A 115343-nucleotide genomic window follows, 5' to 3' on the forward strand; every position below is an offset into this window, starting at 1 on the left:
GTCTCGGAGATTACCGAATCCAATGGATCGAGTTCCATGGCGTCGGTTTGCGGAACCAGCCTGGCTCTGATGGATGCGGGCGTACCAACCAAGGCACCGGTAGCCGGAATCGCGATGGGGTTAATCAAGGAGGGTGATCGTTTCGCAGTGCTTTCGGACATTATGGGTGACGAGGACCACCTGGGCGATATGGACTTCAAAGTTGCCGGTTCCAGAGATGGCATAACCGCGCTGCAAATGGATATCAAAATCGACGGGATCACCCCGGAGATCATGCGGCAGGCACTCGCGCAGGCTAAAGAGGGACGTCTCCATATTCTCGAGAAGATGGCTGAAGTATTGCCGACACCGCGCAAGGAGATGTCGGATTACGCTCCGCGCATCATGAGCTTTACCATCGACCCGAGTAAGATTCGCGATGTCATCGGCAAAGGTGGGGCAACGATTCGCGCCATCACCGAGGAAACGGGCGCGAGTATCGACATCAGCGACGACGGTGTCGTCAGGGTGGCGTCGGTTGACAAGGAAGCCGGAATGGAAGCACGCCGTCGCATCGAGGCGATCACGGCGGAAGTCGAAGTCGGAAAAGTGTACGAAGGGCGCGTCGCACGGCTGATGGATTTTGGTGCATTCGTGACGATTCTCCCGGGTAAGGACGGCTTAGTCCACATCTCCCAGATTTCGGACGAGCGCGTAGAGAAGGTCAGCGATAAGCTGGCCGAAGGCGATGTCGTCAAGGTCAAGGTCCTCGAAATCGACCGTCAAGGACGAGTTCGTCTCAGCATGAAGGCCGTCGATTGAGCCACATCCGATCGATCCGGCGGGGTTCCGGCTCCGCTGGTGGCTGTTCCAGAAGGTTCACACATCTGATTCTATCCGACCGGCGTTTTGTACGGTCGGCCCGCCTCCTCCCGAACGAGTTTGGGAAGCAAATAACCGGGCAACGTTTCTCTCATCGCTTGGTAAATCGCCAACGCTTTGTCGGTGGTTAGATCGAAGTGCTGGGTTCCCCGCGCCTTGTCTAGTAGGTGTAGGTAATAGGGTATTACGCCATTTTCGAAGAGCGTTTCGCTCAAACGAATAAGGATTTCGGCATCATCGTTCACGCCTTTCAATAATACGGTCTGATTGAGTAGGCAAATGCGCGCTTTTTGAAAGGCGGCCAGCGCCTCGCTGACGTCGCGGTCGAACTCGTTCGCGTGATTGGCATGAATGACGACAACGCTTTTCAGGCGTGTTTCCGTCAGCGCGGCTATGAGCTCTGCCGTAACGCGGCTTGGTAGAACAATGGGAAGGCGGGTATGAATCCGAAGTCGTCGGATATGCGGTATCGCTCCGATTTGTTCGATCAGCCGGGCTAAACGCTCATCGCTCAGGACCAAGGGGTCACCTCCGCTAAGAATTACCTCACGGATGCTTCGGTCGGCGCGAATGGCATCGAGTGCGTCCTGTTCCTGTCGTTTGCTGATCATATTGGCGTCATAGGGAAAGTTTCGCCTAAAGCAATAACGGCAGTGAATGGCGCAGGCACCGGTAGTGATTAGCAGAACCCGTCCCCGATATTTCTGCAGGACGCCCGGTGCGGTCACGGCATCTAAGTCTCCTACTGGATCGCTCGCGTAGTTCGGATGGTCGATCAGTTCCCGGGCGTCGGGCAGCACCTGGAGCAGGAGCGGATCGCGAGGATTCCGTTTGCTCATACGTCGGGCGTAGCTTGGCGTCACGCGAAACGAGAAGCGTTCGGTTACCGCCTGGAATTCCGGTCGATGGATTTCATCCAATTCCAAGAAATCCAGGAGATCGCTGAGCCTGGTAAAGGATTCGGCCAGCTCGGCCTGCCAGGTGGTGTTCATAGAGAGTTGGGTTTCTTAGGGCAAAGCCGTACATTATAATGCGGCGTATTTTTTGAGTTAACCGAAGCGAACGAGGAGAGAATGGCGACATTCAGCACCAATGAATTCAGGGGCGGATTGAAAGTGATGGTCGACGGTGATCCGTGTTCGATCATCGAAAATGAATTCGTGAAGCCTGGCAAGGGACAGGCCTTTAATCGCGTCAAACTTCGCAACCTCAAGACAGGCCGGGTCATCGAGCGTACCTTCAAATCTGGCGAGACACTGGAAGGAGCGGACGTCATCGATACGGAAATGCAATATCTTTACAACGACGGCCAACAATGGCACTTCATGGTTCCGGACACTTTCGAACAGTATGCTGCCGATGCCGATGCGGTGGGTGACGCCAAGAAATGGCTTAAAGAACAGGATATCTGCACCGTTACCTTGTACAACGGTGTTCCTATTTCCGTCACGCCGCCGAATTTCGTGGAGTTGACCATCGTCGAAACCGATCCAGGTGTGCGCGGGGACACATCCGGCGGCGGCGGGAAACCCGCCACTCTGGACACTGGAGCGGTCGTTAGAGTACCTCTGTTTGTACAGACCGGAGAGGTGATCAAAGTCGACACTCGAACCGGCGAGTACGTATCGCGAGTCAAATAGGTATCTTTCTAGTAGTCTCCACGGCGGACCCGAACCGTCCGCCGTATCCGCCGATTCCAAACCAAGCTAACACCTGACGATGGCGGAATGGCGTCCGAGTTGCTCCCTGGCCGCGCTCCGAAAGCGGGCGGAGTTGCTCGACCGAATTCGACGCTTTTTTGCGGCGAGGAATGTTCTGGAGGTCGAGACGCCACTGCTTTGCCGAGCGGGCGTTACCGACCCGAATCTCCGTTCTTTTACGACTCTTTTGCATCGACCCGGCTCTACCGAGGGTCAGCAGCTTTATCTGCAAACCTCCCCGGAATTCGCAATGAAGCGTCTGTTGGCGGCGGGCAGCGGTTCGATCTACCAGATTTGCAAAGCGTTTCGGAATGAGGAGTCGGGACGCTACCACAACCCGGAATTCACCCTTTTAGAGTGGTACAGGGTAGGCTTCAATCTCGCGCAATTGATCGACGAAATCGATACATTGCTGCGCGAGATTTGCGCCGAAGAGCTGAGGCTGGAATCGTCCGAGCGCCATAGCTACCGGGAGCTTTTTTACGAGCATGTCGGTGCCGATCCCCTGTTGGCTTCGTTCAAGCAGCTAGCCGAGTGCTCGAAGCTCCGGGGGCTACCTGAAGCTGAAGCGTTGTGCGGTAACGATCGCGCACTTTGGCTCGACTTACTTTTTAGCCATCTGGTGCAGCCCCACCTCGGGCGAGGACGGATCACATTCGTCTACGATTTCCCAGCATGTCTTCCTTCTCTTGCTCGAAAAAAGCCAAACGATCCTCTCGTGGTCGAACGGGTCGAGGTATTTCTCGAAGGACTGGAACTGGGCAACGGGTTTCACGAGCTGACCGATGCGGTCGAACAGGAAGAACGCTTCGACCGCGACCTCGCAGTTCGCAGAGCGGGCGGTTTGCCTGTGCCGCCGAAGGACCAACGTCTTCTTGGGGCACTTATGAACGGGCTACCCGATTGTTCTGGGATGGCTCTGGGGCTCGATCGCCTGCTGATGATCGTGATGCAGGCAGACTCGATCAATGATGTTCTAGCGTTTCCGATGGAGCGAGCCTGAACCGAAAAGGGAGGTTAATCTTGATGTTACAGGGATGGTGAATAGGTTAACGCTTGTTCCTTTTCGTAAGCACTTTGACAGGCGATACAGCGCTCGGTTGTCGGGTTGGCTTCGAGCCGCGCCAAGGCGATGGGTTGCTCGCAATCGACACAGATGCCGAATTCTCGGCTGCCGATGCGGATGAGCGCGGATTCTATTTCGCGGATTTCCTGAATATGGCGGTCTATGGACTGCAACTCCATATCGATGACCAAGTTGGCGACCGAGGCTTCTTCGGAATCGTGAACTTCTCCGGCAATATCGGTGAAATGATGGTGGCCGGAGCGAATGACTTCTTCGCGCACCTCTCGGGTAAGTTCGGCGAGACGTGTCTGAAGTCTATTGCGGAATGACTCGAGCTGCTCGTCGGTTAAGTGCTGAGGCATAACGGTATCCTTTCTTCAGCGGTTTCACGCGGCCTTCGCGACGGCATCAGGGATTGTCCGGGTCGCACGAGCCGACTCTGATCCAAACGCCGTAATCGCAGCGCAGAAGTACGTCTCCGCTGCAGACATAGGCCCCATGGGCATACTTCTTGTCGTTGAAGTAACAGACGGGTTCGCCCGGCACTTGTTGCTTCAGTACGAGATAGTCGTCGTCAAATTCCTCCATAATCGGCGACGTCCTCAGTTCCGGATCGGGAGCACCCACTTGAGGTTTGGAGATACGTTCGGCCACAGTGGTTCCTGATAGTCACGTCTACGATTCGGATGGCAGCCAATTATCGGCCGAACCGTTTGATCAAAAAATACGTGCTATTCCCACCGTTCGACCATCTTGACTCGTGGAGTGACACCACAGAGGAGTTCATAGGGGATGGTCGATGCATGTTGAGCGATTTCTTCGACCGGCAAGCCTTTGCCCCACAGCGTGACTTCGTCGCCGACCTGAGCATCGGGGCAATCCGTGAGATCGAGGCTGATCATGTCCATGGAAACGCGCCCGACCAAGCTTACCCGGCGTCCCCGAACCAACACCGGCGTGCCCGTTCGCGCACTGCGGGGGTAACCGTCACCATAGCCGACCGAAACGATTCCGAGGCGGGTGGGGCGTGGGCAAACCCACTCTCCGCCATAACCCACGGCATCGCCAGCTTTGAGGTCCTTCAAAGCGATAAGCCGGCTTCGAAAGGACATGACCGGCTTTAGACCCTCGTCCGGGCCGGTACGACCGGGAAACGGCGACACGCCGTAGAGTGCGATACCGGGGCGGACCCAGCCGGAACGGGTGCCATCCCAGGCCAAGACTCCCGCAGAGTTGGCGATGCTGCATTCGGTTTGAAGGTTATGGAGAGCGCTGTTGAAGCGATCCAACTGTTGTCCAGTAAATGTATCCTGTACGACATCGGCATTGGCTAAGTGGGTCATCACCGGGATAGGCCGGCGTACCGCGGGGCAGTTCTGCAGTCTCGAATAGTTTGGTGCGAACTGGTCCGCGAGCAGGCCGAGTCTGTGCATGCCGGTATCAAGTTTCAACCAAACAGTGACCACTTCGGCCGACGGAATTTGTTCAAGGAGTTCCGCCTGGAATGGGGAGTGGATGACCGGCTCGAGTCCATAGCGTATATGGAACTCGAGTTCTTCACGATCGAGAAAGCCCTGCAGCACGACGATGCGCTGTGTTATGCCCGCTTCGCGCAGAGCGATGCCCTCGCCGAGTCGCGCTACCGCGAAAGCGTCCGCGTCGGCCAACACCTTGGCGATGCGAAGCAAGCCATGGCCGTAGGCATTGGCCTTGAGCACCGCCATGATTTTCGCTTTCGGTGCGTACGCGCGGATACGGGTCAGATTATATGTAACCGCTGCCAGATCGAGTTCCGCGTAGGCTGAAAGGACCATGTTCAGAAGTCCTCGCCCGCGTACGGATCGGCGATGAAGTTTTCGAAACGCGTGTATTGGCCGAGAAAGGTGAGCCGTACGGTCCCGATGGGGCCGTTGCGTTGCTTGGCAACGATGATTTCGGCCGTGCCTTTGTCGGGGGAATCGGGATGGTAAACCTCGTCGCGGTAGATGAACACGATAAGGTCCGCGTCCTGCTCGATCGAGCCGGATTCGCGCAGGTCCGACGGTACCGGACGTTTATTGGGGCGCTGTTCGAGGTTACGGTTGAGCTGCGAGAGGGCGATCACCGGAACGTTCAGTTCCTTGGCGAGTGCTTTGAGTGAGCGGGAAATTTCCGAGATTTCCGCCACCCGGTTTTCGCCGCCGGAGCATTGCATGAGCTGAAGGTAGTCCAGTACCACGAGTCCGAGTTGGCCATGCTCCCGCGCTAGACGCCGGCAGCGGGCGCGCACTTCGGTGGGTGTCAGGGCAGGGGTGTCGTCGATGAACAGCTTGGTGTCCGCCAAGATGTTGATGGCGGAAGTCATGCGCGGCCATTCGTCATCCTCCAGCTTGCCGGTGCGCACCCGGTGCTGATCGATGCGGCCCAAGGAAGACATCATACGCATAGCGAGTTGCTCGCCCGGCATTTCCATGCTGAATACGGCCACCGGAAGCCGTTCCTTGATGGCTACGTTTTCAGCGATGTTCATGGCGAAGGTGGTTTTCCCCATGGACGGGCGGCCCGCGATGATGATGAGGTCGGAAGGTTGCAGGCCCGAGGTCAGTTCGTCGAAATCGCTGAAACCGGTGCTGACTCCGGTAATGTGGCCTTCCTTGTGGAACAGCATTTCGATCCGGTCGATGGCGGCCGTCAGCAGAGATTTGATCGATTTGAAGCCCGCTCCGCCGCGCCGCCGCTGATCGGCGATCTGAAACACTTTTTGTTCAGCCATTTCGAGCAACAGGGTCAAATCTCGATTTTCTGGCTGAAAGGCGGAATCAGCGATCTCGGTACCGGCGTGGATCAGCTGCCGCAAGACCGACTTCTCACGAACGATATCGGCGTAGGACGCGATATTGGCCGCGCTGGGCGTTTCCTTGGCCATCATGGCAAGGTAGGCGAGCCCTCCCGCTTCTTCCAGCGAACCGGTTTTTTCCAAAACTTCGGAGAGGGTAACGACATCGAATGGGATCTGTTTTTCGGCGAGTTCTTTGATAGCCCGAAATATGAGCCTATGATCCCGGCGATAGAAATCTTCTTCTCCGACGCGGTCGGCGACGACATCCCAGGTCTGATTGTCGAGCATGAGTCCGCCCAGAACGGATTGCTCGGCATGGATGGAGTATGGCGGAACGCGCAGGGCGTCCACCGTCTTGTCCGTTAAACGGGCGCGGTCAGACATGTTCAGCTATTGCGTATCGCTTGAATGATTCGGGTGGTCGAATAATCGCCTAGAAAATCGAGAATCCTGACTTCGCCGCCGTTGGCCAAGACATAGTCGTGGCCCGCAATTTCGTGGATATCTTTGTAGTCGCCTCCCTTGACGAGAATATCCGGCAGCAGACGTCCGATGACATCGCGTGGCGTATCCTCCTCAAACGGAACGACCCAATCGACGCATTCAAGCGCTGCAAGCATCGTCATGCGAAAGTCCAGCGGATTGACCGGGCGGCCACTCCCTTTGAGCCGTCTTACCGAGGCGTCGCTGTTGACCAGCACGATAAGCCGGTCGCCCAAGGCTCGGGCTTGTTGCAGGTATTGGATATGGCCAGGATGTAGAATGTCGAAGCAGCCATTGGTGACGACGATCTTTTCCCCGTTTCGTCGCGCCGCCTCGAGCAAAGGCAAGAGTTCGTCGAGTTCTATCACCCCGCGACGATGGGCTCGCTGCCCGTGTAGGGCAAAATCCAATTCTTCGAGTGTCACCGTTGCTGTCCCTAGCTTGCCCACGACGATTCCGGCGGCGAGATTCGCGAGGGCCGTGGCATCCCCCAGCGGTGAGCCCGCCGCGAGAGAGGCAGCGAGCGTCGATATGACGGTATCGCCGGCTCCAGTGACATCGTAAACCTCTTTGGCACGGGCTGGCAAATGCCGGGGCGGTTCGCCGCGCTGCAGCAAAGTCATTCCGTATTCGCCACGGGTAATGAGGAGAGCTTCCAGTTCGAGCTTTTCCAACAGGACAAAGCCTTTGTCCGCTAGCTCGGCGTCGTTCCTGCAAGGTCCGGCTACAGCCTCGAATTCGGCACGGTTGGGGGTGATGATCGTCGCGCCGCGATACCGCTCGAAATCGGTGCCCTTTGGATCTACCAATACCGTCTTGCCGGCGTTCCGCGCAATCCGAATCAGTTCCCGAACCGGTTCGAGCGTACCCTTGCCGTAGTCGGAGAGTACTACGGTGCCGGCGTCCTTTAATTTTCTGGCAAAAGTTTCGAGAAGGCGAGTCGACGGGACATCGTGAAAACGGTCTTCGAAATCCAGCCGGATGAGCTGTTGATGCCGACTCAGCACCCGAAGCTTGGTGATTGTTGGCAGCTCCGGAATCTGTTCCACGGCACAATCGATGCCAGCGGCTTCAAGAAAACCGATGAGGCTTTGTCCGGCTTGATCGTTTCCGCAGTAGCCGATAACGCTGGCCCGTGCTCCAATTTTGGCGATATTGAGGGCCACGTTGCCGGCGCCTCCCACACGTTCTTCCACGCTATTCACCAATACGACCGGGACGGGAGCCTCTGGCGAAATACGCGAGGTGTCGCCGTGCCAGTAACGGTCGAGCATCAGGTCGCCGACGACCAAGACGCGGGCCAGGTCGAAATTTGGAAGTTGCATGGATTCGAGGAAGCGGAGAAATGGGCGATAGGATACCACAAGCACCCAGGTTCTCCGGGATGGCGTTAGAACCGGTTAAAGGGCTGCATAGTTTGAGTGGAAGGGCCGTCGGCCGTGGCCGAGTTCGAGGGGTGTTACGAGCGTTTTGAATTGCGATGTCGGAGCGGGCGAGGATACCCGCTCCGGTCGATTTGATTGAGAGAGTGCGTTATTCGTCGCCGCCGAAAACGCCCAGCAAATGCAGAAGGCTGGTAAACAGATTGAAGATCGAAACGTACAAAGTCACCGTGGCGAGAATGTAATTGCGCTCGCCGCCGTGCACGATTTCGCTGGTTTGATAAAGGATGAGGCCAGCCATCAGAACGACGAACATCGCCGACACCGCAATATGGAGTCCCGGCAGGTCCGGAAGGAATAACGCGACGAGCCCTGCCAGGAAAGCGACCAGTATCCCGGCAGTAAGCATACCGCCCATAAAGCTGAAGTTTTTCCTCGTGATCAGGGCATATGCCGACAGCCCAAAGAAAATCGCGCCGGTGCCTCCCAGGGCAGTCATCACCAGTTGTGCGCCATTACCGACATTAGTCAGATAAATGTTGAGAATCGGCCCGAGAGTAAATCCCATAAAGCCGGTAAGGGCGAATACAAAGACCAGCCCGAGAGCGCTGTTCTGAAACTTGGAAACCAGGAACAGCAAGCCGAAATATCCGACCAAGGTTAGAACAACCCCGGGGTGAGGCAGCTCCAGGGCCATTGACAAACCCGCCGTGAGCGCGCTGAACGTCAGCGTCATGGCTAGCAAAGCGTACGTGTTCCGAAGGACTTTGTTGGTTTCCAATACCCCGGCAGAAGCACGGGCGTAAGCCGGATTGACTTGGTTCATACAAGATCTCCTTTGCTAGGACATAAACAGTAATTGGACCGAGAAATGGTACAGTAGTTTTTCGTACACGTGTAAGTGTGTAGAAGAGGGGTTTTTCCATGCCAGAGCCGTTTCGAGACAAGCTTTTTCGTCTCATCTCCGACCTCGTGCTTTGTCATTCGCCGAGCGGCATGGAACAAGAAATAGATGCGTTTATCCTCTCATGGTTGGAGTCCGTCGGCGTCAAGGCCCATTCGGACAACGCCGGCAATATCATCGCGCGGATTCGGGGAGTGAATTCCGGTCCTGTGCTTGCCGTTACCGCGCACAAAGATGAAATTGGAGGCATCGTGAAGCGTGTACGCGAAGACGGCAAGGTGGAAGTGCGTAGACTCGGGGGATCGTTTCCCTGGATTTACGGCGAAGGGGTTGTGGATTTGCTGGGAGACCGGCTGACGATTCCGGCGATTTTGAGTTTCGGTTCCCGGCATGTCTGCCATGAATCGCCGCAAAAGGTATACGAGGAAGACAAACCGCCGAAATGGGATACCGTTTGGGTGGATACAAAAATGAGCAAATCGGAACTGGAAGACGCCGGGGTACGTCCGGGGACTCGAATGGTGGTCGGCAGACATCGAAAGGCACCGTTTCGGATGGGTGATTACATCGCAAGCTACGCGCTGGACAACAAGGCGTCGGTCGCGATTCTTTTGTTGCTGGCGGAGGCCATCAAGGCGCCTGCAGCAGACCTGGATCTGGTGTTCACTGCGAAGGAGGAGGTGGGAGCGATTGGAGCGCTCTATTACACCCATCAGAAACGAATCGACGAGCTGATTGCTTTGGAGATCGCTCCTAAATCGGCGGAGTATCCCATCGAAAGCGACGAAGATCCGGTGCTCTTGTCGCAGGACAGTTACGGTATGTACGATGAAACGCTCAATGGCCGTCTGGCGACGGCCGCCCGCAAGGCTGGCCTACATGTGCAATATGCCGTTCTGAGCCAGTTCGGTAGCGATGCCTCGATCGCGATGAAAGCCGGGCACGTATCGAAGGCCGCTTGCCTCGGATTTCCCGCCGAGAATTCCCACGGATACGAAATCGCCCATTTGGGCGCATTGGAAGCGTGTTATCGGATATTGCAAACCTACTTGTCCTGATGCGGTCTAAGGCTCAGGTTCGGCTCAACGGTTGATTTTTGAATATACGTTGCCCTATAACAGGCATATTCGATTCTTGAGGCATATGTTTTTACCGATGAAGAACCGATTTGGATTGATTTTCAGCATCTTGATAGGGCTTTCCTTGGCGTTTTCCGGGATGGGCGACGCTTACGCCAAGCGTTTGGGCGGCGGCAAATCATTTGGCAGCCGGCCTTCGTACAGCGTGCCCTACAAGCGCTCCACCGACATGACCCGGCCCGTTTCTCCAGCTCAGCAACAAGCGCATCAGTCCGCGGCTCATCAAAAAAATCAAGCCGCGCGCGAAGCGATGGCGCGGAGAGGCGGACTCATGGGGATGCTGGGTGGCTTAGCTTTGGGAGGCTTATTGGGCGCTCTTTTGTTCGGTGGAGCTTTCGAGCATCTCAATCTCCTGGATCTTCTGGTCTTCGCACTGATTGCCTACATGCTCTTTAAACTTCTGGCTAGAAGGCGAGCCGAATCGAGCGAAGCAGCCGCTGGGAGCGGATATTATTCGGGGTATGATGCGGCGCCGAATTCGGAATTCGGTGATGCTTATCAGCGTCAGGGCGATTCCGGACCTGTGGGTAAGCCGAGTTTCGATACGGATCTTCTGTTTGGGAAAAAACGCGGTGCTTCGCCTTCTGCACAAACAGCCGACCTGTCAAATCGGCCGAAATCCGTTCCGGCGGACTTTGACGCGGCGGCTTTCCTTTCCGGCGCGAAAGCAGCCTACCAGATCATGCAGAAAGCGTGGGACGAGGGAGACCTCGCTGAGTTGAGGTCCCTGACCACCGACAAGGTATTCGGCGAACTTCAGGACCAGTTGAGAGCACGCGGAACCGCGACCAACACGACGGAACTGCTCAAGGTCGACGCTGAGTTGCTCGAGGTGCGTGACCTCGGGACGGAGCGCGAGGCAACCGTACTCTTCGATGTCATCATGCGCGAATCTCCCGAGGAGCGGCCTGCCCAGGTGCGCGAAGTCTGGCACTTCGTACGGTCGAAATACAGCCGCCAGCCTACCTGGTTCCTGGATGGAATCCAGCAGCTGGAAGATTAACGCGTGCCGGAAAATCCGGGATGAGTTGTTTCCAACTCATCCCTCATACTTGATACATGAATAGAGTTTCGATTTGGCTTCTAGCCTTCGCCGCCTTGATATTGGCGGGTCTAGGTTTATACCGGTGGGGTGGCGAACGGAGCGTCCCCGACGCCGAGTTTGTTACGATCAAGGGTGAACACATCCGATTGCGAGAACTTCGCGGCCATCCGGTGCTGGTGACATTCTGGGCCAGCGACTGCCGGGCATGTATCGAGGAATTGCCCGATTTGGCTGAGTTGTACCGCGAGTTTTCAGGTCGGGGCTTGAAATTGATTTCGGTCGCCATGGCTTATGATCTGCCGAGCCGAGTCGTAAGCATGGCCGAAGCGAACAAATTGCCTTATCCCGTTGCACTGGACCCGCTTGGGCGGTTGGCGGAAACATTCGGTCAAGTCCGGCTGGTTCCCAATAGCTTCCTTATCGGCCCGGACGGCCATATCGTCATGCACCAGCTGGGACGGATCGATGTGCGGAACTTTCGGGAAAAGGTCGAGCGTTTGCTCGAAGAGGCATAAGCGATGTGGCTGAAAGCCTTTCACCTTATCTTCATGGTGACCTGGTTCGCTGGCCTGTTCTACCTCCCTCGCTTGTTCGTTTACCACACGATGAGTTCCGACGCCGTCAGCGTCGAGCGATTCAAGATCATGGAGCGCAAGCTTTATTTCGGGATCATGACGCCCGGAATGATTTTGACGCTCGTGTTCGGAGTATGGATGCTGCACGATTATGCGTGGGATGCTTATGGTGACAGCGGGTGGCTGCGGGTGAAACTATTTTTGCTGGGATTGCTGATCGGCTATCACGTCCTCTGCGGAAAATGGCTGAACGATCTGAAGCATGACCGCAATACCCATAGCCATATTTTCTTCCGCTGGATGAACGAAGTTCCGGTTCTGTTCTTGTTTTCGATCGTCCTTTTGGCCACCCTAAAGCCGTTCTAACGTCCCCTGTTTGCTTGTTTAAACCAATCACTTTTCTATTCTGTCGAGGATAACCGCATGCCAACTTATGACTACCAGTGCGAAGCTTGCCAACATGAATTTACCGCCATGCATAAGATCAGCGAAGCGGCACCGAAATGTCCCGACTGTGGCGGTGACGTGCGGAAAAAACTCTCGGCTCCGGCCGTACATGGTGGTAACGGGAGAAAAGAGGCTGCCGCAAATTCTGGGCACGGCTGCGGGGGAGGGACGTGCGGGTGTAGACACTAAAGGATGGGCAACGAAACCCAATCAACCGGCTTTCCAGGGAAGGACAGCACCTCGCTAGTCAATTGCTTCCGTACGGAAGCCTTCCTGATTCCAGCAGAGCACCGTTTCACCGTGTCCCCATTCCGGTAAGACGAATCGCTGGCAACGTTTTTTCTCGATCTCGAGCTCGTGGACGGCAGGTCTGTGGGTGTGCCCGTGGATCAAGCGTTCCACACCGTAACGGAGCATGGTTGCTCGTACGGTCTCCGGATTGACGTCCATGATCTCCTCGCTTTTCCCACGCTTATCAAGGCCGCTTTTGAAACGGTACCAGCGTCCATATAAGCGGCGTAGCCAAAGAGGCTTGGACAGTGCATACCGTTTCCAGCTGTCCGTGCGGACGCGTTCGCGAGCTTTTTGATACTGGACATCGTCGGTACAAAGGAGGTCGCCATGGGTAAGCAGGGTGGGCACGCCATACAGATCGATGACTTCATAGTCGCCCAGCAAGCCGATGCCGGTCTCTCGAGCAAACCGCTCGCCAACCAGGAAGTCCCGATTGCCGTGCTGGAAGTATACCTTGGTGCCCGATTCCGTAAGCCGTCTGAACGCGGTCTTGATCTCCCGGTTAGGGGACTGGTTGTCGTCGTCGCCGAGATAGGCATCGAAAAGATCCCCCAATATGTACAGCCGCTCGGCATTCCCGGTACGACGTTCCAGAAACCGCAAGAAACGCTGTGTGATTTCCGGCCGTGCGCTACAAAGGTGCAGATCGGAGATGAACAGCGTTTCGTTTTTCAAAGTCGGCGGTGTTCCGATTATTGGTAGATGACAGTCGCTTTCTCGAGAATGATCGGCGTCGTCGGGACGTCAGACGCCATTGGGCCGCCGGGGCCCGTCGGAATTGTTGCCATTTTGTCCACAACGTCCATACCCTCGGTAACCTCACCGAATACGGCATAGCCCCAGCCCTGGGGCGTCGAACTCTTGTAGTCCAGGAATGCGTTGTCGACAAAGTTGATGAAGAACTGCGAGGTAGCGGAATGGGGATCCGATGTACGTGCCATTGCGATGGTCCCTCGCTTGTTCTTGAGTCCGTTGTCGGCCTCGTTCTTGATGGCTTTATGAGTGGGTTTACGCTTGAAATCTTCGGTATACCCTCCTCCTTGTGCCATAAAATTTGGTATTACCCGGTGGAAAATGGTGCCGTCATAATGCCCCTCGCGGACATAGGTCAGAAAGTTTTCGACTGTAACCGGCGCTTTAGTGGAATCGAGTTTTAAGATGATGTCCCCGAGATTAGTCTCAAGCTTCACTTGAGGGGCAGGCTCATTCATATTGGGTTTCTCCGCTGCAACGGATGATAAGCTAATGCCGAAAAGGCAGACGAAAAGAATCGTGCCGAGTCGCATAACGTCTCGAGTATACATTAGGAATCGCGCACGGTATCAACTCCGGGTTCTTGCTCACAAGTTGGATCGCACGGATTATCCGGCTCCAGGGACGCGATTTCTTTGATGATACCGTCATTCAATCCGTAAACCCATCCGTGGAGATCCGGACGGTTGCCAGATCTCCATGCACGCTGGATTACCGAGGTTTGGGCCAAGTTATGAACCTGTTCGATGACATTGAGTTCAACCAGGCGATTGTGGCGCGCCTCCTCGGAGGGTTCCGCATCGATGGTTGCTCGGTGCAGGCGATGGATGTCTTTGATGTACTTGAGCCACTTATTCATGAACAAATGGTCCGGCTGTGGCTTTCCCATGGCCGCTTGAATGCTACCGCAGCCATAATGGCCACAGACAACGATGTGCTTCACCTTTAGAAAATCGACGGCATATTCCAACGCGGCCAAAAAATTCATATCCATGACGACCACCTGGTTGCCGATATTTCGATGCACGAAAATTTCACCCGGCTCGCTTTGTGTCACCTGATCCGCGTGCACCCGGCTGTCTGAACAGCCGATCCAGAATACATCCGGATGCCGTGGCTGACGCAGATTTTCAAAAAAATCTGGATCGTGGGCGGCCTTCTCTTGAGCCCAAGCTTTATTTTCAAGCAGCAGCCTTTCGAGTGGTTTCATAATGTTCTCCGTCTAGTGTGAGTTGTTTCTTGGCCGAAGCAGGTTTTTTGGTTTTTTTGGGTTTTCCGTCGAGGTTCTTCAGCTCCACGGTGATGTTGTCGTCTGAAGCGGCCGCCACGAAGTCATAGATGGTCTCAAGGATGTCCTGGTCGATGAACTGCGCCCGACTCGCATCAATGATGACATAACCGTTTTCCTCGACGCTGTCGAGATACCGCCGCAACAGCGCCTTGTTCAAGAAAGACACGTCCTTGTGCAGCCGCAAGAGATAGTTGTTGCCGTGCCGGGTCAAGGTGATCGCCGCATGGAAGTTGGTCCGGATGACGTAGTACAGACCGACCACCATGCCCACAGCAATACCCTTCAACAGGTCGGTTGCGAGGATCGCTACGATGGTGACCACAAACGGCACGATCTGGCTGGCCCCTTTGGCGTACATCTCCTTGAACAGCTTCGGCTTAGCCAGCTTGTAGCCGGTCAAGAGCAGGATCGCCGCCAAACAGGCCAAAGGAATCAGGTTCAAATACTCGGTAATGAACATCACGCTCAACAGCAAGAGAACGCCATGCGTGAAACACGCCACCTTGGTGCGCCCACCGGCATTCACGTTGGCGGAACTGCGCACGATTACCGCCGTCATCGGCAACCCGCCGATAGCCCCAGAGATCAGATTGCCGAGCCCCTGCGCCTTCAATTCCCGATTAGTCGGGGCAACCCGTTTCAAGGGGTCGATCTTGTCCGCCGCTTCCAGGCTCAAAAGCGTCTCCAGACTCGCGATGATGGCGATGGTGACGGCGACCGTATACACCTCGGGGTTAGCCCACTGCGTGAAATCCGGGAAGGTGAACTGCTGAAAGAAGCCTTGCACACCTTGAATCTCCGGCAGCTTCACCAGATGTTCCTGCGCAATCGCGTAAGCCGGTGCGAACTTCATCGTGAGCAGGTTGTACGCCACCCCCCAGAGCACCGCGACCAACGGCCCCGGAATCAGGCCTAACACGGCATTGCGCTTGAACAGCGAGGTCTCCCACAGCAGCATGATCCCGATCGCTACCACACTCACAATCACCGCACCCGGCGAAATGGCTTCTAGCGAATAGGCGAGTTCCGAGAAAGTCGTATGGCCGTCCGGTTGAGAGTAAGCTTCGTTACCCTCGAAATCGGCGTCGTAGCCGACCGCGTGCGGGATTTGTTTGAGGATCAGGATCAAGCCGATGGCGGCGAGCATGCCTTTGATCACGGCCGATGGAAAGTAGGCGCCGATCACCCCGGCCTGGAGGAAGCCCAGGACCAATTGGAGTCCACCGGCGATGACGACGCTCAGCAAAAAGGACTGGAAGCTGCCGAGCTTGTCGATGGCGTTCAGCACGATGACAGTGAGCCCTGCCGCCGGACCGCTTACGCTCAGCTGTGAACCGCTGGCCCAAGCGACCACCACGCCGCCGACGATGCCGGTGATGATGCCGGCGAACAGTGGAGCACCGGAAGCGAGCGCGATCCCCAGGCACAGCGGCAGGGCAACCAGGAACACGACGATACCTGCAGGAATGTCATTCCGCAGATGACTTAGGTAATAACGGATATGTTTGTGTACCATGAGCTAAAACCCTGTTGTTCGGAGTGGTTGTGCGATCTGTCGACACCGTGGGCTCCGTTCCACAAAAGTTCGTTGTCTTTTTCCGGCAGAACGCAGATGAATCGGTGAATTGAGCGATCGATTGCGGGACCGTGGCTGAGGACCCGTTCGACCCGCCATAATCTATAACAGGTATCGAATCGATACAATCAATTTCCTTATTGCAAATTCCGCTCTCCGCTTAAGGGTTTAGCCCGGCACTTCGAATTTTTTCCGACGCCTCGGCGTAAGCGGAGGAATCGGTAGCCGCGTCTAGCCTTGTGACCCAGGCGGATACTGCCGGGGCGCTGGCACTGGTAATAAGGGTAGGTACAAGCCCTCCCAAGAAGACCAAAATGATCAGTATCACAGCCAGAGCCGATTCTCGTGGACGCAGATCGGAAGCGGTACGGACCGAGCTCAGCTTGAGCGGTCCCCAGAAAGCCCGCTGAAAGAAGCCCACGAAGTATGCAGCTCCCAAAATTACGCCAAACAACGCGGCAAGACCGGTACCGGGGTGGGCCTGGAACGCACCGAGGATGATCAAATGCTCGGCGGCAAAGCCGTTGGTGCCGGGCACACCCATGGCGGCAATGCCAAGCAGAAAGAAAAAGGCCGTGAACAGAGGCATCGAGCGCGCTAAGCCGCCCAGATTGGAAAGTTCCGTCGACCCCAGGCGGTGGTGGAGAAACCCGGCTAATAGAAAGATGCCGCCGGATACCACGGCAAAATTGATCAGTTGAAACAAGGCACCTTGCACGCCCTGAAGGTTCAACGTTGCGAGGCCGATCACCACGAAGCCGGCGTGGCTGACGCTGGAATAGGCTAATAAACGGCGCAAATTGGTTTGCTTAAGTGCGATGAGGGCCCCGTACAATACGCCGATAGTACCCAAGGCCGTCAAAATCCAGATGTTTTCGCTGGCGGCATCGGGAACCAAGGGAATGGCGAATCGAATGAGACCGTAAAGCCCGAGCTTGAGTCCGGTAATCAGAGCGGAGACTCCCGCCGGCCCTTCCATCGCGATCGTCGGCAGCCAGGTGTGAAACGGGAAAAGTGGTACCTTGACCGCGAACCCGAGAAAAAGGAGCAGAAATACAGCTGTCCGTATGTCTTCGGAAACCGGCACATGAAGCAGTGTCAGGTAGTCGAAGGAAAGCCCGCGAGGCGCGGAGAGCCCGGTCTGCTCCGCGTGGTTTAGCGCTAGGAGGATGATAGCGAACAGCAACGGAACGCCGCCCGCAAGCATGAAGAGCGTGTATTTGCTCGCGGCATAACGCCGTTGTGGTCCGATTCCCCAAAGGCTTACTAGGAAAAAGATGGGGATGAGGGTCAGTTCCCAGAATAGGAAGAATAGCACCAGATCGAGGGCGCAGAACACGCCGAGTGTGGCGCTTTCTAAGACAAACGTGAGGGCGAGATAAAGCCTCACCTGGTTTTGAACCTGAGTCCAAGACGCTGCAATCACGGCCGAGGTCAAAAGCGCCGTGAGCGGCAGAAAGAGGATCGAAAAACCGTCCACGCCGACCGTGTAAAACACGTTGAGACTCGGTATCCAGACCGCACGCTCGATGAGTTGCAATTTTGAGGAGCCGAAATCGAAAAGGCCGAGCAGAATCAAGGACAGCAACAACTCCGCGAGTGAGGCCGCGAGAGCGAACCGCCGCGCCGCTACTGGATTCGGAATAAAAAGCAACAAACCGGCCGCTATTAGCGGAAGGAATATCAGAACAGTCAGAATCGGAAAATCAACGGTAGTCAATGTTGTCTCCGGATAGCCAAAGCCGACAAGTACTTATGCGAATTCAATGTTTTTTTTCTTCGAAGCGCTCAAAACGTTGCGCCAGTCCGTCCACAGATTCGTTCACGATCTGGACCCAGGGTTCGGTATAAAAACCGACACCCAGCAATACGGCACAGACCACCCCGTTCAGCGTCGCCTCGGGAATGGTAAGTCGGGGTCTCGCTAGTTGTACTGCGGTTTTGCGCTGCGCCAGAAACGCGCGCTGGAAAGCCCATAGCAAAAACGCGGCGGCCAAAACGTTGCCCGTGGCCACGGCCACGGTAATGCCCCAATCATGCGCTTCGATCGAGCCTTCCAAAAGCAGGTGGGCAGCATCGAAGCCGGGCGTGCCGGGCATCGCCATGGTGCTCAATGCAGAGACCAGGAACGTGATGCCCAGCAACGGCATGAGGTCGAACAGTCCTCCGAGACGAGGCAGCAAAGCGCTGCCAGCACGCCTGAACACCAAACTCGTCGCAAACAGAAGACCGCTCGCGGCAATACTGAAATTCACCGAAAGCAGCAAACTGCCGGCCAAGCCTTCGGAATTCAAGCAGAACACGCCGACCACCAGCATGCCGGTATGGCTGACTGCCGCGAAGGCCAAGAGCCGCCTTAGATTCAGCTGCATCAGCGCCATCAGTGCTCCATAGAACATGCCCGCCAAGGCCAGGGCGATAATGGCCGGTTTCAAGGCATGAATCGCATCGGGAAGCAGCGGCAGCACGAAGCGCAAGAGTCCGTATAGGCCCACTTTGGCGCCGACCATAAAGACACCGATGGTCGCCAGCGTTCCGTGTTGAAAGACCTGAGGCAGCCAAGCGTGAAAAGGGAACTGGGCCATCCGTATCGCCAGGGCGTAGAACAGCAGTATGAATACCGTGGATTGAACGCCGCTCGGAGGCAATGTTTCGAGCAGCGCGCCGAGCGCGAACGACCACTCGCCGGAGACCCGGGCATGATGCCAGCCTAGAACCAGAAGTCCGACAAAGAACATGACGAGACCGCTCAACATGAATTGCATGAAAATACGGACAGCTCCGGCGGCATCCGCGGAAGCGGTACTCCAGCGGCGCAGTATAAATGTGGCCGGCACAAGTTCGAGACAGGCCAAGATCCAAAACTGAAGCAGATCGACGGTAAAGAAAAGTGCGGTCAGAACACTTTGGAAGCCGAACAGGCTCGCGACATACAGGCCGGGTGATTGGCGCTCGGGCGTGATTTCGCCATAGAGCATGAGTAGGAAGCTCAAGAGTGCCGTAACGAAAACGAAGAGTACGCTTAAGCCGTCGACGCCGAGGTGGTAATGGAGGAAAGGCAGAAGCGCCAGGTCCTCTGCGAATTGTAGCTGGGTGATGCTGGAGTCGAAGGCTATCAGCAGATAAACCGTCAGGGCGAGTTCTAAACCTGAGCCGACCAGCCCGACGATAAAGGCGTGCCGTGCTGATTGGGCAAAATAAGCAGCACCCATCGCCATTAAGGGCAAAAAGATCATCGTGCTGAGGATAGGAAAGGCGGACTGTGTCGCCCAGTTGATTTCAGCGACCATAGGTTCTTATTTCTTATACGGTGGCTAACAGAGTGAAAAAGACGAAGAGAATCAGATAGCGGGGTTGAGCCAAGATGGATTCAACGCGATTGAGCCGCCTGCCGAAACGGCGCCCCAGTGTCACGAGATCCATACCGACGCCTTGCAAGACCAAGCGCTCCTCGAACCAATGGAAGGCGGAAGCGAAGAGATCGGTCAGGATGCCGGGCAGGCCGCCGACGCGGCGTCCGTCGGTACGGTAACCGGCGCCGAGATGATGTTCTTCCCGTTCGGCAAGGGCGGAGAGTCCCCGCATGGCAGGTGCGGGCAAGCCGACCAATTCCTCCACGACCCGGCGGTCGAAAACGTTCAAATCGGTGGCGACGCGAGCGATCGGCTTGGCCAGTAGTTGATAGCCGAGATTATCGAGCCAGAAGCGCTGCAGCGACGCTGTGTAAAGCCAGCGAAAACGGCCGGCGAAGGCCGGAACCGGCCGGGTTGGATGATGCGCCGCGTGATGCAACAACGACGGTGCCGTCAGGAACTGGTATCCGCGCAACAAGGCATGTGTCGCTAGATGCCAAGCTGCCAATTGCCACCACCCTAGGCCGCACGCCAGAAACATCAAGCCAACCTGCGCAGTGGTTGAAAAAATTAATGCGGACTTCACGTCGGTCTGCGTTAGCCCGGACACAAAACCGTAAAGTGCTGTTACCAGACCCATGGCCGCCATGATTGCCATGGCCGCAGGTGCCGCTTCGAAAAGCGGTTGCAGTTGCAATACCAGAAAAACACCGGCATGGATCATCACGGCACCATAGAAAATGGCGCTCGACGGCGTGGGACCTTCCATGGCGCGGGCCACCCAAGGCGAGAAAGGCACTTGGGCCGATTTAACCGCGGCCGCCAATAGAAAGCAGATCGCGATCAAACTGGCTTGAAAACGATCGAGAGTTGCAGCGCTTTGGGCAATCTGCGGCCATTCGACGCCTCCGGTCCAAGCGAAGGCAAGGACGATTCCCAAAATGAAACCGGCATCGCCGATACGGTTGGTTACGTATACGTAGGTAGCATTCGCGGAAGCGACCGGCCGGTCGTAAAAATACGCGATGAGCAGAAAGGAGCACACGCCGGCCAGTTCCCAACCGAAGAATGTGAGTACGGCGTTCCCACCCAGCACCAATAATTGCATCGCACCTGCGAACAGAGACAGGACTAGGAAAAAACGATGGAAACCGGCTTCACGGTGCATGTAATTCACCGAAAATTTGGCCACCATCAGCGAGAACAACGCGAACAAGACGGACAGGCCCAGCGTGACGTTATTCAGTGTAAAGCTGACGTTAACGACATAGTTGCCGCTGGACAGCCAGGTACCCAAGAGCACCTGTTCGGAAACGAATCCCGCCTGCCGGGCACAAAAGGCCGCTATTGCCAGGACGAAAGACGCCAGCGTTGCAGCAATTACGAGGGCTCTAGTAACGGGCTCTCCTGGTTCTCCTGAGATACGCCCGGAAATGACGCCGATGCCGATAGCGGCGACCGCCAAAATCGGCAATCCTGGAATCAGCAGTACCAGCCAATCAAGCATAAGAAACACCCGCAGACGTTTGTTGAATCAATGCTGGTGGTAGCGCTTCCGTGTGGCCGACATACCAGTCGGTGGACCGTTCGACGACCGGCAAGGGCTCAAGCTCTTGGTTCCACGGCACGAAGCCTCGGCCGGGAACGAACATCGAAATTTCCCCGCTATCCGGATCGATCGCGGACAGCAGCACCCAGCCGTTGCCAATCAATTCCTGCAATGCGGGCTGACGCTCGTAAATCGCGGCCAAGACTTCCGTCCTGTGCTCAACGACGATTTGCAGTCGCATGGCTTCGTGGATTTCGATCATCTGCTTCGGAAGCCCGGTTCGAAGGTCGCTGAAGGCTCCTTCCATGACGCCGAAGAGTCCGGTGATGTTGTGCGGTATTTTGGTGCCACAGCCGAAACGATCATTGTTCACCGTCGAAAAGTAATATTCGAGATTGATGCCGGCTCCGACCGGGGCAGCCGCCAGCAGAATACTTTCGAGCGTGCTGCCGACGGAGTCCTGGGTAGGGTCATAGGAAATCAGAAAGACCCGACGATCGAGAAAAAGCCCTCGGGTGATGGAACGTCGGCCGATGACGGCCGCGGCATTGCTGGCATGCCCGTATTCGGGGCGGACCTGGCTGTAGTCAGCGGATCTCTCGACGACATGCTTCAAGGCAGCCATCGGCGGAAAATCTGGCGACGTCAGGTTTGCCAGGCGCCGACACCGCTCATGCGCAGAGTATGCACGTGCGGTTTCCAGCGTTTGCTTGAGGCGGTGGAATTCGGGTTGGAAGCGACCGGGAATGGCTTCCAGATCATACCAAGTCAACAGTTCGTTGCAGGTATCGTGCTGAGCCCCGACGAACCAGGTATCGTCCGGAATGGCAATACCTTTCTGCCGAAGTAGCTCGCGCACCTCGGGACGATTCGCCATCGCGGCTGCTACCCGTGCGTTAGGACCGCCTCGTTTTCCACCGCAGGCACCGCAGTCGTGGGCCGCTTCGTGTGGATTGTTCAAGCTGGTTGAGCCATGGCCGACCCAAACGACTATAGGTGCGAAGCCGGAGGTCAGGCCGATCGAACGCAACAAGGCGAAGATGCGATCGGCTTGTTCTTCATCCGTAAATCCGAGCTGGGGATGTTCGTGGCTCTTGGACTTGGAGGAAGCGGTGATCTCGGGATATGTGGGTACGGTGGGCAACAGCTTATTAAAAAGCCTTCCGACCAGTTTCTTGAAAGCGTAGGGCGCCCATACGATGCCGGACAGTACCGCCATCATGAAAGGGGCGAGCAGATCGGTCAGCACAGCCGAAGACAGAAGATTGCGCCGCAGCTCGGAGTGAAAAATCTGTTCGAAGCGGTGCAGAAGATGGCGTGTCCGATCGCCATGCCGGGAGATGCTCTCGTAGCTCGGGCGGACCGCTTCTCTCACCTCGTGATTGGGCGTCACCACCACGGGGCAAAGGGGAATGGGCTTTTCATCGTGCAAGCCGCGCCAGTACATGGCGATACCGAAGAAACCGGCGGTTCCCAGTGTTTCGATACTGGGATCGAGTTCTTCCAGATGGCGGCGGAACGCTTCTTCTCGCTCGTCCATGCAGAAAACGACCTGTGCCGTCGGACGTTTGTCTTGTGGCTTCGAAGGTTTCAGCTTGCGATTGTTAACCAGCGCGTTGAACAGTCGTTCGCGATAACGTCTCTCATACGCGGTGAGCCAGATAAAACCACGCGTGGACGAGGACAATTCGCTCGCCGCGGCGAGTAGGGCTTCACAGGACTGCAACGAAAGCGAACCGACGTCATGACCCGAAAGGCCCAGATGCTGAGCCAAGCGGAACAAACGCCAGCCGCTGTCGTGAATGGTCAGCCGGTGGGGTTTCTCCGCCAGCGAGCTGTGCTTCCAGGTCGAGATCATGTCCGCAACCGACCACCAACGGTCACGATCGAAGTTTCCGGGGCGCGATTCGGCGACCAATTGCTGCGCCGCGTCCGCCAGATACTCGGGCAGATTGCCATTGAACAGAGCATGGCGCACGAGGAGTTCGGGCGGATTTCGTTCGAAATAGGCGTGCAAGGACGGCCAAGTGCCCGCGATGCCCCAGGTTTCCTGGCAAAGCCCTTCGATGACGATTCGGTCCAAGACCAATCGAATGGCGAGATAATCCATGAGCGAGGCGGGCGCTTCCCGGTTGGCCTCGTAATCGGGATGATGCTGCCGCCAATTGATCATGCCCGACCAGCCGGGAATTTCCAGAGCGATTCGCTCTAAATAGGTCTCCCAGCGATCTTCTGGAAGGCCTATCCGCACAAGTTCCGCATGAACCGCATCGACGGCGAGTTCCGGCAAAGCCGATACGACTTCCCGCCAATCCGGAAAATCGCTGAGACCGAGTGAGAAATCATAAGGCGCTGAACGACGCCATGCCGAGTACAGTCCTTCCGAGCGGTCGGCCGCATGCCAAGCCGCAAGCCCCTCGTCCAAATGGGAGGCACAAAAACGGATCAGTATCGGTCGGACCGTGTCGAGCACATCCCGTCCGGTTAACGTCAGGAGCAACCCGCGCAGCGAAATGCCGTGGCCGACGTCGGCGAAGAGTGTATCGGAGAGCGCGCGGGCCTCCGCTTTCATTTTTTGCCGCGCGAGAGTGGTACTGGACTTAGCGCCTGTGGATGATAGTCCGGATTCGCTCAACAAGCTTTCGGCTTGACGGACGGTGAGATCGGTTAAGTCTTCAGGGTGAGGTGCGGTCTGGTCCAATCCGAGAACTCGTAAGGTGGCATTCCACAACTCACGGATCAGTGTACTTTCCTGTAGCGCCTCCGAATTTCCCGTCACACGTTTGACCGAGTCCATGAGGAGGCGGCGTGCATCGGGCGGGATATCGCTTTGAAACCGGTCGAGTACCCCCATTTCCTCGATCAGCCAATTCAACTGGCTCGGCGTGACGGCGTCCACGCCGTAGACCATGGCGATGCGATAAACATCCTTCCGAAGGATCGTTCGATCGCCGACTCGAAGCAGCACTTCGTCACCTTTGAGTTGCGGTGACTCGGCGAAGGCGGCGGCCAGATCCTCATCGAGAATCCGGCCCTGGGAGTAGAACTTCCGGAATTCTTCTTCAGGCAAGTAGCCTCTGATGCCGGTCAGTTGTTCGACGGCTTCTAGGGCCTCTTGAAATGGCAGATGCTGAAAACCGTGCAGCGTATTGTGATGCACGAAGTTCATGATCGGCGCCTGTCCCGGCAAGATATGATCGAGGTGGTCCACCGCCTCCTGCAACCGCCGGCGGATGTCGGGCCTTGTAGCTTTCGATTTGGGCGATAGCACTCTAGGTTCCTCAGTAATTCTTGTCATTGAAAACCATGCTGAGTTGATTGACGGAGGCGTCTGTCAACGACACCATCGGACCTGGCATGAGTCCCAGTGCCATGATACCTGCTGCCAAAACTCCGGCGGCGACGAGCTCGTGGCTGCGCAGATCGTGGACATTTTGCATTTCCGGCCGCATTGGACCCGTAAACAGCCTGGCGGCAGTTCGGATGGCGTAGGACGCGCCTATGAGTACACCGACGCTCGCAAAGAGCATGATCCATCCGAAACTCTGAAACCCGCCGATGATGGCATGGAGTTCTGCCACGAAACCTGCCGAGCCCGGCAACCCCATGGACGCGAGTAGGGCCAGGGTCGTAAAGAAGGCGAAGCGCGGGGTCACTTGCACCAGGGAACTGTAATCCGTGATTTCCCGGGTATGGGTGCGCTCGTAGAGAAGACCGATCAATAGGAATAGCGCACCGGCAATGAGACCGTGGGCGGTCATCTGCAACACGGCGCCTAGCAACCCGGCTTGATTGAGCGCCGCAATGCCGATCAGCACGACACCCATGTGACTAATAGAGGAATAGGCGATCATGGCCTTGAGATCGGTCTGCCGCCAGGCGAGTAACGCTCCGTATACGAGGCTGACCAAGGCCAAGCCGGCGAGCAGGGGTTGGAGCGCCTGAGCCGCCTCCGGCAACATGCCGGTTGCTTTGAGCAGGCCATAGGCGCCCATTTTGAGAAGCGCGCCGGACAACAGAATACTCACCGGACTGGGCGCTTCCACATGCGCAAGAGGCAGCCAGCCGTGGATAGGAAACACCGGCATTTTTGCGCCGAACCCGATCAAAAAGCCCAGGAAAATCCAAATTTGTTGCTCACGGGGCAGGCTCCGCGCGGTGGCCAGCATAGACTCCATGGTCGTGGAGTGTTCGGAAGATGCGGTGAAAATCATCAATAGGCTCACCAGCATGAACACCGATCCACCCATGGTGTACAGGACGAAATTGAGGCTAGCCGTATGCTTGCGTTCTCCGCCCCATTGGTCGATGAGGAAAAAGAGCGGGATCAGCGTCAACTCCCAAAACACATAGAACAAAGCCCAGTCCTGGGCGAGAAAGACGCCGATCATGCCGAACTCGAGGGCCAGCAGCCAGAAATGGTATCCCTTGACCCGCGCGCTCACGCTCTCCGAGGCCAGCACCGCCACCAGACACAGGAGGGCCGACAGTACGACCATGGGCAGGGAAAAACCGTCAACCCCGAGGGCGTAGTAACTTCCTAATTCAGCGTTCCAAAGACGGCTCTCGGCAAATTGGATCGCTGAAGAGGATGTGTCGAACTGACACAGAAGCCAGATGGTCAACATCAGAACGGCAGCCGATGAACCCAAGGCCGCCGCCCGAATTAAGCGGATTTGCCGTGCAGGTAAAGCCAAAATGGCCAAGGCGCCGACAACAGGCGTCCAAAGAATCAGACTGAGGATATGCATGTTCGGATGCTCGTTTTGTCAGGCAAGGCCGCGAGTTTTGAGGCTCGATTAGCCGAATGCCTGAGTTTCCTAGTTGTTTTGACTCGATACTATAAATGAAAAATTGGGCCAAGGTAAGCTTACCATGCGATATTCGTGCAAACGGGCGTTCAAGAGCAGTGACACCTTTGTCAACAAAAAGCAACGGTTTTCCGGGCGAAACTTTCATAGGGTTGCGGGAGGTTACGCCATGCTCTAAATTGTCTTTTTGGCAAAAAGCTTGCCGATTCATCCCCCCATTCTTTCCTAGATATGACCTCGACCAAAACTCGCTTCGCTCCCAGTCCGACCGGTCTCATGCACCTCGGCAATGCCCGTACGGCATTGTTCAGTGCATTGTTTGGAGATCGTTTCTTGCTTCGTATTGAGGATACCGATAAGGAGCGGAGCCGCAGCGAGTTCGTGGAGGAACTGATCGCTGATTTGCGCTGGTTGGGTGTGAATTGGGACGAAGGTCCCAAAAATGCGGAGCCGGACGAACGATACTTTCAATCCTGCCGCGGCGCGATTTATCAGCGTTATTACGAGCAATTGGAGCAGCAGGGCCGTGCCTATTACTGTTTTTGCTCGCCCCGAGAATTGGAGATTTCGCGCAAGATTCAACTGAGTTCGGGGCAGCCGCCGCGTTACACGGGCAAGTGTTCTCATCTTACGGCGGCCGAGGTGAAACGCAAGTTCGATGAAGGGCTTCGGCCTACCTTGCGCTTTCGAGTGCCGAAAAACGAAACGGTGGAATTCGAGGATCTCGTGCGTGGACCGCAGAAATTCGCTACCGACGACATCGGCGACTTCATCATCCGCCGGGCCGACGGGAGCGCGGCGTTTTTCTTCTGTAACGCCATCGACGATGCTCTGATGGGCGTGACGCATGTGTTGCGGGGTGAAGACCATCTCGCCAACACGCCCCGGCAAATGTTGGTTCTTTCGGCGCTCGGCTTGCCGATACCGCAGTATGCCCATATTTCGCTGATTCTAGGCAATGACGGAGCGCCCCTGTCCAAGCGCAACGGCAGCCGCAGCCTGAAACAGTTGCGTGAGGAAGGTTATTTTCCGAGCGCGCTGTTGAACATGCTGGCCCGACTAGGGCATCACTATGACAGTGACGAGCTGATGGATTTCAAAGCGCTCAAGGCAAACTTCGATCTATCGCGCCTCGGCAAATCGCCTGCACGGTTTGACATCGTCCATCTGGATCATTGGCAGCAGATGGTGGTCCGATCGGCCGACGACGAGACGCTCAGGGGATGGCTGCGCAAGGAGACCGCGGCCATCGTTCCGAACGAACATCTTGCGGCATTCATCGAAATCGTGCGTAGCAATTGCGTTTTCCCGGACCAGGCCGACCGCTGGGCACGCATCTTGTTCACGGACGAGCTGCAGCTCGATCCGGATGCCGCTGAAACTGCCGCACAAGCGGGAGAATCCTATTACCTTTCGGCCATCGATGCGGCCAACGCGGCTCAAGGCGAGTTCGACGTCTTCATGCGCGAGCTGAAAGCTCGGACTGGAGTCAAAGGCAAGGCGTTGTTCATGCCGCTTCGCGCCGCCTTGACCGGGCGCCTGGACGGGCCGGAGCTCGGAACGATTTACCGCTTACTGGATCCGCACCGGCTGCATCGACGCTTGGCGGAATTTACCTACGAGTCCGAATGATGCTGAAGATCTACAACAGCCTGACCGGCCGCAAGGAAGTCTTTACCCCCATCGAACCGGGCAAGGTCCGGCTCTATGTGTGCGGGATGACCGTGTACGACTACTGCCATCTAGGGCACGCCCGCGTCATGGTGGTATTCGATATGGTCGTGCGCTATTTGCGCTATCTTGGATATGAGGTCACGTACGTTCGGAATATCACCGACATCGACGACAAGATCATTAAGCGCGCCAACGAGAATGGAGAATCCATCGCAGCGCTGACCGCCAGGTTCATCGACGCGATGCACGAAGATGAACGCGCGTTGGGTGTGCTACCACCGGATATCGAACCGCGCGCAACGGAATCCATCGACGATATGGTGGCCATGATTCAGTCCTTGATCGATCGCGGCTATGCCTATATCGGCGACAACGGCGACGTTTTCTACGCGGTGTCGAAATTTGAAGGTTACGGTCGTTTATCCGGTAAGAACATCGAAGATCTCCGGGCGGGCGAGCGGGTGGAAATCGAGGAGGCCAAGCGCGATCCCCTGGATTTCGTGCTGTGGAAGATGGCGAAGCCGGGAGAGCCGGCTTGGGATTCCCCTTGGGGCAAGGGGCGTCCCGGTTGGCACATTGAGTGTTCGGCCATGTCCACCCGTTGCCTCGGACATCACTTCGACATCCACGGTGGCGGCATGGATTTGCAATTTCCTCACCATGAAAACGAGATCGCGCAATCGGAAGGGGCGACTGGCGAAAAGTTCGTCAACGTTTGGATGCACAACGGGTTCGTGCGGGTGAACGAGGAGAAGATGTCCAAATCCTTGGGCAATTTCTTTACGGTCCGCGAGGTTCTAGCCCGTTATCGCCCGGAAGTAGTGCGGTTTTTCATTCTCAACAGCCATTACCGAAGCCCGCTCAACTACTCGGACGAAAATCTCGACGAAGCGAATGCTGCGCTGACCCGGCTTTATACCGCTCTGCGCGGAATCCGCAGCGATGTACCGGTTTCGGAAGGCGATCGAAATAAAGCGTTTATTAGCCGTTTCGAAGAGGCGATGAACGACGATTTCAATACGCCCGAAGCGATCGCCGTATTGTTCGAGCTGGCAAGAGAAGTCAATCGGGCGAGGAATGCAAGTCGAGATGAAGCGGAAAACTTAGCCGGTACGCTCAAACGACTCGGTGAAATACTCGGCCTGTTACAGACCGACCCGGAAGAATTTCTGAAGTCCGGACCTGGAGCGCTAAGGCTTCAAACAAAAACGGGTGCCGAGTTCGATGCTGAGATTATTTGGAGTGACGAGCGTATCGAGCAAAAAATTCAAGAGCGCTTAGAAGCACGCAAGAAGAAAGACTGGGCTACCGCCGATCGCATTCGGAATGAGCTCAAAGAGCAGGGCATCATACTGGAGGATACAGCCGACGGCACCACCTGGCGGCGGCTTTGACTTCAACTGAGCGTCTTGTTGCACTTAATCTTTAAGCGGACGGACAGCTTCCGTTACCTTGGATTCAAGTAACGAGGAATCATAGTCTGCCGAAAGGGACGAAATCGCGGTTTGGATCAGACATTCCAAGGGAGGAGTTGTGAAACTTGAAGCCGGCAAGATGAGGAGTATCGGGATTCGCGCAGGGTTCCTTTTGGCGATTATTGCCTTGGGAATCGTTGCGTTTCGGTCTTCCGAAGGCGCGTATGAGTCCGAAGGGCAGCCGTTTTCGGTGGAAGTCATCGCCCAGCAGGAAGACGTGGTCTGGGGATTCGATTTTCTCCCCGACAGACGGATCGTGTTCACGGAACGAGACGGGCAGTTGCGTATTCTCGATCCGAATACCCGATCGGTGCAAACCATTCAGGGGGCACCGCCTGTGGTTCAGGCCGGACAAGGCGGACTGCTGGACGTAAGGGTCCATCCCGATTTCGACAAGAACGGCTGGATTTACCTGACCTATTCTGAAAAAGTGGATGCCGGAATGACCACGGCCCTCGGCCGCGGTCGGTTGGAAGGACTCGAGCTGAAAGATTACCGGAAGCTTTTCAGCGCCTGGGAGCCCAATGGGAATAATATCCACTTCGGTTCGCGGATCGAATTCGACGGCTCAGGCCGGCTTTTCATTTCGGTCGGAGACAGGAACGAGCGGCATAAGGCGCAGGATCTACGCTACCACAACGGCAAAATTCTGCGTCTGAACGAGGACGGCAGCGTACCGCCCGACAATCCGTTTGCGAACAACCCGGACGCCAAGCCCGAGATTTGGAGCTACGGCCACCGCAATCCACAAGGGTTGGCCCGGCATCCGGTGACAGGCGAGTTGTGGGAGAGCGAATTCGGGCCCCGCGGCGGTGACGAAATTAACCTCATCCGCCCGGGAGCGAACTACGGTTGGCCGGTGATTACCTATGGCCGCGAATATTGGGGGCCGAAGATCGGGGAAGGTACTGAAAAGCCGGGAATGGAGCAGCCGGTCGCGTATTACGTACCGTCCATTTCCCCATCCGGAATCGGGTTCTATTTCGGTGACGTCTTCCCAAGATGGAAGGGTAATCTGTTCGTGGCCAATTTGAGTGGTCAGCACCTTCGTCGACTGGTGATAGACGCCAACAATAAGATCGTGAAGCAGGAAGAATTGCTGAACGATCTCGACCTGAACTTTCGTCAGGTAAGGCAGGGACCGGATGGGTTTCTTTATTTTTCGACCGACGACGGCAAAATCGCCCGCTTAGTGCCTGTTCGATAAGAACTCCGCTGTAGCAGAAAAAGTTAAAGTAAAGCACGATCCCGTTTATTTTTTTCGACGAAACCATGAAAACGCAAAATTCGGAAGACTTTTCATTCGTTGATCCCGATCCCGGACCCGGACCGTACGACGCCTTTCGTTTTTGCCCCCGTTGCGGCGGCGAATATTTGAGCATTCACGAGCAGCGTGCGATCAGATGTGGGCGCTGCGGTTTTCTGTTCTTTTTCAACACCTGCACGGCAGTGGGTGGGTTCGTATTCCACCAAAATCAGCTCATTTTGTGCGTGCGCGCCAAGGATCCGGGAAAAGGCAAACTCGACCTGCCCGGTGGGTTCGTCGATTTCGACGAAACAGTGGAAGACGCGCTGCGGCGGGAAATCGCGGAAGAGTTGAATGTCGAAGCCATCAACTATCGCTATCTGAGCAGCGCGCCGAATGATTACCTTTACGGCGGTGTGCTGTACAAAATCACGGACCTGTTCTTTGTTTGCGATGCACCGCAGATCGACACCCTGCGGGCAGCGGACGACGTGGCCGATTTTAGGCTGGTATCGCCTTACGATGTGCGGCCCGAAGAGTTTGCCTTCAACTCCACGAGACAGGCGCTCGTAAAGCTCCGAACCTGGCTGGATCGGACCTGAGAACGACCATCCTACGGTCTACGGTTACGATAGCGCAGCCAGATCAGCCGGAACGACGGTGTCAACCCGATTCCCGAATCGTGTACCCATGAGTCCAGCTCATTCGTGTCGAACCACCGGCACTCGTCGATCTCCCTGGGATCGAGCCGCAGGGTGCCGGAATGGACGACCCGATAAACCTGGATGAACTCCCATCCGGTTTCTGCGGAAGCGGGCAACTTGAACAAGAATCTAGGAGGCGAAGGGCTCTCGATTCCAAGTTCTTCTCCCAACTCCCGCAACGCGCACTCGTCGTAGCTTTCTCCCCAGTCGACATGACCGGCGGCGGAGGTATCCCAAAGCCCCGGGTTGATGTCCTTACTGTGAGAACGTTTTTGCAGCAGTATTTGTTCGAGATGATTGAACACCAGGATGTGCACGGACCGATGGCGCAAGCCTAGCCTGTGAACGTCGGCGCGCGTACGCTGACCGATGATTCGGTCGTCCTCGTCGACTTCGTAAACCCATTCGTCCTTCATTTCGTGTTTCGTGCGGGTGTGTCCGGAACCGCGGTCGGCCCGACGCTGACAGAAGATGCCTGTTGCGTCGATGCCGGAACCGATGCGACGGCATTTTCGTCCGGGGCGTAAACTTCCCAGCCTCCGCCCAGCGCTTTATAGACGGCGATCAGAGCAGTCGCCGTGGCGGTTTCGCTTTGCGCCAATTGCTCCTGATCTTGGAGCAGGCGGCGTTCGGCATCCAGGACGGTGAGGAAATCTTCGATACCGTCTTCGAAACGAAGGTGCGCGAGCTGATGAGCGTGTTCGCTCGCGGCTGCCGCGGACATCAACAAGGCGAGACGGGTGCGCTCGCGATTGTAATTGACCAGTGCGTTTTCGGTTTCTTCGAGTGCCGTCAGCACGGTTTGCTCATAATTCGCGAGTCTCGCTTCCGCGCTGGCGTCCGCTGCCTTGATGCGGGCTAGGACGCGTCCGAGATCGAGAAATGCCCAGGAGATGCGTGGTCCCACCGAGAAAGCCTCGGTACCGGAAGCGCCGAGCCCGGAAAGCGTGCGGGACTCCAAGGCGATGGTGCCGTTGAAGGTTACCCTAGGGAAAAGATCGGCCGTGGCGACGCCTATTCGGGCGGTCGCTGCAGCAAGATTACGCTCGGCGACGCGAATGTCCGGGCGGCGCCGCAGGAGCTCCGAAGGTGAACCGATCCGTATCGATTCGGGAATCTTGGGCATAGGCGCGGGCGTGGACAACTGGCTGGACAGGCTGTCCGGAAGTTGACCAGTTAGCACGCCGAGGCGATGGATGGTTTGCCGAATACGACTTTGAAGGGGCGGAATCGTCGCCAACGTGGAGTCGAGTTGGGCTTTAGCGCGCGAGGTATCCAGTTCCGTGCCTCGTCCGGCTTCCAGTCTAGCTTGGGTCAGTTCTAGAGTGGCGGCCTGGTTGTCGGCGTTTTTTTGGGCTACGTCCAGCTGATTCTGCAAACCCCGCAATTCGAAATAATTGCGGGCCACCTCCGCAATCACGCTGACCAATAGGTCGCGCAGGTCGGCTTCAGCGGCTGCGACTTCGGCGTCTCGGGCTTCGACGCTGCGCCGTATCCGGCCGAAAAAGTCAACTTCCCAGAAGGCATCGAAGCCGACGTTGAAGAGTTCGAGCTCGCGCGGTGCGTACTGTCGGCGGTTCATGGCGTCGAAACTTCGCTTCGTCGTCGTGTAATTGGCATGGCTGGTGATCGTGGGGAGGAGATCCAGCCCGGCCTCGAGATAGAGCGCACGCGCGACCCGGAGATTCGCTTCGGCTGCCTTGAGACCTCGGTTATTGCTCACCGCCTGGTCAATGAGTTCCGACAGCACCGGATCGTCGAATTGCTTCCACCATGCGATCTCGATCCCGTCCCGTTTGAATTCGGGAAGCACGGCATGGGCAAACTGTGCACCCGGGGCAGCGTCCGGTTGCCGATAGTCAGGACCGACCGCGCAGGCGGAAACCAACGCGGAAAACACGATCATGAAGGCGCGCCCCAAGGGTGCGCCAAGAGAGCGATCGTCTGGGGCTGACCGCCCGCGTTCAATGGCCGTGCAAAGTTTGGACATGGCTTGGCGAATCAGGGGTTGATATGCGGCGTAGAGGGAGTCTCGGTATCGATCGATTCCGAAGAGGGTCGTTGACGGCGTTCGACCCACTGTCGTATGACCACGTAGAACACCGGTGTCAGTAACAGCCCGAACAACGTGACCCCAAGCATACCGCTGAACACGGCGGTCCCGAGTATGCGCCGGTTTTCCGAGCCAGCGCCGGTGGATACGACCAGCGGGAAAACGCCGAGAATGAAAGCGAAGGAGGTCATCAAGATCGGCCGAAGGCGCAGGCGCGCCGCTTCGATGGCGGCTTGATAACGATCTTTGCCCCCCTCTTGGAGCTTGCGGGCGAACTCGACGATCAGAATCGCGTTCTTGCTGGCCAGTCCGACCAGGACGATGAAACCGATCTGGGTGAAGATATTGTTGTCCATGCCACGGAGCCAGACGCCGGCCATCGAGCTCAAGAGACAGGTGGGAACGATAAGAATGACGGCGAACGGCAACGACCAGCTCTCGTATTGCGCGGCCAGTGCAAGGAATACGAAAATCACGCTCAGGGGAAATATGATCTTGGCGGTATTGCCGGCCAGGATTTCCTGTAGGCTGAGTTCGGTCCATTCAAAGCCGATCGTCAGGGGAAGCTCTCGGTTCAATAGTTCTTCCATGATCGCGATGGCCTGGCCCGAACTGACACCGGGTTGGGTACTACCGTTGATTTCGGCCGATGGATACAGATTGTAATGGGTCACTTTGTCGGGACCGACGGTTTCGCGAACATCGACCAAGGTGCCGAGGGGAACCATGTCGCCGTTCAGGTTGCGAGTCTTAAGGTTGACGATATCCGAGGGTTTCAGTCTGAACATCGAGTCGGCTTGTGCCGTTACCTGGTAGGTTCTGCCGAACAGATTGAAATCGTTGACGTATAGGGAGCCGAGATAAATCTGAAGCGTCTGGAAGACGTTGCTCAGCGGTACGTCGTAAGACTTGGCCTGTGTTCGGTTTATGTCCACATAGATCTGTGGCGTGCTGGCCCGGAAGGTCGTGAATAGACCAACCAGTCCGGGCTGTTCGTTGCCTTTGGCGATGATATCGTTCGTCACGCGCTGCAATTCCTCGGGACCGACGTTGGCGCGGTCCTGGATCTGCAGCTTGAAGCCGCCCACCGAACTTAGGCCGCGGACCGGTGGTGGCGAAAACACGGCGATGTGGGCATCCTCGATCACGGAAAGCTTTTCACGCAGTTTCGCGATGATGGAGTCCGCCGAAAGCTCCGGATGTCCTGCGCGCTTTTCGAACGGCTCGAGGCGGGCGAATAGGGTGCCGGCGTTCGACTGGCGGCCTCCGGACAGAAGCGAAAATCCGGCATAGGCATTCACGTGCGCGACACCCTCGGTCTCGAGAATGATTTTGGTAGCGCGATCGATAACCGCGTCAGTACGCTCCAGCGAAGCGGCGTCCGGGAGCTGCGCGTAGAGAATGAGATAGCCCTGATCCTGTTGTGGGATGAATCCGGTCGGTACTTTGGCGAAAGCGAGAAAATTCAGGCTATTGAGCGCCACGTAAAGCACCAGGACGATGCCCGTGATGCGGATCAGCCGCGCGGTCAGCCGGGAATAGCCTTCGCCGAAGGCGCTGAAGAACCGATTGAAACCGCGGAAAAACCATCCAAAAAGGCGATCGATCAAGCGCGTGAACCAATCTCTATCCCCGTGCGCACGGTCCAGAAGGACGGCGCAGAGCGCCGGGCTGAGCGTGAGCGAATTGAACGTGGAAATGATCGTGGATACCGAGATGGTCAGGGCAAACTGCTTGTAAAACGCACCGGATACGCCGGTGATGAAGGCCGTCGGCACAAAAACCGCGACCAGGACCAGTGAAGTCGCGATGATCGGACCGACGACTTCTTCCATGGCCCGACGGGTCGCTTCCCGGGCCTTGAGGCCAAGCGCCATGTTTCGTTCCACGTTTTCGACCACGACGATGGCGTCGTCCACGACGATACCGATAGCAAGGACCAGCCCGAACAGTGAAAGCGTGTTCAGCGACAATCCCATGGCAGCCATTACCGCGAAGGTGCCGACCAGGGACACGGGTACTGCCAGCAATGGGATGATCGTGGCTCGCCAGTTCTGAAGGAACACCATGACCACGACCACGACCAGCACGATGGCCTCGAAGAGGGTCTGAACGACCGCGGCGATCGACTGCGTGACGAATACCACCGTGTCATAGACCAGGAGATAGTCAAGCCCTTCTGGAAAGCGCTGTTTGAGCCTTTCCATGGCTTCCACTACAGCCTTCTTGGTTTCGATTGCGTTGGAGCCCGGCAACTGGAAAATGGCGATGCCAACCGTCGGTATACCGTCGAGCTTGAGCGACGAGCTGTAGTCCTTGGCTCCAAGTTCGATTCTCGCGACGTCTTTGAGTCGTGTGACCTGTCCGTCCTTTCCGGTCTTGATGACGATGTCGCCGAATTGAGATTCGTCCGCCAAACGCCCCATGGTAGTCACGGTGAGCTGGAAATCGAGACCGCCGGGTGTGGGTGGCTGCCCTACTACGCCAGCGGCTACCTGGACGTTTTGTTCGCGGATGGCCTGGACCACGTCGCTCGCGGTCAGGTTGCGGGCCGCGACCTTTTCCGGGTCCAGCCAAACCCTCATGCTGTATTCCCGTTCGCCGAACAGGGTGATGTCGCCGACGCCGGGCAGCCGGGCGAGCACATCCCGGATCTGCAGCAGAGCGTAATTGCTGAGATAAACGGAATCGTAGCGGCCGTCGGGCGAAATCAAATTCACCACCAGGCTCAGATCGGGGCTGCGCTTACGTACGGTAATCCCCTGTCGGCGCACTTCTTCCGGCAGTTTCGGCTCGGCCAGAGCCAGCCGGTTCTGTACCAGTACTTGCGACTTATCGAGATCGGTTCCCGGCTTGAACGTGATGGTCAGGCGCATGACCCCTTCGTTGGTGGACTGGGACGACATGTACAACATATCTTCAACGCCGTTGATCTCCTGCTCGATGGGCGTCGCCACCGTTTCGGCCAACACCTGGGCATTCGCACCCGGGTAGGTTGCGCTGACTTGGATGGTGGGCGGCGCGATTTCAGGGTATTGCGCGATGGATAGGGAAAAGGCCGCGAGTCCGCCAACCAGAACGATGAGAATGGAAAGGACCGACGCGAAGATGGGACGGTCGATGAAAAAATGAGTGAATCTCGTCATATTCGGAGGCGTGCCTACGATGAACTGCCGTCGATTGCCGCGAGAGGGATTCGCTCCGCTTCGATTCGGGTGCCGGGACTTAGCTTGTGAACGCCTTCGATGACCACCCAGTCGTCGGGCTGCAATCCTTCCGAGATCACTCGCATCTGACCCGTTACGGTACCGGGCACGATCCGACGGTATTCGACCGAGCCGTCGTCTTTCGCAACCCAGACAAACTTCTGCCCCTGGTCGGTTCCGACGGCTCTGTCCGGAACCAGCAGACCTTGATAGGGCGCGCTTCCCGGCACGCGAAGCCTGGCGAAGAATCCGGGGCTCAAGAATTCGTTCGGATTACTGAAAACCGCTCTGGCGCGCAAAGTGCCCGTGCTGGGATCCATGCGCGGGTCGATGTAATCGATATAGCCTTCATGCGGAAAGTCGGATTCATCGATAAGGGCCAACTTCGCGGTAATGCGAGTTTCGCGGGCGCTGGTCCGCTTCCCGGCTTCCGCCAAGCGCCTGTACTTCAGGACCGCCCGTTCGTCCACGTCCACGTATACGTAAACCGGATCGACGGATACGATGATCGTCAGCAGAGTCCCGGCCCCGCCGCCGCTCACCAGGTTTCCCTGAGTGACGAACTCGCGTCCGATACGGCCGCTGATCGGTGCTCTTATTTCGGTGAATTCTAGATTCAGCCTGGCCATCTGCGCTGCCGCTTCTGCCGCCCGAACGGCGGCCGCAGCCTCGCGTTGGCCTTTGCTTCGGGCGTCGTATTCTTCTTCGGAGATGGCTTTGGCTCGCCTGAGATGTTCCGCCCGCTGTAAGTCGTTCTTAGCCAATTCGAGGCGTGCCCGAGCGCGCTCGAGTTCTCCTTCCGCACGCTTCAGTTCGGCTTGGTATGGGCGGGGATCGATGACAAACAATAGATCGCCCTTTTTTACCTTGTCGCCGGCCTTGAAGTTGACTTTGTCCAGGTAGCCGTCGATTCTCGCACGCACTTCCACGGTTTCCATCGCTTCGATTCGCCCCGTGTATTCGTCCCACTCCAAGACTTCCTTTTGCAGCGGCTGGGCGACTTTGACTTTAACTGGCGGCGCCTCGGCTTCGGCCGCGGGGGCATCCGATTGGCCGCCGCAGCCAATGAGCAGCGCGGCGAGCACAGCGAAGAGACCTAGCCATAGCGTGATGCGGCGAAACGTATTGTCGGGAAACATTAGAAATCGAGGACTAAAAATGGATGTGATAAACAGCAGCCTTCAACGCCCGAAAACGAAGCTCGCATAAGTTTTGCTAATCAAGCGGGAACGGCCGGGGTGGCGACACGGTACAAAAAGAAAAGGTAAGATATCTTTTCATTATTCTCGCTAAACTGGATGGCTATGTCCATCGATCTACAAAAATAGTAACGATAATGAATCGAATAGGCCGCCCGAGAAAGGGAGAAATTACGATCCGCCAGAATCAGCTTCTCGATCACGCTCTTCGGCTTTTCGTGGAAAGAGGATATGGCAACGTAAGCCTGGAAACGATTGCTCGCGAAGCTCGCGTGTCTCTTCGCACCATTTACCGGTACTTCGGCGGTAAAGCGGACCTATTCGGAGCTGTCATCCGCCACTATAGCGATCTATTGGTGGCCACGCTGCCCTTGGACCAGGCACTGGCAAGACCCCTGGAAGAAACCCTGGTCGGGTTTGGAAAACATTTCCTGTTTCGGATTACCCGCCCGGAAATCATTCGCCTGCGGGCGCAACTGATCGCCGAAGCTCACCAATTTCCGGAGCTGGCCGCTGAATTTTACGAGCAAGGGCCGCAGCGAACTCTGAGCAGGCTTGCGAAATTTTTTACGATGCATCAGCAAGCGGGACATGTGAAAGCCATAGATCCGGCTTTTTTGGCCGGCCAGTTCGTAAACGCCCTTCGCGGTGAGCGCTTTCAGCGACAACAGCTAGGTCTCGAAAGTGCTCCGACCGAGGAAGAAGTCGAGCGTTGGACCCGGCAGGCGGTCAAATTATTTTTGCAGGGCTGTTTGAATCATACGAATACGGCGTGAAAGGCCGAGTTCGGCTCGGCGACGAAGGGTGGAACATCTGTAAGAGCCTTTCTCGGTAGGTTGCTTGTTCCGAGCTGCGCCGCGGGGACTTGTGACAGGCTCTAAGCTGGCACCGTCCGGAAAAAATAAAGCTGCCTTCGCAAGCAGCTTATAGGAGAGGAGGAGGTAATGGGGAATCAGAAATAGGGTCCGATAGCGGCGCGTGTTCAGCTTGGCCTGTCCGTACTCCGCCAGCGCATAGGCCTTCAGCAGTACCATGGCATTTCGTTCGCCGTACCACAGCCCGGTCAGCGGGTCCTGCCACTCGGATCCAGCGTTTTCGCTGCTCGACGCCCTTCGTCGTTTCCAGCCGCATCCCCACAACAGGAAAACAGTTAGGCAGTGTTCCAATAATGTGCTCGCGGATGTTTTCATAGACAGCCCTCACAGAACGACGCCGAAGGTAACTTCCGACAGGTCTTGGTCGGTCCACTTTTAAGAAAACGTTACCGGTCGAAAATCATGCTTGCTAATTATTAAGCACGATTCATACCATTACCTCATACGGGGCTCGCTCCAGAATTCGGCACAATATTGAGGATGAAAACGCTCTCTCTTCCCGCAAGAGAGGCGTCTCAAACCGGGATCTGCACCAAGATGTGGCTTTTTTGGCATTTTGAGGCATTCTATTGGTTCGTTCCCACCGATTGCTGACGGCGCGTAAACTTCGCCGACGGCGAGAGTGAAGAGGCTGGGAAACTTTATTGAGCGAGACTCGATCAGTTGTTGTGAGATGAGGTAAGCCTGATCGCACAGGGGTGAACATCGTGAAAAATGCAATTTTATTCGGCGGATTTTTATTAGCGTTATCGTCGGTCTGTCTGGCTGGGGACGATGAACGGTATCCAGCCTACGATTTTGAGCCAAAAGTGATCATTTCGGCGCCCGGAGAGGCAGGGAGCGGGGGATCCGCGGCAGAAAGCCCGCAGCGGGATCCGAAGTATCCGGCCGCTTATTTCGAGCCGGAAGTGATCGTACGGGCCCCGGAAGAGAGCCCGCAGCCGGATCCGCGATACCCAGCTGCTTACTTCGAACCGAAAGTCATTTATCAGGAATAGAAAAAAAGCGAGCCTCCGGGCTCGTGGTTTAGAGCGCGCGAGCGGTCCCATTGTAACTAGGGACCGCTTGCGGCTTCATGGACGATTTTCGGCAGACTTGGCGTTGTCCGGTGCAATCGGGTTAATGGAATCGGCGTGAGCCATTCAGTTCCGGTAGGGGTAGGTACGGGGCTGCCGGTGAGGGGCGGAGTGGTGGCCGCGGTTGTGACCTGCCTCGCGCTTATTCTTTTGATCGAGGTAATAGCCGGTCGCTCCGCCGACCACGGCTCCAACCGTGCCGCCTACGAGTGCACCGCTTGCGCTGTCGTCGGCGGCGTACCCGAGTAACGCACCGCCGGCCGCTCCGATAGCCGCGCCGGTCAGCGTCTTGTTGTAAGAATTCGGGCCGCGGTTGTGATATCCGCTGGAAGCGCAGCCCGAAAGCGCGATCAGTATCCGTGTAGCTCCCTGAACCGTGGCTGAACGCAAGCTGTACCGAAGATGAACGGGCGGGGAACCTTGAAGTTCTCGTCGATTCTCGAAGCCGGTCCGAGCAGGCGGATCGAATCAACGAAGAAGAAAACGCTCTAATCGATCCAGCCTAAGCTTCGCGTGACCGCCTTGGTCCACCCGGCATAGAGCCGCTCCCGGTTCGCCGCCGCCATTTTGGGATGCCATTCCTTGTCCTTTTGCCACAGATCGCGGATCTCATCGATGTCCTTCCAAAAGCCGACGGCGAGACCGGCCGCGTAAGCGGCTCCGAGCGCGGTCGTTTCCGCCAAAGCGGGACGAATGATGGGGATCCCTAGGATATCGGACTGAAATTGCATGAGGAGTTCGTTGACGACCATGCCGCCATCGACCTTGAGTGCATCGAGCTGCAGGCCGGTTTCCCGGCACATTGCGTCTACGATGTCGCGGGTTTGATAGGCAGTAGCTTCCAGGGCGGCGCGGGCGAAGTGGCCTTTGTTGATATAACGGGTCAGTCCGACCACGACTCCGCGCGCGTCGGCGCGCCAGTACGGCGCAAACAGACCTGAGAAAGCGGGGACGATATACATGCCTCCGTTGTCCTCGACGGTATTGGCAAGCGATTCGACCTCGGTGGACGTGCGAATGAGTCCCAAATTATCCCTGAGCCACTGAACCAAGGCTCCGGCGATGGCTATCGAACCTTCGAGCGCGAAGACCGAAGGGCCATCGCCGAGTCGATACGCGACCGTCGTGATAAGCCCATGATGGGATTGCACAGGTTTGGGGCCAGTGTTCAGTAGCAAGAAGGCTCCCGTGCCATAGGTGTTCTTGGCATCCCCGGCGGAGAAGCAGGTTTGCCCGAATAGAGCAGCCTGCTGATCGCCCAGAATCCCCGCGACTGGGACCTCAGCGAAGATCCCTTTGGCGATCCCGTAAACCTCGGAGGACGAATGAATCGCGGGCAGGACGGACGCAGGTATGTTCATGGCGGCGAGGAGTCGGTCGTCCCAGGCGAGGGTTTCGAGATTCATCAGCAGCGTGCGCGAGGCGTTGGTCACATCGGTAATATGGATACCGCCATCCTTGCCGCCGGTCAGGTTCCAAACCAGCCAGGAATCGATCGTGCCGCACAGCAACTCGCCGCGATAGGCGCGCGCTCTGAGCCCGTCTACGTGATCCAACAGCCATTGGAGTTTGGGCCCGGAAAAATAAGTCGCGATAGGCAGCCCGGTGATCGTGCGGAATCGATCCGGACCGACTTCGATGGATAGCCGCTCGCAAATCTCCGCACTGCGCGTGTCTTGCCAAACGATGGCGGGATAAACCGGATTCCCGGTGTTCTTGTCCCAGAGCACGACTGTTTCACGTTGGTTGGTTACACCGAGCGCCGCGATTTCATCCGTGTTGATTTCCGCTTTTTGCATGGCCTCTGTCGCCACTGTCTGAGTATTGCGCCAGATTTCCAGCGGATCGTGCTCTATCCAGCCGGGTTTCGGATAAAACTGGCGGTGCTCGGCTTGTGCCAAAGAAACTGCCTGGCCGGTCTGATCGAAAATCATGCATCGGGTGCTGCTGGTACCTTGATCGATGACGGCGATATAGCGGGGCATAGGGTGATCTCGAAATGTGCTGGAATCTGGCGTTCGCCGACGATGACCTACCTACCACGGTTTCTTGATAAGAGCAAGGAAAGTTGTTGGCCGTGTCAGGCAAACACTTTCGCCATCCTCTCAGTTATCAGGCTTTGTCCGTCCGAGCGGGTGTTGAGTCGCATTAGCCGGTTTGCCTAATCAACTGAGAAAAATTATCATTTAGCTTTCCGAAAAACCGTGAATGTTGCACGGTTACCTAAAGTCGAATTTGAGAGGACCGAATACCATGCACAAGAGGCTTTACTCCGGCCGGCTTATTGTATTGAGCATGCTCTTGATGATCGGCGGTTCCGTTTTGGCCGCGGAGACTTATACGCTGGTCATTAGAGAGCATCGTTTTGAACCGGCGGAGCTCGAGGTACCTGCAGGCCAGAAGATCAAGCTGGTCGTAAAAAACGAGGACCCGACTCCAGAGGAATTCGAGAGCCATTCGTTGAAAAGAGAAAAAATCATCCCGGGCAAAAGCCAGATAACCCTTTCGATCGGGCCACTCGATCCTGGCACTTATGATTTCTTTGGCGAGTTTCACGAAGAAACCGCCAAGGGACGGATCATTGCAAAATAGCACACCACTGAACTCAACATGTTAGCCACTGCAATCATCGTTTTTCGCGAGGTCATCGAGGCAGCGCTCGTGATTAGCGTCGTTATGGCAGCCAGCCGCGGCGTCGCCGGTCGCGAGTGGTGGGTCTGGGGAGGTGTCGGAGGCGGTATCTTCGCCGCCTGCGTCGTTGCGGCTTTCGCTGAAACGCTTGCGGAGGCGGCGTCGGGTATCGGACAGGAGCTTTTCAATGCATTCGTCTTGTTCACGGCGGTTGCGATGCTCGGTTGGCATAACATCTGGATGCAGCGTCACGGGCGTGCGCTTGCACAGGAGATGACTCGCGTAGGTAAAGCCGTGTTGTCGGGCGAGCGACCGCTCTATGCTCTGGCGATCGTAGTGGGGCTTGCGGTGTTGCGGGAAGGTTCGGAAGTCGTCCTCTTCTTGTATGGGATTGCCTCGGCTGGTGAAAACCAGACCGCTTCGATGGTGACAGGCGGAATGATCGGTATTTTGCTCGGTACCGGCGTGGGCTTGGCGATGTATTACGGTTTGCTGCGTATTCCCACGCGTCATCTATTCAAGGTTACCAGTTGGCTCATCTTGTTCCTGGCTGCCGGTTTGGCTTCGCAAGGAGCGGCCTATTTAGTGCAGGCCGATCTGCTTCCTCCCCTAGGCCGCGAGGTATGGAATACCTCGAATTGGCTGTCGGAAGACAGCTTGATCGGACAGGTTCTTCATACGCTGGTCGGTTACGTTTCCCGTCCGGATGGCGTACAAATCCTGTTCTATCTCGCGACGCTCGTCATCATTGCCATTTTGATGCGGGTTTTCGGCGACAGGTCAGCCCAATCAGTTGGGCACTGACGACGCTGACTGTCCTAGGCTCGTTGTCTATGGATGCCGCTGCCTTGTCTGCGGCCTCCAAAGGCGATTGAATATCCGTTATGGCACAGCAGCGGTCGCCTGATCAGGGATTCACGCCGTCTATCGAAAAAATAACGGTATCGGATCGTCGTATCCTCAGGCTGAAAGGCGGCTGGAATCTGCGAGGCCTGTCGACAGATAGCCGCAGCCTTCGCGAGCAGCTAAAAGCCTATGCCCGCGACGAAACTTGGGAGTGGGATATCCGCGATGTCGCCGCCCTGGACAGCGCTGGGGCTTTTTTGCTTTGGCGAGCCTGGGGTGAACGTCTTCCCGACAAGCTCCAAGTGCGGCCCGAACAGGCATCGACGTTCAGTCGCTTGCAGCAATGGTCGGCAAGACCCTTCGAGCCGATTGTTCGACAACCAAAGCCGGTCGGCGAGCGCATCCGCGGCCTTGTTTCCGCCGGGACGGACCATTTGACGTCGCTCGTTTCGATTCTTGGACAACTGATATTGGATGTGGGGCATCTGCTGCGTCATCCGAGCGATGTACCCTGGCGGGAGATTTCGGCCGCGATTCACGAAACCGGCGGGCGCGCCTTGGGCATTACCGCCCTGGTTGGTTTTCTCATAGGCATCGTGGTCAGCTATCTCTCATCCCTGCAATTGCAAGCCTTCGGCGCGCAAATCTATATCGTCAACATCCTCGGATTGAGCATCATTCGGGAACTCGGTCCGCTGCTTGCGGCCATCCTCGTGGCTGGGCGCTCGGGATCGGCCATGACCGCGCGTATCGGAGTGATGCGAGTCACTCAGGAATTGGATGCGCTCGAAGCGCTCGGTATTTCCCGTTCGCTACGCCTCGTTTTTCCAAAGGTCGTCGCATTGGCGATCGCGCTTCCTCTCCTGGTCGTCTGGACTGATGCGATCGCATTGCTCGGCGGGTCCATCGCCGCTCATTTCGAACTGGGGGTGGGCTACTATCAATTCGTTACGAAATTGCCCGATGCGGTGCCGGTAGCCAATTTCGCGATTGGATTCGGGAAGGGAGCGGTATTCGGGTTGTTTATCGCCGTCCTGGCTTGCCATTTTGGCCTGCGCATAGAGCCAAACACTGAAAGTCTGGGTAATGAAACAACGCGCTCGGTGGTCGCATCGATAACCTTGGTTATCTTGATCGACGCCGTTTTTGCGATCCTTTTCCGCAACATCGGTTTGTAATGGAGAACGATAAGAACGATCCCGTCATCCGAATGGAAGGGATATGGACCTGCTTCGGGAAAAACGTGGTTCACCAGGACATCAGCCTGTCTCTGGATAAGGGGGAAATTTTCGGTTTGGTCGGCGGTTCAGGAAGCGGAAAAACGGTCTTGCTGCGTGAGATGATTGGGCTTCAGGAGCCGTCCCGTGGCAAAGTCTATCTTTTCGGTGAGTGTCTACAAGAGATTCCGGTCAGTCGCCATCAACAGCTCCGCAACCGTTGTGGTGTGCTTTTTCAAGGTGGGGCTTTGTTCAGCGCTCTGAGCGTGTTCGAAAACATCGCATTCCCTTTGCGCGAATTCCGTGTATTCGATGAGGAACTCATCGATCATTTGGTGCGAATGAAGCTCACGATGGTTGGATTGAGCGAGAAAGCTGGGTTATTGATGCCGTCCGAATTGTCTGGCGGCATGATCAAACGTGTCGCGTTGGCGCGGGCGCTGGTAATGGAGCCGGAACTGCTCTTTCTCGACGAACCTACATCCGGACTCGACCCTGTACTGAGTGAGGAATTTGTCGATTTGTTGAGCGCTCTGCACCGGGAGTTGAGGTTTACGGTGGTGATGGTGACTCACGACTTGGACACGGTGAAAGACTTATGCACGAAGATCGGCGTGTTGGCGGATCGGCGCCTCGTCGTCTGCGGCCCGATTTCGGACGCATTGGCTTCCGAACACCCGTTTGCACGGCATTATTTTCACGGGAAGCGCGGTCACCGCGTTTTCGAGCGGATCGGTTGATATGGGTAGAGAGAGTTATGCATTCCTGACGGGATTGTTCGTAGTCATTTTAGGTGCAGCATCCATCATCGTAGCCTTGTGGCTGGGTAACTACGGTGAAGAGTACAACAGCTACTATGTCGTCACTCAGGGATCGGTTTCGGGACTCAATCCCGAATCCACCGTTCTTTATCGGGGCGTGAATGCCGGCAAAGTCTCTTCAATCAGCTTCGATCCCAAAGACCGGCGGAACATTCTCGTACGGGTCGAACTGAATAAGGATCTTCCGATCACCCAAGGAACCTACGCTAAGTTACGCGTCCAGGCATTGACCGGCTTGGCTCAGGTGGAATTGTTCGACACCGGTGAACAACCTGAGCCTTTGCCGACGGACCCCGACAATCCCGCACGTATTCCGCTACGACCTTCGCTGTTCGACAAGCTGACCGAATCTGGGCAAGACATCCTCACCCAGCTCGGTATTTTGGCGAACCGGCTCAACAGCTTACTGAACGAGGGCAATCGCGAGCGGATTCAACGGATTCTGGAGTCGGTTGCAATCGCCGCGGAACAATTGGCGACATTGGAAGAAAGCATGGACGAGATGCTTGCAGAGGTGCCGGCCCTGAGCGGCGAGGCGCAACGTATGATGGCCGGAATTTCTCGTCTTACCGATGAGCTAGGAACCGCCGTGAAGGAGATTCGGAGCCTTACGAAAACCACTCAAGACTTAGTTGCCGCCGGGAACTCGGCGAGCGAAGTCATTGTAGAGACCACTCTACCCAAGATAAATGCATTGCTCGACGAGACCCGTTCGGTGGCCACCAATATCCGAGATTTGTCCGATATGTTGAGAGATGACCCGCGGACTCTCTTGTTCGGTCCGCCCAAACAAGTACCCGGGCCGGGGGAACCGGGTTTTCGGGAGCCTAAATGACAAAAGTCTTTATAAAGGTAAATCTGTTTCTTTTGGTGCTGCTGATCTCTAGCTGCGCTGTCATACCGGAAAGGTCTGCCCCCGTGAGGCTGCACGACCTAGGGCCGCTGCCCAGCCACGCAGACCGTGCACCGGCGCCATGGGCTTCGGTGCGCGTCACGGCCCCAGAATGGTTGAAGGATGACCGAATTCGCTATCGCTTGGCCTATGCCGACCCCACCCGGGTAGGTGTATACACTTTGGATCGTTGGGTGGCGCCACCGCCGGAACTTGTGGCGCTGCGCTTCAACCTTTCGGGTGACGGTGGGCCGTTTCAGATTCGGATCGAACTTCAGGCGTTCGAACAGATTTTTGAACGACCCGACTTTGCCAAGGGAGTGATCCGTTTTCGAGCCTCGGTTTACGATCTCGGCAGTAGAAAACGATTGGCCGAACGGACATTCGAGCTCGACAAGGTTTCGCCCAGTCCAGATGCTGCCGGAGCCGTAGTTTCTTTAGCCAATTTGGCCGATGAGGCCATAGAGGAGGTTCGAGGTTGGATCAGCAGGACGGACCTCATGCGCGAGACATCTCCTCAGGGGACTCGTTGAGCGACTTTCAGCAGCGGGAACGCGAATGAAACGTTCGTTTCTGGAAACAATGCTGATACTGGTGGTTGCTCAAATCCTGAGTATAACGAATGGTTATTAGAAAAGTCTTCTTTTCTAAATAACCGATAGTTTTGATTTTAAAAGGAAAATTCTATGGAATATCGATTGTGTGAAACCTTTGCAAAAAAAAGTGGACACATAGATTTTTTTCTTTAGACTGTGCCCAGCTTTACGGACGAAGCGCCAAAACATAGAGTCGTCAAAGAGGAGGAAAGCCCCCTTGCGGGGCAATATAACTATATACGAGAGCACTAAACAAAGCGCGTCGCCGACGCGGTGCGCTACAACAATAACAATAATGATACTGCCCGCATTAAGCGGGCTTTTTTTTAGCCGCTGGCCAAAAAAAGCGACCGCTAGGGTCGCCAAGAGGAGGAGAACTTTTGGCCGGACTCAATCGACAGATCGACCTTAATCACGCCAAAGGATGCTGAGGTTGGTATAAAGTATATACCCTTATATCTGTCTTTTTCATAAGATTTTCTTATGAAAGAAATAGCCGGCCTTTATTACCTCCCGAAAAATAATGTGTAAATCAATGTACGCCGAGTAGGCGAAGTTACAGGGAAAGTTTTAACCCAACCCATCCAGCCCTGGGTGCACCGATGCCTACGAAGCGCGGATCGGTGTACTGGTCGCCCAGCACTTCGTCGGCCTCGCCATACAGTCCAAAGGTGTAATAGCGTTTGTCGAACAAGTTGTCGATCCGGGTGAACAGGGCTACATGCTCGTTGAACCGGTATTCGCCATGCAGGTTAAATACGGCGTATTCCCTCAGCGGTTGGTTGAGATTGGCCTCGTCGCCGCGGAAGTATTGACCGCTGTTGTAAATCATGTTCGCCCCGATCACCAAGCCCTTGAGCACTTCGACATCCGTGTAGATTTTCAGCATGTGCTTCGGAAGACCGGGAATGCGGTTGCCTTTTTCCACTTCGATCTGCCCGTCGTCGTCCGCATTAGGATTGTTCGGGCTGCTGGCCAAGAACGGTGTACGGAACGTGGCGTCCAGCAGGGTGTAATTGATTCCGAACCGCACCCGCTCGAACGCTCCGTTGAGTCCCAGTTCGATGCCCCGACGGCGGGTCTTTCCGACGTTGTCGAAATAGCCCTGGTTAGTGAGATTGCCGCTGCTGATGAAGATGATGTCGTCGTGGTTTTCAGTCTGGAACAGCCCGGCATGCCAGTTGAGCTTCCCACCCCAAAGCTGCGCGAACTCACCCCGAAAACCGGCCTCCCAGGTCTTGGACACCACTTGATCGAGCGGCGGGTCGGCAAGGAACGCATTCGGTAGCTTACAAGGCGCCTCAGGGTTCGCACAGGTCAGCTCGACCGGCGTCGGAGCGCGGTTCGATTCACTGTAGCTGCCGTAAACCGTGAATTCCGGCATGAAGGCATATACCAGGCCAGCCGACGGGTTGAAGCGTTCAAACTTGTGGAAGCCGTTCAGGTCATCCCCGTATTGGTCGTCGAGGCGAATGAACGAGAGGTTGTAGCGCCCTGCGGCCGTGATCGACAACTTATCGGTTACCGACAGGGTGTCGCTGAAATAAATTCCGTGGTGTCGGACATGGGCATGGACCCTCACCCGCGACTCGCCCACAAAGACTCCGCTGCCGATGGTGCCCCGGTCATCAGTCAGCGAAGCAAGCTCGGTGTCCGAGCTGAAATGAATGCGTGCTTCGTCGTAGCTGCCGCCGACCACGAGGCGATTATGCATGCCGAACATATCGTGTTCAAAAGCACCCTGTAGGCTGCCGCCGTAGCTGCGCTGGTTGGTTTGGCTGGTGTTGTTGGTCGCGCCTTCGACAGCGTCGCTGGCCAGCACGTTGTTGCCGTTGATGTCCTCGACGAGCTCCTCGTCGTCGTCTTCCTCCTCGCACAGGAAACCTTCGTGTTCGTCTTCCTCGCACTCCTCGAAGTCGGAATCGTCGCCGTTGAAGGTCTTGACCCGGTTTTGCCGGAAATAAGCGTTACCCGACAATTCGAAATTGTCGGTGAGCCAGGTGCTACCGTCCAAAGAGGCCAGGAACAAGCGCGTGATGCTGCGGTCGGGATGGGTGAAGATTGCTTCCGGGTCCTTCTTGGCCAATTGCAGCGGCAGCGCGCCGTTGCCGATCATCCGATTGTTGTTGGCGGCCAAGGTCAGATTGAGTTTCGAACGTTCGTCTTGCCAACTGAACGTGCCGAAGGCCTGCTTGACGTCAGTGGGCGAAAAATCGCGCCAGCCGTCCTCGTAGAAGCTCTTGAGGTCGACGAAATAACCGACGGTACCGTTGTTCCATCCACTAGTAACTTCCTGCCAGTGCCGGCCCCAGGATCCGCCCGCTACTTCGACAGTATGTCCAGGCGCGGAGAAACCCGTTTTGGTACGCATTGAAATGGCTCCGCCGAGGCTGTTCAAGCCATACACCGCGTTCGACCCGGAATGTAGCGTTGCTCTTTCGATGGCACCTTCTGGGATCAGGTCCCAGTTAACGGTATCGCCGAACGGTTCATTGAACCGGATACCGTTGACGTACACGGACAACCCTTGGGGCAATCCGAGCAGCGGCGATGCGGTAAATCCCCTGAACTGAACATCGGGCTGGAAGGGGTTGTTCTGGGCGTCATTGACGCTGACACTCCCGAAATGCCAACGCATGTAATCCGCCAGAGAGGTACTCTCGAATTGATCTAGTTGTTCCGACGTAACCGATTGCACGGGCGACGGAACCTTACTCGCCGGCACGCCCGAGACCATCAATGGCGTTTCGTCTACGATTTCAACCGTGCCGAGCTCGACAGCTCCCCCGGTCTCCTCCGCGGCAACAGCTGCCTCTGCACCGACCAGAACCAGCAGCGTGGTTCCGGTGTAACGTATTCTTCTTATAAGCATAGAAACCCCCACGATTTCAGCAGAACCGCAAATGGTAGGGGAAGTTGTCAGAATAGAATATGGGAAAAATTCCCAAGATTTAGGCTTTCAGCAGTCCGTACTGGTAAGCGAGCCGAGCCATTTCCGCGGTGGTGCTCACATTGAGTTTGTTTTTGATCAGGGTTGTGTAATTGCCGACAGTTTTATAGCTGAGACGGAGTTCGTCGGCGACCTCCCGCGTCGTGTAGCCTTTGGCCAGCAGGCAGAACACGTCGAATTCGCGCGCCGAAAGCGCGTTCAGATCTGTGGCCGCATCCTTTCCAGCAATGGTTTGCGCCAGGAGTTTCTGAGCGATTTCCGGTTCCACATAGGTTTCTCCGCCGGCCACTTTTTTCACCGCTTCGACCAAAGTTTCGGGAGCGCTGCTCTTGGTGATGTAGCCCTTGGCTCCGGCCTCCAGTGCTCTGAGCACATAGACCAGCTCGTCGTGAATGCTGAATACCAGTACCTTGGCGCCTGGATCGCGGCTAGAGATGCGGCGAATCGAAGCGAGTCCGCCTATTCCCGGAAGGCTTAGGTCCATGACGACGACATCGGGCTGCCACTCGGTATAGAACTGGCAGGCTTCTTCGCCGCGTTCGGCTTCGCAGACGACTTCGATATTCTCGCTTTGGGACAGCAAGAGTCGATAGCCCGCGCGAACCACGGCATGGTCATCGACTAACATAACAGTGATTTTCGGATTCATGGAAATACATCTCCGCACGGTACGCAGACTTCGAGAGACACGCCTTCGCCGGGCTTGGTTCGGAGTTGGAACTGCCCGCCGAGGCTCGCAACTCGCTCACGAATGCCGAGTAAGCCGAAACCGCGTCTAGGTTGATTCGAATCAAATCCACGTCCGTTATCGCCGATTCTGAGCTGAATCCAGCTTCGGGCATGCTGTTCAATCTCTTCATTCTCTTTAATCCGAAGCTCGATCTGAACGCTGTCGGCTTCAGCGTGCTTGACGATATTCGTAAGGCATTCCTGAACAATGCGGAACAGGTGAATCTTAGCCGTGCCAGCGCGCTCTTCGATATTGTCATCGCATTCAAAGTGCAGGTTAACGCCGGGATTGCGACTTCTCCAGCTTTCGATCAGATCTTCCAACGAAGCGATCAGCCCTAATTCATCGAGCATGAGAGGGCGCAGACGACGCATCATTCCGCGTACCACGCCAAAAAGGCGATCACAAATGGCCATGATGCGCTCGAGTGCATCGTTATCTTGAGGACGGCCGTCGCGTTTCCGTAAAGAGGCGGCCATGATCTTTATCGCGCTCAATGACTGGCCGAGTTCATCGTGAAGCTCCTGAGCCAGATAGCGTCGTTCTTCTTCCTGGATCGCCAGGGATTGTTGTGTAAGCGCACGATTGTCGTCGCGAGCTTTTTCCAGGGTCGAGGCCATGTGGTTGAAGGCTTGGGAAATCCGATTGAATTCCGGTAAAGAAAAGCCCGGCAATCGCCTTCCGTAATCGCCTCGCTCAATATCTTCGAGACCATCCAGAATGACGTCGACGCACCGCAAGGCTCGCCCTACGGTTATATGGACAAGGGCGTAGATGGTTGCTGCCAACACCGCGATCAGAATCAAGAAACCGATAGCCTCGCTCCAAGCTTCGGCGATTTCATCTTCCGGGTTGGCTTCGATGAGAATGCTCATGGCATCGTTGCCGGCGGTTTCGACGCGTTTTTCGGCAACGATGGACCCGGGTCTGACTGCCCAGGCAAACCAGCCGGGTACTTTGGCGGTGTGCTGATTCCGCCTCGCAGCCAGGTCGATGAGAGTGGGTTCGACCTGCGGTTGTCCAAACGTGCGTCCATCGGCTGGATTGGAAGTCTGGCGTACCTCAATTCGGAGATGCCGGGTCTTGTCTAGTCTGTTCAGTTGAGAGAACCAGTTTCCGAGGGAATCCGCAGAGCTCCGGTTCTCCGATAAGCCGATTTCGATCAATTGCAGCGCTAGATTGACCGTGGAGTCGATTTCCTCCGCCACCGATCGGCGGGCGTTGTGAATGGCGAACAGGGTGCCCAAGCCAAGTATCGCAAGCATGGTCAGCACGATCATCAGGTTCAGGCGAAAACGTAAGCTAAGACTCTCGTGCATGATTCTTGGCGGACGGGGGTGAACTGGGGTTTTTCTGAGAAACGAACGCGGGCTTTACCTGAGCCCGTTCGGGACGTGGAGTAAGGGGCCTGCAAAAAACGAGCGCATTTCGTGCAGGTTGTCAGCTTAGGAAGGGCGCATCATTTCGTCAAGGTTTTTCAAGAGTTGTCTCAAGAAAAGGAAATTTTCCCAAGTCCTTCGGTCTTGATGTCAGCGCCTAACCGTACCTCGGGCTTGGGAGATGCAATGCACGCGTTACAGAATTTTTCCTGTCACGATTCGGGCGTATTTCACTACAGTCTGTGTTTCCATTCTTCCAAAATTCGCCGCCGTGATCATTGACCCATGATCGCTCTGTCTTCGGGCAGGCCGAAAAAGAATTCAGCGAGGAAAACACATGCAAAAACGCAAATTAGCGGTAGCCGTCAGCGGCGCTCTGATGGCTGGAGGGCTCATGGCCGTTTCCGGCACCGGCTCCGCGAACGACGCACTTATCGAATTGTCGAAGGACGACCGGAACTGGGTCATGCAGACCAAGGACTACAGTGCCACTCACTATTCCAAGTTGACTCAAATCAATGTGGATAACGTGCACCATCTCAAGGTGGCCTGGACGTTCTCTACGGGTGTTCTGCATGGTCACGAGGGAGGTCCGTTGGTGGTGGACGGCATCATGTATGTCCATACCCCGTTCCCCAACAACGTGTTCGCGCTCGACCTCAATGACCCGGGCAAGATTATTTGGCAGTACAAGCCCAAGCAGAATCCGGCGGCCCGCGCCGTGGCGTGCTGCGACGTGGTGAACCGTGGTCTCGCCTATGTACCAGCTGGCGACCATGGTCCGGCCAAGATTTTCCTGAACCAGTTGGACGGTCACATCGTCGCTCTCAACGCCAAGACCGGCGAAGAAATTTGGAAGATGGAGAACTCCGACATCTCCGTCGGTTCGACCCTCACCGTCGCTCCCTTTGTGGTGAAGGATAAAGTGCTGGTGGGTAGCTCGGGCGCCGAGCTGGGCGTGCGTGGCTACGTTACGGCCTACAACATCAAGGACGGCAAAATGGAGTGGCGCGCCTATGCGACCGGTCCGGACGAAGATTTGTTGTTGGACAAATCGTTCAATATTCACAACCCGCATTACGGTCAATTCGGTCTAGGTCTCTCGACCTGGGAAGGCGATGCCTGGAAGATCGGCGGCGGTACCAACTGGGGTTGGTATGCCTATGATCCGAAGCTGGACTTGGTCTACTACGGTTCGGGTAACCCGGCGCCGTGGAACGAGACCATGCGGCCTGGGGACAATAAGTGGACCATGACGATCTGGGCACGCGACCCCGATACCGGCTTGGCCAAATTCGGCTACCAGAAAACGCCGCATGATGAATGGGATTACGCCGGTGTCAATTACATGGGTCTGTCCGAGCAGGAAGTGGACGGCAAGATTACGCCGCTCCTGACCCACCCCGATCGTAACGGTATCGTCTATACCCTGAATCGCGAAACAGGCGAGCTGGTCAACGCGTTCAAGATCGACGAGACCGTGAACTGGGTGAAAAAGGTCGATCTGAAGACCGGTTTGCCGATCCGCGATCCGGAATACGGCACCCGCATGGACCATGTCACCAAGGGTATTTGCCCGTCGGCCATGGGGTATCACAACCAGGGTATCGAGTCTTACGATCCCGACAAGAAGCTGTTCTTCATGGGCGTAAACCACATCTGTATGGATTGGGAACCGTTCATGCTGCCGTATCGTGCGGGTCAGTTCTTTGTCGGAGCGACTTTGAACATGTACCCCGGACCTAAGGGTACCTTGGGTCAGGTCAAGGCGATGAACTCGGTGACCGGCCAGATCGTGTGGGAAATCCCGGAGAAGTTCGCAGTTTGGGGTGGTACCTTGGCGACCGCCGGCAACCTGGTGTTCTACGGCACCCTCGACGGGTACATCAAGGCCCTGGATTCGCGTGACGGCAAGGAAGTCTGGAAATTCAAGTTGCCCTCGGGCGTTATCGGGCATCCGATCACCTATATGCACAACGGCAGACAGTACGTAGCGATCTACTCGGGCGTCGGCGGCTGGCCGGGTGTGGGGCTGGTGTTCGACTTGAAGGATCCGACGGCAGGACTCGGTGCGGTCGGAGCGTTCAAGGAGCTGGCCAATCACACGCAAATGGGTGGAGCGGTGTTCGTGTTCTCCCTGTAGTACGACATGGCGGAACGGCGGGTCGGGCTATGCCCGACCCGTCTCATGATGTACATCGATTCACATTTTCCGAGAGGACATTTATTCATGCGTTTTACGCGCATCGTACTTTTGGCTTGTGTGTTTCTCGGCGCATGGGCTGGCGAAACCGTGGCCGCGGAACCCCTCAAGGTCTGCGCTGCGGAAAACGAGCTCCCCTATTCGGATAAGGAAGGCAAGGGTTTCGAGAATAAATTGGCGGAACTCATCGGCCAGGAACTGGGACGGCCGCTCGAATATGTCTGGTGGCAGGATCCGCGCTTTTTCATCCGGGATCAGCTGGAGCGGGGTTTGTGTGACGTGGTGATCGGCGTCGATACCGGCGACCCGCGTATGTTGACGTCGAAGCCTTATTATCGTTCCGGCTACGTGTTCATTTATCGGAAAGACAAGGGCGTGGAAGTCACCGATTGGGACAGCGAGTTTCTGAAGAAGGCTGGGCGCATCGCGTTCGTGCCGGATACCCCTGCGGACACCATGCTGAAAAAAGTCGGGCGCTTCTACGACCAGTTCAATTACCTACAGTCTCTCGTCGGTTTCAAGTCGCGCCGTAACCAATACGTCCGGTACGATCCGGAGAAGCTGGTTCGCGAAGTGGAATCCGGCAACGCGGACTTGGCGGTTCTTTGGGGTCCACAGGCTGCGCGTTATGTCAAGAACGCGAGCAAACCGCTGGAAATGAAGGTGATTCCGGATCACCAGACGCGCTCGGATGGCGAGAAGGTTCCGCACCACTTCTCGACTTCGGTCGGTGTGCGGAAAGGCCAGGAAGCCTTGCTTGCGGACATCGATCGGGTCTTGAAGAAGCGAGAGAAGGATATTCGCGCGGTGCTCAAAGCGGAGGGGATTCCATTGTTGCCGCTGTCCGAGACGGGAGCGACTGCCGCGAAGGGCGAAGACAAGAAACGAACGCCAGGCTGAAATGTCTGGAGTCCCGCCACTGCTTCTCGCGGATGACGTAAACGACAGAAAGACGGCCCGCACGGTGCGGAGCGTCGTCCGAAGGGATGGTTCCGGATGCCGCTCGTCCGTTAGGGTGTGACGTTGAACATAAAGAATAACGAAGAGGAAATTGGCTTCATGAAATTGAAAACCTGTATGGCTGCGTTCGCCGTGGGCGCAGCCTTCTTTTCGGTAGCCGCCTATGCGGAAGTAACCTTCCGGCACGCCATCACCGGCGAAGTGCTGGATCTCAACGGCGGCAAGGCCGGAGGAGACACGGATGCCGTCAAACAATTCAAGGAAACCGGCAAGAATCCCTACAACGGCGACAAGGAAGCTATCGAAAAAGGCCATAGTCTGTTTCTCACTGCCTGCTCCGGGTGCCATGGGCACGAAGCGGAAGGCAAACTCGGGCCGGGACTCGGAGACGATTATTGGACCTATCCGAGGGCGGCAACGGACGTCGGCTTGTTCGAAGTTCTTTGGGGCGGCGCTCAAGGCATGATGGGGCCTCAGAACAACAACCTCAATGCCGACGAGATGCTGCAGATCATGGCTTGGATTCGGAGTATCTATAAAGGCGACCCGGCCAAGGCCGAGTGGCTCAAATGACTTTTCCCCTCGTGAACAGGAGACGCAAACAATGAAAACTCGTACTCTGGTCTTCAGCGTCGGACTACTGTCCCTCGCGGCGTTCGGTGCCAACGCCTACGACGGCACGAACTGCAAGGCACCGGGCAATTGCTGGGAGCCGAAACCCGGTTATCCGGAAAAAGTCGCCGGAAGCAAGTACGATCCCAAGCACGATCCGGTCGAGCTGAACAAGCAGCAGGAAGCGATCAAAGCGATGGAAGCTCGCAACCAAAAGCGTTGGGAGCATTTCAAGAACACTGGGAAGTTCGTCTACAAGGTGGATTGAAGCTGCCCGGAGGCACGAGATCGGGAGCTGGTGAATCTTCGGAAAAACGAGAGTTCCGTTCATGCCAGCTTCCGACTCTCCACTTCTTGGCCGAAAAACGCGTTTCGACCCTGACGCCTCGATCCCTAACGACGTCATTTAAGTCTCGCATCTCCAGCCTCAAACCTTCCTATGCATTCCGAACAACTTCTGGCCGACTGGCGCGACAAGGCTATTCGCTTCGAGTCGGAAATCGAGAAAGCCATCATCGGCCAGCCGCGTGCGATCCGGCTCATGACCATCGCGGTATTCTCGCGAGGGCACGTCTTGCTGGAGGGTAATGTCGGCGTGGGTAAGACGACGCTGCTTAGGGCGGTGTCGATCGCCATCGGAGGGGAATACGAACGGATCGAAGGGACCATCGATCTGATGCCAGCCGATTTGATCTATTACACGTACCTCGACGAAAAAGGCCGTCCGCGTGTCGATCCCGGTCCGGTGCTGAGGCATGGGGAGCGGCTGTCGACCTTTTTCTTCAACGAGATCAACCGCGCACGTCCTCAGGTTCATTCGCTGTTGCTACGCATCATGGCGGAGCGCAGCGTGAGCGCGTTCAACCGCGAGTTCCGGTTTCCCTATCTCCAGGTTTTCGCGGACCGTAACCGAGTCGAAAAAGAAGAAACCTTCGAGTTGCCGGCCGCGGCTCGGGATCGGTTCCTGCTCGAGATCGCGATGGATTATCCGGGCGATGACGATATCCTGGATCAGCTCACCTTCGATCCTCGGTTTCACGACGTGGACCGCCTACTCAGTGCGGTCACGCAAGGCGTGTTGCCGTATCGGGAGTTGGATACAGTCGCGGCGGCGATCCAGAACGACATCCAGGCGAGCCCGACGCTTCGCGCCTACACGCGCGATTTGTGGCGCGCGAGTCACGAACCGGATCGGTTCGGGATCTCCTTGCCCGATGTCGATATGTCGGAGTTGATCCAGGCTGGGGCGAGTCCCCGCGGTATGAGCTATCTCGTTCGCGCTGCCCGCGTCCATGCTTGGCTGCAGGGCCGTGACCGGGTCATCCCTGAGGACGTTCAAGCCGTTTTCTATCCGGCGATGGCTCATCGAGTGTTCCTGAAGCCTGCCTATGAATACCGGCGCGACGAACTGGTGCCGGGATTGGTGGAAAAGATCCTCCATTCGATCGCGGCTCCGTGATGATCAAACCGGCCGAGGAATTCCATTACCGCGTGTCCTGGCGCTCGGACGCTGTAAGGCCCGGGTTTCATTCGAGCCGCCGCTCGGGCCCCGGTGAACGGTTTCATGGGTTGGCACCGCTCCTCAAACACCCGGATCCGCGCCGTATCGATCTCAGAGCCAGCGTACTCGACCCCTTCGAGAACTATGCCGTTCGTATCTACGAGCAGCGCAGCGCCATTAAGGTGTTTGCTATCGTCGATCTGTCGGCGTCGATGGGGTTTCAGGGAACGGTTTCCAAGATGGAAATGCTGGCGGATTTCCTGGGTTCCTTGGCCCTGTCGGCCTACCGTACCGGCGACGCCCTGGGCATCATCGGCTGTTCCGACAAGATTCACGACGATTTTTCCTTACCGCTTTGCCGCCACCCCTCGATGGCTTTGAACTTGGTGGCTCGATTGCGCCGCTATCGGCCCAAGGGGGGTAACGCCCGCGCACTGGCGGATGCCGCGAGACGCCTGCCGACGTCACGCTCACTGGTTTTTCTGGTTTCCGATTTTCATATGCCTTTGGCCTTGGTCAAGCGCATTCTGGTCACCTTGGGACCGCACGACGTCGTGCCGATCGTGTTCTGGGACTTGAAAGAAGAAGGTGGTGACGAGGCACTAGGCTTTCGCCGCATGCGGGATCTGGAAGACGGTTCCGAGCGCTTGTTGCTGTTGCGGCCTACGCTTCGCGCGCGGTTGGAAGAGTCCTACCGTGACCGCCGCGAACGTCTAGCCCATCTTTTCTTGAGCCATGGGCGCGAGCCTTTGTTTCTCGAAAAGGGATTCAAGGCGGAATATCTCACCCGATACTTTCAGCGGGCCGTATGAGAAGGGCATACATCGCGATTCTGGCGTTTCTGCTCGGTGCCGTAGGCTCGCCGGCTCGATCCGGCGAAACCCCCGAAGCGGTCAGGGACTTCCAAGTGCTGACGCCGCGCCCGTTCGGTTACGCCATAGGCGACCTGATCCGTCAGAAGCTGATCGTAGACGTGGATCGGTCGGCAGTGCTGGATCGAAATTCCATTCCGAACGACCGGATCAATCGCTGGCTGGAAGTGCGCGAGGCCAAGGTGACGGAGGAGGAACGGGGCGATTTGCGCCGTTATGTCATCGAACTTGCGTATCAGACCTTTTACGCGCCGCTGGAAGTCAAGAATTTGGCGATACCGGCTTTCAATCTCGTGTTCAATCAGAACGGCGATGCCTTCCAGCTGGAGGTCCCCAACTGGGTTTTTACCACGGCGCCGATAAGAGAGCTTTCGGTGCTACGCGAAGAAGGACTCGAACCCATGCGTCCCGATCTGTCGCCGGTGCTCGCAGACGGTAACGGGCCGCGCCTGCGCCTAAGTTTTGCGATGGTCGTAGGCGGGGGTGCCTGTTTGTATCTCGCTTACCTCTACGGCTATCTTCCTTGGCAGCAAAGGGGCCGTCATTTCAGGGCCGCTTACCGCTCCCTGCGGACATTGAACCGTGCTGCTCAAACATCCGATTACGCCGCCGCGTATACGGCGGTTCACCGGGCGTTCAACGGCGTCTACGGGCAGCCGTTATTTTCCGAGCGGCTGGAAGCGTTCTTCGAGGAAAATCCAGCCTTTCGGCCACTTCGCGCCGAAATCGAGGCGTTTTTCGCGAGCTCTTACGAATTTTTCTTCAGCGAACGCGGGAAGGAGACCTCTCGCGAGGGCGAATCGGGATCAGAAGGCGGACCTTCCGGAGAGGGTGAGGGGACTGCGTTTTCCATGTCCCGGTTGCTTCGACTTTGCAGGGACTGCTATGACATCGAGCGGACTCTTCGATGACACTGGCATTCGATCATCCGTGGATGTTACCGCTCTTGGTGTTGGCGCTGTTACCGTTGATGCGTTCGCCGGTAACGGCGTCGGAGACCCCTTGGAACGCCCTCTTGCCCGTCGATGTCTCGTCCCGAGTTTGGAGCGCGCTGATCAAACTCATGGGCGTTGTCGCCATCGCCGGTCTGGTGTTGGGGCTCGCCGGTCTGCACAGGAAAGAATATACCGTCGATCGGGTGGGAAAGGGGGCCCATATCGTGTTGCTGCTGGATCGAAGCCAGAGCATGGATCACAGCTTCGCGGGACGCACGCCGTCCGGTGCCGAAGAAGCCAAGTCCGTGGTCGCCGAGCGACTCCTTTCGGATTTCGTCCGCGAGCGGGAGAACGATAGAACCGGGGTGGCGGCATTCAGCACCAGCCCTTTGTTCGTCCTGCCGTTGACGGACAACCGCGAGGCCGTTCTCGCCGCCGTGCACGCCTTGCGCAAACCCGCTCTCGCCCAGACCCATATCGGCAAAGGATTGCTGCTCGCCCTGTCGTATTTCACCGGTCAGGCGCTTACCGGATCGCGTATCGTGCTCTTGGTATCGGACGGGGCAGCGGTGGTCGATCCGGACAGCGAACAGAAGCTGCGCAAGCTGTTCAAGGAATACCAGATCCGTCTCTACTGGATCTTCCTACGTACGCTCGGGAGTCCGGGCATTTTCGAAATACCGGAAGATCCCCGCGACGACAATGCGAGCAGCCGCCCCGAGCGCTATTTGCACCTGTTTTTCGAAAGCCTCGGCATTCCGTACAAGGCGTACGAGGCGGAAAACCCAGCGGCCGTACGTGAGGCCATCGCCGAAATCGATCGCATCGAGAGTTTGCCCATTCATTATCAGGCGCGCATCCCGCGCTTGGATCTGACGCCGTTTTGCTATGGCGCGGCCGGTCTTGCGCTTCTGTTGCTGGTCGGTGTGAAACTTGCGGAAGCGGAGCCATGGGACAAAGCCTAAGACTCAAGATCACGCTTTTGGTGCTCGCCAGTTCGATCGTCGCAGGAGCGCTCGAATGGGCGGAGCTTAGGGGAATCCGGCTGGCGCAGGAGCAGGTTCGGACCTTGCTGAGCGGCAACGATATCTCTCCGGACGAGAGGATTCGGGCACCGCTCGAAGTCAAGCTGGCGCGGGCGGTCTATCTCGCCTCCAAGGAGCGTTACGAAGAAGCATTGGACGCTTACTCTTATCTAGCCGACCTGGGCGATCTAGAATTTCGCGTGGTCGCCTTGTTCGATCTCGGCAATCTCCATTTGCGGCGCGCCTTGGAGCATGTCGAGAAAAACGAGATCAACCGTGCCCTGCCGCTGGTGGAATTGGCCAAGGACGCCTACAAGAAGGCGTTACGCCTGGATCCTAGCCATTGGGACAGCAAATACAACTTGGAGGTAGCCATGCGTCTATTGCCGGAAATGGACCGGATTCAGAGTAAAGGCGCGGAAGAGGCGGAGGAACAACAAGAAGGGGCTCTGTGGACGACCGTGCCGGGATTTCCGCGAGGTTTACCTTGAGGCTCCTGAGACACGCGCGCGACCCACGTTTCCTCTGTGCCGTAATGGCTTTTGTGTGTGTCGCGATAGCGCTCTTTTATCCCACCCTGAAGTTGTCGAGACCGGTGTTCGATCACATCATCGTGGTCGACATCACCCGAAGCATGAACGTGACCGATTACCGGATCGGCGATCGACCGACCTCTCGTCTGGAGATGGTCAAGTCGGCCATGCGTTCGGCCTTACGGGAATTGCCCTGCGATTCTAGGCTGGGGCTCGGGCTTTTCACCGGGCGGCAATCTTTTCTCCTGTTCGAGCCTATCGAAGTCTGCAGCGGCTTCGAAGCCATCGATACCGCCATGGAGCGCATCGATTGGCGCATGGCCTGGGATGCCGATAGCCGCATCGCCGACGGGCTCTACGACGCGTTGACTCACCTTCAGGATTTGAACGCGAATTTGGTTTTCGTGACTGACGGCCATGAGGCTCCGCCGCTCAATCCACGCTACAAGCGCGAGTTCGATTCGGTCAAGGGCAAGCTCAAAGGGATCGTCATCGGCGCAGGCGGGCTGAATCTGTCGCCGATCCCGAAGTTCAACGAACGCGGCGAAGCCATCGGCTTTTACTCGGAGGAAGACGTCCCTCACCGGTCTACCTTCGGTTTGCCTCCCAAACCACCGTCGGAGATCGAAGGGTATCACGCACGCAACGCCCCGTTCGGCAGCGAACTGGTCATCGGTACCGAACATCTGTCCTCACTCAAGGAAGACTATCTGCGCGGGCTGGCGGAGGAGGCCGGGCTTCTCTATAGCCGGCTGGAAAACCTCGAGGATTTGGGCAGAGCCTTACAACACTCCGAATTCGCCCGTTTCGAAACGGTCGCCTCCGACATCCGGTGGCTACCGGCGGGGCTCGCCCTGGCGGCTCTGGTCGTGCTTTACGGCGTATTGCCGTTCAAGCTCCGCTAATGGGATGGGCTCTGTCCATCCAACAATGAAGTGCAGTTTCACTGTTCATCGATCCGAGGAGTTGTCTATTCCATGAAAATGATTTTTGCTGTCTTGTCGGTGCTGGGTTTGGCTTTCGCTAGCGAAGTTTCGGCCCACGGCCCCACGCCTCAAAAAGTCGTCGAATCGATCGTGATCGATCGGCCGATCGAAAAAGTCTGGGACAAGGTCAAGGATTTCGGCGCCATCGGCCAATGGAATCCGGCGCTCTCGAAAAGCGAGGCGCAAGGCGGTAATCAGCCCGGCGACAAACGCACCCTGGTGTTCCAGAACGGCGAGCAACTGGTGGAGGAGCTCGATTTTTACGACGAAAAAACCTACGAGTACGACTACCGGCTGAAGGACGTCAACGTCAAGGCTTTGCCGGCAAGCTCCTATTCGGCGGTCTTGAAGCTGACACCGGAGGGGCAGGGTACCAAGGTGGAATGGAAAAGCCGCCTCTACCGAGGCGATACCAGCAATTTCCCGCCGGACGATCTGAACGACGAAGCGGCCGTTCAAGCCATGCAGACTTTCTTCAAGACCGGCCTCGAAAATCTCAAACGCATTGTTGAATCCGAGAATTGAGGACTTACGGCCGGTCGAAGGGGCGCTTCTATAGCTAGGAAAGCCTTGGACATGGTTGCGTCTCTTCGACCGGGCTCAGAGCGTTTTTACCTTTAGTGAAAGGCAACCGATGGAAAGGGAAGCGAGGGCGGGTTAGGCCGCTAGGCTGTAATCCGCCGCACACCGCAAAAAAGCGCGTCATGCGACTACACCGCGCTCTACAGCAGGAAAGTAGGGTGCGGTAAGCGAAGCGAACCGCACCGTTCGGGGATCGCCTTCGAGTACCGAGCGAGTCAGCTCTACCTGACTTCCATTCCGTCGAAGTTCCTCGCCTCTGCAGAGATGGCCGGAGTCCAAGCGACAGGGATCGAGACGCCTTGCCTTCCTTGGTCTCTGGATTCCGGCGATCCCTGCCGGAATGACGGCCTTGCGGGTTGACGTCGACACTGCCGTCTAGCGAGAACTGGTAGGAAAGTAGCGATACGGCACGAGATCGACCACGTGCCCAGGACACTTCCCGGATTCCAGGACTTGGAGCCTATCCCGATAGGCTGTTCGTCCTGAACCTTTCGATAGGCTCGGGCCTGGTTTGTTGAAAGGTTTTGCGAGCCTATTGGGATAGGCTCTCGATCAGTGCAACCCCATGGCATCGGGCCTCCCTTGGCAACACCCTACCATCCGCGTGCATGCGCAAGCGTGTCTTCAGAAGCTGATTCCCATTTGCAGCCACCATTTCTGCGTATCGACGTTGCCGGCGAAAGCCTTGGGATTGGAAGAGTTGTAATCGGCAAACTTAAACAACAGAGCATAATGCTTGCCGAATTTCTTTTCGACCTGGACGTCGAATTCCTCGCCGTAACGGATATTGCCTGTGTCGTCCCGAAAATCGTGATAGACGAACCAGATGTCCACGCCGTAAAGGCTGGTCTTCAAGGTGCCGTACACATCGCGGATGCCGTCGGGCGGCGTCACCAGGAACTTGTCGGCCCAGCCCTGGAAGGCGTGTAGGGTCGCGAGCGGGGTGCGGAAACCCTGGCCGTTGTCTGAGCCCAATTCTTCGAACGAGCCTTTGAAAACGAAACCCCACAAATCCAGCCCGCCTTCGGCCATCCAGTAATCGACCTTGAAGTCCTTGGGATTGTCGGCGTAATCCTCTTGCCAGGCATATTCGGCTGCATACAGCGCTTTGATATTGTCGGTGAGGGACGTCGTGCCCTCGAAGCGAACGCCTACGGTTTGGGTGGAATTGCTGAGTGTATTGAAGGTTTGAGTGGGGTAGCTTTCGCGTGCATTGTCGTAGTCCAGCCATTCTCCGTGGACGATCAGCTTGCCGTAGGGGAAGCCGGTATAGGCGATGTTGAAAACCGGCGAGTTCATGCCGATGGTGCGTGAAGTGACGTCCTGGACTTTCCAGAGATATCCGGCGGTGATCGTGGTGTCGGGCAGGCTGGTGTTGGTGATGACGATAGAGTCGTAAGTCTGCTCGAGCTGGCGCCAGACCACGTTGCCGATGAAACGGTGGTTGTCGAAGATGATGCGTTGACGCCCGACTTTGAAAACCGTTTCGGGCACCCCGCTGTATGCGATCCAGAGCTGGTTAACTTCGTTTTTCTGAGGATCCGAGATGACGGGATGGCGGGTCTTGTCGTTCCAGGTGCTGTTGTAATCGTTGCTGAAGATATCCTGGGTGCCCTCGTACTCGGCAAAGGCTTGAAACCCTTGGAAGGTCGGCGTGAGATAGCCGATCCGCGCGCGGAGGGTATCGGCCTTCGCGACTTCGGGCAAATTGGCTTGATCCACGTATTCGAAGCGATAGCGGAGATCGATGTTGAACTTGCCTCCCCCGACGTTTAAGGCGTTCTCGATACTTTCAGTCAGCCCTTGCGCAAACACGGGGCGAGCGGCGGCAAGCCCCAGTAAGAGAATCCGTAAGAAGCTGCCGCGCTTCCGCGGCTGCCCGGTAATCCGCATGACGTACCCCCAGATCATTGTCATCAGATCAGCAATAAAAAAGGCGTCGCCCACGGGCCTGTGGCCCGCGGGAGGACGCCTTTGTCCGTCGTCTGCGCACCCTCGTCGGCGCGCAACGGCTGTTATCGGAGAATTAACAGGAAGCGTGCCAAGTTCGTCTGACCGTCGGAACGGCACGGAAATCACGGTAGGTAGCGCGGCGGAGCAGCGTCATGGTGGGTGAGGCAATGAACGGTATGCGACAAAAGTGTGCGAAATGCGCGAAAGCCGGGCGAACCCTGCCGCCTTATCAGTCGGTCAGTCCTTCCAGGGCGAGCAAGGTCCTCGCGACATCCGCGATGCGCATATTGCGGCTCATGGCTGTTTTGCGGAGCAGCTGATAGGCTTCGTCTTCACTCAAGCCTTTTCGCTGCATCAGAATGCCTTTGGCCTTATCGACCACTTTCCGATCGGCGAGCTGGGTTTTGGTTTCCTGGAGCTCGCGCTTGAGGGCTTCGAATTCGCGGAAACGGGCTATGGCCACCTCGACGATGGGCATAACGCGTTCCTGGCTGAGGCCGTCCACGACATAGGCGCTCACGCCGGCTTGTACGGCCTGACGGATGTACTCGCTATCGCGCTTGTTCGAGAACAGAATGATCGGCCTCGGCTGGTCCCGGCTGATCTCCCGCATTTGTTCAAGGGTATCCCGGCCGGGGGCTTCCAAGTCCATGATGATGATGTCTGGTTGGCATTCTTTGAGTTCTCGAAGGAGGTTGTGGCCATGCTTGATCCGGGCGACGACCTGATGGCCGGCATCGTGCAAGGCCTGCTCCAATATGGCGCTTCGAGCCGCATCCTGATCGACCAGCAAGATTCTGAGGCTCATGGATTGACCTTGGCCAATACGTCCAGTGAAACCTGCCGATTGTGAAGTGCGAACTGTTCCAGATAGTCCACCGGGCGGAGCGGATCGAACACACCGCCGTCCAGGAACCGATCCTTGCCTAGTGACATCGGTTCGGTGGCTTCCTGGAGCGTCCAAGGTTGGTCGTGTTGCCCCTCGGTTTTGTAGTCCACGGTGGGGAAGGGGAGGCCGAGAGCTTGGGCGGCCTCGCGGTAAAGATCGGGTCGATAGACCTCTTCCGCCAGGGCGCGAATGTCGATGGGGTCGCGCAACTGTCCCCAGCGGTACATCTGCGTGACGAACCAAACGGCATGCGAACGCCACGGAAAGGTCGCCGCGTAGCGGAAGAACACGTTAAAGTCGGGGAGCGGCGCTGGCTCGGCATCGATTTGGTAGTGAAACGAGCCGGTCATGGACATCTTGACGACGTCCGCCGGTGCGCTGACGTAGTCCTCGCGTGCCAGAATTTCGGCTACTTCAACGCGGTTTTCGGGCCGGTCTATCCATTGCGCCGATTCCAGGAGCGCCATCAACAAGGCCCGGTGAGTGGCGGGATGCCGTTCGGCCCATTCGCGGTTCACGCCCAGCACTTTTTCCGGTTTGTTGTTCCAGATTTCATAGTCGGTGATTAGCGTGCGTCCAACGCCTTGCGCTACCGCCTGTGCGTTCCAGGGCTCGCCGACGCAATAACCGTCTATCTCACCGGCCTTCAAATAGTCGACCATGTGGGGTGGCGGAATGACCACCAGGCGTACGTCGCAGTCCGGGTCGATGCCACCTGCGGCTAACCAGTAGCGCAGCATGTAGTTGTGCGTGGAAAACGGAAATACCGTTGCGAAGCACAAAGGGGAGTATCCTCTCTTCCGGTCACTCTCGATGACCTTTTTCAGCGCTCGCACGCTCATGGAGCGCTCGGCTGCGGCCTCGGGATCGAGTTCGGCCATGCGCCGGTACAGGCGTTGCGATACGGTGATGGCGTTGCCGTTGAGATCCAGAGACAGCGCGGTGATGGTCGGTTTCTTCAGCTCCCCGAGGCCGAGCGTCGTAGCGATGGGCATGGGCGCCAGCATATGACCGCCGTCTAACACGCCGGCAAAGACCTTGTCGCGGATATTGGCCCAGGACACTTCCCGGAAGAGCCTGACCTCAAGCCCATGTTTTCGGAAAAAACCTTTTTCCTTGGCGATCACCAGTGGTGCGCAGTCCGTCAGCGGAATGAAACCCAGGTCAATGCGGGGCTTCTCGAGTCCTTCACCGCCCGTCGCGTGAACGGCGGATCGGAGCCATGGGGCAACCGAGCTCATGAGTCAGGGGGTCTCCTTATCCAAAACTTTCGGGGGCGTATCATAAGGAAGTCGCGAAACGGGTTGGTCCGATAGCCGCTAAGAGGTAAATAGTCCGCCCCGATAAGCCGCCTCAAGCATCCATTATGCCAACGTGAGCTACCAACAGGGGAACGCCGATTGGGTTTTGGAACCTTTGCTGCTTGCTTCTCCGGTAAAACCGCTTTCGCGAACGTCGTTGGCGTCTCTGGTTTGTCTGAAGCGATTCAAGGACTTGTCGATCGGCAATCCTGGGTCGATTAGAACGCGCCGCCGGGATGCGGTATGGAAAAAGCCTTCCCACGCTGATCGCGAGTTTGCGCGCGGCAGGGTTGAACATGGCCTGGATAGGCAATGCCTCAAGTCGGGGCATAAACCATTGAAATGCACGGATACGAGGCATCGTCCGATGGCGCGTTCGAGCGCGGCGGCACGCCTCCTTTACCCTTGCAACAAGGACTTGATCTCGGGAATACAGGAACCGCAGTTGGTTCCGGCTTTGAGCGCCGCACCAATCTGTTCCGCAGTCGTCAAATTCTGCTTCCGAATGGCGCGTTTCAGGGTGTTGATGCCCACGCTGAAACAGGAGCAAACGATAGGTCCCTGATCGTCCTCCGCGGAAGCCGGTTTGCCGGCGAGAAGACTCATGCGAGTCCGATCGGGGACTCGATCCAGGCCGAAGAGACCGGCCAACCAGCTACGTGGCGGCAGTTCGAAGCTGCGGTCGATAAAGATGCAGAACTGCAAACGCCCGCTGTGTAGAAGCGCACAGCGATATCGGCCGGAGTAAGGATCTGCGAATTGCAACCATTCCTCCTCGGCGTACGCCCTTTTGGTAGAAGCGGATTCGCTTGAACCCGAGGGCTGGGCACGTAATTCGCGGACCCAAGCCGCCCAATCGGGTGGTGGTTCGGAATGCGCGAGTTCGTAAAGCCAATATCCGTCGCCGCGCGTCGTAATGCGGTAGTCGACCTCGATAGCATGCAGCGGGTCGCGCGACAGGGCGAAGCCGTACCATGCCGCCCGATAGGGTTCGATTCGTATGGGCGTGTGCTTGGATTCGGGCTCCCCGGAGACGGGGTCGACCGCGGGGTTGACCAAAGCATTGATCAAGCCTTTGTTGGCATAAGGGCCGCTCCAGTGCATCGGCACGAATACCGCCCCCCGTTGCTGATCTTCGGTGACGCGCGCCCGGACCAGGGCTTGCCCGAAGCGGCTTTCCAGTCGGACCAGAGAGCCGTCCGGAACGGCGTAACGGGCGGCATCGTGTGGGTTCAGTTCCGCGTAGGGCTCGGGAAGATGCTTCGTCAGCCGGGCGGACTTGCCAGTACGGGTCATGGTGTGCCACTGATCGCGAATGCGCCCGGTATTGAGCACCAGCGGATAGGCCGAATCGGGTAGGTTGGCCGGAGCTTTGGGGAGGACCGGGACCATTCTGGCGCGACGGCCCGGGAACGAGAATCCACCGCCATCGAACAGGCGTGGAACGCCGTTCGGATGACATTGGTTTACCGGCCATTGGATAGGCTTCAAGGCATCGTAGCCGGCTCGGTCCAGTTCCGCGAGGCCTGAAATATCGAACACACGTTCACCGTTATTCCGAAATCCGGACAATCGGGCGTGCTCCACAAAAATTTCCCAGGCCGATTGATAGTTAAAATCATCTCCGTAACCCATTCGCTGGGCCACCCGGCTGATGATCCACCAATCCGGCTTGGCTTCCCCCGGTGGCGGCAGAAATGCTCGCTGGCGGGAAATACGCCGTTCGGAGTTGGTCACGGTGCCGTCCTTCTCGCCCCAGGCCAGTGCAGGCAGGCTCACGTGGGCATATTGGCTCAAATCCGTGCCTGACTCGCATTCGGACACCACGACGAATTCGCAGCGGCCGAGCGCGTCCCGAACCGCGTTTGAGTCCGGCAGACTGACCGCCGGATTGGTGGCCATGATCCAGATTGCCTTGATGCGTCCTCCTGCGATCGCTCGAAACATCTCTACCGCCTTGAGCCCGGGTTTTTCCGCTATGCGCGGCGCATTCCAGAACGTCTGCACTAGATTCCGGTGCTCGGGGTTCTCGATATCGAGATGCGCCGCGAGTTGGTTGGCGAGTCCGCCGACCTCCCGACCGCCCATGGCGTTGGGCTGGCCGGTCAAGGAAAAAGGCCCCATGCCCGGCTTGCCGATCCGCCCGGTAGCAAGATGGACGTTGATGATGCTGTTGACCTTGTCGGTGCCGCTGGACGACTGATTGACCCCCTGGGACCAGAGGGTGACGGTTTTTTCCGTGCGCGCGAACCATTGGTAGAAGGTCGCGAGGTCCTCTTCGGAAATACCGCAGATTCTGGCAACAGCGGGCAGGGACGGGGCCGTCTTGCGCGCGGTCTCGAACGCTTCAGCGTAGAGGCCGAGATGTTTCTCAAGGAAACCAAAATCGATGCTGTCGTGCTGACGCAGATAATTCAGCAGCCCGTTGAACAAAACCGCATCGGTGCCTGGCCGGATCGGAAGATGCAGGTCGGCGGATTGAGAGGTCGCCGTCCGGCGCGGATCGATGTTGACGATCTTCAGACGGCGATTTTCTCGTTTGGCCGCGAGCAGACGTTGAAACAAGATGGGATGGCACCAGGCCGCGTTCGAGCCGACCAGCACCACGAGATCGGCGAGTTGCAGGTCCTCGTAACAGCCGGGGACCACGTCCTCGCCGAAAGCCCGTTTCTGGGCGGCGACCGTGGACGACATACAGAGGCGCGAATTGGTGTCGATGTTTCCCGAGCCGATATAGCCCTTCATCAGCTTGTTCGCGACGTAATAATCTTCGGTCAAGAGTTGGCCGGAGACATAGAACGCCACCGCGTCGGGCCCGTGGGTTTCGATGATTCGCTGAAAGGTATTGGCGACGGTGGTTAGCGCGTCATCCCAGCTCACCCGCCGGCCGTTGATCTCGGGATAAAGGAGCCGGGTTTCCAGCGATAGGGTTTCGCCGAGGGAGGAGCCCTTGGAGCACAGCCGGCCGAAATTGGAGGGATGCTCCGGATCACCCTTGATGTCGGCCGACTCCGGACCGCGCGCTGCGGCAAGGATGCCGCAGCCGACGCCGCAATAAGGGCAGGTGGTGGCGATAGCGCCGTTTTCCCTAGTCAAGGACGGATTGGAAAAGGGTGCAGAACTCAAGCGTCTCGTCCTCTAATATCCAAACAGTAGAAGAAACGAAGGCTGACAGGCCGGGCCTGGCCTTATTTCAAGCTCGATGGCTGCACGGTGCCGGAAGCGGTAAGCCAGGCTAAGATAGGACCGTTTCCGGCATTCAGCCTCATTCCGATTCGACGAGTTGCAGCCACAATCTTTCCCCCTCTACTTTCACCGGAAAGCACGTCGTCCGGCCCTCGTCCGGCGGAGCGGCTGCGCCGGACGCCAGGTCGATCACCCAATTGTGGAGCGGACAAGCCACCCGCTTCCCGCAGACGATGCCTTGGGAGAGGGGGCCGCCCTTGTGGGGGCAGACATCGCGGACGGCGAAGATTTCATCGTCGATCGTGCGGAAAACCGCTACGTTGCCGTTCCGCGTCGCCACAACGCGGGAACCTTGCCGAGGGATGTCTTCGATACGGCCGATTTCGATCCAGTCGGTCATGGCATTTATCCTACTTTCCTCAAGGGCTCGAAGTGGTGACGTTCAGATTCCCGTGCGAGCGCCGCCCAAGGATCGATCTGGGCGCTCTTCTGCGATTCGAGAAACCGTTCGTACAAGGCGCGTCGGCTTTCGGGGTCCGAGACGACGCGCGCCTGGACATAAGCGAGGCCGACGCGTTCGATCCAGTGAGCAGTCCGCTCCAGGTAGCGGGCTTCTTCCCGGTAGAGCTGCAGGTACGCGCCGCAGTATTCCTTCACCTCCTCCTCCGTATCGACTTTGCAGAGAAAATCGGTGGCGCGGACCTTGACGCCGCCATTGCCGCCCACGTGGAGTTCCCAGCCGGAATCCACCGCGACCACGCCGAAATCCTTGATCGTCGCCTCAGCGCAGTTGCGTGGGCAGCCGGATACCGCCATCTTGACCTTGGCCGGGGTCCACGAACCCCAGGTCATTTTTTCGAGCTCTATGCCCATATTGGTCGAGTCCTGTGTACCGAAACGGCACCATTCCTTGCCGACGCAGGTTTTCACCGTGCGTAGTGCCTTACCGTAGGCATGACCGGAGACGAGGCCGTGCTTGCCGAGTTCGGCCCAAACCGCCGGCAGCTGTTCTTTCGGCACGCCGAGAAGATCGATGCGCTGGCCGCCGGTGATCTTGACCGTCGGAATCTTGAACTTCTCCGCGACATCGGCAATGGCGCGCAGCTCGCGGGGATTGGTCACCCCGCCCCAGATGCGCGGCACTACGGAATAGGTGCCGTCCTTTTGGATATTGGCGTGCGCCCGCTCGTTGATGAAGCGCGACTGGGGATCGTCCCGGTATTCGTTCGGCCACTGGCAGAGCAGGTAATAATTGAGCGCGGGACGACAGGCATGGCAGCCGTCTGGGGTCTTCCATTCGAGGAAGCGCATGACCTCGGGAATCGTCTTGAGACCGTGCGTGCGAATGGCTTCCCGCACTTCTTCATGGGTGTGGTCGGTGCATTTGCACAGTGGCTTCTTGGCGGGGCTCACGGAATAATCGCTGCCCAAGGTACTTTGCAGAATTTGCTCGACCAAGCCGGTACACGAGCCGCAAGATGCCGAGGCCTTGGTATGGGCTCGCACGTCTTCCAAGGTGAACAGTTTTTTCTGAATGATCGCGTCGACGATGGTTTTCTTGCAGACGCCGTTGCAGCCGCAGACTTCGGCGGTGTCCGGCATGAGCGCCGCACGGTTGTCCGCGCCGTGGCCCGCGTCGCCCAGGTGCGCCTGTCCAAACAGGATGTTCTCCCGGAAAGCGGAGATATCGGTGCCGTCGCGCATGAGCTGGAAATACCAGGCGCCGTCGCTGGTGTCACCGTAAAGCACGGCGCCCTTGATGCGGTTGGATTCGACTACCAGCTTCTTGTAGATGCCGCGGGCGGGGTCCTGGAACAGCAGTTCTTCGTAGCCGTTGCCGCCTTGGAATTCCCCGGCCGAGAAAAGATCGATGCCGGTCACTTTCAGCTTGGTGGAGGTCACCGAGCCTTCGTAGCGGGCGATGCCGTATTCCGCCAAGTGGTTCGCGCACACTTTGGCCTGTTCGAACAAGGGCGCGACCAGCCCGAACAACTTGTTCCGGTGTTGCACGCACTCGCCGACGGCATAGATGCGGGGGTCGAAGGTCTGCAGCGTGTCGTTGACCAGGATGCCGCGGTCGCAACGGATGCCGGCGCTTTTGGCGAGCTCGATGTTGGGGCGGATGCCTACCGCCATCACCACCAAATCGGCCGGAATTTCCGAGCCATCCTTGAAACGTACACCGGTGACGCGGTCGCGGCCCAGGATAGCTTCGGTCTGGGCTTCCATGCGGAACTCGAGACCGGTTTCTTCGAGAGCGCGTTTCAAAAGGGCCGCGGCCGGTTTGTCCAATTGTTTTTCCATGAGGGTATCGAGAAGATGCACCACGGTGACCTTCATTCCCCGTTTCTTCAGTCCATTGGCTGCTTCCAAACCCAACAAACCGCCGCCGATGACGACCGCGTGCCGGTATTTCTGCGATGCTTCCAGCATCAGTTCCACGTCGCGGATGTCACGGAAACCGACCACGCCTGGTAAGTCTTTGCCCGGCACCGGCAGTATGAACGGCACCGAGCCGGTCGCTAGCAATAGCCGGTCATAGGAGGCTTCCATGCCGTCTTCGGTGCGTACCAGGCGTCGCCGGCGATTGATCTCCGTGACTTTCCGTCCTTTGTGCAGGGTGATGCCGTTGGCTTCGTACCAGGAGTCGTCGTTGAGAATGATGTCGTCGAGCTTTTTTTCTCCGGCCAGGACCGGGGACAGCAGGATACGGTTGTAATTGCAATGCGGTTCGGCGCCGAACACCGTGATGTCGTAGGCGTCGGGAGCGATTTTGAGTAGCTCCTCCACGGTACGGATGCCGGCCATGCCGTTGCCGATCACGATGAGTTTCTGTCTTTTCATGGCTTACCTCCTTCCGGGGTGAATCTGGTTCGTCAAATCAACTCTTGTAGGATGCGGTGACGAAAGGAACCGCATCGATTGCGACGAAATGATCGGTAGACACATCGATGATGTTGGTTGAGTTCCACTCCGTCATGCCGGTAGGGAATGCCGGCATAGAGAGCGCAGGGATAGTGATCCGAAGCGACGCCATCCTTGGCGTCTGGATTCCGGCACTCCACGCCGGAATAACCGCTATGCTCGACGGCATCGATAACACTCAAGCCCTCCCGTAAACCTGAAACAGGCACACCATCAGCAACCCGAACAGCAGCAGGGTCGTCAGCTGCCAGAACAGAACCGGGTTGCGCTGGTACAGAGGCGTGGGACGGACAGAGAGGTGTTTGCCGCCGCCCTTGGACAGGCCCGATTCCAGTTCAAAGGCCAGTTCGATGGCGTCGGCATAGCGTTCGCCCGGTTCGACCGCGACGGCGCGCGCCAAGACCGCGTCCAGCCAGATCGGCAAATCCGGACGGTGGTTGGACAAGGGCTTGGGTTTTCCGAACCGAGGCGTACTGAACGGCTCGATTTCGCCGTAGGGATAAGCGCCGCCGGAGAACAGGCGGTAAAGCGTGACACCGAGGGCGAACACGTCACTGGCGACGCTGCCACGTTCGCCGTGGAACAGCTCCGGAGCCATGTAGCTCGCGGTTCCGGGCAGCGGATCGGTCGGGTCCTCATCCCAGGCCGGCAGCCGCGCGATGCCGAGATCCAGCAGTTTCAAGCCACCGTCCTCGGTGAGCAGGATGTTGTCCGGCTTGATGTCGCGGTGGACGATGTGTTGGCGGTGCAGAGCGTGTACCGCCTTGCACAGTTTCAAGGCGATGTCGATTCCCTGCTCCAGACCGATACGGGTATTCCGGCGCAAGTGCCGTTCGAGCGTGATACCGCGATAGTAAGGCATGACCGAATAAAGACGGCTTTGGCGTTCCTGCGGTTGCTCCAGAATCTCGGCCACCCATGGACTTTTCACCCGCCCGCCGATCCAGGATTCCCGAACGAAGGCGTCGTGATACTGCCGCTCGCTGGCCACCCGCGGATGCGGAAACTTGATGACCACCGGGTTGCCGCTGCGCCGGTCGACCGCCCTGAACAGCACGCTATAACGCCCGGACGACAGCCGTTCTTCCAGCTGAAAATCGTCCACCGTGTCGCCAGCTTCTGGCAGTTCGACGATAGGCAGCGATTCGATGATTTCCCGTAGGGATTGCCGATCGATTCTCGGAAGACCGATGACGTCCACCACCAGCGCCGTGATGTTGTCGCTGCCGCCGCGTTCGAGCGCCAAGTCGGCCAAGGCGTCCGCGCTGCTTTGGGGTGCGGCGCGCTCCAGCAGAATACGAGTGATTTCCGTATGCTTGAGCACGCCGTGTAGACCATCGCTGCACAGCAGGAAGCGGTCGTGGATTTCGAGCGGGTGTACGGCGTAATCGGTGCGGAGCACGGGTTCTAAGCCCACGGCTCGATACAGGATATGATCCAGTTCGGGGGCGTTCAGGGTGTGATCGGTCGTCAGCCGCTCCAACCGTTCGCCGCGCAATCGGTAGATACGGGAGTCGCCGACATGCACCAAATGGGCGCGGCGGCCGCGAAGAACCAAAGCGCTGAAGGTGGTCGCCATGTGGGCAAGATTCGGGTCGCGCATGCCCATGGCGTGTATCCAGCGATTGGCGGCGTCCAGGCTGCGATGCAAGAGCTGTTCGATCGACAAGGTTTCAGCCAGGCTGTAAAAAGCGTCCATGAAGCTGCGTACACACAGCTCGGCGGCTATACGCCCGCCCTTGGCTCCGCCCATGCCGTCTGCCACCGCCGCGACCACGCCACGGCAGGCGAGATCCCGCGGCGACGGCTGGGCGATGCAGGCGTAGTCCTGGTTGTCTTCGCGCCGTCCGCGACGGGTTGCGAAAGCGGCGCTGAAGACGAGTTGGCCGTTCGTCATCACTGAGATCCGCTGCGTGTTCTCGGCTGCACCCGTCTCAAACCCGTGCGCCGGACACTGCGCCCCAGGTGGTGCGCCAACGCTTCTTCACCATGGCCAGGCCCAAAAGCCCTAGCAGGGGAAGCCCTGCGAATACGCTGAAACCTAGGGCGAAGCCGTGCTGCATCTCCCAGGACCAGCCCAAAGCCTTGGCCAGGAAAAAACCGCCCACGCCCCCGGCGCAGCCGACCAGTCCCGTGATGACGCCGATTTCCTTGCGGAAGCGCAGGGGAACCAACTGGAATACCGAGCCGTTGCCCATCCCCAAGGCCATGGTGCCGAAGAAGAAGATGGCGACGGCGAGCCAGGCGAGGGGCGGGAGTTCGAACATGCCCCAGCCAGCGACTTTGGCATTCGCGGCCTGGGTAGGCGTCGGGCCTTCCGGTAGAAAGGAAATAGCGAGATAACTCAGGGAAACGACGACGAACAGGAACTGGAGCGTGCGAATGCCGCCAACCCGGTCGGCCAGGTAGCCGCCCACGGGACGGAACATGGAGCCCGCGAACACGACGATCGCCGCCATCATGCCGGCGGCGATGCCGGAGACGTGATACCAGTTGGTGAAATAAAGGGGCAGGGCATTGCCGAGTCCGACGAAACCGCCGAAGGTGATCGAATAAAAGAACATAAACCACCAGGTGTCCGGGTCCTTCATGACCGCGCGATAGTTCGCCAGTGTGACCGGTGCGCGCTTGTCGGGAGCATCCTTGACGAGCAAGGCGTAGACGATGAGCACCAGTACCAGAGGGATCAACAGAAAACCGAACACCGCTTGCCAGCCGAAGCGCTCTGCAAGCCACGGGACGATCATTGAATCCAGCACAACGCCCATGTTGCCGGCTCCGGCAATGCCCATGACCACGCCCTGATAACGAGGTGGATACCAGCGGCTGGCTTGGGGGAGAGCCACGGCGAAACTGGCGCCGGCGATACCGAGGATAAGGCCCAGCAGCTCCGTTTCCAGCTTTGAGTGCAGGCCGAACACGAACACATAGGCCAGCCCGAGGATGACCAGCACCTGGGCCAGGATGCCGGTCAGCTTGGGGCCGATATGATCGGCCATCGAGCCGAGAACCACGCGGAAAACGGCGCCGGACAGTATGGGAATGGCCACGATGGTGAACTTTTCGCTCACCGGCAGCCCCAGGTCCTTGGTGATATACAGGGACAAGGGACCCAACATGACCCAAACCATGAAAGAGGCATCGAAATAAAGGAATGCCGACAGCAGGGTTGGCCAGTGGCCGGCTTGTCTGAATTCTTTGAAGTTCATCGTTCAAAGTCCATTCGGCTGATTTCGCGTTCATTCAATCCAACAAAAAAGGCGTCTGCGGTCACTGAAGCAGAAGGACCACAAGACGCCTTTGTCGATTCTCGACACTCCGCCGTTGGCGCACCGAGATTTACGGGTAATCAAGCAGAGAGCGTGCCATGATCTCTAGATGGCGTAAGGTATTGATTAAATTGAGACACTAAGAACTTTGCGCCGAACTGAGTCGAAGTACCGATTCTTCTTGCACCACTTTAGAAAGGTTTCTGATTTATCGTGGTGCAAAGCTATTGCTGAAAGGTTTCGGCTTTCAGTCCGCGAGACTTGATCTCCGACTTTTCTTAAATGAGCTGCACTTCAATTACGAACTGTGACGCAAAGCACAGAAAGGCAAATTTATAAGAACAAGGAGGATCGTCGACGGCAGAATCACCCACCGCTTGCCGAGGTGCGGTTTGAGTTCGGTTTTTTGAGCATGCGTCGAACAGTTTCTTACGCGACGGTCTCGGCGATTTTCAACACGGCGAGGCGCGCCGCCAAGAGCCGCAAGCTCCAGCGGCGGTGGACCGGCCAGCGCGATCAGTCGGGCTTCCTGAACGCCATCCAGCCGCCGAGGATAGATGCGTTCACTCGGCTTGGGCACCGGCGGCATGCAGACCTCGTTACACAAACGCTGTTCGTACCCGTTCCACGGTGCGAACGTGGACATCCAAAGCCTGAGCAATCCCCTCATCGGTGCGCCCAGGCTCGCTTTCGGCCTCATAGGCCTGCAACAGAATGCGGGCATGGGCCAGTTTTCGCGTTTCACTCTTGCCCATGCTGACCAACCCTTCCCATTCGCGGCGATCTTCAGCGGTCAGCGTCACCCGATAAGTTTTCGACCTCTTCGACTCCTGACCCAAGAATCCGACCAGAAGCGCGGGACCGCCTTTCCTAGGACCCGGCAATCGACGATTGATGCAGTACTAGCTCTTCCCAGCGCGCATACGCTGCCTCCACCGCTTGCTGCAATTCCGCCAGCCTGGCCTGGGTCGCTGTGATGACCTCTTTCGCCTGCTGATAGAACTCGGGACGGGAGATCGCTTCGTTCAAAGAGGCTATTTCGGCTTCGAGTGCCTCGATCTGCTGGGGTAAAGCCTCGAGTTCGCGTTGCTCTTTGTAGCTGAGCTTTCGCAGCTTTTCCTTGACCGGCTTGGGCGGAATCGGTTTTTCGACGACCGATTTCGCCGGGACGGGCTGAGGTGCCGGGCGTTGCCGCACCCAGTCGTCGTAACCGCCCACGTAATCGTTGACGATACCGTCGCCCTCGAAAACCAGCACGCTGGTAACGAGATTGTTGAGAAATGCCCGGTCGTGGCTGACGACCAGGACGGTACCGTCGTAATCGGTTAATAACTCCTCTAAGAGCTCGAGGGTGTCCGAGTCGAGGTCGTTGGTGGGTTCGTCGAGCACCAGGAGATTCGCGGGCTGGGTGAACAGCCGAGCGAGTAGTAGGCGGTTGCGTTCGCCGCCTGAAAGCGATTTCACCGGCTGGCGGGCCCGTTCGGGAGTGAACAGGAAATCCTTAAGATAGCCGATGACATGTATGTTGCGGCCGTTGACGGTCACTCGGTCGCTGCCTTGGGCGACATTGTCGACCACGGATTTTTCTTCGTCGAGCTGCGCCCGATACTGGTCAAAATAGGCGATCTGCAAGTTGGTGCCGAGGCGGATACGCCCGGCCGTCGGCTTTAGCTCGCCCAACATGAGGCGGAGCAGGGTGGTCTTACCGCAGCCGTTCGGGCCGATGATGCCGACTTTGTCGCCGCGCAAGATGGTGGTCGAGAAATCGCGCACGATTGGCTTACCGCCATAGTCGAAACAAACGTTCTCGGCTTCCACCACCAGCCGTCCCGATTTTTCCGCTTGCTGTAGGAGCATGCTAACCTGGCCGATGCGGTTCCGCCGTTCGGCGCGCTCCCGGCGCATCTCGAGCAAACGCCGCACCCGGCCCATGTTGCGTGTCCTACGCGCCTTGATGCCTTCGCGTATCCAAGCTTCTTCCTGCGCCAGTTTTTTATCGAATTCCGATTGTGCCTTCGCTTCGGCGTTCAGTTGCTCCTCCTTGCGTTTCAGATAGGTGGCGTAATCGCCCGGCCAGTCGAACAGCTTGCCCCGGTCCAGCTCGATGATCCGGGTCGCCAGTTTTTGGAGGAACATTCGATCGTGGGTGATGAAGACCAAAGTTCCGAGCCATCCGAGCAGGAAGTCCTCCAGCCAGAGAATCGCCGCGAGATCGAGGTGGTTGGTGGGCTCGTCGAGCAACAAGACATCCGGTTCGGAGATCAAAGCCCTGGCCAACAGCACCCGGCGTTTCAGTCCACCCGATAGCGAGTCAACATCACTGTCGATCGGGAGGTCGAGCTTATTCAGCAGGGTTTCGACTTTCCGGTGGAGATCCCAGCCGTCGGTGGTGTCGAGCGCATGCTGACAGCGCTCCAATTCCGCTAATGTGGCGGCATCGGGACAGGCCGCGACGCGCTGCGATACCTCGTGAAAACGACGGATCAGGTTACCGATATCGCCGAGTCCGGCCGCCACGACGTCGAATACGGCGCCAGTCGCATCGAGCGGAACTTCCTGGTCGAGCCTCGCGATGCGTACACCTTCGGCGACGACGATTTCGCCGTCATCGGGCGTCAAATCGCCGGACAAAAGCTTAAGCAACGTGGATTTCCCCGTTCCATTGCGCCCGACGAGGCAGACCCGCTCGCCTTTATCCAGGGAAAAGCTGATGCCGTCGAGCAAAGGCTGCCCGAAACGGAGGTGTATATTGCGGCAAGTAATGAGAGCCATCAGAAATTCGGGAAAGGAAAACCTAAGATTTTACGCGCAAAAGCGAGTCGCGCCGAATCCGCAGACCCGGACGAAAAATTCAAGGCGCACAGCGCCGGTCGGGAACGACGATGCGCAGATAGAGCTGGGGTCGCCCTTCCTCGAACCGGATGACTCGATCGACGATATCCTCGGCGCTGGTTTTGCCGATAGGCCCGACAACGCGGCGTTCCGTGGCGGCAGCGAGCAAGTGTACATAGGTTTCGTGAGGCCCGGATGCCAACTTCGAGTGGACCAGAACGCCGCCGATTTCCCACGGCGCCTCTCGCTCTGGCACCTTGCTGCCGGGGTTGCACATGCCCAGGAGGATCGACCCGTTCGGGTGGACGAGCGAACGTAAGGTGTGCACGAAATGCTGAAATCGATCGGGGATAGCTGCTTCAAATGCGTGCAGCGTGAAGAGCGGAACCCGGCATATCGATTCGCAGGCTTTGCGCCGGATATCACGGTCGGCATCGTTGGGGATGGCTGCCAGGGAATCAGGCGGACATTGGCGCGCCATGCACGCGGCATCTAAGGGTTGAAGCCGGCGCTCGGTGTCTGTCAATATCTTTCTGATTTCCGTAGTATCTTTTCGGGAAAGTTCATTCCAACGACTTTCCATGAAGCGGTTGAATTCCGGATTTTGGTCGGGGTTGTAGGTAAGCGTGAAAATTTCCGCGAGTCCGGGTTGAGCTTCGAAGATCCGCGTCGCCTTGACGTGGTCTCCCTCGATCGTCAAGGCGTTCTGAACGATCTGGCCATTCAGAACCGGTCCGTCGAATCCGCCATGTCCGATCAGGATCACCCGGTCGAACAGCCCCGGCTGCTGTGTCAACTTGTCGGCCTCCCGGTAGAAATCCTCCCAGACGCGGACTCCCCGCAGCCTGTGTACTTGTGCGGAAAAGCGGGTGCGATAAAAGGCTTCGATTTCCGCCGCCGGCCGTTCCGCCCAGCGCTCGCTTTCCGCAGAATCCGGATCTTTCCTCAGCAATGGAATGACCAAGATCTTGCTCGGCGTAGGTATTACGTTGAAAGTTGGCTTGCACTGCCGTTCCTCGGCAGCCGGCACCGCGAGAAATGGCAGAAAGAGCAAGATCAGCCCGGCAACGACAGTCGATGTTCGCATCAAAGCGGCGATACGATGATCCTTGTCTCGAATTCGACGCAAAAAACCGCCCTCCGTTGCCGTAAACGGAACGGAAAGACATCGGAAATCAGGCGAATCGGCGCCTCGGCAGGCGGGCGTGCTCGCTAGCGATTAACGCATGGAAATGGCCTTCTTGACCTTGGTGGGTTATGGCACGCCGCCACACCGGGCACGGAGCATGCGTCTAGGACGTGTGCTAGCGCTCATGCATCGGTTTATAAGGCCGCTGCTGCTCCCCGATATAAATTTGGCGGGGCCGGGCGATCCTCATACCGGGCTCCTCGACCATCTCCTTCCAATGAGCGATCCAGCCGGGTAGCCGTCCTAGAGCGAACATCACGGTAAACATGTTGGTCGGAATCTTCATGGCGCGATAGAGGATTCCGGAGTAAAAATCGACGTTGGGGTAAAGCTTGCGTTCGATGAAATAGGGATCGGTGAGGGCGACTTCCTCGATGCGCTTGGCGATTTCGAGGATCGGATCGTGAATCCCCAGTTTGTTGAGCACCTCGTCGCAGTGTTTCTTGATGATTTGCGCTCGGGGGTCGTAATTCTTGTAAACCCTATGTCCAAACCCCATCAGACGGAAGGGATCGTTCTTGTCCTTCGCTCGGTCGATGTATTTTTTGTAATTTCCACCATCGGCGGCGATTGCCTCGAGCATTTCGATGACCGCCTGGTTAGCGCCACCGTGCAGCGGACCCCATAGTGCGCAGATGCCGGCCGAGATAGAGGCGAAGAGATTTGCCTTGGAAGATCCAACCATCCGGACTGTCGAGGTGGAGCAATTCTGCTCGTGATCGGCATGGAGGATGAACAAGACGTCCAGTGCTTTACGCGTCACTTCGTCCGGCTCGTACAGCTTGACCGGAGTCGTGAACATCATGTGTAGGAAGTTGGATAAGTAGTCCAGTTCCGGTCGGCTATAAACGAACGCTTCACCCACCGACCGTTTGTAGGCAAAAGCCGCCAAAACGCGCACTTTGGACAGTAGACGTGTAATCGTTTGGTCCCGCTCGTGGGGCAGTTGGTCGGGTTTCAGAAGCTCCGGATGGTATACAGATAAGGAACACACCATCGCCGAAAGAATCGCCATGGGGTGGGCATGGCCGGGGTAGGACGTGAAGAAGCTCTTCATGTCCTCGTGAATCAGCGAATGAAACAGGACTTTGTCCTTGAATTTGGTATATTGCTCTGCCGTCGGCAACTCGCCGTAAATGAGCAAATAGCAGACTTCCATGAACGTGGACTTCTCGCAGAGTTCCGCGATATCGATCCCACGATAGCGAAGAATGCCTTTTTCGCCGTCGATATAGGTGATGGCGGACGTGCAGGAGCCGGTATTGGCGTAACCGGGGTCGAGCGTGATGTAGCCTGTCTCCGAATGAAGTCGGCTGATGTCTAGTCCTTTTTCGTTCTCCGTGCCGACGACGACAGGAATATCGAACCGTTTTCCGTCCAGCTCGAGCTTTGCTGTTTCTGCCATAAATCTAAAAAACTTTAAAAATTTAAGGACTGAGTTCTGGTATCTGTTTCAGTGTAACGACAACGGGTCATCCAACGCTACCCTAGGTCGACGACGATCGCTTGTCTTTCGACATCTCTATCTCATCCGGTTTCGGTCCACTTTGTTTCAAAATGTTAACATTGCACGGTTAATCAGACGCTCTGTCTTATCGCTCTGTTAAACAAATTGTTTCTTATTGATGCGTATTGCCTTGGGTATCGAGTACGACGGTCAGGCCTTTGCCGGGTGGCAGTGGCAAAAAGGAAGGCCGACCGTTCAGGCCGCCGTCGAAGCGGCTTTAAGCCGCGTTGCGGCAGAGCCGATTCGCGTCACCTGTGCCGGGCGCACGGATGCCGGGGTGCATGCGTTGGAACAAGTCGTTCATTTCGACACCAATGCGCGCCGTAAGCCGTACTCTTGGCTGATGGGAACGAATACGGCTCTTCCGGAAGAGGTGCGCGTCCTCTGGGTCCGGGAAATATCCGAGGATTTTCATGCGCGATACAGCGCGATAGCGCGATTCTACCGCTATGTCATCCTGAATCGTCCGATGAAATCGGCGCTGCTCCGGCGGCAAGTCACCTGGCACTATTACCCGCTCGACGAACGCGCCATGCAGAAGGCAGCGGAGCATCTTATCGGCGAGCACGATTTTTCGTCTTTCCGTGCTCAGGACTGCCAATCCAAGAGCCCCATGAGGCGCATGCATTTCATCCATGTGCACCGGGAAGGCGATCGCGTGATCGTCGATCTGTGCGCGAATGCCTTTTTGCATCATATGGTGCGCAATATCGTCGGGGTCCTGATGGAAATCGGATCGGGCAAACAGCATCCTGACTGGGCGAGGGAAGTCCTTGCCGCTCGAGACCGAAGATGCGGCGGTGTCACGGCGCCGGCTGACGGGTTATACTTGGGCGGTGTTTTTTACCCGGCCCATTTTGACCTGCCTCGTCATCCTATCTTTGATCACCTGCCGGCTGATGCCAGACGTTATGTGCCTTCGGAAACCGAGTGAAAATTCCGTATCCCTTCCGTAGAACTCGCGTTAAAATCTGCGGTTTCACCCGCCCGGACGACGCCGCGCTAGCCGTTCGACTGGGTGCTGACGCGATCGGCCTGGTTTTTTATCCGCCCAGTCCGAGGAATCTCGACGTTGAAACGGCTCGAAAAATCGTCGCTGCTTTGCCGCCGTTCGCTACCGTGGTTGGGCTGTTCGTCGACGAAGACGAAAGCGTCGTTCGTAGGATCTTGGAACAGGTGCGTATCGATCTGATTCAATTTCACGGCGAGGAAAGTCCGGATTACTGCCGCCGTTTCGGCAAACCTTATATTAAGGCTGTGCGAATGCGGTCTGAAACCGACCTGGCGCGGGTCGTGGACGCTTATCCGGATGCCGCGGGTTTTTTGTTGGATGCCTGGCACCCGGAAGCAAAAGGGGGAACCGGGCATCCCTTCGACTGGGATTTGATCCCGAAGGAACTCCGCCAATCGGTAATTTTGGCCGGAGGCCTCACGCCGCGTAATGTCGAGGATGCTTTGCGGGCGGTGCGGCCTTACGCTGTCGACGTTTCCAGCGGCGTAGAGGCAGACAAGGGCATCAAGGATGCCGAGAAAATGGCGGCGTTTCTAGAACAGGTACACGCGTATGACCGTAGAGCACATATCGACTGAACCCTATAACCTACCGGATGAGCGAGGACACTTCGGCCCTTACGGCGGCGTGTTCGTCGCCGAAACCTTGATGCATCCCATTCAAGAATTGCAGGACGCGTATTACCGCTACATGAAAGATCCGGCGTTTCTTGCCGAATTGGATTACGATCTCAAGCATTACGTCGGGCGTCCTTCGCCGATCTATTATGCCGAACGCCTTAGTTCGACCTTGGGTGGCGCGCAGATTTTCTTCAAGCGCGAAGATCTCAATCATACCGGCGCGCACAAAGTCAACAACACGGTCGGACAGGCACTGCTAGCCAAGCGTATGGGCAAACGCCGTGTCATCGCCGAGACGGGCGCCGGGCAGCATGGCGTCGCGACCGCCACGGTCGCCGCTCGCTTAGGAATGGAGTGCGTGGTCTACATGGGGGCGGTCGACGTCGAAAGGCAAGCCCTTAACGTGTTCCGCATGAAATTGCTGGGTGCCACCGTGGTGCCGGTCGAATCCGGCTCGAGAACCCTTAAGGACGCGCTGAACGAAGCCATGCGGGACTGGGTCACGAACGTCGACAACACCTTTTATATCATCGGCACCGTGGCCGGTCCTCATCCTTACCCGGCGATGGTCCGCGATTTTCAGGCGGTCATCGGACGTGAAGCCAAGGAGCAGATGAAAGAAATGACCGGTGGCTTGCCGGATGCACTGATTGCCTGCGTCGGCGGCGGATCGAACGCGATCGGTTTGTTTTATCCCTTCATCGACGATCGGGACGTCGCGATGTACGGTGTCGAGGCGGCGGGTGAGGGCATCGCGACCGGGCGCCACTCCGCGCCGTTGAACGCCGGCCGACCGGGCGTGTTGCACGGCAACCGCACCTATCTCATGGAGGACGAGGATGGCGAAATCATCGAAACGCACTCGATTTCGGCTGGTCTCGATTATCCGGGTGTCGGGCCGGAACATGCCTGGTTGAAAGATAGCGGCCGCGCGACCTATGTCAGCATCACCGATGACGAAGCTATGGAAGCCTTTCACACGCTGACCCGGATCGAAGGCATCATCCCGGCGTTGGAATCCAGCCATGCCGTAGCGTACGCCCTGAAGCTCGCCCCTACCATGAGCAAGGATCAAAAGATCCTGGTCAATTTGTCGGGACGCGGGGACAAAGACATCAACACCGTAGCAAGGCGCGAAGGAATTACCCTGTGAGCCGTTTGACCGCTAAGTTTCAGGCTTTAAAGCAAGCCCACCGAAAAGCTCTCATCCCTTTCATCACCGCGGGCGACCCCGAGCCGGATTTTACCGTCCCGGCAATGCACGCCATGGTGGAAGCCGGTGCCGACATCATCGAACTGGGTGTGCCTTTTTCCGATCCCATGGCCGACGGCCCCGTCATCCAAAAGGCCAGCGAACGCGCTCTGGCACACCGAATGAGCCTTCGCCGAGTGCTGGACATGGTGGAACGGTTCCGTTCGACCGATAGCGAGACTCCCATCGTGCTCATGGGTTATCTGAACCCGGTCGAGTGTATGGGCTACCCTGCGTTCGTGGAAAGGGCAAAAAGCGCCGGCGTCGACGGGGTCCTGACCGTGGACATGCCGCCCGAAGAATCGTCCGAGCTAGTGTCGCTTCTCGAGCAAGCCGGCATCGATCCGATCTTTCTGCTCGCACCCAATAGCACCGACGAGCGGATACGGAAAATGGGCCAGCTGGGTCGAGGCTATTTATATTATGTGTCTCTGAAAGGCGTGACCGGCGCCTCGCATTTGGATCTGAGCGATGTCGAGCGTAAGCTTTCGGAAATCCGCGCTTTGGTCGACTTGCCTCTGGGCGTCGGATTCGGGGTCAAGAACGCTGAGGTCGCGGCCGCAATTTCGAAATTCGCTGACGCGGTAGTGGTAGGCAGTGCGTTGGTCGAGAAGATCGAAGTCGCGCAAGGCGATACCGACCGGGCGCTCACAGCTATCGTCGAACTGTTGAAATCCATGCGTGCCGCAATGGACGCATCATCTTAGCGAGAGAGATGACTTTGAGCTGGTTTCATAAATTAGTTCCGTCGAAGATTCGCACCGAAGCGTCCAGCAAGAGCGCGATACCGGAAGGATTGTGGAGCAAGTGTCCGGCCTGCAATGCCATTCTGTACCGGTCGGAGGTCGAGAGGAATCTGGAGGTTTGTCCGAAATGCAATCATCACATGCGCATCAGCGGACGCAAGCGCTTGCATTTGTTTCTCGATCCCGGCAATCGCCAGGAAATCGGAGAAGGGCTCACGCCGGTCGATCCGCTCAAATTCAAAGACAGCAAGAAATACAAGGACCGTTTAGCGCAGGCGCAAAAAGCGACCGGCGAAAAGGATGCGCTGATCGTTGTGGCCGGACAGCTCTTCGGGAGGCCCTTGGTGGCTGCCGCGTTCAATTTCGACTTCATGGGCGGTTCCATGGGCTCGGTCGTAGGGGAGCGCTTTGTGCGGGGCGTCAATCACTGCCTCGAACATAGGATTCCACTCGTCGTTTTCAGCGCCAGCGGCGGTGCCCGCATGCAGGAGTCGCTGTTATCCTTGTTCCAAATGGCTAAGACCGCCGCCGCCTTGGCGAGGCTGGCCGACGCCGGCATTCCTTTCATTTCCGTCATGACCGATCCGACGATGGGAGGGGTATCCGCTAGCTTGGCCATGCTCGGCGACATCAATATCGGTGAACCTGGCGCTTTGATCGGATTCGCAGGGCCGCGCGTCATCGAACAGACCGTTCGCGAAAAGCTGCCGGAGGGCTTCCAGCGAAGCGAATTCTTGCTCAAACATGGTGCTCTCGACATGATCGTCGATCGCCGTGAAATGCGAGAGAAAATCGCGTCGTTGCTGTCGATCTTGTTTGCCGAAAAGCCAACCACCGCCGGCGTTGAGCCGAGTATCGCCGAGAAACGCGCCGAAAGACCCGAAACGCTTGCCGCAGCCTATACCTCGCTTTCCGCGGAAGAGCTCACGGGCAACGAATAGTTCATGCGTTTCAAGACGCTGGCTGACTGGCTGGCATGGCAGGAAGCCTTACACCCGAAGTCGATCGACCTCGGCCTATTCCGCGTCAAGAAGGTCTATGAACGGCTTGGTCGCCGGGGGCCGATGCCGTATACCATCACCGTAGGCGGTACCAACGGCAAAGGCTCATGCGTCGCGATGCTGGATGCCATTTTACGCCGGCAGGGCTATCGGGTAGGCACGTATACGTCCCCACATCTGCTCCGCTATAACGAGCGAATCTGCATCGACGGAGAGCCGGTCGGCGACGACCCAATCTGCGATGCCTTCGAGCGGATAGACCGGGTGCGCGACGACACCACGCTCAGTTTTTTTGAATTCGGTACTTTGGCTGCACTCGATATCTTCGCCGCCGCCGATCTGGACGTGCAAGTACTGGAAGTCGGTTTGGGGGGGCGCTTGGACGCCGTCAATATCGTCGATGCGAACGCGGCCCTAATTGCGAGCATCGACCTGGACCACCAGGATTGGCTGGGCGATACCCGCACCGCGATCGGACTCGAGAAGGCGGGAATCTTCCGCCCCGGCAAACCGGCGGTTATCGGGGATATCGATGTGCCGGCCGCGGTCGTCCAGTATGCCGAGGAACACGGCGTGCCTCTTTCATGGTTGGGGCGGGATTTTACGTATGAAATGCTGGGCGGCGGCTGGAACTGGATAGGTCGTGACGCTCGCCTAGACAATCTGCCGCTTCCGGCGCTTCAAGGCGTTCATCAAATGATGAACGCGTCCGCTGTATTGGAAACCCTGCATCGGATAGAGCATGATGTGCCCGTATCGGCAGTGTCCATTCGGGACGGATTGAAAAACGTCAGTTTGGCCGGGCGGTTCCAGTACATACCCGGGAGCGTTCCGGTATTATTGGACGTGGCGCACAATCCCCAGGCCGTTAAGGTATTGGCGGACTACTTGCGCTCGCGGTTCGAGGGGAAAACCATACACGCGGTTTTCGCCGTCATGCGCGACAAGGATATTTCCGGAATCGTCAATAACATCAAAGACTTGATCCAGGATTGGTATTTGGCCCCTCTGCAAATGTCGCGGGCAGCGACTGCCGAACAACTCCTGGCCGTTTTTGACAGTTTTGGCGTTTCCGCCGTCCGTGCAGGGTTTGCCGACGCTGCGGCGGCATTCGACGCCGCCAAACGTGACGCAGCGACCGATCACCTCGTGTTGGTTTTCGGCTCCTTCTTTTTGGTTTCCGAGTATTTGGCTCACATGAGCTGAGTCCGAGGTGTTCATGGATCAGCAACTCAAACAACGCCTGATCGGCGCGACGATCATCGTTTCCTTGGTGGTTATTTTTGTACCGATGCTGTTCGAAGACCGGCAGGGCGATCAATACGCGGCCGGCACCGGCGATATTCCGGATCTTCCCAAGGAGGTTGAAACTAAATCGATCGAACTGCCGAAAACTGCAGCGGAGGCAGCGCCTTCGTCCGGGGAAGAGCACGTCAGCTCGGGTTATCGGATCATTCCGTTGACCGATGAGGATCCGGAAGGCGCGGGAAGCGATTCTCCGGAGCTGGGCACTTCGTCGAACGAGCTGCGGGATTCGGTGGCGCGCGGCAGTTCGACGGATGCCGACAACGATGTGTCCGCAAGCCTTGGCGACGGGCAAACGAATCCGGCTCCATCGGACGACGCACGGGCTGTGAGTACCGAGACCCCGGCAAAAGCCACAGCGTCCGGGAAGCCAAAACCGACTTCTAGTAGTAAAGCCAAATCCGATCGCCCGTCGCTCACGGCAAAGAGGAGCGAAGATATCGTGGCCGATTCCCTTGCTACCCCGGAGCAGCCGGCAGCGGCGCCCAAGACGAAGCCGAAAGCAGCGCTAACCAAACCGGTCGAAAAAGTATCGAAGAAACCGGAGACGGAAAAGGCGTCTCGTTCTAACCCGAACGTGAAATTGGCTTCTCCTTCGGTTAGCTCACAAAAGCCGACGCAGACCAAGTCCACCGCCGATGCTTCGAAGGTCGCCCGATCCGAATCGGTTGCGAAAGCGCCGGAATCTGTATCGGCGTCACCCGCAACTGGAAGCGAAGCCAAGCTTAATGCTCCGGATACAGCGGACGATCTTGCCGCCTGGGTCGTTCAGACCGGCAGTTTCACGGCTGAAGGCAACGCGCGTGCGCTTGCCGAAAAGCTGAGAAAGTCGAACTTTCCGGCGTTTGTCGAAGTCGTTAGCAACTCCGGGACTTCCATCTACCGTGTCCAGGTCGGACCGGAGTTGAGCCGGACGCGGGCGGAGCAGGTGCAGAAACAGATTGAGAATACAGTCGGCATCAAAGGTATCGTGATCCCGCATCCTTGATGGAGAGATGGCGGAATAGGGCACTGGGCGATGTTCCCATCCACGTTCATGCCGTCGGCGTCGGTGCAATATGTCTAATTTGATTTGGGTCGATTATTGTATTGTCGGTATCATCGGCCTATCGGCTCTGATCGGGTTGCTGCGCGGCTTTATTCGCGAAGTCTTTTCCCTTTGTGCCTGGATCCTGGCCGCTTGGATCGGCTGGCGATTCAGCCACGAATTTTCGGCTTATCTCGATCCGCTGATTTCGGTTCCTTCCGCTCGAATGGCCGCATCGTTCGGGATCCTCTTTCTCGCCAGTTTGATACTGGCCAGTTTGATTGCCTTTTTGTTGCACAAGCTGGTGCATAGTACCGGCTTGACCGGGACGGACCGGCTTGCGGGAATGGTGTTCGGGATCGGCCGCGGGGTCGTCGTCATCGTCGTTCTGGTTCTTCTTGCCGGGGTGACTCCTCTGCCGGCCGATCCGTGGTGGAAAGAGTCTGCCCTAATTCCGCCGTTTCAGTCTTTGGCGTTGTGGTTGCGAGACCAGCTTCCATCGGACGTCGGCAACTACGTCAAATTTCGGTGATTTTCCGTTGTGGAGTGAGTTGATCTATGTGTGGTATTGCCGGCATCGTTTCCAATCACGAAGTCAATCAGGAGCTTTACGAAGCTCTGACCGTGTTGCAACATCGGGGACAGGATGCCGCGGGCATCGTTACATGCGAGCGCGATCGTTTCAACCTGCGTAAGAACAGTGGCTTGGTCAGGGATGTGTTTCATACTCGGCACATGCTGAATCTCAGGGGAAAAATGGGCATCGCCCATGTCCGTTATCCCACAGCGGGTTGCACCAGCTCGGCCGAAGCCCAGCCTTTCTATGTCAATTCCCCTTACGGCATCAGTCTGGCGCACAACGGCAATTTGACCAATGCCGAGGTACTGAAGGAAGAGTTGTTCGCGCAAGACCAGCGGCACATCAACACCGATTCCGATTCGGAAGTCCTTCTGAATGTTTTTGCCCACGAACTGCAGGAGCTGGGAAAGCTTCGGATCAGCCCGGAAGACGTGTTCAGGGCCGTAGCGGGCGTCCATCAGCGCTGCCGTGGCGCTTACTCGGTCGTCGCAATGATCACGGGGTTTGGCATCATCGGGTTCCGGGATCCTTACGGTATTCGGCCTCTGGTCTTCGGCGAACGCGAGACCGCGGCGGGCACCGACTATATGATCGCATCCGAGAGTGTTGCGCTGGACGTCTTGGGGTTCAAACTCATTAGGGATGTGCAGCCCGGGGAAGCTGTGATCATCGAAAAGAACGGAAGGCTGCATACGCGTCAATGCGCCGAAACTGTGCTTCACTCGCCGTGCATTTTTGAGTTCGTGTATTTTGCGCGCCCCGATTCGATCATAGACAACATCTCTGTTTATAAAGCCCGGCTTCGCATGGGCGATAAATTGGCGGAGAAAATCCTACGGCTGCGTCCCGATCACGATATCGACGTCGTGATTCCTATTCCGGACACGAGCCGCACATCGGCATTGCAACTCGCGAACCGGCTGGGGGTGAAATACCGGGAAGGTTTCATCAAGAATCGCTACATTGGTCGAACTTTCATCATGCCGGGCCAGCAGCTTCGCAAAAAATCGGTCAGGCAGAAACTGAACGCCATAGACCTGGAATTCAAGGACAAGAATGTCCTGCTGGTCGACGACTCCATCGTCCGAGGCACGACCTCTATGCAAATCATCCAGATGGCACGCGACGCTGGAGCGCGGAAAGTCTACTTCGCCTCCGCTTCGCCGCCGGTGCGCTATCCTAATGTGTATGGCATCGACATGCCTGCTGCGAATGAATTGATTGCCCATGGACGTAGTGAGCAGGAGGTACAGGAAGAGCTTGGCGCGGATTGGTTGATTTACCAGGATTTGAACGATTTGATCGAGGCCGTGCAGAAAGGAAATCCATCCATCAGTCGGTTCGACACGTCTTGTTTCGATGGTGATTACGTGACCGGCGACATCGATCAGGACTATCTGGACCGCCTCAGCAAGCACCGTAACGATCAGGCCAAGGCTAGGCGTTCGTTCGAAGGTTCGATCATCGAGTTATACAACGCCGGCTAGTTTCGAGGCTTAATCAGGGCAAACAGCATGGCCGATTCTCTAGATTCCCTCCAATCTGCTCACGGAAATTGCGGATATTCATCGCATTCGAACGACGGCCAGGCAAAATAAAAGAGAGTCGACAGATAGCCAATAACGAATTCCGCACGCCTGAGCAGCAAAATCCTTTGGGTTTGGGTGCGGATATTGCTATTCAATTGACTACGAAAAACCTGGTCGGGCAGTGCAGGTTCGTTGGGGGCGCTGGCATCGTCCAGCGGAGGTTGCTGGAAAAAATTCCTCTTTTTCTGAGAACGGGCTGGCCTTCCGTGAGTCGTTTAATGCCTGGGTAGTTGTCAAGGGCTTGGAGATCTATCGCTACGAATGCCGACCCATAGCAAGAACACCTTGTATCTAGCACAGTGGCTGGAATCCCAATCTTGGGCGACGCGAGTCTGTGATCCTAGGCTGCCGTCCCAACCCCAGCGCGAGCCGGCTTCGTGGCAATGGTCCGCTGGCGGCGGCATGAAGAACTTTGAGGGCGAGTGCGAACGGAAAGGGGCTCGGACGCTGACCGACGCCACCCGTCTGTGGTCGATCACCGCCAACTCCGGACATATAAGTATTCTCCGTCCCGCAACTACGACTCACGGTCGTTTAAGCGAGCACAAACACGCGGCGGTTGATATCAACGAGGTTTGATTCGCGTGGTGGTGGGACTGGAAAGTACCGAATATATCAAGCGCGATTGCTGTCACGTGACGTCGAACGGCTCGCGTCGACGTCCGAGAGCGAGATTTCTTAACAAAAAGGAAGAGCCATGAAAGTCACTGTATTCGGTTCGGGTTATGTTGGCCTCGTTACCGGAGCCTGTTTGGCCGAGGTGGGCAACGAGGTGGTTTGTGTAGATGTAGACGAGGGGAAAATCGCCCGCCTCAATCAAGGCGAGGTTCCGATCTACGAGCCCGGCCTCGACAGCATTATCGAGCGAAACATGGCGGCGAAACGTCTGCATTTCACCACCGATGTGGATTTGGCGGTGCAGCACGGGCTATTCCAGTTCATTGCTGTGGGGACGCCTCCGGACGAGGACGGGGCAGCCGACCTGCAATATGTCCTTGCCGTTGCGCGCAGCATCGGCGAACGCATGGAGGACTACCGCATCATCGTCAACAAATCGACGGTGCCCGTCGGGACGGCGGACAAAGTACGTCAGGCGATCAGCACGGTACTCAATGACCGGCAGAAATCGTGCGAGTTCGATGTGGTTTCGAACCCGGAATTCCTGAAAGAGGGTGCGGCCATCGAAGATTTCATGAAACCGGATCGCATCGTAGTAGGCACCGACAATCCACGAACCACCGAACTCTTACGGGTTTTATACGCGCCTTTTAACCGTAACCACGACCGTCTGATTTGTATGGATATTCGCTCGGCCGAACTCACCAAGTACGCGGCCAATGCGATGTTGGCTACAAAAATCAGCTTTATGAACGAATTGGCGAATCTCGCCGAACGCTTGGGTGCGGATATCGAGCGGGTACGGGTAGGCATCGGTTCCGATCCCCGAATTGGTTATCACTTCATTTATCCCGGCTGCGGATACGGTGGCTCGTGTTTCCCGAAAGACGTGAAGGCTCTTGAGCGCACCGCGCGTGAGGTCGGGTACCAAGCTCAGTTGCTGAAGGCGGTCGAGGACGTCAATGACCGGCAGAAGTTAAGACTCTACGAAAAGATTAACGCGTATTTCAAAGGCGATCTGAAAGGTAAAACCTTTGCTCTCTGGGGGCTCGCATTCAAGCCGAACACTGACGACATGCGCGAGGCTTCGAGTCGGGTGATCATGGAGGCTCTTTGGGAAGCAGGAGCTAAAGTACAAGCATTCGACCCAGTCGCAACCCACGAAGCTGCCCGATTGTACGGACACCGGTCCGACTTCGTGCTCTGCGATAGTACCGAAGCCACGCTGAAAGGTGCCGACGGCTTAATTATCGTCACGGAATGGAACGTATTCCGCAGCCCCGATTTCGACATGATCAAGTCCGAACTGTCGCACCCGGTCATTTTCGACGGCCGCAATCTTTACGATCCGGCTAGGATGAAAATGCTGGGATTCGATTATTTCGGCATCGGCCGAGGCGCGTCCTTGGCCTGATGTAAGTAGCGAGAGACGGGCTTTCGGCACGGCCCGTCCTCTTGCCGCCGTCTATCCGGCCCGTAACGACTGTAAAGGTGTCACGGGCCGCCGCTAAAAGCGGTACACGCTGGCCTACCGCCAAAATGGCCGGATTAACCACGTCCCATCAATACACTGACGTGTGCCGCCACGCTCTTTCCCAGCGCGCCGAGGTTATATCCACCTTCTAGGACGGACACCAGCCTGCCTTCGGCGTGCTTTTCGGCTACAGCCATCAACTCGGAAGTTACCCATGCGTAATCGTCCTCAACCAGGTTCAGGTTGGCCAATGGGTCGTTGCGGTGGGCGTCGAAACCGGCGGAAATCAAAAGGAGTTCCGGCGAAAATCGGTTCAAGGCAGGAAGAATCCTTTCCACAAAGGCCGAACGAAACTCCTTGGACCCGCTGCCCGCAGCTAAAGGCACGTTGATGATGTTGCCCACGCCGGTTTCCTCAGACTTTCCAGTACCTGGATACCACGGAAATTGATGAGTCGATGCGTACATGACGTACTTTTTGGCCTGGAACGCGTTTTGGGTACCGTTTCCGTGGTGAACGTCGAAATCCACGATAGCGACCCGTTCGATTCCATGTTGTTTGCGGGCATATTCGGCGGCGATGGCGACATTGTTGAACAAACAGAATCCCATCGCCGCGCCCGGCTCGGCGTGGTGCCCCGGCGGGCGAACCGCGCAGAACGCGTTCGTGGACGCTTGAGCAAAAACGGCGTCGACGGCGGCGCATGCGGCTCCCACCGCATGTAAGGCTGCTTCACCTGATCGTGGCGAGACCACGGTATCGCCGTCGAGATAGGAAAAACCCTCTTGTGGCACGGCATCCAAGACGTAATCGATATAGCGTTCGCCATGGATCAAGCGGATCTGTTCGCGCGTACCGCGCGGCGCATCGCGCCGATCGAGCCTTTCGAATTCGTTGGCAGCGAGCGCACGTTCGATGGCACGGAGGCGGTCCGCATTTTCCGGATGCCCCAAACCGGTGTCGTGTTCCAAAAAACTCTGGTGACTGAAGTAAATCGTCGTCATGACGAGTACGCGGCGTGATAAACGAATGAGGGATTCCTATAATACTCGAGCCTTGCCGCTGGAATACCGTTCAATGCTTGATCGTTTCCCTTTATCTGGACAAATGATCGACCACTCTGTTTCGGATATGCACCGCGGCGGTCGTTATAAGCGACAATTAAAACCGCTTCGAATCGCGCGTGCGGGTCGGTTCGAGCAAAATCGTAAACTCTAGGGGAGACCATGCTGGAAGAATATCGCAGACACGTTGCCGAGCGAGCGGCACAAGGCCTTGTGCCGAAACCTCTAAGCGCGGAAATGGCTACGGCACTCGTTTCGCTTATCAAGAATCCACCTCTAGGCGAGGAAGAACTCCTGCTTGATCTGCTGGCCAACCGCGTGCCGGCCGGCGTGGACGAAGCCGCTTACGTCAAGGCGGGATTTCTGGCGGCCGTCGCGAAAGGCGAGACCACATCGCCGATTCTCGACCCGCAGCGTGCGACCGAACTCCTCGGCACGATGTTAGGCGGATACAATGTCGCGCCCCTCATCGATCTGCTGGACCACCCGGAATTGGGCTCTGTCGCTGCCAAGGGCCTGGCGCGCACCTTGCTGGTGTTCGATGCGTTCCACGATGTTCGTGAAAAGGCGGAGGCGGGCAATCCGAATGCGCAGGCTGTGATGCGCTCTTGGGCGGAAGCCGAATGGTTCACGAGCCGGCCGAAAGTGCCCGAGATCATCACGGTGACCATATTCAAGGTGCCAGGAGAGATCACCACTGACGACTTGTCGCCTGCCCAGGACGCCTGGTCACGGCCCGATATTCCCCTGCACGCCAAGGCGATGCTCAAGGTGCCGCGCGAGGGCGTGACCAATGCGGAGGCACAGATCGCGGAACTCAAGAAAAAGGGGCGGCCTGTCGCATTCGTCGGTGATGTGGTGGGAACGGGCTCGTCGCGGAAATCCGCGACCAACTCGGTACTCTGGTATATCGGCGAAGATATCCCGCATGTACCCAATAAGCGGGCCGGAGGCGTGTGCATCGGCGGAAAGATCGCGCCGATTTTCTTCAATACCATGGAAGACTCCGGGGCTTTGCCGATCGAATGCGATGTTTCGAACCTGCATATGGGCGACGTCGTCGACGTCTATCCGTACGAAGGGGCGATCCGGCGTCATGGAACGAACGAAATCCTTTGCAGGTTCACCTTGAAAAACGAAATCTTGCTCGACGAGGTGCGAGCCGGTGGCCGGATCCCTCTCATCATCGGACGAGGCCTTACCGATCGCGCGCGCAAAGCACTTGGGCTCGACGTCTCTCCGGTATTCCGTCGTCCAGAATCCAAGGTCGATAACGGCAAAGGGTATACCCTGGCGCAAAAAATGGTTGGAAAAGCATGCGGGGTAAAAGGCGTGCGCCCCGGAACCTACTGCGAGCCTCACATGACAACCGTAGGTTCCCAGGATACCACCGGGCCGATGACGCGCGACGAGCTGAAGGACTTGGCGTGCTTGGGATTTTCTGCAGATCTGGTTTTGCAATCCTTCTGCCACACGGCAGCCTATCCTAAACCCGTCGACATCGAGGTTCACCATACGCTGCCCGACTTCATCATGAATCGCGGCGGCGTTTCGCTACGTCCCGGCGACGGCATCATTCACTCGTGGCTCAACCGTATGCTGATTCCCGATACGGTGGGGACCGGCGGCGATTCGCATACCCGCTTCCCGATCGGCATATCGTTTCCGGCGGGTTCAGGACTGGTCGCATTCGCGGCGGCCACCGGCGTGATGCCTTTGGACATGCCGGAATCGGTCTTGGTCCGATTCAAAGGGGAAATGCAACCGGGAATCACCTTGAGAGACCTGGTGCACGCCATACCCTACGTGGCGATGCAGCGGGGGCTCTTGACGCTCGAGAAAAAAGGCAAGAAGAACGTGTTTTCCGGGCGCATACTGGAAATCGAAGGCTTGCCGAATCTGAAGATCGAGCAGGCTTTCGAGCTGGCAGATGCCTCCGCCGAGCGATCCGCCGCCGCTTGTACCGTGCGGCTAAACAAGGAACCGATAGAGGAATATCTGCGCTCCAATATCGTCCTGCTGAAATGGATGATCGACCAGGGCTATGGCGACGTCCGAACGCTGACCCGCCGGATCGCGGCCATGGAGGCGTGGCTCGCGGACCCGGTTCTCCTGGAACCCGATCCCGACGCCGAGTATCACGAAGTGATCGAGATCGATTTGAGCGAGATCAAAGAACCTTTGTTGTGCTGCCCGAATGATCCGGACGATGTAAAGCCCTTGTCGGCCGTCGCGGGGACCCCGGTTGACGAGGTCTTCCTCGGTTCCTGTATGACCAACATTGGCCATTTCCGCGCCGCCGGAAAAATCCTGGAAAACTTAGGGACGCCGGTTCCCGGACGGTTGTGGATTGCGCCACCGACCCGTATGGATCAGCTCGAATTGACCGAGGAAGGCTATTACGGCATCTACGGCAAAGTGGGCGCTCGTACCGAGGTTCCCGGATGTTCCTTGTGCATGGGCAACCAAGCCCGCGTAGCGGACAATGCCACCGTAGTATCGACGTCGACTCGTAACTTCCCGAATCGCATGGGTGCCGGCGCGAAGGTGTTTCTGGCCTCGGCTGAGCTGGCTGCGGTATGTTCGAGTCTGGGGCGGATTCCGACGCTGGAGGAATACATGTCGTCCGTCAAGGCTCTGGAAAAGGACGCTTCGGATACGTATCGCTATTTGAATTTCGATCAGATTCCGGAATACGTCCAGAGGGCGGAGCGGGTTGCCCTGAACGGAACAGCTTGAAACACGAAGCCCAATCCGCCGGCCGACCGGAAAAGAACGGACGGCGGAGTTTTTTCGTCCGCGCACTAAACGAACGCCAAACTCATGCCGATCAATCTGTTCGAGCTTGCGGAATCCTGCCTTTACACGCCATCAGTGGAAGCCAAGCTCGAAATCACCGAACGGGCTAGGCAAATCTTCCGGGGAGAGGGCTTTTCGTTGGAGGATCGGCGGTCGCCGAGGTCAGCGTCAGAGGTTCGTTTCCCGGAGCGTCCCGAGTTGGTGGAACCTCGGCATTTGCCGCGGCGGAAGTTAACGACCGTCGACGGAAAGATCGCGTTTCTTCATGCCGTTGCCCACATCGAGTTCACGGCGATTCAACTTGCCTGGGACATGCTCTACCGGTTTCGCAGCATGCCACCTGCATTTTTTGACGACTGGCTGGAGGTCGCCATCGAAGAGGCATACCACTTTTCGCTGGTTCGCGGGAGGCTAGGAGATTTCGGCGCCGATTATGGCCAGTTTCCTGCGCACCGAGGATTGTGGGAGTTGGCGGAGGAGACGTCGCATGACGTGAAAGCCCGTTTGGCGCTGGTTCCCCGAGTGATGGAGGCGAGGGGCCTCGATGTCACGCCCGCTATGATCGCCAAGCTCGATGAGGTGGGTGATCAGGCGACCGCGGATATCTTGAGAATTATCCTGAGGGACGAAGTCGGCCATGTGGCCCGTGGCACCCGCTGGTTTAGATATGTGTGCGATGAACAGGGTATTGATCCCATCACCGAATACTTCGATCTGGTCAAACGGCACCTTCGGGGAGCCGTACGTGGACCGTTCAATCGGGAAGCACGGCTAGCGGCAGGATTTAGCGAATCGGAGCTGGAACGCCTGGAGCAGATGGCGAACGAAATGCCGGCCGCATCGACTGAATAGCCGCGAGCCGGGCATTTCTGTTTCGTTCCTTATTCGGCGACAGCTTGCTGTTCCCGATTTGCCCCGTAATGGGTCATGACATAACGCTCGACTAATTCCTGAAACTCTTCCGCGATGCGATCGCCTTTCAGCGTCACGGTCTTTACCCCATCCTCAAAAACTGGGGCGACCGGTTGCTCGCCGGTGCCTGGCAGGCTGATTCCGATATTGGCATTCTTGCTCTCACCGGGGCCGTTGACGACGCAACCCATCACGGCTACGTGCATATCCTCGACACCTGAATATTTCTTGCGCCACTCCGGCATCTTGTGACGGAGATGGCTCTGGATTTGTTGGGCCAGCTTTTGGAAGTAATCGCTAGTCGTCCGTCCGCAACCCGGGCAAGAGATGACCATGGGCGTGAACGATCGAATGCCCATGGTTTGGAGAATTTCCTGAGCGACGATGACTTCCTGAGTGCGATCGGTCCCCGGCTCTGGGGTCAAGGAAATACGGATGGTGTCTCCGATGCCTTGCTGCAGCAGCACCGCCAGCGCCGCCGTAGAGGCGACGATGCCTTTAGACCCCATACCAGCTTCGGTCAGACCCAAGTGCAGCGCATAGTCACAGCGTGCGGCGAGTGACTGATAAACGGCAATCAGCTCCTGGACTCCGCTCATTTTGCACGATAGCACGATGCGATTCTTGGGCAGCCCTAATGAAACGGCACGCTCGGCGCTCTCCAAGGCCGAGGTGATGACCGCCTCGCGCATGACCTCGCCAAGCGGTTTGGGCTGGCTCAGCTTAGCGTTCTCATCCAGTAGGCGCGCCAGAACGGATTGATCGAGGCTTCCCCAGTTGACTCCAATTCGTATCGGCTTTTCGTAACGGCAGGCGAACTCGATCATTTGCGCGAATTGAGGGTCACGCTTGGAACCACGGCCCACGTTACCCGGATTGATGCGGTATTTAGCCAGTGCTTCGGCACATCCGGGGTACTTGTCCAGCAGTTTGTGGCCGTTGAAGTGAAAATCGCCGATCAGAGGAACGGAGTAACCGGCCTTATCCAATTCTTCGCGTATCCGGGGTACGGCCTGTGCGGACTCCTCGTTGTTCACGGTAACCCGAACCAGCTCGGAGCCGGCTTTGGCGAGATCCATAATCTGTTTGACGGTACCTGCAACGTCTGCGGTATCGGTATTGGTCATGGATTGCACGACCACCGGCGCATCGCCGCCGATCTGGATCTCACCGACTTTTACACCGACCGAATGTCTTCTCTTCATCATGCTGAAAAACCTGCTGGAATGCTTTTGCGAGTCCGCTATTTTATCAACGACACTGCTCACGCCTACCGTAGGCTTGCGGTAATTTCCGAGTTCTTTACTCGGGTGTCAAGTTATAATTTTATTGAAAACACTCATATCCTCCGGAATGGTAAGCCCCGATGGATGCTCGGGCCAAGGATTAGATAAAACCGTGCGCATTCAGTATTTCTCGGATATCCATCTTGAATTCGGACCTCTAGACGCCACGACGACCTCTGCCGACATTGTGATCGCAGCCGGAGACATTGGTGTCGGTAATCAAGCTTTGGAATGGCTGAAATCCTTCGGAAAACCCGTCATATACGTCGCGGGTAATCACGAGTTTTACAGTCAGGAGTATCTCTCCACCATGGCTAAGCTGAGCAACAGCGCCAGGGGAAGTAACGTCCAGTTCCTGGAACAACGCGTCTGGGTATACAACGGCGTAAGATTCCTCGGTTGTACCTTATGGAGCGACCTCGGAGGCGACGATAACGAGCAACTGGAGGAGCTGGTCTCTATTGTCAATGACTTTCGGAAGATTCGATACCGAACGGAGTTATTGAACGTAGACAATTATCGCCGCCTACATCAGAAATCTCGCGAATGGATCTGTGCCGAGCTGGCAAAACCGTTTTCCGGAAAAACCGTAGTGGTGACCCATCATGCCCCGACGCCTTGGAGCTGGCAGGACAGCCCCGGCCAAATCAAACGCCATGCCTATTGCAATGATCTTAGGGAGGTTCTGCACAGCTTCGAAATCGCGGCTTGGTTCCACGGCCATACCCACGCCGTTTCTGACTATCGCTGTTCAGGCACGCGCATTCTCTGCAACCCGCGAGGCTATGCGCCGAATCAACTCGTCAGCGAGTTCGATCCTGGGCGAATGGTCGAGATATAGCTACTGCCGGAACGCAAAATGCCAACATTTGCCGAATTCGATCGCCGGTTGAGTCGCTCAAGCCATCGTCTTGGCGATTTCAAAGATCTCTTCGGCATCCAGAATTTGGTCGTTGCTTTCGAATAGCTTTGCGATACACGCGCGGTGGAGCGCCAATTTCAAAGTGCCGAAACCGATCGCTCCCCAAACGATCTTTCCGTTCCGCTCTGCCCCGCGGTCCATCATGTCGGTCCCTCCAATGCCGAGCGGTGGCGTCGCGTTTGCGTCCGCTATCAGTTCAATGGACGGATTGTCCTGCCAATGGCGAGCTTCCAAGAGCTCGACACCGGCTGCACCGGCCGCGAAAACGATTTGCGCCTCTGCAATGGCCTTTCCGCGAGCGTCGTTATCAGGAGCTTCGATCGGCGAGAGATCGACGCCGAACCGCTGCTTCATGTTTTCACATGCCTTTTCGGCGCGAGCCATCTGACGCGAAGTAATCGAGACCTGAGCGCCTTCTTTGGCAAGCATTACGGCCGCCCGTTGACCAACCGGACCGGTGCCAGCGAGAACGACAGCCCGTTTTCCAGCGATCTTCCCGCTCGCAGCTAGCTTAGCAACGCCGGCCGCTGCAGTCGTATTGCTGCCGTTGCTATCGAGCATCACCGATACACGGAAGCCGCCAAAGAATTTCTTCTTCACTGCCTCCAAGAGTTCCTGTCCGGCGATCAAATCGCTACCCCCAATGAAAATCGCCGTATTTTTCTTGTCCTTTGGCGCTCGGGTGAAAATGGTTCCGTCCACCAACGCGCCAACCTTGTCCGGCGTCAGACCGCCATGGCCAATGACGTGATCCGCGCCGCCATCATAAGCCACGACGGTATCGAACACGGATGGATAAAAATCGGTATCGAACTGGAACAAAAGCTTCTTCATTCTGCTTCCTTATGAATCGTGTTTTTGACGTCGATTAGTCTGGCCGTATTTTTTGGCTTTGTCGCGCGGACTCGGCGGTAGAAGCGCGTATGGAAAATCGAAAATTTTAACCCGTAACATCTTGTGTTTTATACTCTCCGGCCAACTTTCATACTAGGGCGCTGAGGGAGCGAATCGGCATGATTGAAGATAAGACAATCCGTCAATTCCTGGACGAACTGGCCAGCAAGTCGGCGACTCCGGGCGGCGGCAGTGCAGCAGCCATCATGGGTGCTATGGGTGCTGCGCTGGTGAGTATGGTTTGTAACCTCACCATAGGAAAAAAAAATTACGAGGCCGTAGAGCCGGAGATGAAAGAGTTGCTGGCGAAAGCGGAAAACCTGCGTTCGCAACTCATGGATATGGTCAGAGCCGACGTTGAAGTATTCAACAAGGTCATGAGTGCTTACGGCCTTCCGAAGGAGACGGATGAACAAAAGGCGGCCAGAAGCCAACAGATACAGTTGGCTTTGAAGGCGGCGACCGATGTCCCTATCGAGTGCGCGAAAGCCTGCGCGGAAGTCATCCGGTTAAGCAAAATCGCCGCGGAAAAGGGAAATCGAAATGTCGTCAGTGACGCGGGCGTTGCCGTAGTGGCTGGCTATGCCGCGCTGAAAAGCGCCGCATTGAACGTCTACGTGAATGCCGGCGCGATCAAGGACGAAACGTTCGTATCGTCTCGAATGAACGAGCTAAATGGAATCTTGAGCGAGATGAATATCCTTAATGAAGAGGTCTTTCAAACGGTCAAGAACAAACTCTGACAAGCACCTGTCCTAACCGACACGAGCCCAGGCAGATTGATTGACGATTCATGCCGGCACGGGTATCATTGTTCGACTTGATGGTCAGCCCAACGGCTTCTCGTTCAAGAAGGTCGTCCGGGGTATAGCGCAGTCTGGTAGCGCGTCTGCTTTGGGAGCAGAATGTCGGGGGTTCGAATCCCTCTACCCCGACCAAGCGCTTGTAGCTCAGCTGGATAGAGCATCGGCCTTCTAAGCCGAGGGTCGCAGGTTCGAGTCCTGCCAAGCGCGCCATCACTTTTTGGTTTTCTGTGGTGACCGTAGCTCAGTTGGTAGAGCCCCGGATTGTGGTTCCGGTTGTCGTGGGTTCGAGTCCCATCGGTCACCCCACGTTTAGCCCGTCAATCAACCCACGTCGGGCCATTAGCTCAGCTGGTAGAGCAGCGGACTCTTAATCCGTTTGTCGTAGGTTCGAATCCTACATGGCCCACCAATTAAAACAAAGGCTTGCGCGGTTTTCCCGGCGAGCTTTTTTCATGGTAGACGCATGGTAGACGGTAGACGAAAAATCGAACGTCTTCGCCAGGGGCGTTTGACGGCCATTTGATTTCGTCACGGAAACAAAAAACCCGGCCAAGGTTTCCCCGGCCGGGCTGCGATCAATGACCAGCCAAGCGAATCTTATCGGCGGCCTTGATATGTCCGAACGAATCGAAAAGCAGCCCGCCGGCTGCCATGATGAGAGTAAAATCGTCGGGGTAGCCTACAAGGTTGCTCACGCGCTCTCCGAATCGCCAAAAAACCGAATCGCTCCGCGAAACGCCGTCACCAGGAACCATTGCCTTGCAGCCCGAAAATAAGATCACGGCCGCGTTGTATGACTCTATTGCGTCGCCAAGCGTGTCAAGCTTTTCGGACATGGCGACATCCGGTTTCGCAAACGTCTTTATCAAGTGTCCATGCGCCAGAACGACCAGCTTGTCCATTATTTCCGCGCGCGTCTCGGGGCCATGGTGCGCGAACGCGACGCGATCGGCTATCGCGAGCAATCCGTTCAGGTATTGAATAACGATCCCGACTCGCTCATCCTCGGTGATTTCCCAATTCTCGCCCCATTTGCGCGCTATGCTGCCATCGATCAGTACGTCAGCGCACGCCACCGCCGCGCCAAACAGATCGTTAGCAAGCGCTTCAATTTGTGCCATCAGCAAAGCCTTGTTGATGCGTTTTTTGTTGAAGAATTGACCTAGCTTTTTAAACATTTCAGTGTCCAAAATTAAACCCGGCTAGGTTCCCCCGGCCGGGTTCCGCTGCTATTGGTCGTTATTCAAGCCGCTCCCGCCGCCCGGCATTGGTCGATCAGAAGCCCGGCCCGTTCAACTCTCAGCCGCACGTCGTTCAGGATCAGGTAAGCGCCGGTCGATCCGGGCTCCGTGGCGATCGATTCACAGCCGAGCGCGACTTGAATCGTTTCCAGGATATGTCCGACCTGCTCCAGGAGCTCGCGGGCGTCGTTCAGGTTCTGCCGTTCCATACGCGCCCCTCATCCGCCGATGACCGGAGAGACCGGCCCACGTTCCAGCGTTTCCCGCACGCAACTCAGGTCGTTCCCGATCGACTCGGACCAATACAGAACCTGATCGGCCAGCCCCTGTACCGTCGGATCGTCCGACAAACGGCGAATGCCGCGCGCCAGCGCCATCAGATGGTCGCATTCGATTTCGCTGATCCCGATTACCTCGATCATCTGCTCGCGGTCCATGAATGCCGCGCGGTTTGGTGCATGAATAGCCATGAATGCCCCCCATCACTTGTATTGCCGCGAAACCTGCACGACCGTCGCTAGATGGTCCATTCCAGGCGCCCACGGTGCCAGCTTGAAGCCGGGCGGGTTTTCGGCGCGAACGGCCACGATGTCGCCCTCGTCGGGCGGAACGTCGTCGAGCCGCACGCAGTCGCCCCGCCTGATATATGGGGCGAACTCGTCGGTCTCGACGCGCCAGAATCCGGCAGTCAGGTCGGTCGGGGTGTTATGATGCTGATTAGCCATGATTGCAACCTCCGTACAGGTTTGCGGTTGTGGTCAGGGTCGGCGTGGTGTTGGCCCACCATGTCGGCCCGCTCTTGTAATGCAATGTGTTACCATTGGCGTTAATTACCGTATCATAGAGTAACGCTAATGGCAATACAAGAAAAACGACTGAAAACCGAATCCATCAACGTCCGGGTGAAACCGGAAATCAAAAGACTCGCCGAGGAATTGGCGGAACGTGAAAATCGGACTCTATCCAACTGGGTCGAGTCGCTGATTCTGCGCGAAGCGGAAAAGGCGGGGATCCGGCCCAAGCGCGGCCCCGGAAGCACACGATGACGTTTTTTTATCCTGCCGATGGCTTCCAGTCGTGCCCACTCTGCGGCGGAAAGGTTCCGGCCAGTTCCCGCTATCCTCGCGCCCTATGCGTCCAATGCGCCAGCGAAGCCACGGACGAGAACGGCCGCCGGCTAACCTTCGGTAATGTTGACGCGACTGGCGGGCTCCAGGTGCGCTACGCAGACACCGGCGAGACTCGGAATCGACCGTTTTGCTATGTCAGGGGCGTTAAATGCCTCGCGGAAGAGGGGCGTTTTGGAGGGTATGTGATTCAGCCGATTGAAACCCATTTCAAACTCTCGCCGGGTTGCTGGTACGGCTGGGAAATGTCGCCCGGCTACCTCGACGACGGAAAGCCCTACTGCTCGCCAATTCTCGTGCGGTCGGTACGCCGGGTCGGGCGTCGATCGGATCGGTTGCACGTGCGGTTCTGGAACGTGCTCTATGCCGACGGGGTCCAGGATTTCGAAAAACGGCTGCACGTGCTCGAACGGGCGCCCGACCGTCTGACCGCCGCGATTGATCCCGGATACGGCCCGGATCGCCGCGCCGTCATCTGCGAAATTGATTTCCGTTGGATTGAGCGGCATTGTCCGAACATCCTGCGGTCGTTCCCGGTGTCCCGCTGCTCGCCGTCGGCTCACGGGTCGGTCTCGGCCTACCTCACCGAAGTGTTTCTCTGCTCAGGATCGCCCGGATAACCTGGCAATCATCCGATCGATCTCTCGAACCATCGCCGTGCTGGTCCGCTCGACGTCGCTCCCGGCCGGATCGCGCCGCCAGGGTTTCGGGTCGGCCGGCGGTGCCGGATGTTTTGGTTCTTGCGCTTGCGGGGCGATCTCGCGCGCGTTTTCGACCGGGATCGGTAGGGTAGGATCGGGTTCCGGCGTTTCGTGCTCCAGCGCCGCCCTGTGCTCGCCTGTCGCGGGCTCCGAGTCGCTGGGCAGCAGTGGATTGACGGCGATCGGTGCGACATAGCCGGCCGGGTCGCCCTCGTAACGCTTCAACTCCCGCGCCGCCCGTTGCTTGAACGCCTGTTCCGTCTCGCCCGCCTCCCGGTGCAACTCCAGCGCCGTCGGCGATCCGATCAAGCGGCCGTGCATCCGGTAGCACTCCGGCCGATCGTCGAACCGGCCGACGATGCGCCGAACGATCAGCCGCGCGGGGTGCCGGCCGGCGGCGCTCTCTAGTCGTGCAATGCGATCTCTAAGATTCACATCGGTTCCTCTCCTGCTGTAGTTCCAGCGCCTCGACGCGCCGTTCAAGCTCGCCGGTCTCGATCAGCTTGCCGAGGGTAGCCAGGGTATACGTCAGTTTCGTTCCGTCGCTCGGATCGAGCCGCCCGTTCCGCATGTCCCGGTAAACCCGCGCCATTTCCCGCTGCACGTCCCGCAGCGTCGCCAATTTGATCCGGCGTTGCTGCGGACGGGGAGGGTTCGCGGGTAAATACTCCTGTCGCGGCTCGTCGGGCGGCATTGATTGACTCATAACGCGCGGTTTAGGCGGCCGTAACGGTCAGGTTTTGAGCCCTTTAGCGCGCCAATGGGCAAGCAGCGGTTCGGGGTCGATCGGCAGCTTCAGCAGCGCCGCCTTATCGATCAGCGGCCGGCCGTCGAATCCTGGGAGGCTTAGGAATCCGTAAATCGGGGTCGTCGGGTGCCGGTTCTGCGACTGAATTCGGCTGATTTGCATGAATCGTGCGTAGGCGTCGATCAGGTCGTTCGCGGCCTTGACGTAATCGAGTTGGGCGGCCTGTTCCTGTAGGGCGAGAAAACAGCGAAACGTTTCCTGAAATTCGGCCTCGGCCGCCTCAAGTGTGGCTTCGGCTGCGTGCAGTTTACGGGTGAGCCCTTCGTTCCGGATTCGGTCCCGCTCGGCCGTTTTCCGAGCGTCCGAGATTTCGGACTCCAGCCGGTCGATGTGTTCTACCAGCGCGGTTAGATGCTCGGCGTCCACCGGCGTTCCTGCGGCCTCGTCGGCCAGGATGTCACCGTACTGCCGTTTGAGCTCGGCCAATTCCGATTCGCGGGCGGACAGGTCGATCCCGGTTTGTTTCCCGATCAGGGCGGCCAATCGATCCCGCTCGGCCTGCGCCACGTCGCGCGCCTGTTGAGCCCGCAGAACGTCGTCAAACGTCGTGTCGGGAACCGTTTTCATATCGCCCTCGATGGCGAGAATTTCGGCGTTCAGGCGGGCAATCTCGGCCTCGGCTGCGGCTGCGCCCTCGGTCGCTTTCCGGAACGCGGCGCGCAGTCGCTCGTATTCGGCTCGGGTCTCGTCGTCCGGGTATTCGCCGGCATTCTCCAGGTTCTGGATTGTCCGCTCGATGGCGTCCAGCCGGCGGCCGAGTTCCATTTCGTCCCGGCGCAGCCGTTCGGCCCGGTTCGTGGCCTCAACGTAGGCGCGGCGGGTCTCATCGAGCCGGGTTCTGATTTCGTGACGGATTGATACGCGATTGGTAACGGCGTTCATCTTTCGTGTTTCTCCGTGGGTCTGGTGAATGGATCGTGGTTCAGCCGGCTACGGCGTTGCGGATCAGACAGCCGAGCTCCGGGGAAACGATGAATTCCTCGACGTACTCGCCGACGCGGACCACGTGCGCGCCCCGAACGGATCGGTTCGGCTCCTCGTAGGTCCACGCGAATCGGTCGCCCCATGCGGCCGTTGCACCCCAGCGGTTCGGGTTTCCGGCCTGCCCCATGTAGAGAAATGCCGCGTGCGGTCCCCATAACCGGGTCAAGCTCGCCGCTTGGCCTTTCTTCGCCGAGTTGTGCCAGGCGTCGCCGACGACAATACGATCGATCTCCAGTAGGTTCGCCACGGCGTCGGGTGTGGCGATCCCGGTATCAGCCCCATCCCAGATAGTCGCCTCGATGATTTTTGGGTGACGTGATATGTGAGTCCACGTCCGCCGCCCGAATACGGCGATATTCGGCCTCATGATGCACGTGTCCAGGGCGTCCATGATGGCTTTAACCGGGTCGCTCGACGGGTCGCTCCATTGGTCTGAACCGGCGAGCGTCTGAACGTTGCCGGCCGGGTAGCTGATACTGCTGAACACCAGATTCGCAACGCGCCGCTCCCGGTCCAGCAAAATTAGGTCCGTCGTGTCCCTGGTCGCGTTCCGCTTCATTTCGTCCGGGTCCGGTGCGTTCGCCAAGTCATGCCAGGGAATGACGTGCTCCAGCCCGGCGCCGTGCACCGCGTCCAGGATTTCGCCGGCCGTGAACGAAACTTCGTTCGGCGCACTCTTACGCCCGACGCGGGTATCCAGCCGCGCCAGCAACTCGGCCGCGTTCGTCGTCAGATATTTGAACTCCATGCTGGCGACGGGAATCCTCGGTAGAACCTCGTCGGCGATGAACCGGTCATTACGGTATTCCCGCGCGACTTTCGTCAACTCTGGGCTGATCGGATACGGGGCATCGGCGAAGTCGAGGGTGCCGGCGCCGGTTTCCTCGTAATTGGACGTGAATTCAACGGTCTGCATGGTGGTTACCTCGCGAGTCAAATCAGAAGGGAATGGCGTCGTCAAAACCTGGATCGGTGCCATATGCCGCGTTCCAGTCGCGCGTTCCTGAGCCGTTCTGCCGCGCCTTTGGCTTTTCCTTGCCGTCCGTATCGCCCCGCCGTTTGCGTGCGTCGTAGGCGCTAAGAATGCCCATTGCGGTGACGTTGAGCCCCTGGCGCGTCTCGCCGTCGCGGTCCCACGTCGTGAGCTTCGCCGGCCCAGCGACGGCAATGGAGTCCCCCGCTTTCAGCCGGCCCAACCGCTCGGCCTGGTCGCCGAACGCGATGACGGAAACAAGTTGCCGATCGTCCGCGCCCTCGACGGCTGCGGAAATCATCGCGGTGGTAAATGCTTTACCGGATTGCCCCGTTCGGCGTTGCGGGTCGCGTAGCAGTCGGCCCGCGATTAGAACATCGATCATTGGCGTAGCCTCTCATCTGTCGAACAAAGTCGTCCGGCATCAGGCTCACCTCGTCGTTCTCCGATCCGTCGGTTCGTGTTATCGTTTTGCTCGGCAGGTAGTAGCCGAAAATCATCTGTCGCCCCCGCTCCGTCGGGGGTTTTTCGTGTCCAAAGTCTACCATCCGTCTACCGTCTGCCGCCGTCCGTGGCAAAGCCCCCGTTGCTCGGGCGTTTCAGGGTAGCCGACAATGGATTCTGAATCCTTTTCCGCTCCGGCCCGCTCAAACTCTCCGCACGCGTGCCGGTCCAAACTCCACCAAAGCCCGCCCGCGCCGGGTGCTCGAATGCCCTTGGCGCAGTCGGTCAAAACCGGGTGCTCGGTCGTGACCTTGTGCCGGCAATCGGCGCAATGGATCGCCCCGGCGTCGCCCGTCTGTTCAGTCGGGGCGTTCAACGGGCTACCTCCAGAATCGGATTCTCACCAAGCCGAAACGGGTCGAAGATCGCCCATTGCGCGATTGCTGCGCGGTGCTGCGCGAGTCTTCGCCAGAAAAAGAGAAGTGCAGTTCGCGCATTGGTGCGCGACTGCATTTTTCTCTATAAGGCCGCGCAGCAAACCCGCGCGCAGCAAACCGCGCAGTTTTGGCTTTGCTGCGCGAAGCTGCGCGGCTCAAAGCGTCCACCTCGACGGTGCGAGAAAGTGGTACTTCCCGCCACGCGTTTTTTCGCCATCTGGCAACGGTTTTTCTACCAGCACGCCGCGCCGCAAAGCCGCTTTGATAACGTCGCGCATCGGGTCGCGCCCTATTCCGTCGAAGATTTGGTTACGTGCGTCAACCAAATCGTTTTGGGTGAACCGCTCGGTCGGCGTCTGTCGAAGCTTTTCTTCGACGTACGTGACGAGTGCCGATATTCGGGCGTCTAGCTGGCGCTCCCGTTCCCGGCGTGCATTCGCGCGCGCTTCGTCCTCGGTCGGGATTTCGATTCGCTCGAACAGCCAGCCTTTGCGCCTGATCCATATCGGGTCTTTCGGCTTTTTGGCGTCGGTCAGCTTGGTTACGTGAAGCGAGAGAATGTTTCCCTGCTCGATATCGGCCGGCGTTGCAATGCCCGCCGCCGCCGTGGGGTCTGGCGTCACAAGCTGGAAGACGGCTCGCGCACCATCGCCAAGCGCCGCGCCGCCGCGCCCGGTGTGGTGGTCGATAATGCCATCGCGGACAACGGCCTTGCTCGTGTGGTGAACCAATTCCACCGCGCACCCAAGTGCACGCTGTAGCCGCATCGCCGCATTGATCGTCGCGTCCTCCGCGTCGTTCGGTGCGCGTTCGCCGGGTGAGAATTTCACCAGCGGGTCGAACGTGACGATCACGGGATTCACGTCCGCGTATCGCTCGACTATCTGGTCGGCCAAGGGGGTTATCTCGATATTGCCGCGCCCGTCGAACCGCGCTAGCCGTGCATCCGTGCCGACGAAATCGCGAATGTAGAAATTGTCCGCCACATACTTGCGCGCGCTTTCGTTCAATCCCATTTGGTCGCAAACCTGAAACAGCCGATAACGCAGCCGATCGGCGCCATCCTCCTTTGTGACATACAGGACAGGACCATCTAGCGCCGGCTCAATACCGAGAAACGGTCTCGACAGAATGACGCATATGTTTCGCTGTAGCAAAAGCGTTGACTTGCCCATGCCGCCCGTTCCGATGAATGCACAAACATCGGCCGGTAACAGGTCGGGGAAAATGAACTTTGGTTCATTGGGCGGAACCGTCAGCCATTCGAGCGGGATGCGATCGGTGTCCGGTCCCCAATTCGGCGGACCACTGCCGTCCGTGGCCAGGGTGGACAGATCGCATAAATCGATCAGCTCGCCATTCAATGGAGCTTCCATATCCGCCCCCCTTCGTCTCGGCGCAAGATTTCCACTCGCGCCAACAGCCGGACGACCGCATGGCTAGCGCCAGCCGTCAATACCAAACTGGCCGCGTGCAACAGGCTTATGTCGGTTTCCGGTCGTCCAACGGTGATGATGGCAACGTCCATCCCGGCCGCGAACGTCCAATCGTAGGCGCTCGGGTTGCGCTCGAACGGCAGCGCGACAAACGAGGTCGGAGGATCACCGTACTTGGCTTCTAGTTCGAAGCGCCGTGCCGCTTCGTCCATCGCGGCCGATCCGGTCAAAACCTCAAGCAGAGTTTCGCGGGTTCGCCGGAGCGCAACCACGCGCCGAGCATATGGCGGAAGTTTCGGACCAGAGGGGAAGGGAATAACTATGCGTTCGGCGTTATAATGGCTCCGCTCCGAAAAGCATCGCCCCCGGCCGTTCCCTTTTAGCGTGACCCGCTCGTGATGATCCCGAGCGCTCGGGGGCGCCCCATCCGAGCCGCCTTGAAACGCAGGGCGCACCTCTCCCGACCGCGTGTCGCGGTTGTCGAAGTCCATACCATGCCACCTCCTTACGCCGGGTCGGCGGACGTAGAAGCGCGGCTTTCCCGCAGCACGTGCTCCACGACAACGCGCTTCACGTACCGGACATGTCGCCCGTGCTTGATATACGGGATACCTACACCGGCCCAGCGGTCGCGCTCAAGTTTCGCTTCGGAACAGTCCATCCATGCCGCAACCTGGGCGGTGGTGACTAATGCGTCGGGGTGAGATTCCGCGAATTCGCGGGCGAGTTCGACGCGGCTCTTTGAGGGAGTGACCCGCTTGCTGATCACTCGATCATGAACGGTTGAAGATTCTGCGGTGCTAGAAGTCGCCATGTCTTAAACAACCTCGTTAGGTTTGTCTCAAAAACATGGCTAGCTTTATCGATCAGGCGGGGCGAGTCACGGAAAGTAAAAAAGAATTTTATTTTCCGAGTTCAAGCTTGTGCATTGCGGCCAGCTTCCAGTAGTCCCGATGGATTAGATTGTTAGCGGCTTTCAAATACTTATTGATCGTTTGCGGATCATCGATCCTCAGCCCGTCGGCAATCTCAGCCGCCCCTTTGTTTTCCTGCCGCGCATCGAAAGCACGTAGGTACAGTGGATATTTAGAGCGGTGATTCTTTCTGTGCTTGAAGCCGCGTATCAGCCCTTTTGTCTCGATGATTGTCTTGATGTTCTCGAACTGTGTTTCAAGCGGAAGGTCAAGGTCGATCGTGATGACAATCTCGCGGTCCGTTTCCGGCGTCAGTCCGGTTTTTATTCCGTAGTGCTCGTACACCTTGGAAATGTCGTACGTGAGCATCTTAGTCAAGTCAGTGTCAAACACCGGGGTGTTTGGCGGAAGACTTCGATATGGGTTGGGGACAGCAAGCAAAAGCTTTGAAAGGCGATAGCGTTCGGAAAAATATTCTCGTGGCGTTCCAATTCGCTTGCCACCTCGTAATGCAAACTGAGTGACTGATTCGCCCGGCATAGCGGCCGGTTCACACTTGCAGAACCGGGAGATAATCCCGTCAGGACGCAGTAAACCATCCCCTAGAGACTCCCTTGGCAGGCGGGCGTACTCGTCGTAATCCCGCCGATAGGATGGGTTTCGCCTGAAAAACTCCCATGCCCATTGATATAAGGACGTGGTGTCGGCGTCAGGGTAATCGGCCGGATTTTTCCAGTCTGGATTGTCGTTCTTCATCCACCACCTCACGGCAGTGCTTCAAGATGGTTGCCGCTCCAGCCGGCCAGGGTGATAGGATGAACAGTAGCCATGATTCACCTTCGTGGTAGGTGGTTGTGGTCAGGGGCGCCCGAGTGTGCCCGCACTCTGGTGCCCCGCTAAATCGTCCGCGACCTCCCGGCGATCCTCTCGCCGGTTAGGGATTCACAAGAAAGGGTTAATGACCGTCAAACGGCCGTCGAATACCTGCCCATGCTGCAAGTCCTCTGAATACAGGGTATCGCAGTTCGCCAATAGCGCCGCCGCCACGATCAGACTGTCCCAATGGGAAAGCGGATAACGCCTCACCAATCGGAACGCCTCCCGTAAAGTCGCCGTTTCGACCGGAACCACTTCACATAGATCGAGCAGGCTTTCGGCGATGTCATGAGCTTCCGCTAGGGTGAAACCATATTTTCGAGTCAAGACGCTGACGGTCTCGTTGATCACCTGGACACTGATTACCGGACGGTCCTCGATGATCGAGATCGCCCGCGTGGTCTTCTCGCCGTTCTCCGATTCCGCATAAATGAACAGATTGGTATCAGCGAAGACTCGGGCGGTCATAGCACGCTTCCCGGTCAAATTTCTCCGCTTTGAATCGCCCGCGGTATTTCGCCAGGGTAGACAGCGCTTTTTCCCGGCGCGCCTTGTCTTCGATCTCTTGCTTGGTTTTCAAGCTTTCCGCAAAGCTCAAGACCTCGGCCGCTTGCTGCTCGGGCAGGGCCTTGACGGTTTCGTAAATCTTTTCAGCGATGCTCATACGGTCACCTCCCGTTTCAGTTCGACAATCTCAGCCGTGGGTTTCAGTCCAGCCGCCTTTAAAACAAAGTCCTCGATCTTCTGCATCGGCGCCCGCAGCCGCTCGGCCGTGACGATCACATAGCCGGCCGTCACGTCCGCCCCCGACTTATGGTTCATCAGGGCTTTCAAGGCATAGGCGGGAATGTCCAGCGAATCGGCAATGGTCGCGAACGTCCGCCGTAGATCGTGCGGGGTAAAGCGAACGCCGGATGCTTTCTCAATCGCGGCCAGGGCGTAGCGGAAATTCGAGATACGCCTGCCAGCGGAATCGGAAAAGACATACTCGGAAACAGAAAAGGCCTTGCGCCTGTTCATCAGTGCAGACAGATAATCGCCCATCGGCAGGGTATGGTCTCGCCTGTTTTTCGGGTCAACCACAGTTAGGGTGCGGCCCTTCAAATCAACATCGGGCCACTTCAGATTAAGCGCCTCTTCCCGCCGCAGTCCGGTCAAAATCAGAACCTGGAAATAGTCGCCGATATCCCGGCTCGGCAGATTCAGCACGGCCTCGAACCAAGGCTTAAGCTCATGCGGCTTGATGACCGTCGAGCGCCGGTCTACCCGATACCATGCGCGAGTTTCAGACAAGACTGTTACCGGATTCTCGCCGATCAGCGGACGGCCTTCGTCGTCTTTGTATCTGGCACGAGCAAAGTTAATGACCGCCCGCAGATAGCGGCACCCGAGATTAGCGCGCGCCTCAGAGCGCTGCTCTCCGAATTCTTTATGTCGCTTGGCGACCATCGCCGGGGTGATTCTGGTTATTGGCTTATCCAGCCAATCGGAAAACATTTCGTCCATGGACGCACGCATGTCGCGCCGCGTTCGCTCCTTTAAATCCTTCCGGGCCTCCAGGTAATCGGCGAACGCCTCGTTCAGCGTCTTTTCCTCCAGCTTGGCGCGCCTCCTCTTGGCTACGGGGTCGCCGCCAGTTGCGATATCCCCGGCCAGCTTGAGCGCCTGCTTGCGCGCCTGGTCCGGTGTGAGTTCGCCATATCTGCCAATCGTGATCCGCTTGACTCGCCGATTGATCCGCTTTTCGAGAAAGAAGGATTTCACGCCAGACGGGAAAACCTTCATGCCGAAACCCCTGATCTCGTCGTCACGGTAGAACGTGGGGTCGGTCTCGGGAATGGGTAGCCGGTCGATTACGGATTTCGTCAGTTTCATATCCCCCCCTGGAATCGTGGTAGACGCATGGTAGACAGTACGATTCAAACAGCTTCAAAGACAGTCGGATTTATTATGCCATGTAAGCGACTGATTGCAAGCATGTTTTATGTCTCTTTCAAACTTGGTAGAGCTCGGTAAAACAGCCAAAACTAGGACTCATAATCCGTTTGTCGTAGGTTCGAATCCTACATGGCCCACCAATCCAATCAGTCGCATCGATGTAAGCCGTTTTAGCTTCTGGCTTCTGCCCAAAAGCGTTTTTGCGCAGGCGCCGCGCTCGGATTATCGGGTTGAGATAGCTGCAAAACCGATACCTGCTTTGAACAGGCGTTTTTGCGGGACCACAGTTAGTTGAGCATGAATCAAGTGTGGCCGGGATGCGAGCGGTGGTTGAACACCCTCTTCCGCATCATCAAACGCCTGTTTGGTTATACCAAGCTCCATTACCGGGGCCTGCTCAAACATGCCAACAACTCTACCTACTGTTCGCCTTGGGGCACCCTTTATTACACGCGGGATGCGCTGAAGGGGTCGTCTCGGGATGAATCCGTTCTTAGTTTCGGAAAAACCGGGACGATGGCCGAAAGCAGGGCCCGGATCAGGCTCTCATCAAAAATGCGGCCTTCTTCGGTCTATTTTCCCGGTTTAGCTCCTCGCAGCCCCCATAACTTGCACTAATTTAGAGTTTCCGAAAAGTAGCACGGGAATTCTCGACTCTGAAAAGAGTTTGGGACAGCCGGAAGCATGCCTTGTTCAGATTCGTCACGGAATCGAAAAGAAGATGCGCTTGTGCAAGCGTACTGAGATTTTTTATAATGCGCGCTTCATGACGCCGGTGTAGCTCAGTCGGTAGAGCAGCACATTCGTAATGTGCGGGTCGTAGGTTCAAATCCTATCACCGGCTCCAATTCTTACAGGTAGGACCGTTCTGTGTCTTCGGTTCCGGGACACTTTAATCTCCGGGTAACATGCTGGAGATAGCGCCGTAACCATCTGCATTACCACCACTAGCACCAAGGGCGATGTCGGCGAGACCAGCTGATCGCCTATCTCACCGATCTTGGCCAGACGATCCTGCTCGTTGACGCCGATCCATAGCTCACCTTCTCCTGCTTTTTTCTGCTCCGACGCCGTGGAACGGGTTCATCAGGTTCTTGCTCGAAGCGATCTGCGCGGGCCTGATGAGCGAGACCACGATCGACCGCCTTGATTTCGTTTCTTCCGACGATCCGGACGGCAAGCTCCGCGATGCCGTCGACGGGCGGACGCGTCTCAAGCACCTCTTCAGCCGTCCACTCGGTGAACTGAAAAGTAATAACCAAAGCCTACCTCCTTTGCGTGGGAGGCAACCGCTCGGTGATTCTGCGTATGACGCTTGCCCCAGCGCTGCCGGCCAGGTGATGCTTGGTGCCGAAACTGCCGAAAAGCCTTCCGGAAACGAGGCCATCCTTTTCCATTGTTACGAATTTGTCCTTATCCCTTGAGGTTGTACTCCGTAGTAATGTTTGGAGATAAGGCGAGAGTTTTGGCTACGGAAGTCTCCCGGCGCTTGGACATTACACCTCGTTCGAAAGGTTATCTCTTAAGACGCCTCAAGCTCATGGTGGAGTAAGCTATGAAACCAACAAGGAACGTTGTAGGAGCTATCGTTGCATCTGCTGTCTCTCTGTTTCTGACCAGGTGCGTTCCGGCATCAACATGACTGGCTGCCGGCTGGCACCATCTCCACCACTATGGTCGTTCCCGTTCAACTCACCGGCGCGCAAGGCGCCAACGGACCCGTATTGCGGCTGGATACGGTGAACAACTGGAAGGCCCTGCTATTCAACACCGGTTGGAGAGATTACAGCGTCCAGACGGCTACAACCGTCGGCGGCATTACCAACATTCGGATAATCGACTGGCAGTACAAGCACTATCTTGAGTCCATCTTTTATTTATCGATCAGTTCGTTCCAAAGATGCGTGCCACGGTAAATTAATCGAATTGCTCGTAACGCTTGAGTCGGTCTAACCTTTAACTCAATCGTTAAGGGCACGTCTACCGGAGGAGTAAAGATAATGCACATACGAGATATTCTGAATCTATCCTCCGCCTTAAACCATTATTTTAGGTGTCGCTTTCCCAATATACTCCATAACGTAAATTATCGTGCAGTATCGGCCGGTCGCCAGCAGTATCCATCCTTATTAAGAAAAAATCCTGTAATACGTCAATTTCTATTGAATGCCGTGCTCTTGGTAATGCTGTATGGCATCACATACTCGGTGTCAGCACTCACCAATGCAGAGATAAACGACATGGTCGCCGCGCATAATGCCGTTCGCCAGCGTGTGGCTCAAGCTGAATCCCTGCGGCTCGGCGGCAGGGTCAGCATTCCTAATCTCGCTTGGGAGCCCGCTATTGCTGCGGTCGCCCAAGAATGGGCGGACACTCTCATTAAAAATAATCCGCCAATTATTGTGCATCGTGAAGACTTGCAGCAGCGAGGTCTAGGCGAAAACATTTACGAGGGCTGGGCGACGAATGTACCCATCGATCAGTCGGCTGGAAAAGCCATGGAATTCTGGGCTAGTGAGGAACCCTGGTACAACTATACCAAAAACACCTGTGAAGCCCCGCCCGATAGATCGTGCGGACATTATACGCAGGTGGTATGGAGTAGTACGCGATGGCTTGGCTGCGGTCGAGCAACTCGCAAGATCGATAACAAGGAATACGTGATTTGGGTCTGCAACTA

110 protein-coding genes and 5 tRNA genes (2 of these 115 cut by a window edge) are annotated in these 115343 nt (G+C 57.1%); 55 read left to right on the top strand and 60 right to left on the bottom strand.

From position 1 onward, the window contains the following. On the top strand, window positions 1–801 hold the 3' end of the coding sequence (gene pnp, locus QEN43_RS02000) for a polyribonucleotide nucleotidyltransferase (RefSeq protein WP_026610602.1). Its footprint begins 1275 nt before the window's first position; 801 of the gene's 2076 nt are visible here — the last part of the coding sequence; its start codon lies off the left edge, out of view; it ends in the stop codon at window positions 799–801. Window positions 802–872: 71 nt separating this feature from the next. On the opposite strand, the gene epmB is transcribed toward pnp, so the two are convergent. Beyond that, the gene (gene epmB / locus QEN43_RS02005; protein ID WP_026610603.1) at window positions 873–1853 is read right to left on the bottom strand and encodes an EF-P beta-lysylation protein EpmB; all 981 of its coding nucleotides are present in this window, start codon (window positions 1851–1853) and stop codon (window positions 873–875) included. 81 nt (window positions 1854–1934) lie between these two features. Here epmB and efp point away from each other — a divergent pair, with 81 nt between their 5' ends. Both efp and epmA read left to right on the top strand, forming a co-directional pair. Beyond that, complete coding sequence (gene efp / locus QEN43_RS02010; RefSeq protein WP_026610604.1) at window positions 1935–2501, top strand: elongation factor P; 567 nt, start codon at window positions 1935–1937, stop codon at window positions 2499–2501. 79 nt (window positions 2502–2580) lie between these two features. Beyond that, window positions 2581–3564 carry an EF-P lysine aminoacylase EpmA gene (epmA, locus tag QEN43_RS02015; protein ID WP_036268953.1) on the top strand — a complete coding sequence of 328 codons (984 nt, stop codon included), beginning with the start codon at window positions 2581–2583 and terminating at the stop codon, window positions 3562–3564. A 26-nt stretch (window positions 3565–3590) separates the two neighbouring features. Here the strand turns inward: epmA and QEN43_RS02020 are convergent, their stop codons facing one another. The 6 genes from QEN43_RS02020 to QEN43_RS02045 form a co-directional block, all read right to left on the bottom strand. Continuing rightward, the gene (locus tag QEN43_RS02020; protein WP_026610606.1) at window positions 3591–3989 is read right to left on the bottom strand and encodes a TraR/DksA family transcriptional regulator; all 399 of its coding nucleotides are present in this window, start codon (window positions 3987–3989) and stop codon (window positions 3591–3593) included. Window positions 3990–4035: 46 nt separating this feature from the next. Continuing rightward, a complete protein-coding gene (locus tag QEN43_RS02025) occupies window positions 4036–4281 on the bottom strand; it encodes a DUF1496 domain-containing protein (RefSeq protein WP_026610607.1) in 246 nt (81 codons plus the stop codon). Between the two features lie 77 nt (window positions 4282–4358). After that, window positions 4359–5441, bottom strand: a complete 1083-nt coding sequence (gene alr / locus QEN43_RS02030; protein ID WP_026610608.1) for an alanine racemase — start codon at window positions 5439–5441, stop codon at window positions 4359–4361. 2 nt (window positions 5442–5443) lie between these two features. Beyond that, a complete protein-coding gene (gene dnaB, locus QEN43_RS02035) occupies window positions 5444–6829 on the bottom strand; it encodes a replicative DNA helicase (protein ID WP_317963654.1) in 1386 nt (461 codons plus the stop codon). A 2-nt stretch (window positions 6830–6831) separates the two neighbouring features. Continuing rightward, complete coding sequence (hldE, locus tag QEN43_RS02040; RefSeq protein WP_026610610.1) at window positions 6832–8253, bottom strand: bifunctional D-glycero-beta-D-manno-heptose-7-phosphate kinase/D-glycero-beta-D-manno-heptose 1-phosphate adenylyltransferase HldE; 1422 nt, start codon at window positions 8251–8253, stop codon at window positions 6832–6834. A gap of 208 nt (window positions 8254–8461) precedes the next feature. Then, complete coding sequence (locus QEN43_RS02045) at window positions 8462–9136, bottom strand: Bax inhibitor-1/YccA family protein (protein WP_026610611.1); 675 nt, start codon at window positions 9134–9136, stop codon at window positions 8462–8464. A gap of 98 nt (window positions 9137–9234) precedes the next feature. Between QEN43_RS02045 and QEN43_RS02050 the strand changes: the two genes are divergently transcribed. From QEN43_RS02050 to QEN43_RS02070, 5 genes are all read left to right on the top strand, one after another. Then, entirely contained in the window at window positions 9235–10272 is a 1038-nt protein-coding gene (locus QEN43_RS02050; protein ID WP_026610612.1) for a M42 family metallopeptidase, read from the top strand. A 97-nt stretch (window positions 10273–10369) separates the two neighbouring features. Continuing rightward, entirely contained in the window at window positions 10370–11356 is a 987-nt protein-coding gene (locus QEN43_RS02055) for a Tim44 domain-containing protein (RefSeq protein WP_026610613.1), read from the top strand. Window positions 11357–11412: 56 nt separating this feature from the next. After that, window positions 11413–11913, top strand: coding sequence for a peroxiredoxin family protein (locus tag QEN43_RS02060; protein WP_317963655.1), 501 nt, complete (start codon window positions 11413–11415; stop codon window positions 11911–11913). Window positions 11914–11916: 3 nt separating this feature from the next. Continuing rightward, window positions 11917–12339: a protoporphyrinogen oxidase HemJ gene (gene hemJ / locus QEN43_RS02065; protein WP_026610615.1), complete on the top strand. Its 423-nt coding sequence runs from the start codon at window positions 11917–11919 to the stop codon at window positions 12337–12339. Between the two features lie 57 nt (window positions 12340–12396). After that, the gene (locus tag QEN43_RS02070) at window positions 12397–12609 is read left to right on the top strand and encodes an FmdB family zinc ribbon protein (protein WP_026610616.1); all 213 of its coding nucleotides are present in this window, start codon (window positions 12397–12399) and stop codon (window positions 12607–12609) included. Window positions 12610–12663: 54 nt separating this feature from the next. Here the strand turns inward: QEN43_RS02070 and QEN43_RS02075 are convergent, their stop codons facing one another. The 9 genes from QEN43_RS02075 to QEN43_RS02115 all read right to left on the bottom strand — a co-directional run bounded on the left by QEN43_RS02075 (window position 12664) and on the right by QEN43_RS02115 (window position 25987). Beyond that, on the bottom strand, window positions 12664–13389 hold the full coding sequence (locus tag QEN43_RS02075) for a UDP-2,3-diacylglucosamine diphosphatase (protein ID WP_026610617.1): 726 nt from the start codon (window positions 13387–13389) through the stop codon (window positions 12664–12666). A 17-nt stretch (window positions 13390–13406) separates the two neighbouring features. After that, the gene (locus QEN43_RS02080; protein WP_317963656.1) at window positions 13407–14000 is read right to left on the bottom strand and encodes a peptidylprolyl isomerase; all 594 of its coding nucleotides are present in this window, start codon (window positions 13998–14000) and stop codon (window positions 13407–13409) included. A gap of 17 nt (window positions 14001–14017) precedes the next feature. Continuing rightward, a complete protein-coding gene (locus QEN43_RS02085) occupies window positions 14018–14677 on the bottom strand; it encodes a carbonic anhydrase (RefSeq protein ID WP_026610619.1) in 660 nt (219 codons plus the stop codon). Continuing rightward, window positions 14649–16274, bottom strand: coding sequence for a SulP family inorganic anion transporter (locus QEN43_RS02090; protein WP_317963657.1), 1626 nt, complete (start codon window positions 16272–16274; stop codon window positions 14649–14651). Before QEN43_RS02090 ends, QEN43_RS02085 begins: the two co-directional genes overlap by 29 nt. Window positions 16275–16494: 220 nt before the next feature. Beyond that, entirely contained in the window at window positions 16495–18054 is a 1560-nt protein-coding gene (locus tag QEN43_RS02095; protein ID WP_026610620.1) for a complex I subunit 4 family protein, read from the bottom strand. Window positions 18055–18097: 43 nt separating this feature from the next. Next, entirely contained in the window at window positions 18098–19624 is a 1527-nt protein-coding gene (locus QEN43_RS02100; RefSeq protein ID WP_026610621.1) for a complex I subunit 4 family protein, read from the bottom strand. 13 nt (window positions 19625–19637) lie between these two features. Then, entirely contained in the window at window positions 19638–21194 is a 1557-nt protein-coding gene (locus QEN43_RS02105) for an NADH-quinone oxidoreductase subunit 5 family protein (RefSeq protein ID WP_026610622.1), read from the bottom strand. Beyond that, the gene (locus QEN43_RS02110) at window positions 21187–24534 is read right to left on the bottom strand and encodes a DUF2309 domain-containing protein (RefSeq protein ID WP_051331753.1); all 3348 of its coding nucleotides are present in this window, start codon (window positions 24532–24534) and stop codon (window positions 21187–21189) included. The genes QEN43_RS02105 and QEN43_RS02110 overlap by 8 nt, the downstream gene beginning before the upstream one ends. Continuing rightward, entirely contained in the window at window positions 24518–25987 is a 1470-nt protein-coding gene (locus QEN43_RS02115; protein ID WP_317963658.1) for a complex I subunit 4 family protein, read from the bottom strand. The genes QEN43_RS02110 and QEN43_RS02115 overlap by 17 nt, the downstream gene beginning before the upstream one ends. Window positions 25988–26278: 291 nt before the next feature. Here QEN43_RS02115 and gltX point away from each other — a divergent pair, with 291 nt between their 5' ends. From gltX to QEN43_RS02135, 4 genes are all read left to right on the top strand, one after another. Then, window positions 26279–27679, top strand: a complete 1401-nt coding sequence (gene gltX / locus QEN43_RS02120; protein ID WP_026610625.1) for a glutamate--tRNA ligase — start codon at window positions 26279–26281, stop codon at window positions 27677–27679. After that, window positions 27679–29115 (top strand): cysteine--tRNA ligase, encoded by a 1437-nt coding sequence (gene cysS, locus QEN43_RS02125; RefSeq protein ID WP_026610626.1) that lies wholly within the window; start codon window positions 27679–27681, stop codon window positions 29113–29115. Before gltX ends, cysS begins: the two co-directional genes overlap by 1 nt. 139 nt (window positions 29116–29254) lie before the next feature. Further along, window positions 29255–30403, top strand: coding sequence for a PQQ-dependent sugar dehydrogenase (locus QEN43_RS02130; protein ID WP_051331754.1), 1149 nt, complete (start codon window positions 29255–29257; stop codon window positions 30401–30403). A 65-nt stretch (window positions 30404–30468) separates the two neighbouring features. Continuing rightward, on the top strand, window positions 30469–31044 hold the full coding sequence (locus QEN43_RS02135; protein WP_051331755.1) for an NUDIX domain-containing protein: 576 nt from the start codon (window positions 30469–30471) through the stop codon (window positions 31042–31044). Between the two features lie 11 nt (window positions 31045–31055). On the opposite strand, the gene QEN43_RS02140 is transcribed toward QEN43_RS02135, so the two are convergent. From QEN43_RS02140 to QEN43_RS02155, 4 genes are all read right to left on the bottom strand, one after another. Then, on the bottom strand, window positions 31056–31562 hold the full coding sequence (locus QEN43_RS02140; RefSeq protein ID WP_026610628.1) for an NUDIX hydrolase: 507 nt from the start codon (window positions 31560–31562) through the stop codon (window positions 31056–31058). After that, entirely contained in the window at window positions 31559–33052 is a 1494-nt protein-coding gene (locus tag QEN43_RS02145; RefSeq protein ID WP_317964090.1) for an efflux transporter outer membrane subunit, read from the bottom strand. Before QEN43_RS02145 ends, QEN43_RS02140 begins: the two co-directional genes overlap by 4 nt. A gap of 95 nt (window positions 33053–33147) precedes the next feature. Beyond that, the gene (locus QEN43_RS02150) at window positions 33148–36345 is read right to left on the bottom strand and encodes an efflux RND transporter permease subunit (RefSeq protein ID WP_026610630.1); all 3198 of its coding nucleotides are present in this window, start codon (window positions 36343–36345) and stop codon (window positions 33148–33150) included. Between the two features lie 14 nt (window positions 36346–36359). Further along, window positions 36360–37544 carry an efflux RND transporter periplasmic adaptor subunit gene (locus QEN43_RS02155; RefSeq protein WP_317963659.1) on the bottom strand — a complete coding sequence of 395 codons (1185 nt, stop codon included), beginning with the start codon at window positions 37542–37544 and terminating at the stop codon, window positions 36360–36362. Window positions 37545–37741: 197 nt separating this feature from the next. Between QEN43_RS02155 and QEN43_RS02160 the strand changes: the two genes are divergently transcribed. Then, window positions 37742–38380 carry a TetR/AcrR family transcriptional regulator gene (locus QEN43_RS02160; protein ID WP_317963660.1) on the top strand — a complete coding sequence of 213 codons (639 nt, stop codon included), beginning with the start codon at window positions 37742–37744 and terminating at the stop codon, window positions 38378–38380. On the opposite strand, the gene QEN43_RS02165 is transcribed toward QEN43_RS02160, so the two are convergent. Beyond that, window positions 38339–38794 (bottom strand): hypothetical protein, encoded by a 456-nt coding sequence (locus QEN43_RS02165; RefSeq protein ID WP_317963661.1) that lies wholly within the window; start codon window positions 38792–38794, stop codon window positions 38339–38341. The two genes, QEN43_RS02160 and QEN43_RS02165, sit on opposite strands and share 42 nt — an antisense overlap. Before the next feature lie 383 nt (window positions 38795–39177). On the opposite strand from QEN43_RS02165, the gene QEN43_RS02170 reads away from it, so the two are divergent. Next, window positions 39178–39477 (top strand): hypothetical protein, encoded by a 300-nt coding sequence (locus QEN43_RS02170; RefSeq protein ID WP_051331757.1) that lies wholly within the window; start codon window positions 39178–39180, stop codon window positions 39475–39477. Between the two features lie 144 nt (window positions 39478–39621). On the opposite strand, the gene QEN43_RS02175 is transcribed toward QEN43_RS02170, so the two are convergent. Together QEN43_RS02175 and glpK are read right to left on the bottom strand one after the other, a co-directional pair. After that, window positions 39622–39945 carry a glycine zipper domain-containing protein gene (locus QEN43_RS02175; protein ID WP_026610634.1) on the bottom strand — a complete coding sequence of 108 codons (324 nt, stop codon included), beginning with the start codon at window positions 39943–39945 and terminating at the stop codon, window positions 39622–39624. 98 nt (window positions 39946–40043) lie between these two features. Then, window positions 40044–41540, bottom strand: a complete 1497-nt coding sequence (gene glpK / locus QEN43_RS02180) for a glycerol kinase GlpK (protein ID WP_026610635.1) — start codon at window positions 41538–41540, stop codon at window positions 40044–40046. Window positions 41541–41859: 319 nt separating this feature from the next. On the opposite strand from glpK, the gene QEN43_RS02185 reads away from it, so the two are divergent. The 6 genes from QEN43_RS02185 to QEN43_RS02210 all read left to right on the top strand — a co-directional run bounded on the left by QEN43_RS02185 (window position 41860) and on the right by QEN43_RS02210 (window position 46495). Next, complete coding sequence (locus QEN43_RS02185) at window positions 41860–42147, top strand: cupredoxin domain-containing protein (protein WP_051332099.1); 288 nt, start codon at window positions 41860–41862, stop codon at window positions 42145–42147. Between the two features lie 18 nt (window positions 42148–42165). After that, window positions 42166–42990, top strand: coding sequence for an FTR1 family iron permease (locus QEN43_RS02190; RefSeq protein WP_026610637.1), 825 nt, complete (start codon window positions 42166–42168; stop codon window positions 42988–42990). A gap of 80 nt (window positions 42991–43070) precedes the next feature. Continuing rightward, complete coding sequence (locus QEN43_RS02195) at window positions 43071–44210, top strand: MlaE family ABC transporter permease (protein ID WP_084162115.1); 1140 nt, start codon at window positions 43071–43073, stop codon at window positions 44208–44210. Then, window positions 44210–44989, top strand: a complete 780-nt coding sequence (locus QEN43_RS02200) for an ABC transporter ATP-binding protein (protein WP_036268960.1) — start codon at window positions 44210–44212, stop codon at window positions 44987–44989. Before QEN43_RS02195 ends, QEN43_RS02200 begins: the two co-directional genes overlap by 1 nt. 1 nt (window position 44990) lies before the next feature. Then, window positions 44991–45905, top strand: a complete 915-nt coding sequence (locus tag QEN43_RS02205) for an MlaD family protein (RefSeq protein ID WP_026610640.1) — start codon at window positions 44991–44993, stop codon at window positions 45903–45905. Then, window positions 45902–46495 (top strand): ABC-type transport auxiliary lipoprotein family protein, encoded by a 594-nt coding sequence (locus QEN43_RS02210; RefSeq protein WP_051331758.1) that lies wholly within the window; start codon window positions 45902–45904, stop codon window positions 46493–46495. The genes QEN43_RS02205 and QEN43_RS02210 overlap by 4 nt, the downstream gene beginning before the upstream one ends. A gap of 619 nt (window positions 46496–47114) precedes the next feature. Here the strand turns inward: QEN43_RS02210 and QEN43_RS02215 are convergent. The 3 genes from QEN43_RS02215 to QEN43_RS02225 form a co-directional block, all read right to left on the bottom strand. Next, window positions 47115–49430, bottom strand: a complete 2316-nt coding sequence (locus QEN43_RS02215; protein ID WP_051331759.1) for a TonB-dependent receptor — start codon at window positions 49428–49430, stop codon at window positions 47115–47117. A gap of 79 nt (window positions 49431–49509) precedes the next feature. Beyond that, entirely contained in the window at window positions 49510–50157 is a 648-nt protein-coding gene (locus QEN43_RS02220) for a response regulator (protein WP_026610643.1), read from the bottom strand. Beyond that, a complete protein-coding gene (locus QEN43_RS02225) occupies window positions 50154–51557 on the bottom strand; it encodes an ATP-binding protein (protein ID WP_235726624.1) in 1404 nt (467 codons plus the stop codon). The genes QEN43_RS02220 and QEN43_RS02225 overlap by 4 nt, the downstream gene beginning before the upstream one ends. A 397-nt stretch (window positions 51558–51954) precedes the next feature. On the opposite strand from QEN43_RS02225, the gene QEN43_RS02230 reads away from it, so the two are divergent. From QEN43_RS02230 to QEN43_RS02280, 11 genes are all read left to right on the top strand, one after another. Further along, window positions 51955–53760 (top strand): methanol/ethanol family PQQ-dependent dehydrogenase, encoded by a 1806-nt coding sequence (locus QEN43_RS02230; protein WP_026610645.1) that lies wholly within the window; start codon window positions 51955–51957, stop codon window positions 53758–53760. 87 nt (window positions 53761–53847) lie between these two features. Continuing rightward, window positions 53848–54720: a methanol oxidation system protein MoxJ gene (moxJ, locus tag QEN43_RS02235; RefSeq protein ID WP_317963662.1), complete on the top strand. Its 873-nt coding sequence runs from the start codon at window positions 53848–53850 to the stop codon at window positions 54718–54720. 159 nt (window positions 54721–54879) lie between these two features. After that, a complete protein-coding gene (moxG, locus tag QEN43_RS02240) occupies window positions 54880–55353 on the top strand; it encodes a cytochrome c(L), periplasmic (RefSeq protein ID WP_026610647.1) in 474 nt (157 codons plus the stop codon). A 31-nt stretch (window positions 55354–55384) separates the two neighbouring features. Then, window positions 55385–55660 (top strand): methanol dehydrogenase [cytochrome c] subunit, encoded by a 276-nt coding sequence (locus tag QEN43_RS02245; protein WP_026610648.1) that lies wholly within the window; start codon window positions 55385–55387, stop codon window positions 55658–55660. A gap of 171 nt (window positions 55661–55831) precedes the next feature. Beyond that, window positions 55832–56851, top strand: a complete 1020-nt coding sequence (locus QEN43_RS02250) for an AAA family ATPase (protein ID WP_026610649.1) — start codon at window positions 55832–55834, stop codon at window positions 56849–56851. Continuing rightward, window positions 56851–57705: a DUF58 domain-containing protein gene (locus tag QEN43_RS02255; RefSeq protein WP_026610650.1), complete on the top strand. Its 855-nt coding sequence runs from the start codon at window positions 56851–56853 to the stop codon at window positions 57703–57705. The genes QEN43_RS02250 and QEN43_RS02255 overlap by 1 nt, the downstream gene beginning before the upstream one ends. Then, window positions 57702–58676 (top strand): hypothetical protein, encoded by a 975-nt coding sequence (locus QEN43_RS02260; protein ID WP_051331760.1) that lies wholly within the window; start codon window positions 57702–57704, stop codon window positions 58674–58676. Before QEN43_RS02255 ends, QEN43_RS02260 begins: the two co-directional genes overlap by 4 nt. Continuing rightward, on the top strand, window positions 58673–59665 hold the full coding sequence (locus QEN43_RS02265) for a vWA domain-containing protein (protein WP_026610651.1): 993 nt from the start codon (window positions 58673–58675) through the stop codon (window positions 59663–59665). Before QEN43_RS02260 ends, QEN43_RS02265 begins: the two co-directional genes overlap by 4 nt. Next, the gene (locus tag QEN43_RS02270; protein WP_026610652.1) at window positions 59650–60216 is read left to right on the top strand and encodes a hypothetical protein; all 567 of its coding nucleotides are present in this window, start codon (window positions 59650–59652) and stop codon (window positions 60214–60216) included. Before QEN43_RS02265 ends, QEN43_RS02270 begins: the two co-directional genes overlap by 16 nt. Continuing rightward, window positions 60213–61163, top strand: coding sequence for a VWA domain-containing protein (locus QEN43_RS02275; RefSeq protein ID WP_026610653.1), 951 nt, complete (start codon window positions 60213–60215; stop codon window positions 61161–61163). The genes QEN43_RS02270 and QEN43_RS02275 overlap by 4 nt, the downstream gene beginning before the upstream one ends. Before the next feature lie 72 nt (window positions 61164–61235). Beyond that, a complete protein-coding gene (locus tag QEN43_RS02280; protein ID WP_026610654.1) occupies window positions 61236–61769 on the top strand; it encodes an SRPBCC family protein in 534 nt (177 codons plus the stop codon). Between the two features lie 681 nt (window positions 61770–62450). Here QEN43_RS02280 and QEN43_RS02285 read toward each other — a convergent pair. The 13 genes from QEN43_RS02285 to QEN43_RS02345 all read right to left on the bottom strand — a co-directional run bounded on the left by QEN43_RS02285 (window position 62451) and on the right by QEN43_RS02345 (window position 80775). Further along, window positions 62451–63743 carry an alginate export family protein gene (locus QEN43_RS02285; RefSeq protein ID WP_156912785.1) on the bottom strand — a complete coding sequence of 431 codons (1293 nt, stop codon included), beginning with the start codon at window positions 63741–63743 and terminating at the stop codon, window positions 62451–62453. A 265-nt stretch (window positions 63744–64008) separates the two neighbouring features. Beyond that, the gene (locus tag QEN43_RS02290; RefSeq protein ID WP_026610656.1) at window positions 64009–64587 is read right to left on the bottom strand and encodes an ANTAR domain-containing response regulator; all 579 of its coding nucleotides are present in this window, start codon (window positions 64585–64587) and stop codon (window positions 64009–64011) included. Beyond that, window positions 64584–65909: a CmpA/NrtA family ABC transporter substrate-binding protein gene (locus QEN43_RS02295; RefSeq protein ID WP_317963663.1), complete on the bottom strand. Its 1326-nt coding sequence runs from the start codon at window positions 65907–65909 to the stop codon at window positions 64584–64586. The genes QEN43_RS02290 and QEN43_RS02295 overlap by 4 nt, the downstream gene beginning before the upstream one ends. 459 nt (window positions 65910–66368) lie before the next feature. After that, window positions 66369–69095 carry a nitrate reductase gene (locus QEN43_RS02300; RefSeq protein WP_235726626.1) on the bottom strand — a complete coding sequence of 909 codons (2727 nt, stop codon included), beginning with the start codon at window positions 69093–69095 and terminating at the stop codon, window positions 66369–66371. Window positions 69096–69234: 139 nt separating this feature from the next. After that, window positions 69235–69555: a nitrite reductase small subunit NirD gene (gene nirD, locus QEN43_RS02305; RefSeq protein WP_026610659.1), complete on the bottom strand. Its 321-nt coding sequence runs from the start codon at window positions 69553–69555 to the stop codon at window positions 69235–69237. A gap of 5 nt (window positions 69556–69560) precedes the next feature. Continuing rightward, window positions 69561–71999, bottom strand: a complete 2439-nt coding sequence (nirB, locus tag QEN43_RS02310) for a nitrite reductase large subunit NirB (RefSeq protein WP_026610660.1) — start codon at window positions 71997–71999, stop codon at window positions 69561–69563. Window positions 72000–72036: 37 nt separating this feature from the next. Further along, on the bottom strand, window positions 72037–72249 hold the full coding sequence (locus tag QEN43_RS02315; protein WP_156912786.1) for a hypothetical protein: 213 nt from the start codon (window positions 72247–72249) through the stop codon (window positions 72037–72039). A 9-nt stretch (window positions 72250–72258) separates the two neighbouring features. Next, complete coding sequence (locus QEN43_RS02320) at window positions 72259–73977, bottom strand: bifunctional protein-serine/threonine kinase/phosphatase (RefSeq protein ID WP_026610661.1); 1719 nt, start codon at window positions 73975–73977, stop codon at window positions 72259–72261. Window positions 73978–74014: 37 nt separating this feature from the next. Next, the gene (locus tag QEN43_RS02325) at window positions 74015–75289 is read right to left on the bottom strand and encodes a nitrate/nitrite transporter (RefSeq protein WP_026610662.1); all 1275 of its coding nucleotides are present in this window, start codon (window positions 75287–75289) and stop codon (window positions 74015–74017) included. 659 nt (window positions 75290–75948) lie between these two features. Further along, window positions 75949–76152 carry a helix-turn-helix domain-containing protein gene (locus QEN43_RS02330; protein WP_156912788.1) on the bottom strand — a complete coding sequence of 68 codons (204 nt, stop codon included), beginning with the start codon at window positions 76150–76152 and terminating at the stop codon, window positions 75949–75951. Between the two features lie 67 nt (window positions 76153–76219). Then, a complete protein-coding gene (locus tag QEN43_RS02335; RefSeq protein WP_026610663.1) occupies window positions 76220–78121 on the bottom strand; it encodes an ATP-binding cassette domain-containing protein in 1902 nt (633 codons plus the stop codon). Window positions 78122–78200: 79 nt separating this feature from the next. After that, window positions 78201–79268, bottom strand: coding sequence for a hypothetical protein (locus tag QEN43_RS02340; RefSeq protein WP_051331763.1), 1068 nt, complete (start codon window positions 79266–79268; stop codon window positions 78201–78203). A 217-nt stretch (window positions 79269–79485) separates the two neighbouring features. Beyond that, window positions 79486–80775: a citrate synthase gene (locus tag QEN43_RS02345; protein WP_026610664.1), complete on the bottom strand. Its 1290-nt coding sequence runs from the start codon at window positions 80773–80775 to the stop codon at window positions 79486–79488. Between the two features lie 220 nt (window positions 80776–80995). Here QEN43_RS02345 and truA point away from each other — a divergent pair, with 220 nt between their 5' ends. The 11 genes from truA (at window position 80996) to QEN43_RS02395 (ending at window position 92041) form a co-directional block, all read left to right on the top strand. Beyond that, on the top strand, window positions 80996–81811 hold the full coding sequence (gene truA / locus QEN43_RS02350) for a tRNA pseudouridine(38-40) synthase TruA (RefSeq protein WP_026610665.1): 816 nt from the start codon (window positions 80996–80998) through the stop codon (window positions 81809–81811). Beyond that, complete coding sequence (locus QEN43_RS02355) at window positions 81808–82467, top strand: phosphoribosylanthranilate isomerase (protein ID WP_026610666.1); 660 nt, start codon at window positions 81808–81810, stop codon at window positions 82465–82467. The genes truA and QEN43_RS02355 overlap by 4 nt, the downstream gene beginning before the upstream one ends. After that, window positions 82442–83662, top strand: a complete 1221-nt coding sequence (gene trpB / locus QEN43_RS02360) for a tryptophan synthase subunit beta (protein ID WP_036268961.1) — start codon at window positions 82442–82444, stop codon at window positions 83660–83662. The genes QEN43_RS02355 and trpB overlap by 26 nt, the downstream gene beginning before the upstream one ends. Beyond that, window positions 83659–84468 (top strand): tryptophan synthase subunit alpha, encoded by an 810-nt coding sequence (gene trpA / locus QEN43_RS02365; RefSeq protein ID WP_026610668.1) that lies wholly within the window; start codon window positions 83659–83661, stop codon window positions 84466–84468. Before trpB ends, trpA begins: the two co-directional genes overlap by 4 nt. Window positions 84469–84476: 8 nt before the next feature. Then, window positions 84477–85448, top strand: a complete 972-nt coding sequence (gene accD, locus QEN43_RS02370) for an acetyl-CoA carboxylase, carboxyltransferase subunit beta (RefSeq protein WP_084162121.1) — start codon at window positions 84477–84479, stop codon at window positions 85446–85448. Between the two features lie 3 nt (window positions 85449–85451). Further along, the gene (gene folC / locus QEN43_RS02375; RefSeq protein WP_026610669.1) at window positions 85452–86714 is read left to right on the top strand and encodes a bifunctional tetrahydrofolate synthase/dihydrofolate synthase; all 1263 of its coding nucleotides are present in this window, start codon (window positions 85452–85454) and stop codon (window positions 86712–86714) included. Between the two features lie 13 nt (window positions 86715–86727). Then, window positions 86728–87801 (top strand): SPOR domain-containing protein, encoded by a 1074-nt coding sequence (locus QEN43_RS02380; protein ID WP_026610670.1) that lies wholly within the window; start codon window positions 86728–86730, stop codon window positions 87799–87801. Between the two features lie 70 nt (window positions 87802–87871). Further along, window positions 87872–88372 carry a CvpA family protein gene (locus QEN43_RS02385; RefSeq protein ID WP_051331764.1) on the top strand — a complete coding sequence of 167 codons (501 nt, stop codon included), beginning with the start codon at window positions 87872–87874 and terminating at the stop codon, window positions 88370–88372. Window positions 88373–88398: 26 nt separating this feature from the next. Further along, window positions 88399–89907 carry an amidophosphoribosyltransferase gene (purF, locus tag QEN43_RS02390; RefSeq protein WP_026610672.1) on the top strand — a complete coding sequence of 503 codons (1509 nt, stop codon included), beginning with the start codon at window positions 88399–88401 and terminating at the stop codon, window positions 89905–89907. 324 nt (window positions 89908–90231) lie between these two features. Next, entirely contained in the window at window positions 90232–90588 is a 357-nt protein-coding gene (locus tag QEN43_RS21630) for a PLP-dependent transferase (protein WP_396662837.1), read from the top strand. Window positions 90589–90706: 118 nt separating this feature from the next. Then, on the top strand, window positions 90707–92041 hold the full coding sequence (locus tag QEN43_RS02395; RefSeq protein ID WP_026610674.1) for a UDP-glucose dehydrogenase family protein: 1335 nt from the start codon (window positions 90707–90709) through the stop codon (window positions 92039–92041). A 134-nt stretch (window positions 92042–92175) separates the two neighbouring features. Here QEN43_RS02395 and QEN43_RS02400 read toward each other — a convergent pair whose 3' ends face one another. After that, complete coding sequence (locus QEN43_RS02400) at window positions 92176–93105, bottom strand: histone deacetylase family protein (protein ID WP_026610675.1); 930 nt, start codon at window positions 93103–93105, stop codon at window positions 92176–92178. 222 nt (window positions 93106–93327) lie between these two features. Here QEN43_RS02400 and acnB point away from each other — a divergent pair, with 222 nt between their 5' ends. Together acnB and QEN43_RS02410 are read left to right on the top strand one after the other, a co-directional pair. After that, window positions 93328–95904, top strand: a complete 2577-nt coding sequence (gene acnB, locus QEN43_RS02405) for a bifunctional aconitate hydratase 2/2-methylisocitrate dehydratase (protein ID WP_026610676.1) — start codon at window positions 93328–93330, stop codon at window positions 95902–95904. Between the two features lie 84 nt (window positions 95905–95988). Continuing rightward, a complete protein-coding gene (locus QEN43_RS02410; protein ID WP_036268962.1) occupies window positions 95989–96816 on the top strand; it encodes a ferritin-like domain-containing protein in 828 nt (275 codons plus the stop codon). Between the two features lie 29 nt (window positions 96817–96845). On the opposite strand, the gene ispG is transcribed toward QEN43_RS02410, so the two are convergent. Next, window positions 96846–98123, bottom strand: coding sequence for a flavodoxin-dependent (E)-4-hydroxy-3-methylbut-2-enyl-diphosphate synthase (gene ispG, locus QEN43_RS02415; RefSeq protein WP_268870515.1), 1278 nt, complete (start codon window positions 98121–98123; stop codon window positions 96846–96848). 151 nt (window positions 98124–98274) lie between these two features. On the opposite strand from ispG, the gene QEN43_RS02420 reads away from it, so the two are divergent. Next, window positions 98275–99003 carry a metallophosphoesterase gene (locus tag QEN43_RS02420; RefSeq protein WP_026610678.1) on the top strand — a complete coding sequence of 243 codons (729 nt, stop codon included), beginning with the start codon at window positions 98275–98277 and terminating at the stop codon, window positions 99001–99003. A 57-nt stretch (window positions 99004–99060) separates the two neighbouring features. On the opposite strand, the gene QEN43_RS02425 is transcribed toward QEN43_RS02420, so the two are convergent. Then, the gene (locus QEN43_RS02425) at window positions 99061–99918 is read right to left on the bottom strand and encodes an NADP-dependent methylenetetrahydromethanopterin/methylenetetrahydrofolate dehydrogenase (protein WP_026610679.1); all 858 of its coding nucleotides are present in this window, start codon (window positions 99916–99918) and stop codon (window positions 99061–99063) included. A gap of 173 nt (window positions 99919–100091) precedes the next feature. Here QEN43_RS02425 and fchA point away from each other — a divergent pair, with 173 nt between their 5' ends. The 5 genes from fchA (at window position 100092) to QEN43_RS02450 (ending at window position 101193) form a co-directional block, all read left to right on the top strand. Beyond that, window positions 100092–100721: a methenyltetrahydrofolate cyclohydrolase gene (fchA, locus tag QEN43_RS02430; protein WP_202901209.1), complete on the top strand. Its 630-nt coding sequence runs from the start codon at window positions 100092–100094 to the stop codon at window positions 100719–100721. Between the two features lie 118 nt (window positions 100722–100839). After that, window positions 100840–100916: transfer RNA gene (locus QEN43_RS02435), tRNA-Pro, on the top strand. A 1-nt stretch (window position 100917) separates the two neighbouring features. After that, window positions 100918–100994, top strand: a tRNA-Arg gene (locus QEN43_RS02440). A 20-nt stretch (window positions 100995–101014) separates the two neighbouring features. Then, window positions 101015–101090, top strand: a tRNA-His gene (locus QEN43_RS02445). A gap of 27 nt (window positions 101091–101117) precedes the next feature. Next, window positions 101118–101193: transfer RNA gene (locus tag QEN43_RS02450), tRNA-Lys, on the top strand. A gap of 166 nt (window positions 101194–101359) precedes the next feature. On the opposite strand, the gene QEN43_RS02455 is transcribed toward QEN43_RS02450, so the two are convergent. Genes QEN43_RS02455 through QEN43_RS02470 form a run of 4 tightly spaced genes read right to left on the bottom strand, consistent with a single transcriptional unit; the run spans window position 101360 to window position 102750 of the window. Continuing rightward, a complete protein-coding gene (locus QEN43_RS02455) occupies window positions 101360–101974 on the bottom strand; it encodes a hypothetical protein (protein WP_156912813.1) in 615 nt (204 codons plus the stop codon). A gap of 53 nt (window positions 101975–102027) precedes the next feature. Next, complete coding sequence (locus QEN43_RS02460; RefSeq protein WP_026610770.1) at window positions 102028–102234, bottom strand: hypothetical protein; 207 nt, start codon at window positions 102232–102234, stop codon at window positions 102028–102030. A 9-nt stretch (window positions 102235–102243) separates the two neighbouring features. Continuing rightward, window positions 102244–102495, bottom strand: a complete 252-nt coding sequence (locus QEN43_RS02465) for a hypothetical protein (RefSeq protein ID WP_026610771.1) — start codon at window positions 102493–102495, stop codon at window positions 102244–102246. Between the two features lie 12 nt (window positions 102496–102507). Continuing rightward, window positions 102508–102750, bottom strand: coding sequence for a hypothetical protein (locus QEN43_RS02470; protein ID WP_026610772.1), 243 nt, complete (start codon window positions 102748–102750; stop codon window positions 102508–102510). A gap of 129 nt (window positions 102751–102879) precedes the next feature. Between QEN43_RS02470 and QEN43_RS02475 the strand changes: the two genes are divergently transcribed. Beyond that, window positions 102880–103071, top strand: a complete 192-nt coding sequence (locus QEN43_RS02475; protein ID WP_036268985.1) for a type II toxin -antitoxin system TacA 1-like antitoxin — start codon at window positions 102880–102882, stop codon at window positions 103069–103071. Beyond that, window positions 103068–103772 (top strand): hypothetical protein, encoded by a 705-nt coding sequence (locus QEN43_RS02480; RefSeq protein ID WP_036268987.1) that lies wholly within the window; start codon window positions 103068–103070, stop codon window positions 103770–103772. Before QEN43_RS02475 ends, QEN43_RS02480 begins: the two co-directional genes overlap by 4 nt. On the opposite strand, the gene QEN43_RS02485 is transcribed toward QEN43_RS02480, so the two are convergent. The 14 genes from QEN43_RS02485 to QEN43_RS02550 form a co-directional block, all read right to left on the bottom strand. Beyond that, window positions 103755–104288: a hypothetical protein gene (locus QEN43_RS02485; RefSeq protein ID WP_026610774.1), complete on the bottom strand. Its 534-nt coding sequence runs from the start codon at window positions 104286–104288 to the stop codon at window positions 103755–103757. The two genes, QEN43_RS02480 and QEN43_RS02485, sit on opposite strands and share 18 nt — an antisense overlap. Beyond that, a complete protein-coding gene (locus QEN43_RS02490; RefSeq protein WP_202901149.1) occupies window positions 104278–104547 on the bottom strand; it encodes a hypothetical protein in 270 nt (89 codons plus the stop codon). The genes QEN43_RS02485 and QEN43_RS02490 overlap by 11 nt, the downstream gene beginning before the upstream one ends. 39 nt (window positions 104548–104586) lie before the next feature. Beyond that, window positions 104587–105543 carry a hypothetical protein gene (locus QEN43_RS02495; RefSeq protein ID WP_026610775.1) on the bottom strand — a complete coding sequence of 319 codons (957 nt, stop codon included), beginning with the start codon at window positions 105541–105543 and terminating at the stop codon, window positions 104587–104589. A 40-nt stretch (window positions 105544–105583) separates the two neighbouring features. After that, window positions 105584–106561: a major capsid protein gene (locus QEN43_RS02500; protein WP_051331790.1), complete on the bottom strand. Its 978-nt coding sequence runs from the start codon at window positions 106559–106561 to the stop codon at window positions 105584–105586. A gap of 22 nt (window positions 106562–106583) precedes the next feature. After that, on the bottom strand, window positions 106584–107003 hold the full coding sequence (locus tag QEN43_RS02505) for a single-stranded DNA-binding protein (protein WP_026610777.1): 420 nt from the start codon (window positions 107001–107003) through the stop codon (window positions 106584–106586). Window positions 107004–107159: 156 nt separating this feature from the next. Then, the gene (locus QEN43_RS02510; protein ID WP_026610778.1) at window positions 107160–107438 is read right to left on the bottom strand and encodes a hypothetical protein; all 279 of its coding nucleotides are present in this window, start codon (window positions 107436–107438) and stop codon (window positions 107160–107162) included. Between the two features lie 216 nt (window positions 107439–107654). Next, on the bottom strand, window positions 107655–108875 hold the full coding sequence (locus QEN43_RS02515) for an AAA family ATPase (RefSeq protein WP_317963664.1): 1221 nt from the start codon (window positions 108873–108875) through the stop codon (window positions 107655–107657). After that, complete coding sequence (locus QEN43_RS02520; protein WP_317963665.1) at window positions 108860–109426, bottom strand: hypothetical protein; 567 nt, start codon at window positions 109424–109426, stop codon at window positions 108860–108862. The genes QEN43_RS02515 and QEN43_RS02520 overlap by 16 nt, the downstream gene beginning before the upstream one ends. Window positions 109427–109440: 14 nt before the next feature. Then, window positions 109441–109749, bottom strand: a complete 309-nt coding sequence (locus QEN43_RS02525) for a MerR family transcriptional regulator (RefSeq protein ID WP_051331791.1) — start codon at window positions 109747–109749, stop codon at window positions 109441–109443. 88 nt (window positions 109750–109837) lie between these two features. Then, on the bottom strand, window positions 109838–110605 hold the full coding sequence (locus QEN43_RS02530; protein WP_156912814.1) for a transcriptional regulator domain-containing protein: 768 nt from the start codon (window positions 110603–110605) through the stop codon (window positions 109838–109840). A 186-nt stretch (window positions 110606–110791) separates the two neighbouring features. Next, a complete protein-coding gene (locus QEN43_RS02535; protein ID WP_026610781.1) occupies window positions 110792–111193 on the bottom strand; it encodes a PIN domain-containing protein in 402 nt (133 codons plus the stop codon). Further along, the gene (locus QEN43_RS02540; RefSeq protein ID WP_026610782.1) at window positions 111171–111389 is read right to left on the bottom strand and encodes a DUF2281 domain-containing protein; all 219 of its coding nucleotides are present in this window, start codon (window positions 111387–111389) and stop codon (window positions 111171–111173) included. Before QEN43_RS02540 ends, QEN43_RS02535 begins: the two co-directional genes overlap by 23 nt. Next, window positions 111386–112600 (bottom strand): tyrosine-type recombinase/integrase, encoded by a 1215-nt coding sequence (locus QEN43_RS02545; protein WP_026610783.1) that lies wholly within the window; start codon window positions 112598–112600, stop codon window positions 111386–111388. Before QEN43_RS02545 ends, QEN43_RS02540 begins: the two co-directional genes overlap by 4 nt. Window positions 112601–112885: 285 nt before the next feature. Then, the gene (locus QEN43_RS02550) at window positions 112886–113068 is read right to left on the bottom strand and encodes a hypothetical protein (RefSeq protein WP_156912815.1); all 183 of its coding nucleotides are present in this window, start codon (window positions 113066–113068) and stop codon (window positions 112886–112888) included. Window positions 113069–113434: 366 nt separating this feature from the next. On the opposite strand from QEN43_RS02550, the gene QEN43_RS02555 reads away from it, so the two are divergent. The 3 genes from QEN43_RS02555 to QEN43_RS02565 all read left to right on the top strand — a co-directional run. Continuing rightward, window positions 113435–113510: transfer RNA gene (locus QEN43_RS02555), tRNA-Thr, on the top strand. A 247-nt stretch (window positions 113511–113757) separates the two neighbouring features. Further along, window positions 113758–114087, top strand: coding sequence for a hypothetical protein (locus QEN43_RS02560; RefSeq protein ID WP_026610785.1), 330 nt, complete (start codon window positions 113758–113760; stop codon window positions 114085–114087). A gap of 576 nt (window positions 114088–114663) precedes the next feature. Next, window positions 114664–115343, top strand: partial view of a CAP domain-containing protein gene (locus tag QEN43_RS02565; protein ID WP_084162132.1) — the 5' portion only. Its footprint extends 115 nt past the window's final position; only the first 680 of its 795 coding nucleotides appear in the window; it begins with the start codon at window positions 114664–114666; the stop codon falls past the right edge of the window.

It is taken from the genome of Methylocaldum szegediense (assembly GCF_949769195.1).
GTDB lineage: Bacteria > Pseudomonadota > Gammaproteobacteria > Methylococcales > Methylococcaceae > Methylocaldum > Methylocaldum szegediense.

Coding starts and splice junctions, on each gene's coding strand:
- epmB (WP_026610603.1), bottom strand. CDS start 1,853: ATGAACACCACCTGGCAGGCCGAGCTGGCCGAATCCTTTACCAGGCTC.
- efp (WP_026610604.1), top strand. CDS start 1,935: ATGGCGACATTCAGCACCAATGAATTCAGGGGCGGATTGAAAGTGATG.
- epmA (WP_036268953.1), top strand. CDS start 2,581: ATGGCGGAATGGCGTCCGAGTTGCTCCCTGGCCGCGCTCCGAAAGCGG.
- QEN43_RS02020 (WP_026610606.1), bottom strand. CDS start 3,989: ATGCCTCAGCACTTAACCGACGAGCAGCTCGAGTCATTCCGCAATAGA.
- alr (WP_026610608.1), bottom strand. CDS start 5,441: ATGGTCCTTTCAGCCTACGCGGAACTCGATCTGGCAGCGGTTACATAT.
- dnaB (WP_317963654.1), bottom strand. CDS start 6,829: ATGTCTGACCGCGCCCGTTTAACGGACAAGACGGTGGACGCCCTGCGC.
- hldE (WP_026610610.1), bottom strand. CDS start 8,253: ATGCAACTTCCAAATTTCGACCTGGCCCGCGTCTTGGTCGTCGGCGAC.
- QEN43_RS02045 (WP_026610611.1), bottom strand. CDS start 9,136: ATGAACCAAGTCAATCCGGCTTACGCCCGTGCTTCTGCCGGGGTATTG.
- QEN43_RS02050 (WP_026610612.1), top strand. CDS start 9,235: ATGCCAGAGCCGTTTCGAGACAAGCTTTTTCGTCTCATCTCCGACCTC.
- QEN43_RS02055 (WP_026610613.1), top strand. CDS start 10,370: ATGAAGAACCGATTTGGATTGATTTTCAGCATCTTGATAGGGCTTTCC.
- QEN43_RS02060 (WP_317963655.1), top strand. CDS start 11,413: ATGAATAGAGTTTCGATTTGGCTTCTAGCCTTCGCCGCCTTGATATTG.
- hemJ (WP_026610615.1), top strand. CDS start 11,917: ATGTGGCTGAAAGCCTTTCACCTTATCTTCATGGTGACCTGGTTCGCT.
- QEN43_RS02070 (WP_026610616.1), top strand. CDS start 12,397: ATGCCAACTTATGACTACCAGTGCGAAGCTTGCCAACATGAATTTACC.
- QEN43_RS02080 (WP_317963656.1), bottom strand. CDS start 14,000: ATGCGACTCGGCACGATTCTTTTCGTCTGCCTTTTCGGCATTAGCTTA.
- QEN43_RS02085 (WP_026610619.1), bottom strand. CDS start 14,677: ATGAAACCACTCGAAAGGCTGCTGCTTGAAAATAAAGCTTGGGCTCAA.
- QEN43_RS02090 (WP_317963657.1), bottom strand. CDS start 16,274: ATGGTACACAAACATATCCGTTATTACCTAAGTCATCTGCGGAATGAC.
- QEN43_RS02100 (WP_026610621.1), bottom strand. CDS start 19,624: ATGGTCGCTGAAATCAACTGGGCGACACAGTCCGCCTTTCCTATCCTC.
- QEN43_RS02105 (WP_026610622.1), bottom strand. CDS start 21,194: ATGCTTGATTGGCTGGTACTGCTGATTCCAGGATTGCCGATTTTGGCG.
- QEN43_RS02110 (WP_051331753.1), bottom strand. CDS start 24,534: ATGACAAGAATTACTGAGGAACCTAGAGTGCTATCGCCCAAATCGAAA.
- QEN43_RS02115 (WP_317963658.1), bottom strand. CDS start 25,987: ATGCATATCCTCAGTCTGATTCTTTGGACGCCTGTTGTCGGCGCCTTG.
- gltX (WP_026610625.1), top strand. CDS start 26,279: ATGACCTCGACCAAAACTCGCTTCGCTCCCAGTCCGACCGGTCTCATG.
- cysS (WP_026610626.1), top strand. CDS start 27,679: ATGCTGAAGATCTACAACAGCCTGACCGGCCGCAAGGAAGTCTTTACC.
- QEN43_RS02135 (WP_051331755.1), top strand. CDS start 30,469: ATGAAAACGCAAAATTCGGAAGACTTTTCATTCGTTGATCCCGATCCC.
- QEN43_RS02140 (WP_026610628.1), bottom strand. CDS start 31,562: ATGAAGGACGAATGGGTTTACGAAGTCGACGAGGACGACCGAATCATC.
- QEN43_RS02145 (WP_317964090.1), bottom strand. CDS start 33,052: ATGATCGTGTTTTCCGCGTTGGTTTCCGCCTGCGCGGTCGGTCCTGAC.
- QEN43_RS02150 (WP_026610630.1), bottom strand. CDS start 36,345: ATGACGAGATTCACTCATTTTTTCATCGACCGTCCCATCTTCGCGTCG.
- QEN43_RS02155 (WP_317963659.1), bottom strand. CDS start 37,544: ATGTTTCCCGACAATACGTTTCGCCGCATCACGCTATGGCTAGGTCTC.
- QEN43_RS02160 (WP_317963660.1), top strand. CDS start 37,742: ATGAATCGAATAGGCCGCCCGAGAAAGGGAGAAATTACGATCCGCCAG.
- QEN43_RS02165 (WP_317963661.1), bottom strand. CDS start 38,794: ATGAAAACATCCGCGAGCACATTATTGGAACACTGCCTAACTGTTTTC.
- glpK (WP_026610635.1), bottom strand. CDS start 41,540: ATGCCCCGCTATATCGCCGTCATCGATCAAGGTACCAGCAGCACCCGA.
- QEN43_RS02185 (WP_051332099.1), top strand. CDS start 41,860: ATGATCGGCGGTTCCGTTTTGGCCGCGGAGACTTATACGCTGGTCATT.
- QEN43_RS02190 (WP_026610637.1), top strand. CDS start 42,166: ATGTTAGCCACTGCAATCATCGTTTTTCGCGAGGTCATCGAGGCAGCG.
- QEN43_RS02195 (WP_084162115.1), top strand. CDS start 43,071: ATGGCACAGCAGCGGTCGCCTGATCAGGGATTCACGCCGTCTATCGAA.
- QEN43_RS02200 (WP_036268960.1), top strand. CDS start 44,210: ATGGAGAACGATAAGAACGATCCCGTCATCCGAATGGAAGGGATATGG.
- QEN43_RS02205 (WP_026610640.1), top strand. CDS start 44,991: ATGGGTAGAGAGAGTTATGCATTCCTGACGGGATTGTTCGTAGTCATT.
- QEN43_RS02210 (WP_051331758.1), top strand. CDS start 45,902: ATGACAAAAGTCTTTATAAAGGTAAATCTGTTTCTTTTGGTGCTGCTG.
- QEN43_RS02215 (WP_051331759.1), bottom strand. CDS start 49,430: ATGCTTATAAGAAGAATACGTTACACCGGAACCACGCTGCTGGTTCTG.
- QEN43_RS02220 (WP_026610643.1), bottom strand. CDS start 50,157: ATGAATCCGAAAATCACTGTTATGTTAGTCGATGACCATGCCGTGGTT.
- QEN43_RS02225 (WP_235726624.1), bottom strand. CDS start 51,557: ATGCACGAGAGTCTTAGCTTACGTTTTCGCCTGAACCTGATGATCGTG.
- QEN43_RS02230 (WP_026610645.1), top strand. CDS start 51,955: ATGCAAAAACGCAAATTAGCGGTAGCCGTCAGCGGCGCTCTGATGGCT.
- moxJ (WP_317963662.1), top strand. CDS start 53,848: ATGCGTTTTACGCGCATCGTACTTTTGGCTTGTGTGTTTCTCGGCGCA.
- moxG (WP_026610647.1), top strand. CDS start 54,880: ATGAAATTGAAAACCTGTATGGCTGCGTTCGCCGTGGGCGCAGCCTTC.
- QEN43_RS02245 (WP_026610648.1), top strand. CDS start 55,385: ATGAAAACTCGTACTCTGGTCTTCAGCGTCGGACTACTGTCCCTCGCG.
- QEN43_RS02250 (WP_026610649.1), top strand. CDS start 55,832: ATGCATTCCGAACAACTTCTGGCCGACTGGCGCGACAAGGCTATTCGC.
- QEN43_RS02255 (WP_026610650.1), top strand. CDS start 56,851: ATGATCAAACCGGCCGAGGAATTCCATTACCGCGTGTCCTGGCGCTCG.
- QEN43_RS02260 (WP_051331760.1), top strand. CDS start 57,702: ATGAGAAGGGCATACATCGCGATTCTGGCGTTTCTGCTCGGTGCCGTA.
- QEN43_RS02265 (WP_026610651.1), top strand. CDS start 58,673: ATGACACTGGCATTCGATCATCCGTGGATGTTACCGCTCTTGGTGTTG.
- QEN43_RS02270 (WP_026610652.1), top strand. CDS start 59,650: ATGGGACAAAGCCTAAGACTCAAGATCACGCTTTTGGTGCTCGCCAGT.
- QEN43_RS02280 (WP_026610654.1), top strand. CDS start 61,236: ATGAAAATGATTTTTGCTGTCTTGTCGGTGCTGGGTTTGGCTTTCGCT.
- QEN43_RS02285 (WP_156912785.1), bottom strand. CDS start 63,743: ATGACAATGATCTGGGGGTACGTCATGCGGATTACCGGGCAGCCGCGG.
- QEN43_RS02290 (WP_026610656.1), bottom strand. CDS start 64,587: ATGAGCCTCAGAATCTTGCTGGTCGATCAGGATGCGGCTCGAAGCGCC.
- QEN43_RS02295 (WP_317963663.1), bottom strand. CDS start 65,909: ATGAGCTCGGTTGCCCCATGGCTCCGATCCGCCGTTCACGCGACGGGC.
- nirD (WP_026610659.1), bottom strand. CDS start 69,555: ATGACCGACTGGATCGAAATCGGCCGTATCGAAGACATCCCTCGGCAA.
- nirB (WP_026610660.1), bottom strand. CDS start 71,999: ATGAAAAGACAGAAACTCATCGTGATCGGCAACGGCATGGCCGGCATC.
- QEN43_RS02315 (WP_156912786.1), bottom strand. CDS start 72,249: ATGCCGTCGAGCATAGCGGTTATTCCGGCGTGGAGTGCCGGAATCCAG.
- QEN43_RS02320 (WP_026610661.1), bottom strand. CDS start 73,977: ATGACGAACGGCCAACTCGTCTTCAGCGCCGCTTTCGCAACCCGTCGC.
- QEN43_RS02325 (WP_026610662.1), bottom strand. CDS start 75,289: ATGAACTTCAAAGAATTCAGACAAGCCGGCCACTGGCCAACCCTGCTG.
- QEN43_RS02335 (WP_026610663.1), bottom strand. CDS start 78,121: ATGGCTCTCATTACTTGCCGCAATATACACCTCCGTTTCGGGCAGCCT.
- QEN43_RS02340 (WP_051331763.1), bottom strand. CDS start 79,268: ATGCGAACATCGACTGTCGTTGCCGGGCTGATCTTGCTCTTTCTGCCA.
- QEN43_RS02345 (WP_026610664.1), bottom strand. CDS start 80,775: ATGGCAGAAACAGCAAAGCTCGAGCTGGACGGAAAACGGTTCGATATT.
- truA (WP_026610665.1), top strand. CDS start 80,996: ATGCGTATTGCCTTGGGTATCGAGTACGACGGTCAGGCCTTTGCCGGG.
- trpB (WP_036268961.1), top strand. CDS start 82,442: ATGACCGTAGAGCACATATCGACTGAACCCTATAACCTACCGGATGAG.
- accD (WP_084162121.1), top strand. CDS start 84,477: ATGACTTTGAGCTGGTTTCATAAATTAGTTCCGTCGAAGATTCGCACC.
- folC (WP_026610669.1), top strand. CDS start 85,452: ATGCGTTTCAAGACGCTGGCTGACTGGCTGGCATGGCAGGAAGCCTTA.
- QEN43_RS02380 (WP_026610670.1), top strand. CDS start 86,728: ATGGATCAGCAACTCAAACAACGCCTGATCGGCGCGACGATCATCGTT.
- QEN43_RS02385 (WP_051331764.1), top strand. CDS start 87,872: ATGTCTAATTTGATTTGGGTCGATTATTGTATTGTCGGTATCATCGGC.
- purF (WP_026610672.1), top strand. CDS start 88,399: ATGTGTGGTATTGCCGGCATCGTTTCCAATCACGAAGTCAATCAGGAG.
- QEN43_RS02395 (WP_026610674.1), top strand. CDS start 90,707: ATGAAAGTCACTGTATTCGGTTCGGGTTATGTTGGCCTCGTTACCGGA.
- QEN43_RS02400 (WP_026610675.1), bottom strand. CDS start 93,105: ATGACGACGATTTACTTCAGTCACCAGAGTTTTTTGGAACACGACACC.
- acnB (WP_026610676.1), top strand. CDS start 93,328: ATGCTGGAAGAATATCGCAGACACGTTGCCGAGCGAGCGGCACAAGGC.
- QEN43_RS02410 (WP_036268962.1), top strand. CDS start 95,989: ATGCCGATCAATCTGTTCGAGCTTGCGGAATCCTGCCTTTACACGCCA.
- QEN43_RS02425 (WP_026610679.1), bottom strand. CDS start 99,918: ATGAAGAAGCTTTTGTTCCAGTTCGATACCGATTTTTATCCATCCGTG.
- QEN43_RS02460 (WP_026610770.1), bottom strand. CDS start 102,234: ATGGAACGGCAGAACCTGAACGACGCCCGCGAGCTCCTGGAGCAGGTC.
- QEN43_RS02465 (WP_026610771.1), bottom strand. CDS start 102,495: ATGGCTATTCATGCACCAAACCGCGCGGCATTCATGGACCGCGAGCAG.
- QEN43_RS02470 (WP_026610772.1), bottom strand. CDS start 102,750: ATGGCTAATCAGCATCATAACACCCCGACCGACCTGACTGCCGGATTC.
- QEN43_RS02475 (WP_036268985.1), top strand. CDS start 102,880: ATGGCAATACAAGAAAAACGACTGAAAACCGAATCCATCAACGTCCGG.
- QEN43_RS02480 (WP_036268987.1), top strand. CDS start 103,068: ATGACGTTTTTTTATCCTGCCGATGGCTTCCAGTCGTGCCCACTCTGC.
- QEN43_RS02490 (WP_202901149.1), bottom strand. CDS start 104,547: ATGCCGCCCGACGAGCCGCGACAGGAGTATTTACCCGCGAACCCTCCC.
- QEN43_RS02495 (WP_026610775.1), bottom strand. CDS start 105,543: ATGAACGCCGTTACCAATCGCGTATCAATCCGTCACGAAATCAGAACC.
- QEN43_RS02500 (WP_051331790.1), bottom strand. CDS start 106,561: ATGCAGACCGTTGAATTCACGTCCAATTACGAGGAAACCGGCGCCGGC.
- QEN43_RS02505 (WP_026610777.1), bottom strand. CDS start 107,003: ATGATCGATGTTCTAATCGCGGGCCGACTGCTACGCGACCCGCAACGC.
- QEN43_RS02515 (WP_317963664.1), bottom strand. CDS start 108,875: ATGGAAGCTCCATTGAATGGCGAGCTGATCGATTTATGCGATCTGTCC.
- QEN43_RS02520 (WP_317963665.1), bottom strand. CDS start 109,426: ATGGACTTCGACAACCGCGACACGCGGTCGGGAGAGGTGCGCCCTGCG.
- QEN43_RS02525 (WP_051331791.1), bottom strand. CDS start 109,749: ATGGCGACTTCTAGCACCGCAGAATCTTCAACCGTTCATGATCGAGTG.
- QEN43_RS02530 (WP_156912814.1), bottom strand. CDS start 110,605: ATGAAGAACGACAATCCAGACTGGAAAAATCCGGCCGATTACCCTGAC.
- QEN43_RS02535 (WP_026610781.1), bottom strand. CDS start 111,193: ATGACCGCCCGAGTCTTCGCTGATACCAATCTGTTCATTTATGCGGAA.
- QEN43_RS02540 (WP_026610782.1), bottom strand. CDS start 111,389: ATGAGCATCGCTGAAAAGATTTACGAAACCGTCAAGGCCCTGCCCGAG.
- QEN43_RS02545 (WP_026610783.1), bottom strand. CDS start 112,600: ATGAAACTGACGAAATCCGTAATCGACCGGCTACCCATTCCCGAGACC.
- QEN43_RS02550 (WP_156912815.1), bottom strand. CDS start 113,068: ATGTTTGAGCAGGCCCCGGTAATGGAGCTTGGTATAACCAAACAGGCG.